Source organism: Streptomyces sp. APSN-46.1 (assembly GCF_022815725.1).
Classification (GTDB): Bacteria; Actinomycetota; Actinomycetes; order Streptomycetales; family Streptomycetaceae; genus Streptomyces.
The window spans coordinates 1-115343 of record NZ_JALGRF010000005.1; the positions used below are offsets into that span (position 1 = coordinate 1).

Sequence of the window (115343 nt, forward strand, 5' to 3'; positions counted from 1 at the left end):
CAACTTCTGGCGTTGATTTTTGGCACGCTGTTGAGTTCTCAAGGAACGGACGCTTCCTTTGTACTCACCCTCAGTAATACTTACTGGGGCTTTCCTCCGGGCTTTCGTTCTGTTCTTGCGTTTCCGACTCTATCAGAGTCAGTCCCGCTCGCTTTCCAGGTTCTTCGCTTTCACGCTTTCCCTTTCCGGCGATTCCGACTCTATCAGAAGTTTTCCACCGGATTTCCCGGCTTCGGATTCCTGGATGAGGAGTCGGTTGTGCCCGCTTGGAATTCAATTCCTGCGGACGAGAGAGATTTTAAACCATCGTGGGCGAGCTTGTCCAGCACGCGCAACTGTCTAAATCTACCTCCCCACGCCGACCGTGTCAACAGTCTTTGCGGGACGACGAGGAGACTAGCAGCTCCGGGGGGTCGGACGCACATCAGGCCGCGGTGGGCAGGGCCGCCGTCTGGTCGGCGGCCTCCACGTCGCCCACCTCGCCGGCGCGGGAGGCCCGGCCGCCCAGGATGTAGACGTACGCGAGGAACGCGGCCTCGGCGGCGATGCCGATGGCGATACGGGCCCAGGTGGGCAGGCCGGAGGGGGTGACGAAGCCTTCGATCAGGCCGGATACGAAGAGGACCACCGCGAGGCCGATCGCCATGCCGAGCGCGGCCCGTCCCTGTTCCGCGAGGGCCGCGCGGCGGGTGCGGGGGCCCGGGTCGATGACCGTCCAGCCCAGGCGCAAGCCCGTGCCCGCGGCGACGAAGACGACCGTCAGTTCGAGCAGCCCGTGCGGGAGGATCAGGCCGAGGAACACGTCGAGGCGGCCGGCCGAGGCCATCAGGCCGATGCCGACTCCGAGGTTCGCCATGTTCAGGAAGAGGATCCAGAGCACCGGCAGGCCCAGGAACGCGCCCAGGACCAGGCACATCGCGGCGGCCTGGGCATTGTTCGTCCAGACCTGGGCGGCGAAGGAGGCCGCCGGGTGACTGGAGTAGTACGTCTCGTACTGGCCGCCCGGCTTCGTGAGCTGTTTCAGCTCTTCGGGGGCCGCGATGGCCGCCTGGACCTCGGGGTGCGCGGCTATCCACCAGCCGATCAGCACGCCGATCGCCACGGAGAGCAGCGCCGTCGGTATCCACCAGCGGCGGCTGCGGTACACGGCGGCGGGGAAGCCGGCGGTGAAGAAGCGGGCCGCGTCGCGCCAGCCGGCCCGGCGGACGCCCGTGACGGTGGCGCGGGCGCGGGCGACGAGCTGGGTCAGGCGGCCCGTGAGCATGGGATCCGGGGCGCTCGACTGGATGAGCGAGAGGTGGGTGGAGGTGCGCTGGTAGAGCGAGACGAGTTCGTCGGCTTCGGCGCCGGTCAGACGGCGGCCGCGGCCCAGGAGCTGCTCCAGCCGGTCCCATTCCTGCCGGTGGGCCGAAACGAAGACGTCGAGATCCATGCTGGTTACCGCTCCCCTGCCCCAGGTCCCTGCTTCGGCCTACTCCTGCTGTGGTCAGCTTGGCAGACTGGACGCCACAGGGGCGGGGCAGGTCAGTGAAAGGTGCGCAGCGGTGAGCGATCTGGTGACGGGGGACGCGGTCGTCCTGGGTTTGCGGCCGGCGAGGCTGCCGAGCCGGGCGCTCGCGTTCAGCCTCGACCTCGCGGTGTACCTCACCGGCTACCTGCTCGTCTCGATCGGGCTGCTCTACGCGACAGCCTCGCTCGACGCGGCCGCGAACGCGGCCGTGACCCTAGCGAGCTTCCTTCTGGTGCTGGTCGGCGTGCCGATCGCGGTGGAGACGCTGAGCCACGGGCGGTCGCTGGGCAAGCTGGCGTGCGGGCTGCGGGTGGTGCGGGAGGACGGCGGTCCGATCCGGTTCCGGCACGCGCTGGTGCGCGGGGCCATGGGGGTCGTGGAGCTGCTGGGGACCTTGGGGACGGTGGCGTGCATCGCCTCGCTGGTGTCGGAGCGGGGGCGGCGGCTCGGCGATGTGTTCGCCGGGACGCTGGTGGTCCGGGAGCGGGTGCCGGGGGCGCGGGTGATGCCGGTGCCTCCGCCGCCGCCGTGGCTGGCCGGGCGGTTCACGGGGCTGGACCTGTCGGCGGTGCCGGACGGGCTGTGGCTGGCGATACGGCAGTACCTGACGCGGATGAACCAGCTCGACCCGGCGGTGGGTACGGCGATGGCGGCGAAGCTGGCGGACGAGCTGGTGGCCCGTACGGGCGCGCAGCCGCCGGCGGGGGTGCCGGCTGCCGCGTTCCTGATGGCGGTGGTGCACGAGCGGCAGTCGCGGGACGCGGCGCGGGCGTTCGGCGGGCAGCGGGCCGCCGCTGCCGCCGCTCCCCCGGCCGCGGCGCCCGTGGTGACGCCGCCGGTGATGCCGCCGCTCGTGCCGCCCGTCGCGCCGCCGGTGGCTCCGGTCATGCCGCCCGCGGCTCCCGTAGCTCCCGTATCCCCCGCGGCTCCCGTACAGCCGGCGCGCGGTACCGGGTTCGCGCCGCCGGCCTGAGCGTCACTCCTCGAAGGTCGAGGGCGGCGTCTCCAGGTGTTCGAGCTCGATGCCGGGCGCGGAGAGAACCACGTCTCCGGCGATGTGGACGGTGTGGACCTCACCGGTGTCCAGGGCGCTGATCCGATACTCGTCCACCAGGAGCGGACCGCTGTCCGTGGGGTGTTCCTCGCGCTTCACGAGGGCCCAGGCCTGGTCGACCGTACGGGGTGCGAGCACCGGGTCGGTGAGGGCGACCAGCCGGACCCGGGTGGCGGGGGCGCCGGGGGTCAGGCGCAGCAGGCGGGACGTGGCGACGAGGAAGGCCGGGGAGGTGCCGGTGAAGCCGGGGGCCTGGACGTTGCCTTCGGTGGCCTCGGCTCCGGTGGGGTCGGTGCGGACCCAGGTGACGCCGTCGATGGCGGCGCCGCGGACCTGCCAGCTCGCGGCGTTGGCCTCCAGGCGGATGGGGCGGCCGAGTTCGTCGATGGCCAGGTCGAGGGAGCCGCGGTGGTCGCCGCCCGGGCCGGTGAGCTGGGCGACGTAGCGCCAGCCGGAGGGGCCGGGGGCGCAGTGGAAGTGTTCCTCGCCGAGCGGGGTGTGGTCGTGCGGGTCGTGGAGCGAGTAGCGGCCGCGGGGCATCGTGTCGGTCCTTGGGTGGGTACGGGGCAGGCCCCCGGCTTTCTCCGCCGGGGGCCTGCGTGACGTGCTGCCGCTACTGCCGCGTCGGGATCAGTAGTCGGGATCAGTAGCGGTAGTGGTCCGGCTTGTACGGGCCCTCGACCTTGACGCCGATGTAGTCGGCCTGCTCGGGACGCAGGGTGGTGAGCTTGACGCCGAGGGCGTCGAGGTGGAGGCGCGCGACCTTCTCGTCGAGGTGCTTGGGCAGCACGTAGACGCCGGTCGGGTACTCCTCGGGCTTGGTGAACAGCTCGATCTGGGCCAGGGTCTGGTCCGCGAAGGAGTTCGACATCACGAACGACGGGTGGCCGGTCGCGTTGCCCAGGTTCAGCAGACGGCCCTCGGAGAGCACGATCAGGACCTTGCCGTCGGGGAACTTCCAGGTGTGGACCTGCGGCTTGACCTCGTCCTTGACGATGCCCTCGATCTTCGCCAGGCCCGCCATGTCGATCTCGTTGTCGAAGTGGCCGATGTTGCCCACGATCGCCTGGTGCTTCATCTTGGCCATGTCCGAGGCCATGATGATGTCCTTGTTGCCCGTGGTCGTGATGAAGATGTCCGCGATCTCCACCACGTCGTCCAGCGTGGCGACCTGGTAGCCGTCCATCGCCGCCTGAAGGGCGCAGATCGGGTCGATCTCGGTGACGATGACGCGCGCGCCCTGGCCGCGCAGCGACTCGGCGCAGCCCTTGCCGACGTCGCCGTAGCCGCAGACGACCGCGACCTTGCCGCCGATGAGGACGTCGGTGGCGCGGTTGATGCCGTCGATCAGGGAGTGGCGGCAGCCGTACTTGTTGTCGAACTTCGACTTGGTGACGGCGTCGTTCACGTTGATCGCCGGGAAGAGCAGGTCACCGGACTGCATCATCTCGTAGAGACGGTGCACACCGGTGGTGGTCTCCTCGGTCACGCCGCGGATCTCGGACGCGAGCTGCGTCCACTTCTGCGGGGTCTCGCCGAGGGTGCGGTTGAGCAGGGTGAGGATGTACGCGTACTCCTCGGAGTCCGCCGTGGACGGGTCCGGGGCCTCGCCGGCCTTCTCGAACTCGACGCCCTTGTGGACGAGGAGGGTGGCGTCGCCACCGTCGTCGAGGATCATGTTCGGGCCGCAGGTGGGGGTGTTCGGCCAGGTCAGCGCCTGCTCCGTGCACCACCAGTACTCCTCCAGCGTCTCGCCCTTCCAGGCGAAGACGGGGATGCCCTGCGGGTTCTCCGGGGTGCCGTTCGGGCCGACGGCGATGGCGGCGGCCGCGTGGTCCTGGGTGGAGAAGATGTTGCAGGAGGCCCAGCGGACGTCGGCGCCGAGGGCGACGAGGGTCTCGATGAGCACGGCCGTCTGCACGGTCATGTGCAGGGAGCCGGTGATCCGGGCGCCGGCCAGCGGCTGCGTGGCCGCGTACTCGCGGCGGATCGACATCAGTCCCGGCATCTCGTGCTCGGCCAGGGTGATCTCCTTGCGGCCGAAGGCGGCAAGGGAAAGGTCGGCGACCTTGAAGTCCATGGGTGCTGCTCCTCATGGTTCGAGAGGGTGGGTACGGCTGGGCCGCGCACCGGCCGTGCCTGAGCAGGGCGGTGCACCGAGCACAGTCCGTCGGGGGCCCTCTCTCCCCTCGGCCGGTCACGAGGACCGCCCGACCGCCATCAGCAGCGACGCCTGACACTGCCTGAGAATCTACACCGATCAGCGCCGCGCGCCCCAGTGGGTTGGGGACCGCACGCGCGGAATCCGGCCACCGGCGGCCGTCACGACCCATACGATGCGCGCACGCACGTACGGCCGGGAGGGGACGGAAGATGGAGCGCATGCCGGGGCGGAGACTCGGAATCGGGGCGCTGGTGCTGCTGGTGGCCGGCGCGGTGCTGACCCTCGCCGTGGCGTTGGGGGTGGGCGTCCTCTTCGGGGACGGGTACGTGTCCCGCTCCATCCCGTCCGATTCGATGGACCCGACGTACCGGCTCGGGGACACGGCCTACTTCACGGTCGCCGCCGGGAAGGAGGTCCGGCGTGGGGACATCGCCCTCATCTCGGCTCCGACCTGGATTCCGGAGGCGGACATCCTGAAGCGGGTGGTGGCCCTCGGCGGCGACCGGATCTCGTACGAGCCCGGCGATCCCACGCTGACGCTCAACGGTGAGCCGCTCGTCGAGCCGTATCTGAAGGACCGGGCCCGGCCGGCGGTGGCCGCCTTCGACGTGACCGTGCCCGAGGGACGGATGTTCGTGATGGGCGACAACCGCGAGAACTCCTTCGACTCGCACCTGCGGATCTCCGACCACGACGGGACCCTGCCCATCTCGGCGGTGCGGGGGAGGGCGACCGCGACGCCCGTGGGCTTCCTGGCGGCCGGCGCGGCGGGCGTCCTGGGGATCGTCGTGTTCCTCGTCGGCGGCGCTCTGGGCGTCGCGGCCCTCGTGGTGCGGGGGCGTGCGAGGCGGGTGCGTCGCGCGTAACGCGAAGGCCCCCGCGGCGCGTTCGCGTCGCGGGGGCCTTCGCACGTCCGTGGCCGGACGGTGGGGTGTCAGCCCTTGGCGGCCTCGGCCTTGTAGATGTCCGGTTCGAGGTAGATCACGCGGGCGATCGGGACCGCCTCGCGGATGCGGGCCTCGGCGGCGTTGATGGCGTCGGCCACCTCGGTGGCGGTGTTGTCGTGCTGGACGGCGATCTTGGCGGCGACCAGCAGTTCCTCCGGGCCGAGGTGCAGCGTGCGCATGTGGATCACGCGGGTGACGGTGTCCCCGTCGACGGCGGCGGCCATGATCTTCTCGACGTCCTCGGGGCCCGCCGCCTCGCCCAGCAGCAGGGACTTGGTCTCGGCGGCGAGGACGACGGCGATGACGAGCAGCAGGGTGCCGATGCAGAGGGTGCCGATGCCGTCCCAGACGCCGTTGCCGGTGATCAGCGCGATGCCGACGCCGCCGAGGGCGAGGACGAGGCCGACGAGCGCGCCGAGGTCCTCCAGGAGCACCACGGGCAGCTCGGGGGCCTTGGCGCGCTTGATGAACTGGGGCCAGGACAGCGAGCCGCGGATCTCGTTCGACTCCTTGATCGCCGTGCGGAAGGAGAAGCTCTCCGCGATGATCGCGAAGAGGAGCACGCCGATCGGCCAGTACCAGGCTTCGATCGGGTGCGGATTCTTGACCTTCTCGTAGCCCTCGTAGATGGCGAACATGCCGCCGACGGTGAAGAGCACGATGGAGACGAGGAAGGCGTAGATGTAGCGTTCCCGCCCGTACCCGAAGGGGTGTTGGGGTGTGGCCTCGCGCTGGGCCTTCTTCCCGCCCAGGAGCAGCAGGCCCTGGTTTCCGGAGTCCGCCAGTGAGTGGACGCTCTCGGCGAGCATCGACGACGAGCCGCTGAAGACGAATGCCACGAACTTGGCTACAGCGATGGCGAGATTGGCGGCGAGTGCCGCCACGATCGCCCTGGTACCGCCCGACGCGCTCATGGGTGCTGGATGTCCCTTCCTCGGTACGGCGACCCATGCCGGAGCGCCGCGCTACGGGCGCACATTGTTGCAGCCGCTGGTAGGGACGGCGCGCGTCAGACCACCACAGTGGCACGGAAAACCGTACCCACCCCGGATAGTTCGGTCTTTTCGGACGCCGGTACGAAGACGGACCGGCCCGGGGACAGCGTCACTTCGCCGGCCTTCGGACGGCCCGCGGTGCACAGCAGGATCTGCGGGGCGCCGGAGGGCAGGGGGCGGGGGGCGCCGCCGGGGGCGAGGAGGAACCGGGAGAGCCGGAACTCGTCGATGGGGGACTCGTAGACCTCCTCGCCGTCGCCCTCGGGGCGCAGGACGGCCGGGTCGCCGGGCTCGAACTTCACGATCTTCAGCAGTTCCGGCACGTCCACGTGCTTGGGGGTGAGGCCGGCGCGCAGCACGTTGTCGGAGTTGGCCAGCAGCTCCACGCCGAGGCCGTCGAGGTAGGCGTGCGGCACCCCGGCGCCGAGGAACATGGCCTCGCCGGGCTGGAGTTCGACGTGGTTGAGCAGCATGGCCGCGATGACGCCCGGGTCGCCCGGGTACTCGTGGACGAGCGAGGCATACGGCTCGTACGGGCCCGCGAGGCGCTCGGCGGCGGCCGCGGCCTCGTGGACCGTACGGGCCATCTCCGCGCGGTCGGCGGTCAGTACGGCGGTGAACATCTCCCGCAGGGCCGCCTCCTCGGGGTGGGCGTGCAGGAGGTCCACGTAGGGCTTGAGCGAGTCGACACCGAGGCCGTCGAGGAGCTCGGCGCTCTCCAGCGGGGCCCGGAATCCGCACAGTCCGCTGAACGGGGTGAGCGCGCAGATCAGCTCGGGCTTGTGGTTGGGGTCCTTGTAGTTGCGGTGAGCGGCGTCGATCGGGACGCCGCGGCGCTCCTCGTCGGCGAAGCCCTCCTTGGCCTGGGCCAGGTCGGGGTGGACCTGGAGGGACAGTGGGGCGCCGGCGGCGAGGAGCTTGAGGAGGAAGGGCAGTCGGGGGCCGAACTTCGCGACGGCCGCCGTGCCGAGTTCGCCCTCGGGGTCGGCGGCGATGACCTCCGCGAGGGTGATCTCGCCGGCCCCGCGGTCGAGGCGGGAAGGGGCTCCGGGATGGGCGCCCATCCACATCTCGGCCTGGGGCTCACCGCTGGGCTCCGTCCCGAGGAGTTCGGGGATCGCGGTGGGGGAGCCCCAGGCGTAGGGGCGGATCGTGTTCGTCAGGCGGTCCATCGTCATCTTCCTGGATGAAGGGCCGGGTCCACGGCGTCCAGGGGCGATCCCCTAGCCGTTTCCCCTCGACGCCAGCGCCAGGTAGGCGGTGGCGAAATCCGTGACGGCGAGGAGTTCGGCGAGCTGCTCCAGCTCCCCGCCCTCCTCCGGTTCGAGTTCGCTGATGGCCGTGTCGTGGCTGAGGGCGAGCTCGCGCGCCGCCGGGGCGGCGGTGAGACCGCCGGTCGGCTGGTCGCGCAGCAGGACGACGCGGGCGCGGAGGGCCTGCGGCTCCTCCACCCGGTCGCGGAAGAAGTCGTCGGGGTCGGCGCCCGCGGCGAGGGAGCCGGCGAGCAGGACCCCGTGGGCGGGGAGCGCCTCGGGCAGTTCGGCGGCCAGCGCGGGGCGGCCTGCGAGCTCGGCGAGGGTGGCGGCGAATCGGCGGCCGGCCGGGCCCGCTCCGGCGCCCTCGCTCCAGATGAGCGGGAGGGAGTCGGCGAGCTCGGCGGCGAGCGTCTTGGCCGGGTTGGAGTACGTGGCGATGGCGGGCCCGCAGCGCTCGGCGGTGCGGTCGAGCCGGTCGGCGACGCGCTGGAGGGTGTCGGGGGCCGCGGTGATCAGCCCGACCTTGTCGAGGAGGACCAGCAGCGGCGTCAGCAGGGCCCACAGGGCGCCGGGTCCGGCCGCGGCGGACTCGTCGTACTCCTGGTACGGGGCCTTGGCCATCGGTACGAGGACCCCGTGCGCGCCGTCCACCGCCTCGCTCAGGGGCGATCGCTCGGGCGCGACGGCGACGACGGCGCAGCCGCGCCGGTAGGCCTGCTCGGCGAGGAGGGCGAGGCCGGGTTCGGTGCCGTCGGTGGTGGCGATGAGCAGCAGGTCCACCGGTCCGGCCCAGCCGGGCAGCGCCCAGCGCAGCGCCCCGGCGGCGTGGGCCACGCCGGTCGGGTGCAGCCGGGTCACCGGGGCGGAGGCCCCGGCGAGGGCGCCGAGCAGGTCGGCGACGCCGGTGGCGGCCGTCCCGGGCCCGGCGATGAGCACGGCGCGGGGTCTGCCGTCGGGGTGCAGGTCGGCGAGTCCGGCCTCGGTCGCGTGCCGGGCGGCGGTGCGTACTCTGGCCCCGGCCTCGGCGGCGCCGCGGAGCAGGCCGCGACGGTCGGCGCGGGCGAGATCCTCCGGTGCGTCGAGGAGCGACTCGTCGAGCATGGCGGCCTCCGGCAGTGTTGGTGACGGACCCAGGGGGACGGGGACGGAACCGGTCTCGGCTTCTGCGGGGCCTTACGCCGGGCGGCGGGCCTCGTCCACGAGGAGAACGGGGATGCCGTCGCGGACGGGGTAGGCGAGGCCGCAGTCCTGGCCGGTGCAGATCAGCTCGGGTGCCGCTTCGTCCGCCGACTTGTCCTCAAGGGGCGCGTGGCAGGCGGGGCAGGCGAGGATCTCCAGAAGACCGGCTTCGAGCGGCATTGAGCTTCCCTTCAAACATGCGGATTGGGCGAGGTCAGCGTACCGCCGGGCCGCACGCCGCGCGGCCCGGCGCGGGCGGTGTCAGGCGCGGACGAGCGCGAGGACCTCGTCCTTGATCTTGGCGAGCGTGGCCTGGTCGCGGGCCTCGACGTTGAGGCGGAGCAGCGGCTCGGTATTGGAGGGGCGCAGGTTGAACCACCAGTCCGCGGCGGTCACGGTCAGGCCGTCCAGCTCGTCGAGGGTGACGCCTTCCTGGGAGGCGTACGCCTCCTTCACCGCGGCGAGGCGGCCCGTCTGGTCGGCGACGGTGGAGTTGATCTCGCCGGAGCCGGCGTACCGGTCGTAGGAGGCGACGAGCTCGGAGAGCGGGCCCGCCTGGCCGCCGAGGGCGGCGAGGACATGGAGCGCGGCGAGCATGCCGGTGTCCGCGTTCCAGAAGTCCTTGAAGTAGTAGTGCGCGGAGTGCTCGCCGCCGAAGATGGCGCCGGACTTGGCCATCTCCTCCTTGATGAAGGAGTGGCCGACGCGGGTGCGGACGGGGGTGCCGCCGTTCTCGCGGACGACCTCCGGGACGGACCAGGAGGTGATCAGGTTGTGGATCACCGTGCCGGTGCCGCCGTTGCGCGCGAGCTCGCGGGCCGCGACGAGGGCCGTGATCGCGGACGGGGAGACGCCCTCGCCGCGCTCGTCGACGACGAAGCAGCGGTCGGCGTCTCCGTCGAAGGCGAGACCGAGGTCGGCGCCCTCGGCCTTCACGCGGGCCTGGAGGTCGACGATGTTCTTCGGGTCGAGGGGGTTGGCCTCGTGGTTCGGGAAGGTCCCGTCGAGCTCGAAGTACATGGGGACGAGGTCCAGCGGGAGGCCCGCGAAGACGGTGGGGACGGTGTGGCCGCCCATGCCGTTGCCCGCGTCGACGACGACCTTGAGGGGGCGGATGCCGGTGAGGTCGACGAGGCCCTTGAGGTGCTCGGCGTAGCCGGTGAGGGTGTCCCGCTCGGTGATGGTGCCGGGGACGGTGCCCGCGGGGACGGCCGGGGCGCCCTCGTCCGTCCACTTCTCGGCGAGCTCGCGGATGGTGGCGAGGCCGGTGTCCTGGCCCACGGGGGCCGCGCCGGCGCGGCAGAGCTTGATGCCGTTGTACTGGGCGGGGTTGTGCGAGGCCGTGAACATCGCGCCGGGCAGGTTCATCGACCCGGAGGCGTAGTACAGCTGGTCCGTGGAGCACAGCCCGATGAGGGTGACGTCCACCCCGCGGGCGGCGGCGCCGCGCGCGAAGGCCCCGGACAGGGCGGGCGAGGAGGGGCGCATGTCGTGACCGACGACGATCGCCGCGGCTCCGGTGACCTCGACGAACGCAGCGCCGAACAGCTCGGCCAGGGACTCGTCCCACTCATCCGGTACGACGCCGCGTACGTCGTATGCCTTGACGATGTTCGAAAGATCTGCGGCCACTGCCTGCCCTCCTGAAGGTCCTGTGCGCTGGAGCAAACCTACCGTGCAGGGGGTGCCGTTATTCAGATGAACGGGTGTCAGGAATCTGGCGAACGGAGGACGCGCAGGTGTCCGCGACGGGCCTGTCCGGTGGCGGGGCCGTTGCCGGTGGTGCCGCCCGGGCCGCTTCCGCCGGCCCCGGCCCCGGCGGCGCGGTCGTGCGGGCGGGCCGCCTCGCGGACGGCGTTGGCCAGGGCTTCGAGGTCGTCACCGCTCGGGCGGGACGGCGCGGAACCGTCGGACAGACGTACGACGTCCCAGCCGCGCGGGGCGGTCAGGCGCTCGGAGTGCTCGGCGCACAGGTCGTAGCAGTGGGGTTCGGCGTAGGTGGCGAGCGGGCCGAGAACTGCGGTCGAATCGGCGTAGACGTACGTCAGTGTTGCGACGGCAGGGCGGCCGCACGCGGTGCGCGAACAGCGACGTACAAGGCTCACGACGTTGGACGGTACCGCACTCTTGACCGGGCCGCGACGACTCTCCCCCAGGTCGCTCGCCCGTGTCGTGGGGTCAACTCGGCCACGGGGGCCGGAAAGGCGGGGGTCCGTGGCCGGAATGTCCCGGCTGTGGCGGCGGGCCGCGGGCGGGGCGGAGGCGGGGCGGAGGTGCCTGGTGAGGGCTACCCTGCGGGGGTGACGGACAGCCCTCTGCCTCCCAGCCCCGCCGGTTCTGCCGGTTCTGCCGGATCTGCCGGATCTGCCGGACCTGTTCAACCCGGCGGGCCCGGTGGGCCCGGTGCCCCCGACGAGCCGCGGCCGCGCCGGCGGGACCGGCACGGGCGCGGGATGCGGGGGCCGGTGGCGCCGCCTCAGGTGCCGCTGTCGGCGAGCCGGGCGGAGCTGTTCGGGGACCTCGTACGGGATTCCGTGGAGCGGCTGGAGCGGCGCTGGCCGCAGCTGGCCGAGGTGGAGTTCGTCGTCGCGGACGTCCCCGGTCCGCCCGGCGGGCCGGACGGCGGCTGGAACGACGAGGCGGTGCCGTTGGGGGGGCTGGTGGAGGCCCGGGACGGGCGCCCGGCCCGGATCGTGGTGTTCCGCAGGCCGGTGGACATCCGGACCAAGTCGCGGGACGAGAAGGCCCTGCTGGTGCACGAGATCGTGGTGGAACAGGTGGCGGAGCTGCTGGGTCTGTCACCGGAGACGGTGGACCCCCGGTACGGCCAGGACTGAGGCCCTTGCCCTGGCCGGGCACACCCAGCCTCGCCGGCGAGGCTGAGGTGGTGCCCGGCGGGGCTGAAGTCAGCGGGTGGCGGTCGAGAGGTCCTGGAGGGCCTTGGGGACGAGGACCGTGGAGTGGTCGTCCGTCAGGGGCTGGACCGTGAACATCGGGATGCCCTCGTGCGGGAGCGTCAAGGTTCGCGAGGCGTGGACCGGGCCCCCGGAGAGGGTTTCGACGGTCAGGGCGTACGCGCCCTTACCGCCCGAGGGGGCCGGCGGCGGGGACACCGGCAGGGTGGTGCCCGCCTTGACCTCGAACTCCTTGGTCTCCGGCTCGCCGCCCTCGGTGCCCGGCGAGGCCGTCACCCGGACCTTCGCGTCGGCCTTGCCCGGCGCGCTCAGGTACAGCACCGTCGCGTTCTCGCCGGTCCGGTTGTCGGCGACGGTGGCCCGCGCCCCGACCGGCCCGGTGGCCGGGATGAAGCCCAGTTCCTGCTTGGCTCCGCTGCCACGGACCACCCGTAGCGCGGCGACGACCGGTACGGACTTCTTCGCGTCCGCCGGGGTGAGCACCAGCGAGCCGGCCTCGCCCCGGGTCACGTCCTTGAGGTCGAGGCTCGCCGTCATGCCCGCCTTGAGGTGCAGCGCCTCGTTGCCCGCCGGGCTGATCGCGCCGCCCGGCCCGGCCAGCCGGACCGACAGGTCGGCGTCCTCCTCACCGGGCGCGAACGCGACCAGCCGTACGGAGGTGGCGTCCGCCGGGATGCCGGGGAGCACGAGCGAGCCCGCCGGATCGGTGGAGGCGGGCAGCCAGTCGGTGCCGACCCCGTCCTCGGCGACCTGCACCGCGGCGCCGACCCGGCCGGAACGGGTCGTCACGTGCGCGGTGACGTCCGCGAGCTGGGCCTCCGGCACGAGCGTGGACAGCAGAAGCTTCTGGCTCGACTTCGGGGCGATGGTGATCCGGTCGCGGCCGGACTCGGACGTGACGGCGCCCTCCGGTCCGAAGAGCTTCACGTCCACCTCGGCCGCCGTGTCGTCCGGGTTGGTCAAGTGGAGGTAGTCCTCACGGCCCTTGGCGGTGGCGACGGCGGGGAACCAGAAGTCGGTGCCGGGGGCCGTACAGCCGATGCCGAGGACGCCGCGCGCCCGGCCGACCGAGACCTTGGTGGTCTGCTGGACCGTCCAGCCCGGGGCGAGGGCTCCCTCGGCGATGCCGGTCAGCGCGGGTGCCTCGGAGCCGGAGGAGGTGGCGCCGACCGGCTTGCCGGGCTCCTTGGGTTCCAGTACCGCCTTGGCGTCCTTGGTCGCGCCGAGCAGCCGGGCCGCGCCCTTGCCGTCGCCCTTCGCGCCGGCGGCCGCGGCCGGGGTGTACGAGGTGTACGCGGTGTCGGCGATGTCCGAGGTGCTGGGCGCCGGGCAGACCAGGGCGGACCGCTCCACCGGCATCCGGGCCGCCGCCGTCTTCTTGCCGTCGGCGGCCGGGGCGGCGGGTCCGGTGAGGGAGGCGATGCCGGTGACGGCGGCGAGCGCCGCGGCCACGGCCGCCAGCGTCAGGGGTGCGCGCTGCTTCACTGCTGGGGGCTCCCGTCCGGACGCGGCTGGTGCTGTGCGTGGGGGTCGTGGGGGTGGTGGGGGTGGTGGGGGTCGTACTGCTCGTACGGGTACGGGTACTGCTGCTGGTCGTAGCCCTGTTGCTGGGGGTACTGCTCGTACTGCCCGCCGTACTGCGGGGCCGGGGCCGGGGCCGGGGCCTGGAGGTACTGCTGGGGCTGCTGCGACGGGTCCGCGTACGCCTGGTACGCGTACGCGTCCTCCCCGTACGCCGGCTGCGCCGGGATCTCCGCGTACGGATCGGCGGCGGCGGCCGCCTCCACGGGGGTCGGCGCGGCCGCGGTCTCCGCCTCGGCGCGCAGCCGGCGGGCGCGGCGGCCCTCGCCGGCCTCGCCGGGGCCGGGCTGGGCCGGGACGGCGGCCTCCTCCTCCGGCAGGTCGTCGTCGAGCCGGGCCCGGCGGCCGGGCAGCGCCATCACCAGCAGCACCAGCGCGAGCGCGCCCTGCGCCCAGTGCCAGGCGGTCCGGCTGAAGGAGTCCTCGTGGATGAGGTCGAGCCGGCCGCCGCCCGCGGGCAGGTCGAAGCCCTGGGCCCAGCCGTCCACCGTCTTCGGCTTGAGCGCCTTGCCGTCGAGGGTGGCCTTCCAGCCGGCGTCGGCGCGGTCGGCGATGCGCAGGACCCGGCCCGCCTCGCCCGCCTCGATCTTGGTGTGGGCCTCCACGGGCCCGGAGGCGACGGGGATCGGAGCCTGGCCCTCCTGGCCGGAGAGGATCACGGCGCGGGGCAGCGGCGGATCGACGGCCCACAGGGCGGTGCCGTCGGGCTGGTGGCGGCGGGTCAGGCCCGGGGTGGCGTCGAGGGTGCGGCGCACCTGCTCCTGGGCGCCGGCGCGGATCATGACGTAGCGGATGGCGAAGCCGCCGAGCTGGTCGGACTGGTCGGCCCCGGAGCCCGAGACCAGGCCGGAGACGGCCTTGTCGAGGCGGGTCGCGCTGCCGGACTCGGCGGCGATCTCGGCGTCGCCGAGGCGGACGCCGGAGCCGCGGACGAGGGTGTAGGTGACGGTGGTGGGCGAGTCGCCGCCGAGGATCAGGGTGCGGTTCTGGTTGCGGTCGCCGCTCTCTTCGGCGACGAACGCCGGGACCTGGACGGGATCGCGCCGCTCCAGCGGCCCGTCGGCGCCACTGACGATCCAGCCGGCCGCGCCGAGCAGCGGGCCGACGGCGGCGCCGAGCGCGATGAGGGCGGCCAGCGGCTGGCGCCAGCCGAAGCTGCTGGCGGCGACCCGCTCCTTGGCGCCGTCCGCGCCGAGCACGGCGGCGGCGAGCAGGGCCAGTCCGTAGACGAGGGTGGCGGGGCCGGCCCAGCCGGTGCGGTTGACGAGGACGGCGAGGAGCAGGGCGGCCAGGGCGGCGGCCCAGGCGGTGCGGATGGCGAACTGCCGGTCGGCGCGGAGCAGGGCGGCCAGGGCGGCGAGCACGATGCCGATCAGCAGCAGGCCGCCGGCGGTCCGGGGGCCGCCGGGGCTGATCCCGAGCAGGTCCAGGGCGCCGGCCGAGCCGGCTCCGTAGGGGAGGCCGGCCTCGCGCAGGAAGCGGCCGGGGTGCGTGAGCAGGCCCAGGGACCAGGGGGCGAGCGCGAGGAGCGGTACGGCGAGGGTGGCGAGGAGCCGCGGGGCGTACGTCTTCCAGCGCGCCCGGTGCCGTACCAGCGCGGCGGCGCCGAGGGCGGCGGCCAGCGGCCATACGACGGGGGTGAAGGCGGTGGCCAGGGTCAGCAGCAGGGTGTACGTCCACACCGCGCGCCAGCTGCCCCGCTTGTCGGGGGCCCCGTCGGCTGCGCCGAACCCGAACGCGGCGACGGCGGCGCGGGCGATGAGCGGGAGCAGGATCGCGAGGACCGCAGTGCCGAGGCGGCCCCCGGCGAGGGCGCCGGTCACGGCGGGGAGGAAGGCATAGGCGACGGCGGCCCAGGCGCGCAGCAGCCGGGACTCGACGAGGGGCCGGGAGGCGAAGTAGGCGGTGAGTCCGGCGAGCGGCACCGAGCAGACGAGCAGCAGGGTCAGGGCGTACTGGGTGGAGCCGAACAGCAGGGTCGAGAAGGCGCCGAGGACGGCGAGGTACGGGGGTGCGCCGGCGGTGGAGCCGGTGCCGACGGCCTGCCAGTCGCCGGTGTAGCCGCGCCAGAGGTCGAGCCCGTTGTCGGGGGCGGGCAGCAGGGCGCCGCCCATCAGGGTGCCGCCGAAGAGCAGGGCCCGGCAGGCGGCGAGGGAGACGAGCAGGAGGACGGCGAAGAGGACGGGCGCGGGATTGCGGGCGATCCGTTTGAGGCGTCCGAACTGCTCGATGTCGAGGTAGTCGGCGTCCTCGCCGCCGGGACCGGATTCGACGGCTCCGCCGTGTCGGCCGGCGGCGGCGGTCTCGGTGACGCGGTCGCCGCCGACGTACCCGGCGAGCTGTTCGGCGTTGGCGCGCAGGGTGGCGCCGGGCGGCGGGAAGAGCGGGCGCAGCTCCTTGGCGGGAACGGCGGCGCGGCCCCGGGCGCGGCGGGCGCCGAGGATCCGGCCGGGGCGGAGCAGGGTGGCGAGGAGGCCGGTGAACTCGTCGACGGCCTGGCCGGGGGCCTTGCCGACGAGGTAGGCGAGGGTGCGGAGCACGGTGCCGACGACGAGGCGCAGCAGGACGTACGGCAGGGCGCGGCCGGAGCTGTTGGCCAGCATCGTGTAGACGGCGCCGGCCTTGTCGACGCGGTGCGGGCTGGCGGAGCCGCGGCCGGCGCAGTCGACGGTACGGCGTTCGCGTGCGGAGGCCTCGGCGTGCCGCAGGACGGCGTCGGGGGCGACGAGGACGGTGTGGCCGGCGCGCTGGGCGCGCCAGCACAGGTCCACGTCGTCGCGCATGAGGGGGAGGCGGCGGTCGAAGCCGCCGAGGGCCTCGTAGACGTCGCGGCGCACGAGCATGCCGGCGGTGGAGACGGAGAGGACGGGGCGGACCTGGTCGTGCTGGCCCTGGTCCTGTTCGCGGCGGTCGAGGCCGGTCCAGCGGCGGCCGCTGCGGGCGATGGTGACGCCGGCTTCGAGGAGCTGCCTCTTGTCGTACCAGCCGCGCAGCTTGGGGCCGATGACGGCGGCGTCGGGGTTCTCGTCGGCGACGCGCAGGAGTTCGGTGAGGGCGTCGGGCTCGGGGGCGCAGTCGTCGTGGAGCAGCCAGAGCCACTGGACGGGTTCGCCGTACGGGAGCTCGGGGAGGTCGTACGCGTCGTCGCGCCAGGTGCGGCTGACGGGGTCCCAGCCGCTGGGGCGCTTGAGGTACGGGAGGTCCTCGGGGGTCAGGGTGGCGGCGGTGCGGGCCGCTTCCTCGACGGCGGCGCCGAATCCGGTGCGGCGGGCGAGGTGGAGGACGCGGTCGTGGCCGAGGGCCTCGCCGATCAGCCGGGCGGAGTCGTCGGCGCTGCCGGTGTCGGCGGCGATGTGGTTCTGAGCGGGGCGTTCCTGGCCGAGGAGGCCGGCGAGCGTTTGGGGCAGCCAGCGGGCGCCGTCGTGGGCGACGAGGACGGCGGTGACGACGTGCCGGGGGAACTCGGGTGTGGCGGCAGCCTGGTGGGAGGCCGTCGACTGACTGTACGGGGACATCGCGGTACGGGCCCTCCGGCCGGGAGGTCCGGGGGTGGTGGGCCCTCGGAGGCTGCTGGACAGCGCCCCACACTAACGGCTGGGAACACAGCGGTCCGCCTCCTGCGGGGAAGGTGCGGGAGGCGGACCGTTTGCCCTGCTCGTTGTGCTCTGCTCGTTGTCCTCGTTTTGCTCTGCGGGTTGCTCCGCTATGCCGTGGGCGCCGGTCGGGCGGCGCTGGGGCCGTCTCAGACCGCGGCCTTTTTCAGGCGCCGGCGCTCGCGCTCGGACAGGCCGCCCCAGATTCCGAATCGCTCGTCGTTGGCGAGGGCGTATTCAAGGCATTCGGAGCGGACTTCGCAGGCGAGGCAGACCTTCTTGGCCTCGCGGGTGGAGCCGCCCTTCTCGGGAAAGAAGGACTCGGGGTCGGTCTGGGCGCAGAGGGCCCGCTCCTGCCATCCGAGCTCCTCGTCCGCTTCCTCGACCAGCAGTTCCTGAAACAGCTCGGTCATGTGCGCCCCTCGCTCTGTCTGTGCGTCCCCGTCGTTGCCGTTACTGATCGATATGTAACGACACGAGTGAAATTACAAGTGGGTGGCTCCAGCGCAGTCAAGCCGAGATCTGCTATTGGGCCCCTTATTCACTCTGCGGAACCAAGGCTATACAGAAAGTGTTCATATCGCCAAAAATCGTGACACAAAGCACGGCCCCACCGCGCCCGCCCACGTCGGTACTCGACGCGTCACCCTGTGGCGGGGGTTGCGATCCGGCCGAACATGCGGCGCAGATCACATTCTGGTCACGAGGTGGCATCGGCAGGTTTAGCGCTGCACGGGCAGGCGCGAAGCGTGCTGTGGAGCGCCACATCCCCTGGCGTGGAGTGCACAAACCTTTCTCCGTGCGCAGTAACCGGATGAGGTGAAACTTTTGCCCCAAACCAGACATTGGGTTGACAGCCCGACCCCGGGCCCGTTCTCCTTGTCTGCATGTCAGTGACCGCAGCCGCCACCCGGACCCCCATTCGTGGGTTCCTGTGGGCTGCCCAGGTTCGCTGTTGCTGTTGCGGCTGTTGATGCCTCCGGAGCCTCGGCTCCCGTGAGCTCCGGCCACCACCCCGACAGCAACCGCCAGCACGACTGACATCCGTCGAGGAACCCCCACGATGAACAGCACCCCGCTCGCCGCCCCGGTCTCCGTCGAGAGCGACCTCCAGATCGCCGGCGACATCCTCTCCGTCCAGCACCTCCTCCAGCCCGCCCGCGAGCACCCGGCCACCGTCGCCGAGTTCGTCGGCCTCGCCCGCTCCATCGCCGCGGACCGCGCGAGCTGGGAGCACCTGGTCGAGTACGACGCCACCACCCGCTGGTACCACCGGCTGCGCACCGGCCCCGGCTACGAGGTCTGGCTGCTCAGCTGGGTCCCCGGCCAGGGCAGCGGCCTGCACGACCACGGCGCCTCCTCCGGCGTCCTGACCGTCCTCGACGGGGAACTCACCGAGCACGGCCCGCGCGGCCCGCTCGCCCTCGGCGCCGGCGCGCAGCGCGTCCTCGCCCCCGGCTACGCCCACGAGGTCGTCAACGACACCCTCGACGGAGCGGTCAGCCTGCACGTCTACTTCCCCGGCCTCACCGAGATGCCGATGCACAACTGCTCCCCGGCCCGGCCGGAGGCCCTCTCCGTCTGACCGTCGGGCGCCTGACAGACTGCCGTCCATGCGCATTGTTGTTCTGGCCGGCGGTATCGGCGGCGCCCGTTTCCTCCGCGGACTCAAGTCGGCGGTCCCCGAGGCGGACATCACGGTCATCGGCAACACCGGTGACGACATTCACCTGTTCGGGCTGAAGGTGTGCCCCGATCTGGACACGGTGATGTACACCCTCGGCGGTGGCATCAACGAGGACCAGGGCTGGGGCCGCACCGACGAGTCCTTCACCGTCAAGGAGGAACTCGCGGCGTACGGGGTCGGACCCACCTGGTTCGGCCTCGGCGACCGCGACTTCGCGACCCACATCGTCCGTACGCAGATGCTCGGCGCGGGCTACCCGCTCAGCGCCGTCACCGAGGCGCTCTGCGACCGCTGGCAGCCCGGGGTCCGGCTGCTGCCCATGTCCGACGACCGGGTCGAGACCCACGTCGCGATCACCGAAGCGGGCACGGGAGAGCGTCGCGTCATCCACTTCCAGGAGTACTGGGTCCGGCTGCGCGCCTCGGTGGACGCGGAGGCCATCGTCCCCGTCGGGGCCGAGCAGGCCAAGCCCGCGCCCGGCGTGCTGGAGGCCATCGCGGCCGCCGACGTCATCCTCTTCCCGCCGTCCAACCCGGTGGTCTCGGTGGGGACGATCCTCTCCGTTCCCGGGATCCGGGAGGCGGTGGCCGCCGCCGAGGCGCCCGTGATCGGCCTGTCCCCCATCGTCGGGGGCGCGCCGGTGCGCGGGATGGCGGACAAGGTGCTGGCGGCGGTCGGCGTGGAGACCACCGCCGCGGCGGTCGCCCTGCACTACGGGACCGAGTTGCTGGACGGCTGGCTGGTGGACACCGCCGACGCGGACGCGGTCGCGCGGGTGGAGGCCGCCGGGATCACCTGCCGGGCGGTGCCCCTGATGATGACCGACCTGGCGGCCACGGCGGAGATGGCCCGGGCGGCGCTGGAGCTGGCGGAGGCCTCGCGGTGACCGCCGCGCACGTTCCTCCGGCTCACGTTCCTCCCGCGCACGGTCCCTCGTACGAGGTGTGGGCCGTCTCCGGGATCCCGGAGGTCCGGCCCGGGGACGACCTGGCGGCGCTGATCGCGGCGGCCGCGCCCGACCTGCGCGACGGGGACGTCCTGCTGGTCACCTCGAAGATCGTCTCGAAGGCGGAGGGCCGCGTCGTCCGGGCGGATTCGCGCGAGGACGCCATAGACGCCGAGACGGTACGGGTGGTCGCGCGCCGGGGCACCCTGCGGATCGTGGAGAACCGGCGGGGACTGGTCATGGCGGCGGCCGGCGTGGACGCCTCCAACACCGAGCCCGGCACGGTGCTGCTGCTGCCCGAGGACCCCGACGCCTCGGCCGCCGCGATCCGCGAGGGGCTGCGGGCGGCGCTCTCGGTGGACGTGGGCGTGGTGGTGACGGACACCTTCGGGCGGCCGTGGCGCTCCGGGCTCACCGACGTGGCCATCGGCGCCGCCGGCGTACGGGTGCTGGACGACCTGCGCGGCGGCACCGACGCGCACGGCAATCCGCTGACCGCGACGGTGGTGGCGACGGCCGACGAGCTGGCCGCGGCCGGCGACCTCGTCAAGGGCAAGGCGGCCGGGCTGCCGGTGGCGGTCGTGCGCGGGCTGGCCCACGTCCTGGGCGAGGGGTCCACGGGACGGGACCTGGTGCGCGCGCCGGCCGATGACATGTTCCGGCTGGGGACCTCGGAGGCGGTACGGGAGGCCGTGACGGGGCGCCGTACGGTGCGGGCCTTCACGGCGGACCCGGTGGACCCGGGCGCGGTCCGGCGCGCGGTGGCGGCGGCGGTGACGGCCCCGGCTCCGCACCACACGACGCCGTGGCGGTTCGTGCTGCTGGAGTCGGCCCCGGCCCGGCTGGAGCTGCTGGACGCGATGCGGGACGCGTGGATCGAGGATCTGCGGCGGGACGGCAAGTCCCCGGAGTCGATTGCCAAGCGGGTACGGCGCGGGGACTTCCTGCGGGCGGCCCCGTACCTGGTCGTGCCGTGCCTGGTGACGGACGGGGCGCACGACTACGGGCACGCCCGGCGGGACACCGCCGAGCGGGAGATGTTCGTCGTCTCGATGGGCGCGGGCGTGCAGAACTTCCTGGTCGCGCTGGCCGGGGAGCGGCTGGGGTCGGCGTGGGTGTCCTCGACGATGTTCTGCCGGGACGTCGTACGGAAGGTGCTGGGCCTTCCGGACGACTGGGACCCGATGGGCGCGGTGGCCGTGGGGCGCGCCGCGGAGCCGCCGCGGGAGCGGCCGGCGCGGTCGGCGGAGGCGTTCATCGAGGTGCGGTAGTCCTCACCGTGCGGTGACTCGTGACTCGGTGACTCAGAGCCGGCCGATGTCGGTGCGCGGCATGCCCGGCATGCGGCGGGGCGGCGTGTGGCCGGCGAGGAGGATGAGGCGGGCGGCGCGGTGGCGCTGGCCGGCGTACGGGGCGAGGAGCTCCAGCATGGCCGCGTCGTCGGCGTCGCGGTCGCCGGCGAGGGCGTAGCCGACGATGCCGGGGAGGTGGAGGTCGCCGGTGGTGACGGCGTCGGCGGCGCCGTTGCTGCGCTGGAGGGTTTCGGCGGAGGTCCAGGGGCCGATGCCGGGGACGGCCTCCAGGCGGGCGGCGGCCTGCCCGAGCTCCATGGCGGCGGCCTCCTCCAGGCGGTTCGCCACGCGGGCGGCCCGGACGATGGTGGCGGAGCGTTTGGAGTCGACGCCGGCCTTGTGCCAGTCCCAGGACGGGATCAGGGCCCAGGCCCGGGCGGTGGGCATCACGTACAGGCCCTGCGGGGCCGGGCCGGGGGCGGGCTCGCCGTACTGCCGTACGAGGCGGCGCCAGGCGCGGTAGGCCTCGTCGGAGGTGACCTTCTGTTCCAGGACGGTCGGGATCAGGGATTCCACGACGAGTCCGGTGCGGGTGAGGCGCAGGCCCGGGCGGCGGCGGTGACTGGCGTGGACGAGGCGGTGGCGGGGGACGAAGGCGGCGGGGTCGTCGGCCGCGCCGAGGAGTGCGGGGAGGTTGTCGAGGGCCCAGTCGGCGCCGGGCCCCCAGGCCTCGGCGCGGATGTCGGCGCCGTCCTTGGCCAGGCGGAGGGTGGCGGGGCCGTCGGGGGTCTGGCTGGTCTTCCAGACCGAGCCGTCGGGGGTGGTGCGGAAGGTGGGGTCGGCGGGGCCGCGCCGCAGCGGCCCGAGCGTGAGCCCGAGGTCCACGGCCCCCTCCGGCGCCCACACCCGGTCCTTCGCCCCGCCCCCGGCCGCCCGGCCCCGCCCGGGGGGCACGTCGGTCCGCCCGCCGCGGGCCGCGGTGGGGGTGAGCGGGATGCGGGGGTCGAAGCGGCCGGCCATTCCTTGAGCCTATGCCCTTGCCGCCACCCAGCCTCGCCGGCGTTTGAGGCACCGCCGGGCACATTCCAGCCTCGCCGGCGTTTGAGGCGCGAGCCCGCACTTTCAGCCCCCGCCGGGCATCTTCAGCCTCGCCGGCGAGGCTGATTTTGCCCAGCGGGACTCCCACTCACATGCCGGCCAGGCTAGCGGCCCTGGAGGGTGGCGGATGTGGTGCGGGTCGGAGGGAGTTGGCCGTAGAGCTTCTTGCCCGGGCATTCCGTCGCGAAGCCGTCCCGGTGGCCCGCGATGACGTTCATCGCGACGTAGGTGCCCTTGGGGAAGCGGTTGCCGCCGCCCGACTTCAGGATGGTCCTCGCGCGCGGGTCCCGGCCGAAGAGGCCGAGCTTCCACGCCGTGACCTGCGCGACCGCCTTCACGGCCGCCGCCGGTGGGGCCGAGGTGGTGTAGGTGCCGAGCACCGCGATGCCCATGCTGTCCGTGTTGAACCCCATGGTGTGCGCGCCGAGCACCGGCCTGGCGACTCCGCCCGCGCGGCCCTCGTAGACCGTGCCGCACTTGTCGACGGCGAAGTTGTAGCCGAAGTCGCGCCAGCCGCTGCTGAGCACGTGGTAGCGGTACAGGCTGCGGATCACCGCCGGGGCGTCCTTGCAGGCGTAGTTGTTGCCGGAGGCGGTGTGGTGGACGAACGCCGCCTTGACCGTGTTCGTGTAGACGAAGCCCTTCTCCCGCAGGGTCTCGTCCGCGCCCCACCCCTTGCGCGTCACGATCCGCGGGCGCGGGCCGATGAACGGGCGGGCGGCCGCGGAGAGGGCGCCCTCGCTGGCGAAGACGGCGTCCGCCGTGGAGTCGGCCTTGTTGAGCGCGGGGATCTCGTTCGCGCCGAGCGGGGCGTGCGGGAGGTTGGCCGAGGAGGATTCGGCCGTCTCCATCGTCATGCCGGGGACGGGCACCACCGTGCCCTTGCCGTCGCCCGCCGGGTCGTCGGTGCCGTTCTTGCCGTCGCCCGGGGCGGTGGAGCCGGACACGCCCGGGTCGACCAGTTCGATCCGCATGCCCTGCGGCAGGCGGCTCGCCGCGCGCGTGGTGCCCGTGCCCGGTTCCGCCTGGACGCGGACCTCCACGCCGTCGGACTCGCCGACCCACAGCGGGGCGGTGGCGCCGCGGACCTTGCCGCTGCCGCGTTCCGCCGAGTCGGGGTCGGCGGCGTGCTCGCTGTTGTGCGTCTCGACGTCCTGCCAGTCGGACCAGGTCGCCGTCCGCTTGGAGCGCGTACGGACCTGGACGTGGCCGAAGAGCTCGGCGCTCGCGTCGTCCCAGACGACGCCGACCAGCGAGAACGTGGTGACCTCACGTGCCGTCAGGCCCCGTGTCTCGGGCAGTCGGGGCGAGGCGCTCATGCCGGGGACGCCGGGGCTGCGGTCCGTCGACGGCCCCAGGGGGACCAGCGGCAGCGACTGGGTGGACCCGGCGGGGTTGACGGGGGCGACCGCGCCCGTGGGCTGGGCGGCCAGGGCCGGAGTGGAGAGCGCGAGCGGCAGCGCCAGTGCGGCGGCCGTCGCGACGCCGATCGAGGAAGCAAGGAATCCACGCATGAAAGCATGCTGAACACACCCGCGGCGGCGCGCCATCCGAGAACTGACGATCCGTCCGGTTCCCACCCCGGTACCCCTCCCCCGTACGGAGGAGCGCGGGCCCTCCTTACGGGGGACGGTCCCGCGTAACCTGGGCCGGGTGAACGCCACTGACCGCACCCCTGCCGACCTGCTGCGATCCGCGCTCGCCGCCGATCCGGGCCGCCCCCTCGTCACCTTCTACGACGACGCCACGGGCGAGCGCGTCGAATTGTCCGTCGCCACCTTCGCCAATTGGGTGGCCAAGACCGCCAATCTGCTCCAGGGCGACCTGGCCGCCGGGCCCGGCGACCGGCTCGCGCTGCTGCTCCCCGCGCACTGGCAGAGTGCCGTGTGGCTGCTCGCCTGCGCCTCGGTCGGGGTCGTCGCCGAGGTGGGCGGGGACCCGGCCGACGCCGACCTCGTCGTCAGCGGGCCGGACTCGCTGGACGAGGCCGCGGCCTGTTCCGGTGAGCGGGTCGCGCTCGCGCTGCGTCCGCTGGGCGGGCGGTTCCCGCAGCCGCCCGCCGGGTTCGCGGACTACGCGGTGGAGGTGCCGGGCCAGGGCGACCGGTTCGCCCCCTTCGCGCCGGTCGAAGCGGACGGCCCCGGGCTTGTGGTCGGCGGCGAGGAGCTCTCGTACGCACGGATCGTCGAGCGGGCCCGCGAGGACGCGGCGAAGCGGGGCCTCGGCGAGGGCTCGCGGGTGCTGTCCGGGCTGGGGTACGACACCTGGGAGGGCCTCTCGGCCGGGCTGTTCGCGGCGCTGGCCACCGGCGGTTCGGTGGTGCTGTGCCGGCACCTGGACCAGCTGTCGGCGGACGGGCTGGCGCAGCGGATCGAGAGCGAGCGCGTCACCCACACCGCCTAGGACGGACGGGGCGGGGCGTCACCCGGAACGCCCAGCGCTCTGTCACCCGGAACGCCGAGTGATCGTCACCCGGAACGCCCAGTGATCCGTCACCCATACCGCCCAGCGCTCCGTCACCCGGACCGCTCAACGGCGGGAACACCCGATTTGTCACCCACATGGCCCTAGCCAGGGGCCTGCCCCCGGGCCGCTGCGGCATCCCGGGGGCACGATCGGCGAGAGGCCCGTACTCACCCGTACGGCGGCCGAAGGTCTCGGCGAGGGGACGGAAGAGGGGACGGCAAGCGAGTGAGGGACAGCGCTGGCATACCGGGCGGAGCCGAAGCGGCCGGAGGCTCCTCGAAGCCTCCGCGGAACCGCAGGCGCCGGCTGCTGCGCTGGATCGCGTTCGCCATGGTCCTGCTGGTCCTCGCCGGGGCGGGCGCCGCCTGGTGGATCTACCGCAAGCTCGACGGGAACATCACCGAGGACACCTCGGCGGCGGCCGAGCTGCGCCGCTACGAGCGGGACCGCCCCACGCACGTCGCCGACGGCGCCCAGAACATCCTGCTCATCGGCTCGGACTCGCGCTCCGGCGCCGAGAACCGGAAGTACGGGCAGGACGGCGGCAGCGAGCGCTCGGACACCGCGATCCTGCTGCACCTGCCCGCGGACCGGAAGAGCGCGACGGCCGTGTCGATACCCAGGGATCTGATGGCGGACATCCCGAGCTGCCTCCAGCCGGACGGCAGCCGGACGGCCGAGCGGTTCGGCCAGTTCAACTGGGCGTTCCAGTGGGGCGGGGCCGCCTGCACGATCCGTACGGTCGAGAAGCTCACGGGGATCCGGATCGACCACCACATGGTGGTGGATTTCGGCGGGTTCAAGAAGATGGTCGACGCCATCGGCGGGGTGGAGGTCTGCATCAAGCAGCCGATGAACGACGCGGAGGCCAAGCTGCGGCTGCCCGCCGGCCGGCAGACCCTCCAGGGCGAACAGGCCCTCGGCTTCGTCCGCGCCCGCTACGGCCTGGGCAACGGCAGCGACACCGAACGGATGGAGCGGCAGCAGCAGTTCCTCGGGTCGCTCGTCAAGAAGGTGCAGAGCAACGGTGTCTTGCTCAACCCGGGTCGGCTGTACCCGCTGCTGGACGCGGCGACGTCCTCGGTGACCACGGACCCGGAGCTGGCCTCGCTGCGCGGGCTGTACGAACTCGTCCGGGGGGTGCGGGACATACCCACGGACCAGGTCAAGTTCCTGACCGTGCCCCGCCGGCCGTACACCGCGAACCCCAACCGGGACGAGCTGCTGGAGCCGGACGCCGAGCGGCTGTTCCAGCAGCTGCGGATGGACATGCCGTTGACGGTGACCCCGCCGAGCCCGCTCCCGCTCCCGAGCCCGACGCCGCCGAGCCCGAGCCTGAGCCCGACGCCGCCAAGCCCGAGCCCCACGCCGCCGACCCCCGGCCGGCCGAATCCGACCCCTCCGTCCGACGCGGCGGCGGGCCAGGAGCCGTCCGCGGGAACCGGGCGCGCCCCCACACCCGTCCCCACCTTCACGGGGACCACGGCGGGGACCGCCGGTTGCCGGTAAAGCAATCTCAAAAGCCGGTGACCGAACCGACCTTAATAGACGGTTTGCCCTGATATAAGGGGAGTGGAATTTGTCACCAGCATGGTTTGCGGCCGACAAGGGCGGATAGGGTGAGCGACCCGGTGCCCTGGCCAGCCAAGAGGCCGTGCACCAGCAGCCGGATCGTTGACCGAGCGCCTGGGGGGAGGCGCTTCGTGAGGCACCGACGGAGGATTCGAGCAACCGTGGATGCAGCAAGCCGTGGGCGGGCCGACGAGATCGACCCCGCAGACCAGTGGGTGCTCAACCCCCGCACCGGTAACTACGAACTGCGACTGGACCGCTCCGCTGCGCAGCAGCGGCCGTCCGTGGGCGCCCCCCGCAGAGCCCGCAAGGCACCCGTCGCCCCCGAGGCACCATCACCCGACGCCCCCGGGGCACCGTCGCCGGTGGTCCCCAAGCCGCGGCGCGGCGACGCCCCGCCCGGCGGCCGGCGCGGCGGCCGCTCCCGCAAGGGGGGAGGCGGCGGCCGGCGGAAGGCGCTGGTCATCACCGGTGGGACGCTGGCGTTCCTGCTGGTCGGCGGCTCGGTGGCGGCGTACTTGTACTACGACCACCTCAACGGCAACCTCAACGTCACCGACATCGGCAACGCGGGCAGCGGTGGCTTCAAGAAGGACCAGCCGGTCAACATCCTGGTCATCGGCACCGACAAGCGCAGCGGTGCGGGCAACGAGGGCTACGGGGACAAGGACAGCGTCGGCCACGCCGACACCACGATCCTGTTCCACGTCTCCAAGGACCGCAGCAACGCCACCGCGCTGTCGATCCCGCGCGACCTGATCACCACCATCCCGGACTGCCCGACGAAGCAGCCCGACGGGTCGACGAAGAACATCCCCGGCGAGAAGGGTGTGCGCTTCAACACCAGCCTGGGGCAGGCGGGCCGGGACCCGGGCTGCACGATGCGCACGGTCAAGGAGATCACCGGGATCCAGATCGACCACTTCATGATGGTCGACTTCAACGCGGTGAAGAACCTGAGCACGGCGGTCGGAGGTGTGCCCGTCTGCCTGGACAAGGACGTCAACGACAAGGACTCCAAGCTCAAGCTGTCCGCGGGCGAGCACACGCTGCAGGGCGAGGAGGCGCTGGCCTTCGTACGGACCCGGCACGCCTTCGGCAACCAGAGCGACCTCGACCGGATCAAGACGCAGCAGCAGTTCCTGGGCTCGATGATGCGTCAGATGAAGTCCAAGGAGACGCTGACCAGCCCGAAGAAGTTCCTCTCCCTCGCGGAGGTGGCGACCAAGTCGCTGACCGTGGACTCGGGGATAGGGAGTATCAACAAACTCACCGACCTCGCGGGCGAGTTGAAGGACATCGATCTCAAGAACATCTCCTTCACGACCCTGCCGGTGGTCGACAATCCGGCCGAGCGGGTCAAGGCGACCGTCGTGATCAGCCCGTCCCAGGCCGATCCGCTGCTGCAGATGATCCGGGGCGATGTCTCGCTCACCGAGGTCGAGAAGAAGGAGAAGGCCGCGAAGCAGTCGGCCGAGGCCGCCGACAAGGCCAAGCAGGACGCTCTGCTCCAGGGCGAGAAGGCCCCGGCCGGCGAAGTCCGGGTGGACATCTTCAACGGCGGCGGCCCGTCGGGCTCCGCCTCCAGCACGCTGACCTGGCTGCAGATCAACAAGGGCGTCACCAAGGCGAGCAACCTGGGCAACGCGCCCGCCAAGGTCGAGACCACCCAGCTGGAGTTCGCGCCCAACCAGGCCGACCAGGCCCGGGCGCTGGCGGACATGATGGGCCTGCCGGCCTCGGCGCTGAAGGTCGCCGCGGCGGACGCCGCGCCGAAGACCCCGATGAAGCTGACGCTCGGCGCGGACTTCAAGGGGGCCGGCATCTCCCTGAGCGCGCCGCAGGAAGTGCCCGAGGGCGTCCAGCGCGTCGAGGCGGACAAGGCGATCTGCGCGAAGTGACCGAGGACTGACGGACCGCGGCCGGCGGGACCGGCGCCGCGGAGCACAGCACACCACCGAGTCAACAACATCATGAGGGGGAACGCGTGAGGCACAGCAGCGTGCGGGGGGAGGGTGCGCCCGAGCAGACCGCCGGCGGTATATCCGGCGGCGGATCGGGCACGCCCGGCGCGGTGCCTTCACCGCGGAGCGAGAGCGGCCGGGCGCCTTCGGGCCGCCGCCGCAGGGGCAAGCGGCGCGTACTGCTCTGGACGGCTTCCACCATGGCGTTCCTGATACTCGGGACGGCCGGCGCCGGATACCTGTACTACCGCCACCTCAACGGCAGCATCAAGACGGACGCCCTGAACCTGGGCGACAACAAGCTGAGCGGCCCCAAGCCCAACGCGTTCGGGCAGACCCCGCTGAACATCCTGCTGATCGGCTCCGACGCGCGCGACGGCAAGGAGAACCAGGACCTCGGCGGTGGCCGGGACACCTTCGACGGCCCGCCGCTCGCCGACGTGCAGATGCTGCTGCACCTGTCCGCGGACCGCAGCAACATGTCGGTCGTCTCGATGCCGCGCGACACGTTGATCAAGATGCCCAAGTGCACCGAGCCGGGACCCAACGGCAAGGTGCACGCGGCCAGCAGGGGCCTCGTGCAGACCAACGAGTCGCTCAGCCGCGGCGGCCCCGGCTGCACGGTCGCCGCCTGGCAGGAGCTGACGGGCATACCGATCAGCCACTTCATGATGATCGACTTCAAGGGCGTGGTGTCGATGGCGGACGCCATCGGCGGCGTCCCGGTCTGCGTCCAGGAGAACGTCCACTCGCGCACCCGGGACGGCAAGGGCTCCGGCCTCAAGCTTCCCAAGGGCGACAACCTCATCCAGGGCGAGCAGGCGCTGCAGTGGCTGCGCACCCGCTACGGGTTCGAGGACGGCACCGACCTCGGCCGTACGCACGCCCAGCACATGTACATGAACTCCATGGCCCGCGAGTTCCGCAAGAACGCCAAGCTCAGCAATCCGGTGAAGCTCAACAGCCTGGCGCAGGCGGCGATCGACGCGATGGTGGTGGACCCCGGCCTGAACAAGATCGACCGGCTGTACGACCTGAGCATGGAGCTCAAGAAGGTCCCCACGGGCCGGATCACCATGACCACCATGCCGTGGATCCAGAGCCCGTACGACAGGGACCGGGTCGAGCCCAAGCCGGGTGAGGCCGAGGACCTGTTCCGCATGGTCCGCGAGGACATCGCGCTCGACGGCCAGGACGCCGCCAAGCAGCCCGCCGGATCTGCCGAGTCCCCGGCCGCCTCCGGATCCCCCTCGGCCGCCGTGCCCGCCTCGCCGCCCGCGAAGATCCCCGTCACCGTCCGCAACGCCACCGGCGGCAAGGACGGCGCCCAGGTCAACGTGAAGGGGCGGGCCTCCGACATCGTGGCGCTGCTCGTCGGCAAGGGCTTCACGAAGGCCACCGCCGACAAGATGGCCGGCGGCGAGGACACCACGGTGGTCCGCTACGCGAAGCCCGAGCAGGCCGGTGACGCGGCCGCCGTGGCCACCGCCTTCGGACTGCCGGCCGATGCGGTGCAGCAGTCCGACGAGGTCCCCGGGATCACCCTGTTCGTCGGCAAGGACTGGCGGACGGGCAACGCGCCCGTCCCGGCGCCGCCCGCGCCGACCAAGGCCCCCGACTCCGCGCGCCCGCTCAACGGCGACGACGACAAGGCCTGCATGAAGATCCAGGAAGGCTTCACCTGGTAGCGGCAGCTCCTACGCGAAAGGGGCCCGGCGGAGTTCGTCCGCCGGGCCCCTTCGTCGTTTCGTCGTTCGTAGCGCCTACGGGCCGTCGCCTACCGGCCCTGTCCGGCCGGCGCGGAGTCCGCGCGGACCGACGGGCGGCGGCTGGCGATGACCTTGTTCGCGAGCGAGCGGGGGCTGGTCAGGAAGCCGAAGCCCCAGCACATGTGCATGGTGGCGAGGGCCACCGGGATCTGCGCCCGGGCCTTGAGCGAGAGCCCCTGGCCGGCCGCGACGGAACCGGCGGTGATCGCCGCGAGGTAGCCCGCCGGGATCACGAACGCCCACGGCGTCAGGGCCGCGCCGGCCACGAGACCGGCCGCGATCGCGCAGACGGCGGCCGGCGGGGCCAGGTAGCGCAGGTTGATGGAGCCGGAGTGGTAGCGGGCCACCACGTGCCGCCAGCGCCCGTAGTCCTTGTACTGCTTGGCGAGCGCCCGCACGGAGGGCCGCGGGCGGTACTGGACCTTCAGCTCGGGCGAGAACCAGATGAGCCCGCCGGCCTCGCGGATGCGGAAGTTCAGCTCCCAGTCCTGGGCGCGGATGAACTCCTCGTTGTAGCCGCCCTGCTGCTCCAGGGCCTCACGGCGGAAGACGCCGAGGTACACGGTCTCGGCCGGGCCGGCCTGGCCGCCGGTGTGGAAGGCCGCGTTGCCGACGCCGATCTTCGAGGTCATCGCGGCGGCGACGGCGTCTTCCCAGGCGTTCTCGCCCTCGGCGTGCATGATGCCGCCGACGTTCTGCGCGCCCGTCTCCTCCAGGAGGCGGACGGCGGTGGCGATGTAGTTCGGCGAGAGCATCCCGTGGCCGTCGACACGTACCACGATGGGGTGACGCGAGGCCTTGATCGCCGCGTTGAGGGCGGCGGGGGTGCGTCCGGTGGGGTTCGGAACGGTGTGGACGCGAGCGCGTTCGGAGGCGGTTTCGCGTACGAGCTCGGCGGCGATCTCGTCGGTGCGGTCCGTGGACGGCCCGAGCGCGATCACCACCTCCATCTCGCCTGCGTACTCCTGTCCGAGGATGTGCCGGACGGAGTCACGCAGGTGGCGCTCCTCATTGAGTACCGGCATGATCACCGAGACTGCGGGCTGCTGGGCGGGCATGTCGTCCTTCGAGGTCGGGTACCGGTGTCACGTTACCGCGTACGGGGGAACCGGGTGCGCGCCGGACGAGCGGTACGGACAGACGCTGATCGTATGGGCCTACCGTTCTGAAAAATCCCATCCGGCGAGCCTGATCCGTTGCCCCTGCTGCTCCCGCGGAGGTGTCCACCGTGCCCCAGCCGCACCGTCCCACCCGTCCCGCCAGGCGACCTCAGCCGCAGCGTGCGCGGCCGAGCGGCGGCGGGGCCCGGCGCCGGGGTGACAGGCCCCGGTGGGGAGTGCGGATCGCGGCAGGGCTGTCGGTGGTGGTGCTGGGCTCCGGGGCCATCGGGCACGCCGTGATGACCGGCCTGGACACCGGGATCGAGCGGGTGGACCCGTTCAAGGACATGAAGAACCGCCCGCGGGCCGGACACGGCATGAACGTCCTGCTCGTCGGCACCGACGGGCGGGAGAAGATCAGCCCGGAGGAGAAGCGCGAGTACCGGCTGGGCGGGGCGCCCTGCCACTGCACCGACACGATCATGCTGGTGCACATCTCGGCGGACCGGGAGCGGGCCAGCGTGGTCAGCCTGCCCCGGGACAGCTACGCCGAAGTGCCCGCGCACCGGGATCTGGTGACCGGGAAGGCGCACAAGGCGCACCCCATGAAGCTCAACGCGACGTACGCGGAGGGCGGGCCGGGGCTGACCGTGCGCACGATCGAGAGCATGACCCGGGTGAAGATCGACCACTACCTGGAGGTGGACTTCACCAGCTTCATGAAGACGGTCGACGCGATGGGCGGCGTGGACATCTGCACCGCCAAGACCATGCGCGACCCCAACACCGGCCTGGATCTGCTGCCGGGCCACCACCGGCTGAGCGGCGGACAGGCCCTGCAGTACGTGCGCTCGCGCCATGTGGACGGGGCCTCGGACCTCGGCCGGATCCAGCGCCAGCAGCGGTTCGTCGCCGCCCTGGTCGAGGAGGCGACCGGCGGCGGGATGCTGCTGAACCCGGTGAAGTTCAAGCAGGTCAGCTCCACGCTGCTGGGCTCGGTGCGGGCCGACCGGGGCTTCGGCTCGGAGCAGATGCTGGCGCTGGGGCAGGCGATGCGGGACTTCACGCCCTCCTCCTCCGAATTCGCGTCGGTGCCGATCGGCGACCCCTCGTACCGGGTCAAGGGCATCGGCTCGACGGTGAAGTGGGACGAGCAGAAGGCCGCGAAGCTGTTCGAGGCGCTCCGGGCCGACCGGCCGCTCGCCCCCGCCCGGCCGCCGGGGCGGGCCGCGGCCGCCCGGCACACGGCGGTGCCGGTGGACGTGGCACCGCAGCAGATCCGGGTGCAGGTGGAGAACGGGACGCGGATCGACGGGCTGGGCGGCCGGGTGGACTCGGCCCTGCGCGCCACCGGCTTCGACACCACCCGGGCCCCGGGGAACGGGGCCAGCCGGGACGTCAGGCGCACGGTGATCTCGTACGACCCGCGCTGGGACCGCTCCGCCCGTACGGTGTCGACCGCGCTGCCGGGGAGCGAGCTGCGGGCGGTGACGGGGCAGGGGCGGACGGTGCTGGTGATCGCGGGCACGGACTACAAGAAGGTGGTCCCGGTGCGGGCGGAGGACCCGTACCAGGGCGGCGGCGTCGGCGTGGTCACGGGCGATCAGGTGGTCTGCGGCGGCTGAGGCGGCCGGCTCGGCCGATGCGGCCCGCTCGGTCGAGGCGGCCCGCTCGGTCGAGGCGGCCCGCTCAGCCGTCGGGCCCCTCGGCGGCGCGGCTCAGTCGTCGAGCCCCTCGGCGGTGCGGCGCTCGCGGAGCTCCATGATCGCCTGACGCCGGGCGAGCCGGTGCGTGCGGCGAATCTGGGCCTCCTGGTAGCGGCGCTTGTCCTGCTCGGTCTCCGGGAGGACCGGCGGGACGGTGCGGGGCTTGCCCTCGGCGTCGACCGCGGTGAACACCAGGTAGGCGCTGCCGACCTGGGTGGCGGGGGTGGACTCGTTCCAGCGCTCCGCGAGGACGCGTACGCCGATCTCCATCGAGGAGCGGCCGGTCCAGTTGCACTGCGCGCGCACGTGGACCAGGTCCCCGACCCGGACCGGGGCGAGGAAGGCCATCTCGTCCATGGACGCGGTGACCGCCGGACCTCCCGAGTGGCGGCCGGCCACGGCGCCCGCCGCGTCGTCGACCAGTTTCATGATCACGCCGCCGTGCACGGTGCCGAGGAGGTTGGTGTCGTTGGCGGTCATGATGTGGCTGAGGGTGGTGCGGGCAGCCGAGGTCGGCTTCCCGGGGAGTTCGCCCGGTATCTCTGTCATACAGCCACCTTAGAGCCGTCCTGGATGCATCAGCTCTGCAACAGCCCCGGTACGAACCTCCCCCCGGGCTGTCGGACGGAGCCCCTGGCCAGGCATCCTTGGGCACATGAATGACTGGCCAGAAGGGTGGGCCGGCGACCGCGACGACCGCGGCCGCCGCGATGACGGGTACGGACGCGGCAGCGCCCAGGCGGAGCCGGAGGGCCCGCGGCGGATGCGGCACGTCCAGCGGCAGCAGCAGCCGCCGCAGGCCCCGCGTCGCCCCGCGCCGCCGGCGGTCCCGCCGCCGGCCCGGCGCCCCGGCGTACCGCCGCAGCAGGCGCAGGGCCCGGACACGTACGGCGGCTACGACAGCGGCTACAACACGGGCCAGGTCTACGGCAGCCCCGCCGGCGCCCCGGGCAGGCAGCCGGGCGGCCCGGGCCCGGGAGGCCCCGGCGGGCCTGGTGGCCCTGGTGGTCCTGGTGGACCGCAGCAGCCGCACCCCGGGCGCACGCCCGCCGCCGCCCCGAACTGGGGCCGGCGGATCAAGGTCGGCTCGATCGTGCTGGTCTCCGCGCTGCTCGTCACCACCATCGGCACCTACTTCTGGGCCGACTCCAAGGTGCGCCGCGAGGTCGATCTCTCCAAGGTCATCGAGCGCCCGAAGGAGGGCGACTGCACGACGTACCTGATCGTCGGCTCCGACAGCCGCGAGGGCATGTCCGCCGAGGAGAAGAAGAAGCTCCACACGGGTTCGGCCGAGGGCAAGCGCACGGACTCGATGATGATCCTGGCGGCCTGCTCCAGCGGGAACACGATGGTCTCGCTGCCGCGCGACTCGGACGTGGAGATCCCCTCCTTCGTCGGCTCCGAGTCCGGGAAGAAGTTCCCGGGCAAGGGCAAGCGGACCAAGCTGAACGCGGCGTACGCGGACGACGGCCCCGAACTGCTCGTGCGCACGGTGGAGTTCAACACCGGGCTGCGCATCGACCACTACGCGGAGATCGGCTTCGCCGGCTTCGCGAACATCGTGGACGCGCTGGGCGGTGTGGAGCTGGACATCGAGAAGGGCTTCAAGGACGAGAAGTCGGGCGCCGACTTCAAGTCGGGCAAGCAGACCCTGAACGGTGAGCAGTCCCTGGCCTACGTACGCACCCGGTACGCCTTCGCGGAGTCGGACCTCCAGCGTACGAAGAACCAGCAGAAGTTCCTGTCGGCGCTCGCCGGCCAGGCGGCCACCCCGGGCACGATCGTCAACCCGTTCAAGCTCTACCCGACGCTGGGCGCCGGCCTGGACACGCTGATCGTGGACAAGGACATGTCCCTGTTCGACCTGGGCGAAATGTTCTTCGCGATGAAGGGCATCAGCGGCGGGGACGGCGTCTCGATGAACATGCCGATCTCCGGCGAGCGCGGCGGCAACCTGATCTGGGACAAGGCCAAGGTGCGGGAGCTGGTGAAGCAGATCCAGAACGACCAGAAGGTCACGGTCACTTCGAACCGCTGACGGGCGGCGGCCGAGCTGGCTCCCGTACCTCGGGAGCCGGTACGTACGCCGGAGATCAGCGGTCGGAGGAGAACCGGACGGATCCCGGCGGGAGTTCGCTCTCGCACCAGATCCGGACCCCGGCGCGCAGTTCGTTGTCGGAGCCGACGACGGCGCCGTCGCCGATGACCGCGCCGTCCAGGACCGTGCGGGAGCCGACCGAGGCGCCTGCGCCGATCAGGCTGGCGGTCACCCGCGTGTCCGCGCCGACGGTGGCCCCGTCCAGCACGATGGACCCCTGGACCACGGCGCCCGCTTCGACCCGGGCGCCGGCGCCGACCACGGTGCCGCCCGAGAGCCGCGCCCCGTCCGCCACCTTCGCGCCCGGGAGCACCAGGGCCTCGCCGCGGGGGCCGGGGACGGCCGGGGAGGACACGACTCCGCGTACCAGGTCGGCGGAGGCCTGGACGAAGGACTCGGGCTTGCCGAGGTCCAGCCAGTACGTGTCCTCGGTGACCCCGTGCAGCCTGGCGCCGGAGGCGAGCAGGCCGGGGAAGGTCTCGCGCTCGACGGACACGGGGCGCCCGTCGGGGATGGAGTCGATGACGCTGCGGCGGAAAACGTAGCAGCCGGCGTTGATCTGGTCGGTGATGATCTCCTCGGGCGTCTGCGGCTTCTCGGTGAACGCCAGCACCCGCCCCTCGGAGTCGGTGGGGACCAGCCCGAAGGCGCGCGGATCCTCGACCCGCACCAGGTGGAGGGAGACGTCCGCGTCTGCCGCCCGGTGGGATGCGACCAGGCCGGCGATGTCCAGGCCGGTGAGAATGTCCCCGTTGAAGACGAGAACGGGCTCGTCCGGCCCGCCGGCCAGGCGCCGCGCGGCGTTGCGGATGGCACCGCCGGTACCGAGCGGCTCGTCCTCGACGACGTACTCAAGGCTGAGGCCGAAGGCGGATCCGTCGCCGAAGTAGGGCTCGAAGACCTCGGCGAGGTAGCAGGTGGCCATCACGATGTGCGTGACACCGGCCGCGGCGGCCCTGGCTATCTGGTGGGCGAGGAACGGGACACCGGCCGCCGGAACCATCGGCTTGGGGGTGTTCACCGTGACGGGCCGCAGGCGCGTCCCCTGCCCGCCGACCAGCAGGATCGCTTCCGTCACAGGTTCCCCCCAAGCGGATCGGTCATAAGGAGCCCCAAACCTAGCCCATCCGCAACACCCCCCGACCACCAAGGCGGCTTCCCAAAGCCCCCTTCCGGCCCCACTCGTACCGATACGCGCCAATAGACCGTCAAAGTGAGGGCCGTGTCCTGCCCCCTTGACAGCGCCGAGGCGTCACGCGACCTCTTCCACCGGGCTCTCCTCATCCTCCACCGCAGGTAGAGCAGGGGCCAGGGCTGCGTCGATCGCCTGCCGGCCACGGTCTGGGGCGTCGGGCATGAGATGGGCGTAGTACTGCTCGGTGACACTCACCGACGAGTGGCCGAGCCAGGCGGAAACCTCGGTCATCGGAACTCCCTGGGCGAGCAGCGCAGACGCGTAGAAGTGCCGCAGGCCGTGCGAACGGAAGTACGCGACCTTCGCCCCTGCCAGCGCGGGCATCCAGATCTTCTGGTACCAGTACTCGGGGTACAGGAAACCGGTCCGTGTGATGTTGCTGAACAGCAGGAAGTCTGGACCCCATGTTCCGTACTGCTTGAGGTGCCGCCTCAGAGCCAGGGCCACGGTGTCCGGGAGCGGAACCTGACGCCCGTGGTCGTCCTCATCGCGCCACTTGATGTGGCGCAACTGCTGACCTCCGTACTTGCCCGTTCCTGTGTCTCGGTCACCGGCGACCTGCCGGTCAACAGTGATCATCTTGGCCTTGAAGTCAATCCGGTCACGGCTGATGCCCATGGCTTCGCCGAGACGGAAGCCGCAACCGACCATGAGCCAGAGCATTCCGCGATAGCGCGCCGACGACTCGTTGATGATGGCGAGTACGTCCTCCAGCTTGGGCACAATTACTTCTGCCTTCTGAACGCGCCGCGCCTTGGCGCGGCTGCCTGGAAGTTTGGCCTCCTTGCAGGGGTTCCGGCCGATCAGCTCGCCCTCGACCGCCCACGTGAACACGGACCTGAGGATATTCAGCCTGAATTGGAGGGTCGATTCCTTGTAGCTGTACGTGGCGGTCATCCACGCGATCCACTCCTGCACGTCCGACAACTTGATCGCCGCGATGGAGCGTGAGCCGAAGAACGGGATGATGCTGCGGTTGAGAATCGTCCGGTACTGCTTGACGCTGCTGTTCTCAACGCCGCGGGTTGTTGCCCACCGCTCAAAGACCGACGCGAGCGATTCCTTGCTCAGGCGGACACCGCCGAACACCCCAAGATCAAGCTCCCGCTGGATCTTGGCGCGTACCGCGTCCGCGTCCTGCTTGAGATTCAGCGTTTGCTGACGCTGTTTGCCGTCCGGGTCGTACCAGAAGACCGTCCAGCCCTCGCCGTTCTTAGCCGGGTTGATCCACGACCTCGCCACTCTGCCCCTCCAGTAGCCGCCTGGACTTCTCGGTGAGCCGATCGGCAGGCTTGCCCTTCGGTCCGTCCAAGAAGCCCATGGCGCGCGCACGACGGATGCGGCCACTGATCGTGTTCCGACTCACCCCCCACCCATCCGCGAGACGGGCGATGGGACTGCGGAAGCCCTGTTCCGTGAGACGGAGATACTCACGGGACATCAACGCGTACTCAAGGTCCGTCTCGACTCGTTCGAGAACTGTCCCCGAGCCCACTGGCCCCACGGCATGGCCGAGCTGCGCTCGGATCTGCTTGAGCTGTTTGCGGATCTCTCCCATGGGGAGCTTGCGCAGCAACTCGGCAGTGATGCCGTCCGTCTCGATCGCTGACTCAACGTCGTGCGCGGTGACTTCCAAACAGGTCGGACCGTCCCACGGTGCCCCGAGATCGCTGACTACAGCAACGCCCCACCCCTGCAAGTCCATCTCGAACACGAGCCGCCCTCGGTCGAGCCTCCATCCGTCGGGCCATTCGATGTCCGGTCGTGTTTCCGCCATGCCAGGAACCTAGCTCACGACACACGCCAGCCGCCGTGTACCGGGCCTCTCCCGGCACGACACAGAACCTACCACCCAACACACGGCTGCTGCCGGGTTTCATGTCTCTCGACGGATATCACCGCGCAACGACGCCGGGAGGGTCGATGCGGCAAGGAGAGAGGATCGGGGATCCCGGGACCGGTAGGCCAGCATTTGGCCAGCACGGCGAGGAGGGAACACATCGGCCGGCCGGTAGGGGAAAACGGCAGAGGCACCCCGAAGGGTGCCTCTGAGCTGCGGTTACGGTCGGATTTTCAGGCTACGGAAGGTTGCGAGCCATGACGATGCGCTGGACTTGGTTCGTGCCTTCGTAGATCTGCGTGATTTTGGCATCGCGCATCATGCGCTCCACCGGGTAGTCACGGGTGTAGCCGTAGCCGCCGAGGAGCTGGACGGCGTCCGTGGTGACCTCCATGGCCACGTCGGAGGCGAAGCACTTGGCCGCGGCGCCGAAGAAGGTGAGGTCGGAATCCACGCGCTCCGACTTGGCGGCGGCCGCGTACGTCAGCTGGCGGGCGGCCTCGATCTTCATGGCCATGTCCGCGAGCATGAACTGCACGCCCTGGAAGTCGCCGATCGGCTTGCCGAACTGCTTGCGCTCCTGGACGTAGCCCTTGGCGTAGTCCAGGGCGCCCTGCGCGATGCCGAGCGCCTGGGCCGCGATGGTGATGCGGGTGTGGTCCAGGGTCTTCATGGCGGTGGCGAAGCCGGTGCCCTCGGCGCCGATCATGCGGTCGGCGGGGATGCGGACGTTGTCGAGGTAGACCTCGCACGTCGGGGAGCCCTTGATGCCGAGCTTCTTCTCGGGCGCGCCGAAGGAGACGCCTTCGTCCGACTTCTCGACGACGAAGGCGCTGATGCCCTTGGAGCGCATCGAAGGGTCTGTCACCGCCATGACCGTGTAGAACTCGGAGACGCCCGCGTTGGTGATCCAGCGCTTGACGCCGTTGAGGATGTAGTGGTCGCCGTCGCGGACCGCGCGGGTCTTCATGCCGGCCGCGTCGGAGCCCGCCTCGGGCTCGGAGAGGGCGTACGAGAACATCGCGTCGCCCTTGGCCAGCGGGCCGAGGTACTTGGCCTTGAGCTCCTCGGAGCCGGAGAGGATCACCGGGAGCGAGCCGAGCTTGTTCACGGCCGGGATGAGGGAGGAGGACGCGCAGACGCGGGCCACTTCCTCGATCACGATCACGGTGGCCAGGGCGTCGGCGCCGGCGCCGCCGTAGGTCTCCGGCACGTGGACGGCGTGCAGGTCGTTGGCGACGAGGGCGTCGAGGGCCTCCTGCGGGAAGCGGGCTTCCTCGTCGACCGCGGCCGCGAACGGCAGGATCTTCGCCTCGGCGAGCGAGCGGACGGACTCGCGGAGCATGTCGTGCTCCTCGGCCGGGCGGTACAGGTCGAAGTCGGCAGAACCCGCCAAGATCTCTCACTCCCCAGATGCTAACTACCGTTAAGTAACCCAAATCTTAGTGGCCGGGGTCCCGGCTGCGATATGTAACGCCTACGTGAGCTGCGTGACAGCTGTGTGACAGCGGTTGCGGAAGTTGTGATTCCCCGGAGAGCGTCCCCGTCCGCGTGGCCGACTATGCTCGGTTGCCGCAATCGCCCCGCCACCTCTGGAGCACGCATGGCCCTCAAGATCACCGTGATCGGCACCGGCTACCTCGGCGCGACGCACGCCGCGGCGATGGCGGAGCTGGGGTTCGAGGTGCTGGGCCTGGACGTGGTGCCGGAGAAGATCGAGATGCTGGCGTCCGGCCGGGTGCCGATGTACGAGCCCGGGCTGGAGGAACTGCTGGCCTCGCACGTGGCCGGGCTGCCGGGCTCGACGGGCCGCCTGCGGTTCACCACCTCCTGGGAGGAGGTGGGCGCCTTCGGTGACGTCCACTTCGTGTGCGTGAACACGCCGCAGAAGCACGGCGAGTACGCGTGTGACATGTCGTACGTGGACTCCGCGATGGAATCGCTGGCCCCGCACCTGACGCGGCCGGCCCTGGTCGTCGGCAAGTCCACGGTGCCGGTGGGCTCGGCGGAGCGCCTCGCGGCGAAGCTGGCGGCGCTGGCCCCGGCGGGCGACGAGGTCGAGCTGGCCTGGAACCCGGAGTTCCTGCGGGAGGGCTTCGCGGTGCAGGACACCCTGCACCCGGACCGGGTCGTGATCGGCGTCCAGGGCGACCGCGGCGAGAAGCTGCTGCGCGAGGTGTACGAGACGCCGATGTCGGAGGGGACTCCGCTGGTGGTGACCGACTTCCCGACCGCCGAGCTCGTGAAGACCGCCGCCAATTCCTTCCTCGCGACGAAGATTTCTTTCATCAACGCGATGGCCGAGGTGTGCGAGGCCGCGGGCGGTGACGTGGTCAAGCTGGCGGAGGCCATCGGCTACGACGAGCGGATCGGCGCGAAGTTCCTGCGGGCCGGGATCGGCTTCGGCGGCGGCTGCCTGCCGAAGGACATCCGGGCCTTCATGGCGCGGGCCGGTGAGCTGGGCGCGGACCAGGCGCTGACGTTCCTGCGGGAGGTCGACTCCATCAACATGCGGCGCCGCGGGCACATGGTCGAGCTGGCGCGGGACGCGGTGGGCGGCTCCTTCCTGGGGAAGCGGGTCGCGGTGCTGGGCGCCACCTTCAAGCCGGACTCGGACGATGTGCGGGACTCGCCCGCGCTGAACGTGGCCGGGCAGATCCACTTGCAGGGCGGGCAGGTCACCGTCTACGACCCGAAGGGCATGGACAACGCGCGGCGCGTCTTCCCGACGCTGGGGTACGCGGACTCGGCGCTGGAGGCGGCGCGGGGGGCGGAGGTCGTGCTGCACCTGACCGAGTGGCGGGAGTTCCGGGACGACCTCGACCCGGTCGCGCTCGGTGAGGTCGTCACGGACCGCCTGATGCTGGACGGGCGCAACGCGCTGGATCCGGGGCTGTGGCGGGCCGCGGGCTGGACGTACCGGGCGATGGGGCGGCCGCGGGCCTGACCCTGCGGGGCTTGGACGCGGTCGGTTGGGGCGGGGCCCCGCCGGCGCGACCCCGACCCGGCGGCGCCTCAGGCGCGGGGCCAGGGCAGCCGGCCCCAGGCCGGGCCCGGCCTCGGCTGCCGCTGTCGTGTTCTGGCCCCTCCCCGCCCTTCCACCGTTCCTCCCCCAGCTACCGCTGGGAGGTACCCCCAGGGCTCTGCCCGGACCCGGTCCTCAAACGCCGGACGGGCTGAAGGGGACGGACGGGCTGAAGGGGACGGGCTGGAGGGGCCCTTAGGGTGGCGCTGATCACCCGTCGTAAGTCGTAAGGAGTGCGCCATGGCCATCGCCAAGCTCGGCACCGTCGTCCTCGACTGCCCCGACCCGCTCGCCCTCGCCACCTTCTACGGAGAACTGCTCGGCGCGACGCCCGCCCCCCAGGACGAGACCTGGGTGGACCTCGCCGGGTACGAGGGGACGCCGCTCGCCTTCCAGCAGGCCCCCGGGCACGTCCCGCCGCGCTGGCCGTCCCCCGACGGCTCGCAGCAGTTCCACCTCGACCTGACCGTCGAGGACCTCGACGCGGCGGAGGAGCGGATCCTGGCCCTCGGCGCCAGGCCCCTCGACGCCGACGACAAGGGCCGTTCCTGGCGCGTGTACGCCGACCCCGCAGGTCACCCGGTGTGCCTCTGCGCCAGCTGAGGCCATGGGTAGACTCCCGCCGGTGACCACCACGAGCGGCCTCCGGCCCCACCCCACCGCCGCCGCGCCGGCATCGCCGCCGCGCCGCCGCAGCGCCCTCGTCGCCACGGCGGGCGTCTGGGCGGCCACCCGGGCCGTGATGGTGATCATGCTCGTACGGGGGTTCCACAGCTCGGACATAGTCCGCGTCGAGGTCACCGCGACGTACCACAACTGGTACAACGTGCTGGTCACCGGCACGATGCCGCACAACGACATCATGTGGCAGTACCCCCCGGCGGCCGCGGCGATCTTCCTCTCGCCCGACCTGCTCCCCTTCCTCACCTACTTCCAGTCCTTCGTCGCCCTCACGGTGCTCTGCGACGGCCTGGTCCTGGTCGGACTCTGCCGCGCCGCCCGCCGCTCCGACGGCAGCATGGCCGGCGCCGTGCTGTGGCTCGGCGCGCTGCCGCTGCTGATGGCGACCCCGTTCGCCCGCTACGACGTACAGGTCACCCTGCTCGCCGTGGGCGCGCTGCTCTGCCTGCGCTTCCGTCCCCGCCTCGGCGGCGTGGTCGCGGGCATCGGCGCCATGGTCAAGGTGTGGCCGCTGCTCACGCTGCTCGGCACCCCGCGCGGAAAGTCCACGCGGGATGCCGTCGTCGCGGCCGCCGTGTCGTGCGTCGCGCTGCTCGCCGTCTTCGCGCTGCTCTTCCGCGACACCCTCGGCTTCCTGGGCAACCAGGGGGACCGGGGCGTCCAGATCGAGTCGCTCGGCGGATCCGTGCTGATGTTCCTGCGGGTCATCGACGTCTGGCCCGGTGACATCACCTTCCAGTACGGGGCCTTCGAGTACACCGGGCCGTACGTCGCCGCCGTCGCGCGTGCCTCGCTCGCGCTGACGGTGGCCGGCTTCGTACTGCTTCTGCTGTGGCGCGTCAGGGCCAGGCGGTGGACGACCGCGACCCCGCTGGACGCCGCGCTCTGGGCCGTCATGGTGTTCACGGTCACCAGCCGCGTGCTCAGCCCGCAGTACCTGATCTGGCTGCTCGGCCTCGCCGCGGTCTGCCTGACCTCGAAGAACACCACGCAGCGCCCGATCGCGTGGCTGGTGGTGGTCGCCACCGCGCTGACCAATCTGATCTTCCCCGTGATGTACGGGACGGACATCCTGGCGAGCACACCCCTGGGCACCTTCCTCCTGTGCGCCCGCAACGGCATCCTGCTCCACGCCACGGTGTGGTCCGGCGTCCGGCTGTGGAGGGCGACGGTCTCACCCGTCCCCCTCTCCGTCCCCGTCGCCGGTCCCGGGCGCTCGGCTTAGGCGGTTCGGCGGTGCTGGGCCGCGCGGGCGGTGAACTCCACGTCGCGTAGCACCCGCTGCGCGTTGCCCCAGGTCAGCAGTGATACGTCGGCCTCCGACCAGCCCCTGTCGAGCAGTTCGGCGATGAGCCTCGGGTAGCCCGAGGGGTCGGTCAGCCCGGTCGGCCGGGGGCGGCCCGGTTCGGTGCCGAAGGCGGCTCCGAGGCCGACGCATTCAGGGCCCGCGACGTCCCGTACGTGGTCCACGTGGTCCGCGACCGCGTGCAGGGAGTCCCCGGTCCGCGCGGTGTCGAAGGTGACCATCGCCAGCCCGTTCGCCTCCCGCAGCGCGAGCAGCACCTCGTCGGTCACGTTGTCGGGATGCGGGTTGAGCGCGGCCGCCGCGGTGTTCGAGATGACCACCGGAGCCTTGGAGGCGCCCGCGAGCTGGCAGGCGGCCACCGGGGTGCAGCCGGTCAGGTCCACCAGCATCGACAGCCGGTTCATCTCCTTGATGACCTCGTGGCCGAAGGCCGTCAGGCCGTCCTCGGCCTCGGCCCAGGGCGCTCCGGCGGGCGCGAGGATCCGTACGCCCAGCGCGTGGAACGCGCGCAGCGCGCCCAGCGAGTCCGTCAGCGTACGGCCGGGCACGGGGCCCAGGAACGAGGCGATCCGGCCCCGGTTGTGGGCGTCCGCCATGTCGTCGGCGGTCAGCGCGAGGCACAGGCTGTCGGGGTAGCGGCGCATCAGGGAGAGCGCCACGTCGATCTGTTCGAGGGTGTCGGACACCACCTGGTCGGGGGTCGCGGCCTCTTGGGGGCGGCCCGGCGGCACGAGCAGCGACCAGAACTGGGCACCCACTCCCCCGGCGCGCAGCCGCGGGATGTCGGTGTCGACCCCGACGTCCGGGGTGTCGATGTCGTGGTACGGGCTCTGGCGCAGCGTCCAGACGAGGGTGTTGCACCCGTCCGCGACGGGGTGCACGGTCAGCAGCTCGGCGGCCCGTTCGAGGGCGCCGCCGATGCCGATCGCCGCCGTGGGGGTGGGGGCGGGGACGTCTTCGGCTCCGAGGGAGCCGGGGCCCACGTGGACGTGGCTCGTGTCGGGCAGTTCATCCTGCAGGTCGGCCATGGCGTTTGCTCCGGTCTCGGCGGCAGCAGGGAGAGATGTTGCCACCGTGACATGGGGGGACCGGGGGTTGCCTGGCGGATGGGGCATTCGGGTGACGTTGCCCTGACCGGGCGCGACGGGGACATCCAGCCTCGCCGGCGAGGCTGGATGTGCCCGGCGCGGAGCCTCACACGCCGGCGAGGCTGGAGTTGCCCGGCGGGGCCTCGAACGCCGGCGGGGCTGGGTTGGGCCTCCGTCAGAGGTGGGCGTTTGAGGGAGGGCGGGTGGATGAGTGGGTGGACGCTACCGCTTCCGCGTCGCGGAGGGCTCGTACCGCGTTCGACCAGGTCAGTTTGGCCAGGTCGGGCCGCGACCAGCCGCGGGTCAGCAGTTCCGCGATCAGGTTCGGGTAGCCCGACACGTCGTCCAGCCCGGACGGGGTGAAGGGGGTGCCGTCGTAGTCCCCGCCGATGCCGATGTGGTCGACGCCGGCCACCTCGCGCATGTGGTCCAGGTGGTCGGCGACCGTCGCGGCCGTGGCCACCGGCCGCGGGCGCTCCGCCTCGAAGGCCCGGTGCAGGGCCATCGCCTCGGGGGTGGTGTCCAGGTGGTTCAGGCCGTGCGCCCGCAGGTTCTCGTCCGCGGCCTGGGTCCACTCGACCGCCGCCGGGAGGATGAACTTGGGTACGAAGGTGGCCATGGCCACGCCGCCGTTGGCCGGCAGCAGCTCCAGCACGTCGTCCGGGACGTTGCGCGGGTGGTCGCAGACCGCCCGCGCGGAGGAGTGCGAGAAGATCACCGGCGCGGCCGACGCGGCGATGGCGTCGCGCATCGTCGTCGCGGCGACGTGCGAGAGGTCGACCAGCATGCCGACGCGGTTCATCTCGCGCACGACCTCGCGGCCGAAGTCCGTCAGACCGCCGTGCCGGGGCTCGTCGGTCGCCGAATCCGCCCAGTCGATCGTGTCGTTGTGCGTGAGCGTCATGTATCGCACGCCGAGGCGGTGCAGGGCGCGCAGGGTGGCCAGCGAGTTGTTGATGGAGTGGCCGCCCTCGGCGCCCATGAGGGAGGCGATGCGGCCCTCGGCGCGGGCGGCCTCCATATCGTCCGCGGTCAACGCCCGCACCAGGTCGCCGGGGTAACGGGCGATCAGCTGGTCCACCGCGTCCATCTGCTCCAGCGTGGCGCTGACCGCCTCGTCGCCGGTCAGCTCGGTGCTGACGTACACCGACCAGAACTGGGCGCCGACGCCGCCGGCCCGCAGCCGGGGGATGTCGGTGTGCAGGTACGCCGACTGGTCGGCGGCGATGTCCCGCCGGTCGAGGTCGTAGCGGACCTGCTTGCGCAGCGCCCAGGGGAGGTCGTTGTGGCCGTCGACGACCGGGTGCTCGGCCAGCAGCTCACGCGCCTCGCCCAGGCGCCGCGCGGCGGTCACTTGCCGAATCCGAAGGACTCCGCGCCCGCGACCTTCGCGCGCAGCCGCTTGCCCTTCTCGGTGGCCTGGTCGTTCAGCTCCTGCTGGAACTCGCGCATCCGGCCCAGCAGCTCGCTGTCGTGCGCGGCCAGCATCCGTACGGCCAGCAGGCCCGCGTTGCGCGCGCCGGCGACCGAGACGGTGGCGACGGGAACCCCGGCGGGCATCTGGACGATCGACAGCAGGGAGTCCATGCCGTCGAGGTACTTCAGCGGTACGGGTACGCCGATGACGGGCAGCGGGGTGACCGAGGCGAGCATGCCGGGCAGGTGGGCCGCCCCGCCCGCGCCGGCGATGATCGCCTTCAGGCCGCGCCCGGCGGCCTGTTCCCCGTACGCGACCATCTCGCGCGGCATCCGGTGCGCGGAGACCACGTCCACCTCGTAGGGGATCTCGAACTCGTCCAGGGCCTGGGCGGCGGCCTCCATGACGGGCCAGTCCGAGTCCGAACCCATGACGATGCCGATGACGGGGCCGTTGACGGGGCTGACGCCCTCGGATGAGGTGCTCATGCGGTGATCGTTCCTCTGAGGTAGCCGGCTGCGTGACGTGCGCGCTCCAGCACATCGTCCAGATCGTCGCCGTAGGTGGTGACGTGGCCGACCTTGCGGCCGTGTTTCACGTCCTTGCCGTACATGTGGATCTTCAGCTGCGGGTCGCGGGCCATGCAGTGCAGGTACGCGGCGTACATGTCGGGGTAGTCCCCGCCGAGCACGTTGGCCATGACCGTCCACTTCGCCCGCGGGCGCGGGTCGCCGAGCGGCAGGTCCAGAACCGCCCGTACGTGGTTGGCGAACTGGGAGGTGACCGCGCCGTCCTGGGTCCAGTGGCCGCTGTTGTGCGGGCGCATGGCCAGTTCGTTGACGAGGATGCGGCCGTCGGTGGTCTCGAACAGCTCCACGGCCAGGTGCCCGGTCACGCCGAGCTCCTTGGCGATGCGCAGGGCGAGGCTCTGGGCCTCGCCCGCCAGGGCCTCGGAGAGGTTCGGGGCGGGGGCGATCACCGTGTCGCAGACCCCGTCCACCTGGATGGACTCGACGACGGGGTAGGCCACCGCCTGGCCGTGCGGGGAGCGGACGATGTTGGCCGCGAGTTCGCGGACGAAATCGACCTTCTCCTCCGCGAGGACGGGGACACCGGCCTTGAAGGGGGCCTCCGCGTCCTCCAGGGAGCGGACGAACCACACCCCCTTGCCGTCGTACCCGCCCCGGACGGTCTTGAGGATGACGGGGAAGCCGCCGACCTCGTCCGCGAAGGCCGCCGCGTCCGCCGGATCGCTCACGATCCGGTGGCGGGGGCTCGGCGCGCCGATCTCGTCGAGCTTGGCGCGCATCACCCCCTTGTCCTGGGCGTGCACCAGCGCGTCGGGCCCCGGACGGACGGGGATGCCGTCCGCCTCCAGGGCCCGGAGGTGCTCGGTGGGCACGTGCTCGTGATCGAAGGTGATCACGTCGCAGCCGCGCGCGAAGGCGCGCAGGGTCTCCAGGTCGCGATAGTCGCCGATGACGACATCGCTCACGACCTGGGCCGCCGAGTCCTCTGGAGTGTCACTGAGGAGCTTGAATCTGATACCGAGGGGGATACCCGCCTCGTGGGTCATGCGGGCGAGCTGTCCGCCGCCGACCATGCCGACTACCGGGAACGTCACTCCTCCAGGGTATCCGCCGGTATTCCGCCATTCGGACGTGCCCCTGGCGCGGACCGGGCGCGGACCCGGCGCGGACCCGACGTGGACCCGGCGCGGCTCCGCCCCCGGGCGGCGTGTGCCGTGCCGTGTGCCGTGTGTCGCACGTCGTTCGAAGGCACGTACGCGGCTGTGGGGCGAGACTTAGCATGGGTGGGCGAGGTACCCGAGTGACGAGTGACACCTGAATGCCCTCCATCCCCTACGGACAGGGACCGAACCGACTCATGAGCACGCCGAAGCACGGAACCGCCCTGGAGCGCGTACGCGGTCTCGCCCGGGAGGTCGCCAAGTTCGGGGCCGTCGGCGGTCTGGGCGTGCTGGTCAACCTGGGTGTCTTCAACCTGATCCGCAGCACGACCGATCTCCAGGTCGTGCGGGCGAGCGTCATAGCCACCGTCGTCGCCATCGGCACGAACTACCTCGGTTTCCGCTACTTCGCCTACCGGGACCGTGCGCAGTCCGGGCGCACCCGTGAGCTGGCCCTGTTCGTCGCGTTCAGCGTGATCGGCCTGGTCATCGAGAACGGCGTGCTCTACACGGCCACGTACGGGTTCGGCTGGGACGGCAAGCTGGAGACCAACGTCTTCAAGTTCATCGGGATCGGTGTCGCCACCGTCTTCCGGTTCTGGTCCTACCGGACCTGGGTCTTCAAGGCCCTGCCCACGCCGGCCGCGGCCTCCCTGGTCGTCGAGCAGCGGGACGGGCAGGCCGACGGCCAGAGCGGCGCCCCGGGCGGCGGTGCCCACAGCGCATCCGCCGCCCGCACGCCCGAGCCCGCCGGCAAGTAGCCCGGCCCAGCTGGCGGACCTAGCGGACCGTCTTCTCCGGTTCCACCCGCTCCGGCGCGGTCATGCTCAGGAACAGCGCGAACACCGGGGGCTGCGCCTGGAGCAGTTCGAGGCGTCCGCCGTCGGCCTCCGCGAGGTCCCTGGCCACCGCCAGGCCGATCCCGGTGGAGTTCCGGCCGCTGATGGCCCGTTCGAAGATCCGGTTGCCGAGGTCCGGCGGGACGCCCGGGCCCTCGTCGGTGACCTCCAGGACCGCCTGGTTGCCGATCACCCGGGTGCGCAGCGCGACGGTGCCGCCGCCGTGCATCAGCGCGTTCTCCACCAGGGTGGCCAGTACCTGCGAGACCGCGCCCGGCGTGCCGACGGCGCGTATGCCCGTCTTCCCGGAGCGGACGATGGCCCGCCCGGCGCTGCGGTAGGCCGGCCGCCACTCCTCGATCTGCTGCTTGACGACCTCGTCGAGGTCGAAGGGCACGGCCGAGCCGGTCCGGGGGTCCCGCGAGTTCGTCAGGAGCCGCTGCACCACGTCGGTGAGCCGCTCCACCTGGGTGAGGGCGATGGTCGCCTCCTCCCGTACGGTCTCCAGGTCCTCGGTGACCGTGATCTCCTCCAGCCGCATCGACAGGGCCGTGAGGGGGGTGCGCAGCTGGTGCGAGGCGTCCGCGGCCAGCCGCCGTTCGGCGGTGAGCATGCGCGCGATCCGCTCGGCGCTGGAGTCCAGTACGTCCGCGACCCGGTCCAGCTCGGGTACCCCGTACCGCTTGTGGCGCGGGCGCGGGTCGCCGGAGCCCAGCCGTTCCGCCGTCTCCGCGAGGTCGGTGAGCGGGGAGGCCAGCCGGTTGGCCTGCCGTACGGCGAGCAGGACGGCCGCCACGACGGCCAGCAGGGCCACCGCGCCGACCACGGCCAGGGTGCGCCCGACCTCCTTGGTCACCGTGGAGCGGGCTTCCTCGACGACCACGACCTGGCCCTGCTCGCCGCGCGCGCTGCCCCGGATGACGCTGTCGGGGATCGGCTCGCCGACCTCCACGGGCGACTGCCCGGGGACCTGGACGCGGGCGTACCGGCCGGCGTCGAGCTGCTCGGCGAGCGCCTCGGCGTCGACGGGCCGCTTCTCCAGGATGTCCGCCTCGACGATGCCGACCAGTCGCAGCGCCTCGGACTCGATGCGGTCCTGGGCGCTGCTGGTGATGGTGCGGGTCTCCACGATCACCAGGGAGACCCCGAAGACGGCGATCACGACGAGCACCACGGCGAGCGTGGAGTTGATCAGGCGGCGGCGCATGGCTCAGTACGTACTAGCTCTTCTCGAAGCGGAAGCCGACACCGCGGACGGTGGCGATGTAGCGGGGGTTGGCGGCGTCGTCGCCGAGCTTCTTGCGCAGCCAGGAGATGTGCATGTCGAGGGTCTTGGTGGAGGACCACCAGGTGGTGTCCCAGACCTCGCGCATCAGCTGGTCCCGGGTGACGACGCGGCCGGCGTCGCGGACCAGGACGCGCAGCAGGTCGAACTCCTTGGCCGTGAGCTGGAGCTCCTCCTCCCCCATCCAGGCGCGGTGCGACTCGACGTCGATCCGCACGCCGTGGGTCGCGGGGGTCTGCGCGGTCTCGGCGGCGCCGCGCCGCAGCAGGGCCCGGACCCGGGCGAGCAGCTCGGCGAGCCGGAACGGCTTGGTCACGTAGTCGTCGGCGCCGGCGTCCAGGCCGACGACCGTGTCGACCTCGTCCGCGCGGGCGGTGAGTACCAGGATCGGAAAGCCGTGGCCCTCGGCGCGCAGCCGGCGGGCCACCTCCAGTCCGTCCATGCCCGGGAGGCCCAGGTCCAGGACGACGAGATCGACGCCGCCCTGCAGTCCCGCATCCAGGGCGGTGGGGCCGTCCTCCCGGACCTCGACCTCGTACCCCTCCCGGCGCAGGGCGCGGGCCAGGGGTTCCGAGATGGATGCGTCGTCCTCGGCGAGCAGTACACGCGTCATGTGGGTGATGGTAGTCCGCAGCGGCTGAAAGCAGAGGTGTCCTGCGGGCCCCCTGGCGATCTGGTGTGCTGAACTACTAACTGCCTTCGAATACCTCCCAGCGGTTCCACTCCAGCCTGTGATCCATCTCTCAAGTCCTTCCATATGCCGCAGTGTCGTGTCGTATGGTGGCGAGACGCCTGATGCACTACCCAGGGGACCTTTGTGCCGAAAAACGCGCCAAAGGCCCCTACTTCTGTTCTGGCCGGGTCGGCAGTGCGTGGATCCCGGTTACGGATCTTCCTTCGCTCCCGCACCCCTGTGGGGCGAGACCCCGGGGCGTGGGGTTGGGGTCCGTCGCCGGTGCCGGCCACCCCCCACCGGGCGCTGTTGAGCTCACGAAGCCGAGCGTCCCGAGCAAGCAAGGATCGACCATGGCTTCCAGCCTGACGAAGGACTCTGCGGATCCGTCCGCCGAGAAGACCTTCTTCGGCCACCCCCGTGGCCTGGCCACGCTGTTCATGACCGAGATGTGGGAGCGCTTCTCCTACTACGGCATGCGCGCACTTCTCGTGTACTACCTGGTCTCGGGCGGCGCCGACGCCGCCACGGGCAGCCAGGGCGGCGGCCTTGCGATGACCGCGGCCACCACCACGGCGATCTACTCCGTGTACGTCTCGATGGTCTACCTGATGGCCATGCCGGGCGGATGGTTCGGTGACCGTGTCTGGGGCGCCCGCAAGACGGTCGCGATCGCCGGTTTCGTGATCATGGGTGGTCACCTGTCGCTGGCCCTTCCGGGCCAGGCGATGTTCTTCGTCGGCCTGATCCTCGTCGCGACCGGTTCCGGTCTGCTGAAGGCCAACATCTCCACCATGGTCGGCCACCTGTACGACGGCCCGGAGGACCCGCGCCGCGACGGTGGCTTCACCCTCTTCTACATCGGCATCAACCTCGGCGCCTTCGTCGCCCCGCTCGTCGTCGGCACCGTCGGCAAGGAGTACAACTGGCACCTGGGCTTCGCCCTCGCCGCCGTCGGCATGGGCCTGGGTCTCACCCAGTTCCTGCTCGGCACCAAGCACCTGAGCCCGAAGAGCAGCCAGGTCCCGAACCCGCTGACTCCTGAGGAGCGCAGCGCCGTGATCACGAAGGTCGTGCTCGCGGTCGTGGGCATCGCCGTCTTCTACGGTGCCGTGGTCTGGCTCGGCTACTACACGCTGAACTGGGCCCTGGTCCCGCTGACGCTGGCCGGCCTGATCATCCCGATCGCCGTGCTGGCGCGCATCAAGCGCGACAAGGACCTGTCGGGCTCCGAGCAGTCGAAGATGACCGCGTACATCTGGTTCTTCATCGCCGCCGCCGTCTTCTGGATGATCTACGACCAGGGTGGCTCCACGCTGTCCCTGTTCGCGGACGACAAGACCGCCGGCACCGTCTTCGGCTTCGACTTCTCGGCCACCTGGTACCAGTCGCTGAACCCGCTGTTCGTGATGGCCCTGGCCCCGGTCTTCGCCTGGCTGTGGCTGTGGCTGGCCCGCAAGAACCAGGAGCCGAACACCATCGTGAAGTTCGCGATGGGCCTGGTCCTGATCGGTGCCTCGTTCTTCGTCTTCATCGTCCCGATGGGCATGGCGACCGGCGACGTCAAGGTCTCCCCGATGTGGCTGGTCTCGATCTACATGATCCAGACCATCGGCGAGCTGTGCGTCTCCCCGGTCGGCCTCTCCGTCACCACGAAGATGGCCCCGCAGAAGTACGCCTCCCAGATGATGGGCGTCTGGTTCCTCGCGGTCACCGCCGGTGACTGCACCACCAGCCTGCTCTCCATCGCCGGTGTGGACCTCAACGGCACCTCGGTGATCGGCTTCGAGGCCGCCGCCGCGGTGCTCGCGGGCTTCGCGATCTACTCGTACCGCAAGAAGGTCCAGTCCCTGATGGGCAGCGTCCACTGACGCACCTCGCGCGCTGAGAGCGGCCCGGCACACCTCACGGTGTGCCGGGCCGCTCCTTTTGCCGTGCCTCTTGCCGTGCCCTGCTTACCGCGTGCCGCGCAGCCGGCGCCACGGGGTGAAGGTGAAGACGGCCGCGCCGAGCAGGATCACCGTGCCGGCGACCAGGGCCAGGGCCTTGATGCCGCCCTCGTCCTCGGCGCCGGTCTCGGCGAGGCCGCCCGAGGCGGTGTTGCCGGCCGTGTTCCCGGCGGTGCTCCCGGCGGTGGTGGAGCCGGTCGCGGACTGCGAGCCGGAGCCGCCCGGCTGGGCGGTGGTGTCCAGCTCCAGCGAGACGCCGCTGCTGGCCGCCTTGCAGGGCACATTGATCGGCGTGGCGCCCGGCGCCATCGTGACGTCGATCGTCAGCTGATCCGGGCTCAGGGTCACCTTGCCGCTCTTGCCCGGCTTGTAGGTGCCGGTCATGTCGTTGAGGCTGACCGGGGCCTTGTCCGGGATGGGCTCCGCGTTGGCCGGGCCGGAGACCTTGACCATGCCGCTGTCGGCGCCGCCGAGCTTGATGTTCATCGAGGGCTTGAGGGCCCCCGCCGGGAGGGCCATCGGGCTGGCCATCGCGCCCTTGGCGGTCTTGACGGTCAGGTCGTAGGCGCCGCCGTTCTTCTTGGCGTTGATGGTGACCGGGGTCTTGATGCCGCCGGGGACGACCGGGCCGCAGTCGAAGGCGACCTCGACGGGCTTGCCGGGGAAGTCGGTCTGGCCGCCGCCCCCGCCGCTCGTTCCGCCGCTGGTGGTCGAGCCGCCGGTCGTGGTGCCACCGCTGGTGGTGCCGCCGCTGCTGGTCCCGCCGGTCGTGGTCCCGCCGCTGGTGGTCGAGCCGCCGCTGGTGGTTCCTCCGCTCGTGGTGCCGCCGCTGCCGGAGCCCTCCGAGACGTCGATGGTGTGGCCGACGCCCACGCTCCCCTGCGGGGCGCACTTGGTGACGAAGGTGCCGAAGGAGAAGGTGACGGCGACCTCGTACTTGCCGGGAGTCAGGGTGATCTTGCCGGCCTTGGTGAGCTTCAGCTTGCCCTTCATGGCGGACATGACCATCGGGGCCTTCTTGGGGATCTCCGGGTTCTTCTTCTCTCCGACGACCTTGAGTTCCCCCATCCCGCCGCCGACCGCCATCCAGCCCGTGGGCAGGACGGAGTCCTTCGGGATCACCATCAGGTCCGTGTTGTTCGACGCCGGCTTGACGGTCTCCCAGACCACCTCGACCTCGTCGCCCACCTTGGCCGTGGCCGGGGCCGTGATCCTGGCGGTGGTCTCGCCCTCCACCGGATCACCGCCACCGGCCGGCGGAACGCACTTGACCTTGTACGTCGCCTCGCCGGCCTGGGCGGGCGAAGCCACCATGACCATGCCCGCGCCGCCGAGCAGCAGCGCGACCACGGCCGCGCTCACCCTCCGTTGGGTCTTCACGAATGTCCCTTCGTCGTCGAACGGTTCTCAGACGGTGCGGATGTCTGTGACGTCTGTGGTGCGTCGGTCCCCGGCTCGCTGTCCGGGGTGAACCACGGCAGGACCGCCGTGGAGGCCTGGGGGGACTCCGCCGGCCGCCCCGAGCGGGGCGGCGGCGCTGATCCCCGTACCGCCGGGACCCTCGGCCGGACCCGGTCCACGACGGCCATGCCGGCCCGGAAGAGGGCGGCCGGGATCACCACCAGGAGCAGGCCCCAGAACAGCAGCACCCCGTACGGGCGGTCCACGCCCCAGGGCTGGCCGGCCACGACCTTGTCGCCGTACTTGAGGGAGATCGTGTAGTCCCCGTGGGCGCCCGCGGACAGGGTCACGTCCAGCTCGATCTCCGCCTTGCCGCCCGGCGGGATGGTGCCCTTCCAGCGGACCTCCTCCCACACGGGGGCGAAGACGCCGTGCGCGGTGCCGAGCTGGAAGACCGGGTCCTTGACCGGCGCGGAGCCGAGGTTCCCGACGGTGGCCGTGAACTTCCGGCTGGGCGGGGCGCCGAACCAGGTCAGCACCCCGTCGTCGCCCACCAGCCGGACCCCGGTGAGCATCGCGAGGCGGGCCGTGCCGCTCTCCGCGGGCAGCTCGGCCACCGGGTGGTCGGTGATCTTGATCGGGGCCGCGACCGTGGACTGGTCTCCGTTGACGGAGGTGACGTTCACGACGCAGGGGCAGGGCTTGGGCGGGGCCACGACCGGCAGCCGGGCGGCGAAACGCCCGTCGTCGGCGACCGCGACCGCGACGCCGTCGGCGTTGGCGCAGCTGTTGGTGCCGCCGATCATGTTCTGGCCACAGACCAGCAGCATCACCAGGGTCTTGGCCGGCCAGCCGGTGCCCGTGACGCTGATCTCGGTGCCCTTGGCCGCCTCCTTGAGGGAGAGCTCCACCGCCGGCTCGGCCTCCTCGGCGGCGGCCGCGGCCGGGGCCGCCGGGAACAGCGCCAGGGCGCACGCCGCCAGCACCGCCGCCAGGAGCGATCCCGTCCTTCCGCGGACCGTGGCGCTCACCTGGCTGCTCCCGTCAACTCGTGTTCCGATGCCTGGGCCTGTGCGGATACGGGCGCCTGGTTCTGGTCCGTCGGCGGCTCGCGCCGGGTGCGCCGGGTGCGTACGAGGAGCAGCGCGGCCCCCGTCGTCGCGCCGAGGGCGGCCAGCCCGGCGCCCGTCGCGCCGGCGATTCCCCAGGGCACGCACCACACGGAGGCGCCGGCCGTGGCCCGGGCGCCGCCGGGGGCGGTGACGGTGAGGATGAGATCGACCTTGTCGAACACCGGCGCTCCGGGCCAGGGCTCGGTCAGCTCGACCCGCTGGCCCGGCAGGAGTTCCACCGGCAGGGCGCGGGCGCCGCGACCCGGGACCTCGCCGAACCGGCCCTTCGCGCGGATCGCCAGCTCGGGGGCCAGGGCCACGTTGCCCCGGTTGACCAGGGTGTACGCGACGACCCGGCCCGCGCCCTCGCCGCGTACGGCCACGTCCTCGACGGTGAGGGCGGCCAACGTGGGGCCGCTGACGCGCAGGTGGACCCGTACTCCCACCTCACGGCCGGCCTCGGTGGCGACCACGGCGGCCGGGTGGTCCCCGGGCGGGGACGCGGGCGGCACGGTGACGGTGAAGGGGACCACCGCGCGGGTGCGGGGCGGGATGGTGACCGTGGCGCCGCCGCCGAAGCTGATCCAGGAGCCGGCTCCCGCGGCCGCTGGCGTGGCCGGGGCCGGGGGCGTGTCCGGGGGCGTGGCCGGGCGCACCGCGAAGGCGCCGTCCGGCGTGTTGTAGGCGTCGGCCCCGCGCAGTGTGACGGTGTGCTCCTGGTCGGTGGTGTTGGCCAGGGCGAGCCGGTCCTCCAGGACGGTGCCGGGGGTGCCGGCCATGTAGTAATACGGTCGCGTGTAATACGGTCGCGTGGAGTACGGGCGGGCGGCGGCGCCGGCGCGCCCGGAGACGGGTTCGGCGGTCCAGCCGGGCTCGTCGGACGCGGCGGCAGCGGAGGCGGTAGCGGCGGAGGCGGCCGTCACTATCGGGACGGCGTGGAGTGCGGCGGCCGCGAGGAGCGGCACGCCGAGACGGGTGAACGCGTGGAGCACGGGCATGGCCGGGGGCGCTCCGTTCAGGACCGGGCCCGCCGGCCGCGCCGGGTCAGCCAGAGCACGCCCGCGGCGCCGGCGAGCACCACGGTGGCGCCGAGGGTGCCGAGGGCGAGGGCGGAGTCGGTGGGTCCGGTCTGCGGAAGGGTCTCGGAGCCCCCGGGCGGCGTCTCCTTCGCGGCGCCGCCGGCCGCGGTGACGTCCAGTTCCAGGGCGGGCTTCGGGCTGTTGCCGGGGGTGCAGGTGGTGGTGGTCCCCAGCGCCTTGATGGTAAGCACGCCCGCGGTGAAGGTGACCTTGCCACTCTTCTTCGGGGTGTAGGTGCCCGAGAGATCGGTGATCTTGATGGGGGTGTTGGCGGGCGCGGCCTCGGGGTTGGGCGGCCCGGAGACCGGGACCGTGGCCTTCTCCGCGCCGCCCACCTGGATGACGGCGCTGGGGCTCATCGCGCCCTTGCCGAGTTCGACGGGGCTGGACGACACGCCCTTCTGGAAGGCCATCGTCAGCTTGTACCCGTCGCCTTCCTTGACGGCCTTGATGTCGATGGGCGAGACCGCCGACTTGTCGCCGATGGGGGTGACGCAGTTGTACTCGACGTCGACCACGGTGGCGTGGGCTGCGGGGGCGGCCAGCAGTACCGCCGATCCGGCCAGCGCAGAGGCCAGCGCGAGTGCGGTGGAGCGTTTCCGGTTGGACACCTTCGTCTTCCCCTCGGGCCACAAGTTACTGACGACACATCAGATTGGTGGCTCAAGGTACGCCCGGGACCTTACGGAGGGAAGACACAGAACAGGCCCGGATCCACGGCCTGTCGGCCGCCCGGATTCAGGCCATGTCCGTGTGTGTCGGGGGTCGTCGGGGGATCGTCGGGGGGCGTCGGGGGCCCTTCAGGCGGCGCGGACCCCGCGCTGCCAGACGGCGGAGACGAGCGGGACGCCGGGGCGGTAGGCGAGGTGGACATGGCTCGGGGCATCGAGGAGGGCCAGGTCGGCACGGGCTCCGGGGGTCACGACGCCCACGTCGGCGCGGCGCAGGGCGCGGGCACCGCCGGCGGTGGCGGACCACAGGGCCTCGTCGGGGGTCATGCCCATGTCCCGGACGGCGAGCGCGACGCAGAACGGCATGGAACTCGTATACGAGGAGCCGGGGTTGCAGTCGGTGGACAGCGCGACGGTGACGCCCGCGTCGAGCAGGCGGCGGGCGTCGGGCCACTGGGCGCGGGTGGAGAACTCGGCGCCGGGGAGCAGGGTGGCGACGGTGGTCGCGGCTGCCTGGGCGAGGGCGTCCACGTCGGCGTCGGTGAGGTGGGTGCAGTGGTCGGCGGAGGCGGCTTCCAGCTCCACGGCGAGCTGGACGCCCGGGCCGTACGAGAGCTGGTTGGCGTGCACGCGCGGGATCAGCCCGGCGGCGGCGCCGGCGGTGAGGATCGCGCGGGCCTGCTCCCCGTCGAAGGCGCCCTTCTCGCAGAACACGTCCACCCAGCGGGCGTACGGGGCGCAGGCGGCCAGCATCTCGCCGGTGACCAGGTCCACGTACCCGGCGGGGTCCTCGGCGTAGTCGGGGGACACGATGTGAGCACCGAGGTAGGTGACCTCCTCGGTGTGCGCGGCGGCGATGCGCAGCGCGCGGGCCTCGTCGGCGACGGTGAGGCCGTAGCCGGACTTGGTTTCAAAGGTGGTGGTGCCCTGGCGGCGGGCCTCGTCGAGGTGGCGCACCAGGTTGGCTTCGAGCTCGGCGTCGGTGGCGGCGCGGGTGGCGGCGACGGTGGTGCGGATGCCGCCGGCGGAGTAGCTGCGGCCGGACATCCGGGCGTTGAACTCGGCGGTGCGGTCGCCGGCGAAGACCAGGTGCGAGTGGGAGTCGACGAAGCCGGGGATCAGGGCCCGGCCCTGGGCGTCGTACGCCGTGTCGGCGGCCGGGGCCGTGTCGGCGGGGCCGACCCAGGCGATGCGGTCGCCGTCGATGACCACGGCCGCGTTCTCGACCAGGCCGAGGGGGCCGCCGTCGCCGAGGGCGGGGTCGTTGGTGACGAGGCTGCCGATGTTGGTGATGACGGTGGTGGTGGTCATGGGTTCCTCTCAGGGAACTGGGGCTCCGCCCCAGACCCCGCGCAAGATCCAGCCTCGCCGGCGTTTGAGGCGCGGGGTCCGGGGCGGAGCCCCGGTTTCGGGAAGGGGCGGGGTGGGGAAGGCCCGCCGCAGGCGCCCCGGTCAGGAGCGGACGGCGGCGATGGACTCGGCGAGGGCCGACGGGACGTCGCCGACCAGGGTGTGGTGGCCGTCGCGGACGATGTGGCGACCGCCGACCACCGTGTGACGGACGTCCGCAGCCGAGGCCGCGAACACCGCCGTCTCGGCGCCCAGGCGGGGCGGCGGACCGGCCGTCCTGACGGAGTCCAGCGCGATCGTGGTGAAGTCCGCGAGCACACCCGGCTCCAGGCGGCCCGCGTCGGGCCGCCCGAGGGCCGCGTGGCCGTCGGCGGTGGCGGCCGTGAGCAGCTCGTTCGCCGTCCAGTGGCCGCGGGTCCGGCTGCGCAGGCGCTCGTTGAGCTCCATCGCGCGGGCCTCTTCGAGCAGGTCGATCACCGCGTGGCTGTCGCTGCCGAGCGAGAGCGGGCTGCCCGCCTGCTGGAGCCGGCCGGCCGGGCCGATGCCGTCGGCCAGGTCGCGCTCGGTGGTCGGGCACATGCAGGTGCCGGTGGTGGTGCCGCCGAGGAGCGCGATGTCGGCGTCGGTGAGGTGCGTGTTGTGGACGCCGGTGGTGCGCGGGCCGAGCACGCCGTGGTCGGCGAGGAGCTGGGTCGGGGTGCGGCCGTGGGCGTCCTGGCAGGCGTCGTTCTCGGCGGTCTGCTCGGAGAGGTGCACGTGCAGGGGCACCTGCCGCTCCTCGGCCCAGCGGGCGACGGTGGCCAACTGGTCGGCGGGCACGGCACGTACCGAGTGGATCGCGGCGCCGATCAGGGCGTGCTCGCGGGGCTTCAGCCCCGAGACGCGCTCGGCCCATGCCTCGGCGGTGCCGTCGGAGAAGCGCTGCTGGTGGGGGTTGGGGGCCTGGCCACTGTGCGCATTCAAGATTCCCGCCGAGAGGTAGGCGGTGTCGAGGAGGGTGATCCGGATGCCGGCCGCGGCGGCCGCCTCGATCAGGGCCTCGCCCATGGCGTTCGGGTCGGCGTACGGGGTGCCGCCGGGCGCGTGGTGGACGTAGTGGAACTCGCCGACGTTGGTGATGCCGGCCAGCGCCATCTCCGCGTACACGGCGCGGGCCAGCGCGAAGTACGTGTCGGGGGTGAGGTTCTGGGCGACGTTGTACATGACGTCGCGCCAGGTCCAGAAGGTGCCGCTGCCGACCTGGACGACGGAGCGCAAGGCCCGGTGGAAGGCGTGGGAGTGCGCGTTGGCCAGGCCGGGAAGCGTCAGGCCGCGCAGCACCTCCGCGCCCGGGGGCGGGGCGTCCACCCCGGTCCGCACCGCGGCGATCCGCCCGTCGGCGGACACCTCCAGGGCAACGCCCGGCTCGACATGGGTGCCGAGCCAGGCGTGCTCCAGCCAGTACGTCGTCGTCAGCGGCACGCGAGACCTTCCAGTACGTCGGCGAGGGCGAGGACGCCGGCCACGCAGTCGTCCTCGGCGGCGAACTCCCGCGGGGAGTGGGAGACGCCGGTGGGGTTCCGTACGAACAGCATCGCGGTCGGGACGGCGGCGGAGAGGATTCCGGCGTCGTGTCCCGCCCCGGTGCCGAGGACGGGGACGGCCCCGCCCAGGATCCGGTTCATCTCGTCGCGCAGGGCGTGTTCGAACTCGACGACCGGGGTGAAGGACTCCCGGACGATGGCGAGGTCGATCCCGTCCCGGTCGGCGCGCTCGCGGGCGGCCTTCTCGATGGCCGTGACCACGGTGTCGAGGGTGGCCTGGTCGGCGGCGCGGGAGTCGAGCCAGCCGCGCACCAGCGAGGGGATGGCGTTGACCCCGTTGGGCTCGACCGCGATCTTCCCGAAGGTGGCGACCGCCCCGGCGAGGGCCGCCTCGGCGCGGGCCGCGAGGACGGTCGCCGCGTACGTGAGCATCGGGTCACGGCGGTCGACCAGCCGGGTGGTGCCGGCGTGGTTGGCCTCGCCGTGGAAGTCGAACCGCCAGCGGCCGTGCGGCCAGATCGCGGACGCGATGCCGACGGAGTCCCCCGACAGGTCGAGGGCGCGGCCCTGTTCGACGTGGAGTTCCACGAAGGCGCCGATGCGGCCGAGGCGTTCGGGGTCGGCCCCGATGGCCTCGGGGTCGTACCCGGCGGCCTCCATGGCCTCGGGCAGGCTGATGCCGTCCGCGTCCCGGAGCGCGTACGCCTTCTCCTTGGTCAGCTGCCCCGCGGCGAGCCGGGAGCCGACGCAGGCCAGGCCGAACCGGGCTCCTTCCTCGTCACCGAAGTTGGTGATGGCCAGCGGCCTGGAGAACTCCGCGCCCCTCCTGCGGAGTTCGTCCAGGGCCGCGAAGGAGGACACCACCCCGAGGGGGCCGTCGAAGGCCCCGCCGTCGGGGACGGAGTCCAGGTGGGAGCCGGTGACGACGGCGTCGCCCGCGAGGGGGTCGCCGAGCCAGGCCCACTGGTTGCCGTTGCGGTCGGTCTCGTACGTGAGGCCGCGCGATTCCGCTTGCGCTTGGAACCAGGTCCGACAGTCGGCATCGGCCCCGGTCCAGGCGTAGCGGCGGTACCCGCCGGAGTCGGCGTTGCGGCCGATGGGCGCGAGGTCCGCCCACATGGCGTGGAACGAGCTGCTTTCTCCCCGCCCCGCCCTTTCTCCGTTTCTCCCCCAGCTCCGCTGGGAGGTACCCCCAGGGGCGGTGCCCCCGGACCCGCCGGGAAGGCCCACGGCTTCGCCGGGGCCATTCTCAGCCCCGCCGGCGTTTGAGGCGCGGGGGTCCGGGGGCAGAGCCCCCGGCAGCGGCGCCGCACCCGGGATGTCTGCCTCGCTCACGCGGAGTCGCCCTCGCGCATCGGGACGCGGACACCACGCTCGTCCGCGACCGACTCCGCAATGTCGTAGCCGGCATCGACATGCCGGATGACACCCATGCCCGGGTCATTCGTCAGGACCCGGCGGATCTTCTCGCCCGCCAGAGCGGTGCCGTCGGCGACCGTGACCTGGCCCGCGTGGATCGAGCGGCCCATGCCGACGCCGCCGCCGTGGTGGATGGAGACCCAGGAGGCGCCGGAGGCGACGTTGACCATCGCGTTCAGCAGCGGCCAGTCGGCGATCGCGTCGGAGCCGTCGAGCATGGCCTCGGTCTCGCGGTACGGGGAGGCGACGGAGCCGCAGTCGAGGTGGTCGCGGCCGATGACCAGCGGGGCGGCCAGCTCGCCGCTCGCCACCATGTCGTTGAAGCGCTCGCCGGCCTTGTCGCGCTCGCCGTAGCCGAGCCAGCAGATGCGCGCGGGCAGGCCCTGGAAGTGGACGCGCTCGCCCGCCATCTTGATCCAGCGGTGCAGGGACTCGTTCTCCGGGAAGAGGTCGAGCATCGCCTTGTCGGTCTTGTGGATGTCCGAGGCCTCGCCGGAGAGCGCGGCCCACCGGAAGGGGCCCTTGCCCTCGCAGAACAGCGGCCGGATGTAGGCGGGAACGAAGCCGGGGAAGGCGAAGGCGCGGTCGTAGCCGGCCAGCTGGGCCTCGCCGCGGATGGAGTTGCCGTAGTCGAAGACCTCGGCTCCGGCGTCCATGAAGCCGACCATGGCCTCGACGTGCTTGGCCATGGACTCGCGGGCGCGGGTGGTGAAGCCCGCCGGGTCCTTGGCCGCGTAGGAGGCCATGTCCTCGAAGTCGACGCCGACGGGGAGGTAGGCGAGCGGGTCGTGCGCCGAGGTCTGGTCGGTCACGATGTCGATCGGGGCGCCCTCGGCCAGCATCTGCGGGAGCAGCTCGGCCGCGTTGCCGAGGAGGCCGATGGAGAGCGGCTTGCGGGCGTCGCGGGCCTCGACGGCGAGCTGGAGGGCGTGGCGGAGGTTGTCGGCCTTGACGTCCAGGTAGCGGTGCTCGATGCGGCGGTCGATGGCGCGCGGATCGACGTCGATACAGATCGCGACGCCGTCGTTCATGGTCACGGCCAGCGGCTGGGCGCCGCCCATGCCGCCGAGGCCGGCGGTGAGGGTGATGGTGCCCGCCAGGGTCCCGTTGAACTTCTTGGCGGCGACGGCGGCGAAGGTCTCGTAGGTGCCCTGGAGGATGCCCTGCGTACCGATGTAGATCCACGACCCGGCGGTCATCTGGCCGTACATGGTCAGGCCCAGGTGCTCCAGGCGGCGGAACTCCTCCCAGTTGGCCCAGTCGCCGACGAGGTTGGAGTTGGCGAGCAGGACGCGCGGGGCCCACTCGTGGGTCTGCATCACGCCGACCGGCCGGCCGGACTGGACGAGCATCGTCTCGTCCTGCTTGAGGGTCTGGAGCGTGCGCACCATCGCGTCGTACGAGCGCCAGTCGCGCGCGGCCTTGCCGGTGCCGCCGTAGACGACCAGCTTGTCGGGGTGCTCGGCGACCTCGGGGTCGAGGTTGTTCTGGAGCATCCGCAGCGCGGCCTCCTGCTGCCATCCCAGGGTGCTGAGCTCCGTGCCTCGCGCTGCCCGTACGGGGCGGGGTCCTGACATGGCGTTGCCTCCTCCGATGTTGGTCAATCCATTCACATCCTCTCCTCCTGAATAGATCCAGTCAACAGCTGCGCGCGGGCGCGCCGGATGATTGGCTTTTCCGCATGGCTGTCGAGACGCACACGGCGACGGACGCGGAGGGCGCCGCCGCGCGCCGGGACCTGGCCGTACGGGCCGCCGTCGAACAGGGTCTGGTGGGCGGGGCGGAGGGCTCGGAGCCGCTGGTCTGCCTGCTGGACGTGGCCGGGATCCAGGCCTCGGCGGCCGCCCTGGCCGGCGCGTTCGCGGCCGCGCTCCCGCCCGGCACCCCGGTACTGCACGCCTTCGCCGTGAAGGCCGCGCCCCTGGTGCCGGTGCTGCGGCTGCTGGCGGCGGCCGGGTTCGGCTGCGAGGTGGCGAGCCCCGGCGAGCTGGCGCTGGCCCGGGCGGCCGGGGTCGCGCCGGAGCGGACCGTGCTGGACTCCCCCGCCAAGACCCCGGCCGAGCTGCGCGAGGCGCTGGCGCTGGGCATCGCGGTCAACGCCGACAACCGGCAGGAGCTGGAGCGGCTCGACGCGCTCGTCGCCGCCGTCCCCACCGCGTCCCCGATCGGGATCCGGATCAACCCGCAGACCGGGGCGGGGGCCATCGACGCCCTGTCCACGGCGACCGCCACCTCCAAATTCGGCGTCCCGCTGCGCGACCCGGGCGCCCGGGCCTGGCTGGTACGGGCCTTCGCCGAGCGCCCGTGGCTGACCCGGCTGCACACCCACTCGGGCTCGCAGGGCGTCCCGCTGCCGCTGATCGCGCAGGGCGTACGGGAACTGCACGCCCTGGCGGAGGAGATCAACGCGGCGGCCGGGGGGCGGCAGATCGACACCCTCGACATCGGCGGCGGCCTGCCGGTGAACTTCGCCTCCGACGAGCAGACCCCGACGTACGCGGAGTACGTGGCGGCGCTGCGCGGGGCCGTGCCGGCCCTGTTCGACGGCTCGTACGGGCTGGTCACGGAGTTCGGCCGGTCACTGCTGGCCAAGCACGGCCTGGTGCTCGCGCGGGTGGAGTACACGAAGACCACCGGCGGCCGCCCCATCGCCCTCACCCACGCCGGGGTCCAGCTGGCCACCCGCACCGTGTACGCCCCGGCGGCCTGGCCGGTGCGGATCCTCCCGTACGACGCCAAGGGCACCCCGAAGACGGGCACCCCCGTCCCCCAGGACATCGCGGGCCCGGCCTGCTTCGCGGGCGACCTGCTGGCCACGGCCCGGGAGCTGCCGGAGCTGTCGCCGGGCGACCTGATCGGCGTCCCGGACACGGGCGCGTACTTCTTCACGGCCCACTACGGCTACAACAGCCTCCCGCGCCCTGCGGTCCACGGCTTCCGGATCACCCCGGGGGGCGGAGTCCACTTCACCCTGGCCCGCCCGGCGCAGTCCCCCGCGCAGATCGTGGCGGAGGCGGGCGGCGCCCTCCGCGACGCCCTGCTGTAGCCGCTGCGCGGGGCCTTCTCCCCCCACCCTTACTCCGTTTCTCCCCCGGCTGAAAGATCCAGCCTCGCCGGCGTTTGAGGCGCTGGGGGCACCTCCCAGCGGTAGCTGGGGGAGGGTCTGGGGGCGAGCCCCCAGGAGGCCCCGCGCAGCGGCTACGGGTGGGCGGCAGACAGGGTCGCCGCGACCGCCGGGGCGAGCCCGGCCACGAGTTCGTCCGGGGTCAGGGCGGTCACCGCGGGGAGCCGCAGGAGGTAGCGGGTCAGGGCCAGACCCAGCAGCTGGGCCGCGACCAGGCCGGCCGCGCGGGCGGCCCGGTCGGGGCCGAGGGCCGCGACCAGCGCCGGGGCGACCTGGGTCGCGAACACCTCCCGCATCCGGGCCGCGCCCCGCTCGTTCGTCACCGCCGAGCGCAGCAGCACCAGCAGGGCGTCATCGGCCGGATCGCCCTCCCACCGGTCCACGAAGTGCCGTACGAGGGCGGCGGGCAGCTCCCCGGCGGGCACGGCGCGCAGGTCGGGCATGCGCAGGTCCACCGCCAGGGCGGCCTCGAAGAGCCCGTCCTTGCTGCCGAAGTACCGCATGACCATCGACGGGTCGATCTCCGCGTCCGCCGCGACGGCGCGGATGGTCGTGCGCTCGTACCCCTGGGCGGCGAAGCGCTCGCGGGCCGCCCGCAGGATCGTCGTCTTGGTCGTGTCGGAGGAGCGTCGTGCCGTCATGCCAACAATCGTAGGCCAACATGCGTTGACATGACAGCCCCGGCAGGCGCATCCTGAAGTCAACAGCCGTTGGCCAACGTACGTTGGCCCACCGGAGGAGGCAGCCCGCATGACCAGTACCGCCGCACTCCCGCTCCCCGCACGCACCGAGATCGCCATCGTCGGCGCCGGACCCACCGGCCTGGCGCTCGCCGTGACCCTGGCCGAGGCCGGCGTGGACTTCGTCCTCCTCGACCGCCAGGCCGAGGGCGCCAACACTCCCCCTGGCTCCGCCGGGGGGACCCCCACCCGCGCCGCCGTCGTCCACGCCCGCACCCTGGAGGTGCTCGACGAGCTCGACCCCACCGGCGCCCTCTCCGCCGAACTGATCGGCCGCGGCATCCCCGTCAGCACGTTCCGGATCCGCGACGGCGCCCGCCCGCTCGCCGAGGTCGGTTTCGAGGGCCTGCCCACCATTTACCCGTACGCGCTGATGGTCCCCCAGGACGAGACCGAGGCCGTGCTCCTCGCCCGCCTGCGCGCCCTCGGCGCCGACGTCCACCGCCCGTACGAGGTCACCGGCATCACCCAGGACCCCGACGGCGTCACCCTCACCACCGCCACGGGCCAGACCCTGCGCGCCGCCCACGCCGTCGGGGCCGACGGGATGCACAGCGCGGTCCGGGAGGCCGCCGGGATCGGCTTCACCGGCTCCGCGTACGGGGAGTCCTTCGTCCTCGCCGACGTCGTCATGGACTGGGCTCCGGGCGCCGGCGAGGTCTCGCTCGTCCTCGGCGCCACCGGGCTCACGGTGATCGCCCCGCTGCCCGCAGGGCGCTACCGGATCGTCGCGAGCGTCGCCGAGGCCCCCGCCGAGCCGGCCCTCGGCTTCATCCAGGGCCTCCTGGACGAGCGCGCGCCCGGCCAGGCCACCGTCCGCTCCCTCGCCTGGTCCTCGCGGTTCCGCATCCACCACCGGGTCGCCGACCGATACCGCGCCGGGCGGCTGCTGCTCGCCGGGGACGCCGCCCACGTGCACAGCCCGGCGGGCGGACAGGGCATGAACACCGGCATCCAGGACGGCTACGCCCTCGGCCGGGCGCTGGTCCGGGGCGACCTCGACGGCTACGAGGCCCACCGCCGGCCCGTCGCCCTGCGCGTGGTGGCCCTGACCGACCGGATGACCCGGATCGCGACCGTCCGCAACCCCGCCCTGCGCGCCGTACGCAACACCGCGCTCCCCCTCCTCGCCCGCGTCCCGGCGCTGCGCACCCGGCTCGCCACCGAGCTCGCGGAGCTCAACTACCGCTGAGACCCGGTCACTCCACGAACAACCCGCGCGCCGCGGCCCGGGCGTCGAACGCCTCCAGTCGGGCCTGCGCGTCCGGCAGCGCGTCCGCCATCGCCTCCAGCAGCACCCGGCCCAGCAGCATCGGGGCGCAGGCCGTGTCGAAGGCCAGCCCGGTCCCGACCGGCGCCGGAATCAGCAGATCCGAGTACCTGGCGACCGGGGCGAAGGCCGAGTCCGCGACCGTCACCACCGTCAGCCCGGCCGCCCGCCCGTGCTCCAGGGCCTCCGCCACCTCCCGCGGATAGCGGGGCAGCGCGAAGCACAGCAGCGCCGAGGCCCCGGCGGCCACGGCCGCGTCGATCCGGTCGGCGAGCATCGAACCGCCCTCGTCGAGGAGCCGTACGTCCGGATGCACCTTGGCGGCGAAGTACGCGAACCCGCGCGCCTGCGAGGAGGCCGCGCGCAGCCCCAGTACGGGCAGCGGGCTCGACGCGGCCAGCAGCCGCCCCGCCTCCTGCACCGGGGCCGGGTCGGCGAGCATCGCCGCCAGCCGCCGCAGGTTCTCGATCTCCCCCTGAACGGCCTGCTGGTACTCGTTGTACGAGTCCTCCTGCTCCAGGTCCGCCCGCTCGGCGGGGGCCACCTCGCGCAGGTGCCGGCGCAGCGCGGGATACCCGTCGAAGCCCAGCGCCACCGCGAAGCGGGTCACCGACGGCTGGCTCACGCCCGCCAGCTCCGCGAGCTCCACGCTCGACAGGAACGGCACGTCGGCCGCCCCGCGCACCATGCAGTGCGCGATCCGCCGCTGGGTCGGCGTCAGCCGGTGCCCCTCGAACAGCTTCTGCAGCCGCGCGGCCGGGCTGTCGCTCATCCCGTCCCCTCCGTCCCCGTCCCGGTGAATATTCACTTACGGAGCACTCTGCATGCGGTTATGCAGGACGGCAAGCGGCGGCCCGCTCCGCGAGACGCCCGAAACGGGGGCTACCCCCAGTGCGGGGGCGCTCCCCGCTCCCTACCGTGGGCGAGATGGAGCGCCAAGAGCTGAAGAAGGAACTCGACGCCACGCTGGACGCGCGGCGGGAGCTGGGTCCCGAGTACGAGTCCGCGCTGGTGGAGTCCTTCGTCGAGAAGGTAGACACCCAGGTCCGGCGCCGGCTGGCGGAGGAACGCCTCCTGTCGGCGCGCGGCGGCTCCCCGGCGGGGCCCTCGGGGGACGGGAACTTCGGCGAACGCTTCGGCTTCGCCATCATCACCCTGGTCCTGGCCATTCCGCTGTCCGCGATCGCCGCCACGCAGGCGCACCTGGCGGGTCTGCTCGTGGCCTGGGCCGGCATCGTGGGCGTGAACTTCATCCACGCCACCAAGTCGCTGCGCGGCCGAACCCGAAACCCCCGGGACTGACAGCCCCAGCCCATGGCCCGGGCCGGGAAAAAGACAGCGTGGGGACCGCCGCACCCCGGTTGCCCGGGGGCGGGACGACGGCGGTCCCCACGCAGGACACGGGCCGGGTCAGGGCCGTCCGCGTCCATGGCGTCCCACGCGGTCCGGGAGCCGCTCCGGAGTCACGCCGACGCCAGTCGGTGTCGTCGGCCGTTCCTCCCGGTTTCCCGGGCCTCCCTGCCGACAACCACCACTGTGCCGGAGCCGTGTTAAGCCGGTGCTGCCGTCACGTGTCGGGCCCGTACCTTTTGCGCGACGGCGCGATATCGGCGATACCGGCGATACCGGCGATGCCGGCCGGCCCGGCCCCACGCGGCGGACGCTACTTCGACGTCTTCGCCAGGAACGCCAGGAGGTCCTGGCGGCTCACCACGCCGGTCGGCTTGCCCTCGACCAGGACGATCGCCGCGTCGGCCTCGCCCAGCACCTTCATCAGCTCCGCCACCGGCTCGCCCGAGCCGACCTGCGGCAGCGGCGAGCTCATGTGCTTCTCCAGCGGATCGGTCAGCGCGGCCCGCTGCGCGAACAGCGCGGCGAGGAGCTCCTTCTCCACGACCGAGCCGATGACCTCGGCGGCCATCACGTCCGGGTGGCCCGCGCCGGGCTTGACGATCGGCATCTGCGAGACGCCGTACTCGCGCAGCACCTCGATGGCCTCGCCCACGGTCTCCTCGGGGTGCATGTGGACGAGGGACGGGATGCCGCCCGCCTTGTCCGCCAGCACGTCCCCGATGCGCGCCGCCGGGCCGGCCTCCTCCAGGAAGCCGTGGCCCGCCATCCACTCGTCGCTGAAGATCTTGCTGAGGTAGCCGCGGCCGCTGTCCGGCAGCAGCACGACGACCACGTCGTCCGGGCCGAGGCCCTCGGCGGCGCGCAGCGCGGCCACGACGGCCATGCCGCAGGAGCCGCCGACCAGCAGGCCCTCTTCCTTCGCCAGGCGGCGGGTCATCTGGAAGGAGTCCTTGTCGGACACCGCGATGATCTCGTCCGTCACGTTGGGGTCGTAGGCGGTGGGCCAGAAGTCCTCGCCGACGCCCTCGACGAGGTACGGGCGGCCCGAGCCGCCGGAGTAGACCGAGCCCTCGGGGTCGGCGCCGATGACCTTGACCTTCCCGCCGCTGACCTCCTTGAGGTAGTTGCCGGTGCCGGAGATCGTGCCGCCCGTGCCGACGCCCGCGACGAAGTGGGTGATCTTCCCGTCCGTCTGCTCCCACAGCTCGGGACCGGTGGTCTCGTAGTGCGAACGGGGGTTGTTCGGGTTGCTGTACTGGTCGGGCTTCCAGGCGCCCGGCGTCTCGCGCACCAGGCGGTCGGACACGTTGTAGTACGAGTCCGGGTGCTCCGGATCGACGGCGGTCGGGCAGACCACGACCTCGGCGCCGTACGCGCGCAGCACGTTGATCTTGTCGAGGGAGACCTTGTCAGGGCAGACGAAGATGCACTTGTAGCCCTTCTGCTGGGCCACGATGGCGAGTCCTACACCCGTGTTGCCGCTGGTCGGCTCCACGATGGTGCCACCGGGCTTGAGGGCTCCGCTCTGCTCGGCGGCCTCGATCATCCGGACGGCGATCCGGTCCTTCACGGATCCACCGGGATTGAAGTACTCGACCTTCGCGAGCACGGTGGCCTGAAGGCCTTCGGTCACACGGTTGAGCTTCACCAGCGGGGTGTTGCCGACGAGGCTGATCATCGAGTCGTGGAATTGCACCATGTTCTCCAAGGAGGGGACTCCACGGGTTCTCCGGGAGGTCCGGCCAGAGTATGCGGAAAGGGATTGACTGACCCGCGGTACGGGGCAGGAAGCTCATCAGGGCCAGGTACGAGAGCGAGGTGGTCTGCAGCGTGTCCAGAGCGAGAACCGCCCGCCGGATCGCGGCGGGCGCGGCGTACGGCGGTGGCGGGATCGGGCTCATCGGGGTCGCCGCGGTGGGTCTGGTGGTGGCGGAGGTGCAGTTCGCCAAGCGCACGGTGGGCACCGGCCTGCCCGATCCGCCGCGCGCGGACGGCCTGTACGGGAGCGAGTTCGGCGGACTGGAGCTGAACCCGGGCCCGCTGCGCCTGGCCATGCTGGGCGATTCCACGGCCGCCGGTCTGGGCGTGCGCCGGGCGAGGCAGACCCCGGGCGCCCTGCTGGCCTCCGGACTCGCGGCGGTGGCCGAGCGGCCGGTGGAGCTGCGGAACGTGGCCCTCTCGGGAGCCATGTCGGACGACCTCGACCGCCAGGCGGGCGTGCTCCTCGACGGTGACGCCCCGCCCCCCGATGTGGCGGTGATCATGATCGGCGCGAACGACGTGACGCGCCGGATGCCCCTGACCCAGTCGGTACGCCTGCTCGCCGCCGCCACCCGCCGGCTGCGGGACGCGGGCGCCGAGGTCGTGGTCGGCACCTGCCCCGACCTGGGCACGATCGAGCCGGTCTACCAGCCGCTGCGCTGGGTGGCCCGCCGCGTCTCGCGCCAGCTGGCCGCCGCCCAGACGGTCGGCGTGGTCGCGCTGGGCGCCCGTACCGTCTCCATGGGGGACCTGCTCGGCCCGGAGTTCGCCGCGAACCCGCGCGAGATGTTCGGCCCGGACTCCTACCACCCGTCCGCCGAGGGGTACGCGACCGCCGCCATGGCCATCCTGCCCACCGTGTGCGCCGCGCTCGGCGTCTGGCCCGAGTCCGACCGGCTGGACCACACCCGGGACGAGGACATGCTCCCCGTCGCCGAGGCGGCCTCCGCCGCCGCCGGCCAGGCGGGTACGGAGGTCACGGCCGCCCGCGCCCCCTGGGCCCTGCTCAAGCACCGCCGCAGGCGCCGGATGCCCAGCCCGCCGGAGATCGGCCAGCCGGGAGAGCCCGCGGAAGGCGGCCGGGAGGCGACCGGCGAGGCGGCGCAGGAGGCGGCCCGGGAGGCGACCGGAGAGGCGGCCGGGGAAGCGGCGCGGGAGGCGGTCCGGGAAGCGGCCCAGGAGGCGACCGGGGAAGCAGCCCGGGAAGCGGCGCGGGAGGCCGCCCGGGAGGCACCCGGGGAAGCGGCCGGGGAGGCCGGGGCCGCGTCGGCCGGGGCCACCGCGCCCCGGAAGCGACCCTCATCACACACCAAGGCCGGTGACCTCGACGGTACGGGCCGGTAACTTCGCTTGCGGTCCCGGTACGAGCCGCAACTCACCCCCTTGGAGCCCCCGATGCCCGAAGCCGTCATCGTTTCGACCGCCCGTTCGCCCATCGGGCGTGCCTTCAAGGGATCCCTCAAGGACCTCCGGCCGGACGACCTGACCGCGACGATCATCCAGGCCGCCCTCGCCAAGGTCCCCGAGCTGGACCCGCGCGACATCGACGACCTGATGCTCGGCTGCGGCCTCCCCGGCGGCGAGCAGGGCCACAACCTGGGCCGCATCGTGGCCGTGCAGATGGGCATGGACTACCTGCCGGGCAGCACGATCACCCGCTACTGCTCCTCCTCGCTCCAGACCTCCCGCATGGCCCTGCACGCCATCAAGGCGGGCGAGGGCGACGTCTTCATCTCCGCGGGCGTCGAAATGGTCTCCCGGTCCGTCAAGGGCTCCTCCGACGGCATCCCGGACACCCACAACCCGTTCTTCGCCGACGCGGAGGCCCGTACGGCCGCCGTCGCGCAGAGCGAGGGCTCGTCCTGGCACGACCCGCGCGAGGACGGCCTGGTGCCCGACGCGTACATCGCGATGGGGCAGACCGCCGAGAACCTGGCCCGCCTCAAGGGTGTGACCCGCCAGGACATGGACGAGTTCGGCGTCCGCTCGCAGAACCTCGCCGAAGAGGCCATCAAGAACGGCTTCTGGGCCCGCGAGATCACCCCGGTCACCACCCCGGACGGCACGGTCGTCTCCACCGACGACGGCCCGCGCGCCGGCGTCACCCTGGAGGGCGTCCAGGGCCTGAAGCCGGTCTTCCGCCCCGACGGCCTGGTCACGGCCGGCAACTGCTGCCCGCTCAACGACGGCGCCGCCGCGCTGGTCATCATGAGCGACACCAAGGCGCGGGAGCTGGGCCTGACCCCGCTGGCCCGGATCGTCTCCACCGGCGTCACCGCCCTCTCCCCCGAGATCATGGGCCTGGGCCCGGTCGAGGCGTCCAAGCAGGCCCTGAAGCGGGCCGGCCTGACCGTCGGCGACATCGACCTGTTCGAGATCAACGAGGCCTTCGCGGCCCAGGTCATCCCCTCCTACCGGGACCTGGAGATCCCGCTGGAGAAGCTGAACGTCAACGGCGGGGCCATCGCCGTCGGTCACCCGTTCGGGATGACCGGCGCCCGCATCACCGGCACCCTGATCAACAGCCTGCAGTTCCACGACAAGCAGTTCGGCCTGGAGACCATGTGCGTGGGCGGCGGCCAGGGCATGGCCATGGTCATCGAGCGCCTGAGCTAGCTGATCTAGTAGCGCGCCCAGTCGCCGCAAGGGATCCGGCCGGATCCCAAGCGGCGTACTGACGCCGAATCTAACCGCGTCGCGGCCGACCCGTGACCGAATCTCCCCCAGGATGTGACCTACGTCCTGGGGGATTGGCATTTATGCAGGTCAGTGGCAGTACGCGGGGTAAACGTGTGACCAAAGACCTGTCCAATTCGTGACGTAATGCACTGCACGCCATTCCCAGGTCGGGACACTCTGATGTAGGAAGTCGGGGGATCGAAACAATCAGGAGTTAGCCAGTGAGCGCCATGTCTCTTGCCCTGCTGCTGACCACGGCCGCCACCACGGCCGTGGGCGCCGCTGCGCTGCACGCCGTACACGGACTGCGCAAGCAGGTCACGGCCCTGCGCGGTGAGCTGACCGTGTCGGCGCACCCGCGCGGCGCCGCGGTCCCGCACGCCCGCAGCGCCGTGGAGTCCCCCGCCGCCGAGATACGGGCCGCCGTCGCCGAGGCCCTCGCCGAGGAGCGCGAGCGCGAGCTGGCCGAGGCGCGGGCCTTCTGGGCCGCGCAGGAGGCCCGCGACGCCGCCGACGCTTCCCCTCGCTTCGCTGGGGAGACCCCTACCTCGCTGCTGGGCGGCCTGCCCGGCCTGGGCGAGGACAGCCCGCTCTTCCTGCCCCGGCAGGCGGATCTGGTCGGCCTGGAGCCCGTGTTCGGCGAGGATCCGGCCGACGAGTACCCGAGCCACCCCGAGGATTCGGCCGAGCTGGCCGCCGCCCGCCGGCGCCACCCCTCGCACCCCGACTTCGTACCCGTCCAGGCCTCGTACCCGGGCGCCGACCACGAGCGCACGGTCAGCCGCCTGGAGGAGCTCGCGGAGGCCCGTACGGCCCTCGCGGACGTCCGCCCGGGCCCGCTGGGCACGCTGGACGTGTACGTCTTCACCGACGGCACCACGCTGTGCATGACCCCGGGCCACCGGGAGACGGCCGAGCGCCTCGCCGAGGCCCTGCGCTCGGGCACCGCGCCGGTCCTGCTGGGCGGCTCGGGCATCTCCGGCGCCTACGCGCTGACCTTCTCCTGCGGTGACTCCGAGGACCCCGACAGCAACGTCTACATCCTCGCGGACCGCGTCATCGCATCGCTCTGACTTCCGCCTGCTCCACCAGCCGCACGGCCTCGTCCAGCATCTCGGACGGGGCCTTCGCGCTGTCCCCGGCGGCGTCGGCCGCCCCGGCAGCCCCGGCGGGCCTCCGGCTCGCGTCGCGCAGTGCCTCCGCGAGGTCCTGTCCGGCCACCGCCAGTTGGTCCCCCACCACGAAGATCCCGGCTTCCGGCATCAGCCGGGGCTCGGCCGCCCCCTGAGGGTCCTCCAGCCGCTGCGCCCGCACGGACAGCTCCCGGGCCAGTTCCAGCGCCTCGGCGGCGGCCCCGCGCTGGAGCCGGCTCTGCGGCGCGGCCCGCAGGCGCTCGGCGAAACGTTCCACGACGGCGGTCAGGGGCGAAGTATCAAGCACCCGGCCGACCTTACGCGCCGCCCGGGCACCATTGCCAACGGGCGAACTCTCCGGCACGGTGGCGTGAAGAGAACAGCACAGCACGGCGATACCTCCGGAGGCGCCCATGTCCGTAGAGTTCTCCGAGCAGACCCACCGCAACATGATCGACAGAATCCCCCTGACCACCGGTCGTGAACTCTCCGACTGGCTCCGCACCGTGGACGACGGCCCCTCCCTCGTCCGGTTCGAGGAGAAGGTCAGCTGGCTGCGCGGCGCGCACCGGCTGTCGTACGGCCAGGCCAAGGCGATCATCCACGAGTACGACCTGCGCAGGGCCGCGAGAAAGTTCGGCTGAGCCCCGCCCTCGTACCGGCCCGACTCCCGACCCTGATCCATACCCCCGATCCGTGCCCCCGATCCACATTCCTCCGAAACGCGGGAAGGCCCCGCGAGCAGTCTGCTCGCGGGGCCTTCCCCACGCGTGTGGGCGGTCGTTCGCCGGTGCGGTTAGTCGTCGCCCGAGAGGATCTGGAACAGGCGCAGCAGCTCCAGGTAGATCCACACCAGGGTGATGGTGAGGCCGAAGGCCGCCAGCCAGGCCTCCTCGCGCGGGGCGCCGTACGTGAGGCCGTCCTCGACCTGCTTGAAGTCGAGGGCGAGGAAGCAGGCGCCGAGGATGACGCCGATGCACCCGAAGAGGATGCCGAGGCCGCCGCTGCGGAAGCCGAGGCCGTCACCGCCCGCGAAGACCGAGAACAGCAGGTTCGTGAGCATGAGCAGGATGAAGCCCATGGCCGCGGCCATCACGAAGCCGTAGAACCGGCGGTTGACCCGGATCCAGCGCATCTTGTACGCGAACAGCACCGCGGCGAAGACGCACATCGTGCCGAGCACGGCCTGGATCACGACGCCGGCGCCCATGTAGGTGCTCGTGGCGGCGCTGATGACACCGAGGAAGACACCCTCGAACGCCGCGTACCCGAGGATGACCGCCGGGGAGGCCTTGCGCTTGAAGGACTGGACCATCGCCAGGACGAACGCGACGAGCGCGGCGCCGACGGCGATGCCGTACGACTTGCCGACGTTCGCGGGGTCGACGGGCAGCGCGATCCAGGCGAGGGTCGCCGTCAGGATCACGGTGCCGAGCGTCATGGCCGTACGGCTCACGACGTCGTCGATCGTCATCGCGTTGCCGCGGGCCGGAGCCTGCGGCATGCCCGTGGTCAGGTCGGTCGCGTACGGGTTCGTCGCGTACGGGTTCGTCGCGGTCGCGGTCCCGGCCTGCGCCTGGTGCTGCGCGTCGAAGCCCGCGTAGCCGCCGGCGTCGCGGCTGAACCCCCGTCGCGAGAAGACCGGGTTACTGCTCCTCATCTCACTCCTCCATGGCCACCGTGCGCGGCCTTGTCACAAGAGTAATGCGCTCGCAAAGAAAGCACCCTACCGCTGGAGGAGGATCTTAGGAGAAGGCACGGCAAAGCGGCAGGGGATAAAAGGGCCGCCGCGGGAGTGCCCGGAACCGGATTTGAACCGGTACGACCTGTGTAGGCCAGCGAGGTTTAAGCTCGCCGTGTCTGCATTCCACCATCCGGGCCAAGGCCCAGCAGCCCCCGCGCAAAAAACTCTGAACGCTGTGCCGAGCCTATCCGGAACACCCGCTGCGCCAGTCGGCCGTCATTGCGATGTTGTCTGATTTTATTGGCGATTGAGGGGCCATCAGGCACAAGAAGGCGGGGTCGGGCCGCTCTGGGCGCCCTTCGCGGACGATCATCGGCCACCCGGGATTGACGGGATTTCGACGGCCCGCGCCACCTCGGCCGCCACCCCGCACGCCACCCCGGGCCACCCCCGGGCCGCCCCCGGGCCGCCCCCGGCCGCAAAGGGCCGCGACGGACCGCCACTCAGGGGCCGTGTCATACCAAAGGAGGAGGCGGACGGCCCCCCGATCAGACTCCAGTGGGCCGGAGAACGGGCACCTCGGCTGATCCCGAGCGGGGGTGGGCGCGGTGAGGATGGAAACGTCCCGCAAGTCCGCAGTCCGCTGACGCCCCGCTCGACAGGAGTCCCCCCTGTGACCACCATGAACTACGCCCCGCACACGGCCCAGGCCGTGGCCGCCCGCGCCACGCAGCTGTCGAAGGTGTACGGCCAGGGCGAAACCCAGGTGGTCGCCCTGGACAACGTCTCCGTCGACTTCGCCCAGGGGCAGTTCACGGCGATCATGGGTCCCTCGGGCTCCGGCAAGTCCACGCTGATGCACTGCGTCGCCGGTCTGGACACCTTCTCCGCCGGCTCCGTCCGCCTCGGCGAGACCGAGCTCGGCACCCTCAAGGACAAGCAGCTGACCCAGCTGCGCCGGGACAAGATCGGTTTCATCTTCCAGGCCTTCAACCTGCTGCCGACCCTGACGGCCCTGGAGAACATCACGCTCCCCATGGACATCGCCGGCCGCAAGCCCGACAAGCAGTGGCTGGACGACGTGATCCGCATGGTCGGCCTCTCCGACCGCCTCAGCCACCGCCCGACGCAGCTCTCCGGCGGCCAGCAGCAGCGCGTGGCCGTGGCCCGCGCCCTGGCCTCCCGCCCCGAGATCATCTTCGGCGACGAGCCCACCGGCAACCTCGACTCCCGCTCCGGCGCCGAGGTCCTCGGCTTCCTGCGCAACTCCGTCCGCGAGCTCGGCCAGACCGTCGTGATGGTCACCCACGACCCGGTCGCCGCCTCCTACGCGGACCGCGTCATCTTCCTCGCCGACGGCCGCATCGTCGACGAGATGCCGAACCCCACCGCCGACGGCGTGCTCGACCGTATGAAGGCCTTCGACGCCAAGGGCCGCACCAGCTGACCCGGGATCCGCATCCCCCGCCCTCCTCCAGACCTCCAGCCCCAGGACTGAGATCCCCCATGTTCCGTACCGCCCTGCGCAACGTCCTCGCGCACAAGGCCAGGCTCCTGATGACGGTCCTCGCCGTCACCCTCGGCGTCGCCTTCGTCTCCGGCACCCTCGTCTTCACCGACACCCTGGAGAAGTCGCTCTCCGGCCAGTCCGCCAAGAGCTACGAGGGAGTGGCCGTCTCCGTCACCTCGTACGGCCAGGGCCGCGACGAGAACGGGCAGAAGGAGGGCGAGCCCGGCATCAGCCAGCAGACCCTCGACAAGGTCAAGGCCCTCGGCGGTGTCGACTCCGTCTCCGGCCGCGTCTCCGGCTTCGCCGGCGTGGGTGACGAGAACGGCAAGCTGATCGGCTCCGGCTGGTCCAACAAGGGCTCCAACTACACCCCCGTCAAGGACGGCAAGGACCCGCGCTACGCCTTCACCCAGGGCGCCGGCCCGGCCAAGGCCGACGAGATCGCGCTCGACAAGGCGACCGCGGACGCGGGCGGCTACCGGATCGGCGACAAGGTCCGCGTCGCCACCAACGGCCCCGTCAAGGAGTACTCGCTCGCCGGCGTCTTCACCACCGAGGACGGCGCCGTCCAGGCCGGCGGCAGCCTCGTCCTCTTCGACACCAAGGTCGCCCAGGAGCTCTACCTCAAGCCCGGCTACTTCCAGGAGCTGTCGGTCGCCGCCAAGGGCGGCGCCTCCGCCGACCAGCTGCTGGGCGAGATCAAGCCGCTGCTCGACGACAAGAACACCAAGGCGCAGACCGGCGCGGCGCTCGCCAAGGAGCAGGCGAAGGACATCGAGGAGGGCATGGGCAACATGAGCACCATGCTGCTCGTCTTCGCCGGCATCGCGCTCTTCGTCGGCGTCTTCCTGATCTACAACACCTTCACCATGCTGGTCACCCAGCGCACCAAGGAGCTGGCCCTGCTGCGCGCCGTCGGCGCCAACCGCGGCCAGGTCATGCGCTCGGTCCTCACCGAGGCCCTGGTCGTCGGCGCCGTGTCCGCCGCCCTCGGCATGATCAGCGGCGTCGGCCTGGCGATCGGCATCCGCTCCCTGATCGGCTCCTTCGGCGCCAAGCTGCCGGGCGGCGGTCTCGTGATCGCCCCGGGCACCGTCATCGCGGCCCTGGTCATCGGCATCCTGGTCACCACGGTGGCCGCGGTGCTGCCCGCCTGGCGCACGGGCCGGATCGCCCCGGTCGCCGCCATGGGCAGCGCCCACCTGCCGGCCGACGCGAAGTCCCTGCTCCTGCGCAACATCATCGGCTCCGTCATCAGCGTCCTCGGCATCGGCCTGGTCGGGCTCGGCGTGTCCATGGGCGGCGGCGACGGCCGCATGGCCATCGGTGCGGGAGCGTTCTTCATGCTCATCGGCATGATCGTGCTGCTGCCGCTGCTCTCCAAGCCGGTCATCGCGGCCGTCCGCCCCGCACTGCAGAAGGTGTTCGGGGTCCCCGGCAAGCTGGCCGCGCAGAACGCCGTCCGCAACCCGCGCCGCACCGCCGTCACCGCCGCCTCCCTGGCGATCGGCCTGACGCTGGTCACCACCCTGTCGGTGCTCGGCATCACCATGGGCAAGGTCGTCGACCGCATGAGCACCGAGAAGCTCAAGGCGGACTACAAGGTCTCCATGTCCGGCGACATGGGCAGCCTGGACAAGTCGGTGGCCGAGACCCTGGCCAAGGCCCCCGGCATCAAGGCGGTCTCCCCGCAGGCCGACGGCTACTTCAAGGTCGGCGACGACTTCCGGTCCGCCTCCGGCGTCACCCCGGCCGCCATCGGCCAGCTGCTCAACATCGAGGTCCTCAGCGGTTCGCTGGACGCTCTCGGCAAGGGCGAGCTGGCTGTCGCCGAGAAGACCGCCAAGAAGCAGAACCTCACCGTCGGCTCCGCGCTTCAGGTCCAGTACGACGACGGGCAGAAGGGCACCCTGAAGGTCGGCGCGGTCTACAAGGACATGGAGGGCCTGCTCTCCCCGTACGTCATCGACAACAAGATCCTCAGCGAGCACAGCGAGGAGCAGTACATCCGCGAGGTGTACGTCAACGTCGACGGCGGGTCCACCGAGGCCGGCCAGCAGAAGGTCGTCGACGCCCTGGGCAAGAACCCGGCCATCACCGTCGCCACCCAGCAGGACATGCGCGACGAGATGGGCGGCATCATCAACACGATGCTGAACATCATGTACGGCCTGCTCGGCATGGCCCTGATCATCTCGGTGCTCGGCGTCGTCAACACCCTGGCGATGTCCGTCTTCGAGCGGACCCAGGAGATCGGCATGCTGCGGGCGATCGGTCTCGACCGGAGCCGGGTCAAGAACATGATCCGCCTGGAAGCCGTGGTGATCTCGCTCTTCGGCGCGGTCCTGGGCGTCGCCATCGGCGTCTTCCTCGCCTGGGCCGTCGGTACCACGCTCGCGAAGTCGGTTCCCGACTACGAGCTGGTCCTGCCGTACGACCGGATCGGCATCTTCCTCCTGCTGGCCGCCGTGGTCGGCGTCCTGGCCGCCCTGTGGCCCGCCCGCAGCGCCGCCCGCCTGAACATGCTGACGGCGATCAAAACGGAGTAGGCAGCGGCAGGCAGGGACACAGCAGGACCCCGGGGCACACGCCCCGGGGTCCTGCTGTGTCTGCACCTCTCTCACCGTCCCGTCCGGGGCTACCCGCCCCAGGTGCGCGAGCGCAGCGGCAGGCCCGACTCCCCCTCCGGCGCGGACCGCACCGCGAGCACCTGGTTGACCCCGAGCCGGCCCCGCTCGAAGCCGAGCGCGCAGGCCGCCATGTACAGCAGCCACACCCTGGCCCGCCCGGGCGAGGTCAGCCGTACCGCCTCCTCCCAGTGCCGCTCCAGCCGCGCCACCCAGGCCCGCAGGGTGAGCGCGTAGTGCTCGCGCAGCGCCTCCACGTCGCGGACCTCGAACCCGGCCCGTTCCAGTTCGCCGACGGTGCTGCCGAGCGGGGAGAGCTCGCCGTCGGGGAAGACGTACGCGTCGATGAACTCGTCGACGTGGTACGCCGCTTCGTCGGGCTCGGGGGGCCGCGCGATCTGGTGGTTCAGCAGCCTGCCGCCGGGGCGCAGCAGGGCGTGCAGGGTGCGGGCGTAGTCGCGGTAGCGCGCCGCGCCGACGTGTTCGGCCATGCCGATGGAGGAAATGGCGTCGTACGGACCGTCCTTGACGTCCCGGTAGTCCTGAACCCGGATCTCGACCAGGTCCGCCAGCCCCTCCTCGGCGACCCGCTTGCGGGCGTACACGGCCTGCTCGCGCGAGAGCGTGATCCCGGTGACGCGGACGCCGTACTCGCGGGCGGCGTGCAGGGCCATGGAACCCCAGCCGCAGCCGACGTCCAGGAGCCGGGCTCCCGGCCGCAGGTTCAGTTTCCGGCAGACCAGGTCGAGTTTGTCCCGCTGGGCGTCCTCCAGGGTGCCGCCGGGGCTCCAGTAGGCGCAGGAGTACACCATGGAGGGGCCGAGGACGTGCTCGTAGAACTCGTTGCCCACGTCGTAGTGGTGGCTGATCGCCTGCCGGTCGCGGCCCTTGGTGTGCGGGGATCCGCCGCGCCGGACGGCCTCTTCGGGCGGCGGCGGGGGCGGCGTCCAGGGCCGGGCCAGCGCGATCAGCTCCCGTACGGCGGCCCGTGCGCGCGGCTCCCGCAGCAACGCGAGGGTGCCGGCGGCGGGCCGGGCGGGCTCGGCGGCGGGCTCCCGCTCCCAGAGCAGCCCGGCCACCCGGTCCAGCAGCTCGAAGAGGTCACCCTCGACGGTCAGGTCACCGGCGACCCAGGCACGGGCCAGCCCCAGCTCGCCGGGTTTCCACAGCATGCGGCGCAGGGCGCGCCGGTGGGTCAGCACCAGGGTGGGGCCCGTGGGCGGGCCGGCCTCACTTCCGTCCCAGGCCCGTATGCGGACGGGCAGGGGGGCGCCCAGCAAGGTTTCGGCAAGGGCGGCCAGCCGCGGCGCGGCGTCGGTCATCGTAGGCACCTCCAGAAAGCTCCGACCGAACGGCCTACCCATTCCTGAGCCCGGACATGCCGAAGGGGCCGCCCGCACCACGGATGGCGGACGGCCCCTTCGGGGACGTGCTGGGTGTTCCGGTCAGTTCCGGGTCAGGAGGCCTTGGCCTTCTGGGCCGGGGTGGCGGCGGCGGCCGGAGCCGGCGCCGGCTTGGCGGCCTCGTAGAACTCCTCGCGCGGGGTCTCCAGCGCACCGAGGGAGACGACCTCGCGCTTGAGGAAGCTGCCGAGGGTCCAGTCGGCGAAGACGCGGATCTTGCGGTTCCAGGTCGGCATGGCCATGCCGTGGTAGCCACGGTGCATGTACCAGGCGAGACGGCCCTTGAGCTTGATCTTCATCTTGCCCATGACGATCATCGCCACGCCCTTGTGGAGGCCGAGGCCCGCCACCGCACCCTTGTTGGAGTGGCTGTACTCCTTCTGCGGGAAGCCCCGCAGGCCGGAGACCACGTTGTCGCCGAGGACCTTGGCCTGGCGCAGCGCGTGCTGGGCGTTCGGCGGGCACCAGGCGTTCTCCACGCCGGCCTTGCGGGAGGCGACGTCGGGAACCTGGGCGTTGTCGCCGGCGGTCCAGATGTAGTCCGTGCCCTTGACCTGGAGGGTCGGCTCGGCGTCCACGTGGCCGCGCGGGCCGAGCGGCAGGCCGAAGCGGGCCAGCGCCGGGTTGGGCTTGACGCCGGCGGTCCACACGATGGTGTTGGAGTCGACCTCAAGGCCGTTCTTCAGCACCACGTGGCCGTCCACGCAGGAGTCCATGGAGGTGTTGAGGTAGATCTCGATGCCGCGGGACTCGAGGTGCTCCTTGCCCCAGGTGCCGAGCTTGGGCCCGACCTCGGGGAGGATTTTGTCGGCCGCGTCGACCAGGATGAAGCGCATGTCCTCGCGCTTGATCGTGGAGTAGTACTTCGCGGCGTCGCGGGCCATGTCCTCGACCTCGCCGATGGTCTCCGCACCGGCGAAGCCGCCGCCGACGAAGACGAAGGTGAGGGCCTTGCGGCGGACGTTCTCGTCCGTCGTGGACTCGGCCTTGTCGAGCTGCTCCAGCACGTGGTTGCGCAGGCCGATGCCCTCTTCGACGCCCTTCATACCGATGCCCTGTTCGGCGAGGCCGGGGATCGGGAAGGTGCGGGAGACGGCGCCGAGCGCGATCACCAGGTAGTCGAAGGGCAGCTCGTACGCCTCGCCGACGAGCGGCGTGACGACGGCGACCTTGCGGTCCTGGTCGATGGTGGTGACCCGGCCGGTGAGAACCTCAGCCTTGGGCAGCACGCGTCGCAGCGGGACGACGACGTGCCGAGGCGAGATGCTGCCTGCGGCCACTTCGGGGAGGAAGGGCTGGTAGGTCATGTACGAGCGCGGGTCGACGACCGTGACGGTCGCCTCGCCGTAGCGCATCTTCTTCATGATGCGCTTGGCTGCGTACAGGCCTACGTACCCACCTCCTACAACGAGGATCCTGGGACGCTCCGTGGTGCTCATGCAACGAGTATCCAGCACCCTCAGGGGTGACGCTCGTGAGCCCCTTCACAAGGAGTCGGGGTGCCTCTGCTACACTCCGCCGCCCACGTGACCGAGGTCATGGCGCGAAACGGGAACCAAGGTGTAACGGGAGTCGTTGTTCACCCGCCCTGAACTGGCCACACAGGCCGGAACCGGAGTAGACCACCGGCTTCGTGGATACCTACCGACGCCGCCGACCGAGCTCCGCGATTCGCACGAACGCCCGCACAAAAGGCGCCCGAGAGCACCCGGGGACCTCCGAAAGTCCCCCGTGTTGACCCTCCAGCCATCTTTTCCTTGTGAAGAACTTCACGAAGTTTCTCCGGATCATGGGACCAAAGCCCCCTCCAGGCCCCCCTGCACCCCTCCCCACCCGCCCGACCAGGCACTTCCGCCCGGGCATCGGGGCATCCGGCGCGAGTACCGCGCGGACACCCGTACCGGTGGCTGATCAGTCGTCGAGACGTTCAAGGGCACGCGCGATCAGCGCGCGCGCCGGTGTTCCGTACACCGCCGAGCGCTTGAGCAGGTCGAACGCCCGTGCGTACAGAGCGATCTCGCGCGGTTGGGTGACCGAGAACTCGGCGGAGTAGGTCTCCACGAGCACGAGCTTGTCGTCGAACATCGAGAAGGAGTTGCCCGGCCAGATGTGCATGGGTGCGGATCGGGGCACGAACCCAAGGCTCAGCCGATGCAGCGACATGACCGCGAGCAGTCGGTCAAGCTGACCCCGCATGACTTCGGGGCCACCGAAGTTCGTGTAGAGCGCCTGCTCGGCAAGCAGCACGTTGAAGATCCGGTTGCCCTTATAGAGGTACTGCTGCCGTTCCATGCGCTTGGCCACGGCGGCGTCCGTGTCGTCCGGGATGTCGTAGAAGTCGATGACCTGCCGAAACGTCTCCGCGGCGTATGCGGCGGTCTGGATGGTTCCCCACACGAGGGTGGGATGCCAGATCCGGAACACGCGGGTCTTTTCATAGACCGGCATGGCCTTGCGCTGCCTCGGCTCGGCGCCCGCATGCAGCTGTCGCCGCCATTCGAGCCAGAGCTCTTCGATGTGGCGGACCGTGGCGATCAGGTCGTCGGTCTGATCGTCGGCATCGGTGTGCCGGCACCAGGCCCTGATGTCGTCCTCACTGGCGTTCTGCTTGCCGTTCTCGATCCGGGAGACCTTCGATTCCTGCCACCCGGTGACGGCGGCGAACGCCCGTCCGCTCCGGAATCCCGCGTCCTTGCGGAATCCGCGCAGCCGGGCGCCCAGCGCCTCCCGGGCCTCTTGTGCTCGGTTGCTCACGGATAGATCAGAGCTTGTACTCGACGTGAGGTACTGCGAGTCCCCACAGCCGATCCCGCACCCGGACGCACTCGGAAACGATCTGTGGGTCTTCGATCAGCTGCGAGCCGAGTACGCGCCCGTCCGGGTCGAAGTGCCCAACCGCGAGCAGGCGGTCGTCATAGAGCCACCAGTCATTCCGATCGAGGGGGAACGTGAGGTCGGACGGTAGCCGGTGGCGCGGTAGCCACCGGATGTCTTCACCGGCTTCCATGTTCAGGCAGGTGAGCGAGTGCTCCCACCCGACGTACTGACTGTGGGGTTCGGTCACGACGCGCACGCGCCGAACCGCCTTCCCCTCGCTGGTGATGCGCTTCATGAGCGTCATCCACGGATCGAGCCATGCGAAGTCGTCCGGCTCGCCGCGCTGCCAGCGCGCGTACGGCGTGTCCTCCACAGGAGAGCCGTAGTCGTCCCGAAGCTCCAAGTGGAAAGCGTCGCTCTCAAAGCTCTCGAACAGCCTGTCACGCGCGGCGCTGGTGATCAGCTCCACTGTTCCCCTCCAGCAGGGCCGTGATCGAGGTCGCAGGGACCTCGATGCAGGTCTCGTAGTCGGGCATTCGCATCTGGCTCAGATGAGGGCGCCCCCTAGTCCGGCCACACGGCCGGACAGGGGGCGCGCTCGCGGTCCGATCGACCGGGCTACAGCGCGCCGTGCTTGACGCCCTCGACGAGACCGCCGAAGGCGGCGTACGAGAGCAGCAGGGCGGGCCCGGCCGGCTGCTTGCTGTCCCGCACGGCGAGGATCCGCTCGCCGGCGTCGACGATGCCGCACTCGACGCACTGTGCGCCTGTGTCACTGCGCGACGACTTCCACCAGGTCACGGGGAGCATGGACGCGTCGTCAATGTGGCTCATAGGGCTTTCCTTATCTCTGTGATCATTTCCGCCGACCCCTCGACCGACTCGGCAGCAGCGGCCAGCCGCTGCGCGGCATCTCGGTACATGGCGACCTGCTCGCGCCGCTCGACGTACAGCGCAGCCGTGAGCGCCTCCGTATGGACGACGTCGAGGTCGTCGTGATCACCGAACCCCAGGATGGAGAACGACCCGAGAAGACCAACGTGTGGCGGCGCCTCCGACGGCAGGACCTGAATGTCGATGTTCGGGCGCTTCCCCATCGTCAGCAGGCGGCCGAGCTGCTCATCCATCACGGAGGGGTCTCCGGTTTTCGCGCGGAGGGCGCCCTCGGCGATAACGGCCCAGAGCTTCAACGGATCTTCACGGGTGAGCACGGCTTGCCGCGCCAAGCGGACCTCCACGAGGGCATCAACCTTGGCCTCGACGCCCTCTGACATGGCGGTCGCCTTGATGACCTCCCGGGCGTACTCCGCCGTGTGAAGCAGTCCGGGAACCGCGCCGAGTTGCCACGTCTTGACGGAGGTTGCCTCAGCCTCAAGGGAAATCAGATCTTCGTAGACCGGGGTCAGCACACCGCGATACGAGTGCCACCAGCCCCGCTGCCCGCCCTCTTTGGTCAGCGTCAACAGCGCAGCACGCAGTTCGTCGTCGATCTCTCGACCCAACTCCGCGTACAGGCTGAGCAGTTCGTCGATGTCCTGCTGCTTGGCCGCGACTTTCGCCGTCTCCAGGCGGCTCAGCTTGTGCGTGCCGAAGCGTCCTCCGGACTTCTCGGCGACGTCGTCGAGGGTGAGAGACCCGCGCAGATCTCGCAGCTTCCCGCCGAGCCTGCGCCGGCGCACCGTGGGCGCACTCACTGGTTCCCCTCCCCGCTCACCATATGGCCGACAGTCTGCCGTGCGCCGTTAACGGATGTCACCTTCCCCATGGCCATCCCACCCCCACCACCACTGGAGGTGCAATTTTGCATTCACTCCCGCTAGGGATTGCCACGGACAGCACGGAGGGAGCAACCTAGCGTCACGAAGTTGGAGTTAGCTCCGCTGACGCGACGTCATGTCGCGCTGCTGCGGCATGCCTTGAAAGGGGATCGCATGGTGCCCATGCGCCCGCAAGGACTGAACCTGCCGAGTGGCCCGCCCATTGGGCCGCCCCCGCAGTTGCTCATAGACAGCTCGCCCGAGCTGGTGCACGCAGCCCGATCCTGGGCACGGGAGTCCGTCATCCACGAAGTCCCCGCCGTACCCGAGGAACACGTGAGCGATGTGGCCCTCATCGTCTCCGAGCTCGTCACCAACTCTGTGCGCTACGGCACTGAACCAGGCGACTCCCTGCGCATCGTCCTCGACGCCTGCCCCGGCCGAACGCTCATCGAGGTACACGACCCGTGCCGCCGCACTCCGAAGCGCAAGCCCGGATCCGACGTACGCGCCCGGGGGCGCGGACTGATCATCGTCGAAGCCCTCGCCGCCAGGTGGGGAACCGACGAGCGGCCCATGGGCAAATCGGTGTGGGCGGAGCTGCTTTGGCAGGTGGCGGAGTGACCCTCGCTCTGCCACGGGCGGTCACACCTGGACCGGAGTTCCTCAGCGGGGTGACCGTCTCCTACGCCCTGGGGCGCAGCGGCAACCCGTACGCGATGATGTGCCACCCCGAGGCCCACCGGAGCGAGCGCTACCTGTACGGGATCGCCGCCGGGCTCGGCCTGCGCGCGGGGAACGCCTACCCGCGCACCACGCACGTCCTCTACTACGTACAGGACGTCTGGGCCCTCGACTACGGACACCCGGACACTCTCCTGCGCCTCCCCGCACCGCCGCACGGCTGGGCCCTGCGCGCCCAGAGAATCCGCGGCGCTCACATCGGCGTAAGCCTCGACCCGCTCCTGCCCGCATTCCGCCCCGGCCGCCGCGTACTCACCGGCACGGTCGGCTACCGCGCGGACGCCCGCATCGGCCTGCTATGACCAGCCACACGAAAGGCCACGATGGACGCCGCCACCGCCACCGCCCCTGGTCACCCCATGACCGCGGGTGTCGTGGCAGGCCGACAGCCTGGACCTGGGCGTCGGTGAGCCCGAGCGTAACGCGCGGGGACTGCCACGCGCAGGCCCTCCGCCGTCCGGGCGTGCGGGTCGATATCCACGACCATCAGCGGGAAATAGGTGCCGCGCAGCCAGCTCAAGGTCCACCATGAGCCGCCCAACGTCTCCGGCCGGTACCGCCGGGCGGCAGCGCGAATGGACGCCATAGGCTGGGCTTCATGTCAGGCCTTGCCGGTCGACACTCTTCTCCCGGCTCAGCGCCAGATGTTGGTGTCCACGATCTCGCCGGTCTCCAGGTCGATGCGGCCCTGGAAGTCACCCGCGTTGCGCGTGACCATGATCATGAGCGGCCGCCCGTCCTGCGGTACCGCGAGGTAGAAACCGTGTACGTCACTCAGGGTCGGCAGCAGGTCGCGCGGCGGATGCAGCCGAAATCGCTCCGAGCCGTCGGCCCGGAAGACCACCGCATTGTCCGACGGGGTGAACGGTGCGCTGTTGACGGCTTCCACCACCACTACGAGCGTCTCGTCGTACTCCCGCCACGCCATGACGTCCTGCGGCGGACGCTCGTACACCTTCTCGGCGGTCCCCACCGGGCCACTCCAGCGGACCGTGGTGTCGCCCGGGGCCCAGGTAACCACGACGCCGGGATCTGCTTCTGTCACTTGGGGATCTCCGTGGGTGGGCCGACTGGGATCAGCCTGGCTCGGTCTTCGAAGTTCATGCTCCAACTGTGTCCCCCGCCGCCGGGAATCTCGTTGGCACTGATGGTGACGACCTCGCCCGGTCCAATGCCTTCTGGAGCTCTGCTGCTACAGCGCCCCCTGCAGGTAAACCCGAGTGTGTGAGACCTGCGAGGAGGAGGCGGCGAAGGTGATAGACCGGGTGTCGCTGTTCACCGAAACCCGGAGGCCGTCCGGCGTATCGCCTCCGGTGATCTGAACCGCGCGCTCCGCCTCCGCGTGGATGCCGGACAGCCGGAGGTCGGTCACTCCGGTGAACTCGATCCAGAAGCACAAGGTGTTGTACGCCTTCTCCGACCACTCCGGCTTCGGGTGCGGCGGTAGTTGCTGGGTCTCGAAGCCGAAGGTCACCGAGGCGCCGCGCTCGTCGACGTGGACGTGGAAGAAGTCGCAGCTGTCTAGGTCGGGCACCGGCGCCGTGCCGTACAAGGCCCGCAGCTCCGACCAGTCGCTTGATTCAGTCATCTCACACACGCTCGTAGAAGGTGTTCACGTACGTCGGGGGAACCGTCGGATAGAGCTTGCTCTCGAGCCCACGGCTGAAGTGGTGCGGGCCGCTGTCGCCGCCGTCCGGGTCCAGCTTGAACACGCTGATCCTTCCTGCCTTGACCGACGCGTTCGCCGTGAACGAAACAGCGACGCCGGGTGCCGTCACTTGCACGGCCAGCCGGTGCAACGGAAGCGCGCGTAGTGTGATGTCCGCCGTGACCGGCGGCTGCCAGCCCTCCATCAGGAAGTCCTGAACCATGTAGAACTGGATTTGGCACTGCATGGTGTCTCCCGGCATGCCGTCCCACCGATCCGGGAATCTCGGGAGGTCGAGCCGCAAGGTGACTGTCGGGTCGAAGCCGTCCAGGTGTACCGACCGCAGCCGGACACCCATCAGGTCGGGAACCTCGTCGTAGTACGTCGCGAAGGCCTGCGCATTCACGACAAAGTCACTCCAGGTCATAGTAGTAATGCTCCTCTGCGCCCTCGATCTGCCCGTTCCGGGGGTTGTCCCCGGGCCGGACGTGCACGTGCAGTGGCTGGTACCCGGGTTCGCCCGGTTTCTGGTGACCGAACCAGTGGTCGCCACCCAGCCAGAGCGGGCCCCGGTCACCGACCGGGGCCCCGCTCAGTCTCAGGCGATGGACCAGGCGATGCCGTCCAGGATGTCGTGTTCCGAGACGACGACCTCCGAGGCGCCGATGCGGTCCATGATGGCCAGGAGGACCAGGGCGCCCGCGCCGATCACGTCCACGCGGCCCGGGTGCATCACCGGGATCGCCGCGCGTTCGGCGTGGGTCGTCGTCAGCATGTGCTCGCTGATCTCGCGGACCTTCTCGTACGGGATCCGGGAGTGGTGGATCGCCGACGAGTCGTACGCGGGCAGGCCGAGGGCGATGCCGGCGACCGTGGTCACCGAGCCGGCCAGGCCCACCAGGGTGCGGGCCTCGGCCAGTGGGACCGTTTCGGCGGCCAGGTCCAGGGCCGCCTCGATGTCGGCCCGTATGGCGGCGATCTGCCCGGGAGTCGGCGGGTCGGTGACGGCGCCGTCGACCACCAGGTGGCGTTCGGTCATCCGGACGCAGCCGATGTCGACCGAGCGGGCCGCGCGGACGTGCTCCTCGCCGACCACGAACTCGGTCGAGCCGCCGCCGATGTCCACCACCAGGAACGGCCGCTCCAGGTGGTCATGGGCGGTGAGCTCGCGCGTGGCGCCGGTGAAGGAGAACTCCGCCTCCTGGTCGCCGGTGATCACCTCGGGCTCGACGCCCAGGATGTCCAGGACGCCCTGGACGAAGTCGGCGCGGTTCTCAGCGTCCCGGGAGGCCGAGGTCGCCACGAAGCGGATCTTCTCCGCACCGAGCTCCTTGATGACCGCCGCGTACTCGCGGCAGGCCGCGAAGGTGCGCTCCAGGGCCTCCGGGGCGAGCCTGCCGGTCTTGTCCACGCCCTGGCCGAGCCGGACGATGGTCATCCGCCGGTCCAGCTCGATCAGGTCGCCGGTCGCTGGGTCGCAGTCCGCGACGAGGAGGCGGATCGAGTTCGTGCCGCAGTCGATTCCGGCGACCCTCGTCACTCCGACTCCTTCTTCTCCGCGCACGGCGTGACGCAGGCGCCCTTGGCCCACCACTCGGGCAGCATCGCGAGCGCCTCGTCGCCGAACGGGTTCACGCCCGGGCCGGCGGCCAGCGAGTGGCCGACGAGCACGTGCAGGCACTTCACCCGGTCCGGCATGCCGCCGGCGCTCGGGAAGCCCTGGAGCACCTCGATGGCGTCCCGGCGCCGGATGTAGTCCTCGTGCGCGGCCTGGTAGGCGGCGGCGAGCTCCGGGTCCTCGGCGAGCCGGGCCTGCATCTCCTTCATCACGCCGTTGGCCTCCAGCGTGCCGATGGCGGAGGCCGCGCGCGGGCACGTCAGGTAGTACAGCGTGGGGAACGGCGTGCCGTCGGGCAGCCGCGGGGCGGTCTCGACGACGTCCGGCTGGCCGCAGGGGCAGCGGTGCGCGATGGCGCGGAGCCCGCGCGGCGGGCGGCCGAGCTGCTGCTCGAACGCCTCGATGTCCGCGTCGGTCGGCTCGGTCCGGTCGGTCTGGGGCGGTGGCGTCTGCATGCCTGGGGGATGTCTCTTCGTTATGGGTGAATGGGTCTGGTTCCGTCAGTCGCCCGGGCGGTCGGCCTTGTCGACCCCGTCCCAGACGTTCGAGTACCAGGGGCGGTCGGACGCGGCCTGTCCGGTACGGTGCCGCTCCGCGGCCTCGGCCTCGGGGTCCTTCATGATGTAGCCGATCTCCCCCGGCCGGAGGAAGTGCAGGTGCTTGCGCGCCTGCTGCTCGGCGTACGCCGGGTCCTGCCAGCGGGCCTTCTCGTCGCGGAGTTCGTCGAGGCGCTTGCGCGCGTCGTCGGCGTCCCGCTGCTGCTCCGCGATCTCCGCGCGCTGGGACACGTACTGACGCATCGGATACGCGAGGGCGACGACCAGGGTACAGAGGACGAGCACCAGGAGCGCGGCCCGGCCGGTGAGCCGGCTGCGGCGGACCTGGCGGCGCGACTGCGAGCGGTAGACGTGGGCGGCGGTGCGCTCGCCCAGCTGCTTGAGCCTGGTCGCGGTGGAGAAGGTGGAGAACCGGTCCCGGTTCCCGGCCATTGGTCCGCCTCCCCTGTGTACGCAACTACGCAATACGTCCCCGCACACGGTACGGGACCGAGTGCGGGGACGTACGGAAGCGAGGCGTGATTAGCCCTTGAAGCGCGGGAAGGCGCTGCGGCCCGCGTACACCGCGGCGTCGTCGAGGATCTCCTCGATGCGCAGCAGCTGGTTGTACTTGGCGACACGGTCCGAGCGGGCCGGGGCGCCGCTCTTGATCTGGCCGCAGTTCACGGCGACGGCGAGGTCGGCGATGGTGACGTCCTCGGTCTCACCGGAGCGGTGCGACATCATGCACTTGAAGCCGTTGCGCTGGGCCATCTCGACGGCGTCCAGGGTCTCGGTCAGCGAACCGATCTGGTTCACCTTCACGAGCAGGGCGTTCGCGGAGCCCTCCTCGATGCCGCGGGCCAGACGCTCCGGGTTGGTGACGAAGAGGTCGTCGCCGACGATCTGGACCTTGGAGCCGATGCGGTCGGTGAGGGTCTTCCAACCGGCCCAGTCGTCCTCGAACAGCGGGTCCTCGAGGGAGACGATCGGGTACGCCTCGACGAGCTCGGCGTAGTAGTCGGTCATCTCGGCGGCCGAGCGGGACTGGCCCTCGTACTGGTACTTGCCGTCCTTGTAGAACTCGGACGCGGCGGCGTCGATCGCGAGCGCGATGTCCTTGCCCGGGGTGTAGCCGGCCTGCTTGATGGCCTCGACGATGAGGTCGAGCGCGGCGCGGTTGGAATCCAGGTTCGGGGCGAAGCCGCCCTCGTCGCCCAGGCCGGTGGAGAGGCCCTTGGTGTGCAGGACCTTCTTGAGGGTGTGGTAGACCTCCGAGCCCCAACGAACGGCCTCGGAGAAGGACTCCGCGCCGATCGGGGCGATCATGAACTCCTGGATGTCCACGTTGGAGTCGGCGTGCGACCCACCGTTGAGGATGTTCATCATCGGAACGGGCAGCAGGTGCGCGTTCGGGCCGCCGAGGTAGCGGAAGAGCGGCAGGTCCGAGGCCTCGGACGCGGCGTGCGCGACGGCGAGGGAGACGCCGAGGATGGCGTTGGCGCCGAGCGAGCCCTTGTTGTCGGTGGCGTCGAGGTCGAACATGGCCTGGTCGATCAGGCGCTGCTCGGTGGCGTCGTAGCCGACGAGCTCCGGGCCGATCTGCTCGATGACGGCCAGGACGGCCTTCTCGACACCCTTGCCGAAGTAACGGTTGGGGTCACCGTCGCGGAGCTCTACGGCTTCGAAGGCACCGGTGGAGGCGCCGGACGGAACTGCAGCACGGCCGGTGCTGCCATCGTCGAGGCCCACCTCGACCTCGACCGTGGGGTTGCCTCGGGAGTCCAGGATTTCCCGGGCTACGACGACGTCGATGGACGGCACGAGCATCTCCTTCTGGGATGTGACGCTGGGTGTGCGGTGGCGTGTCAGGCCGTGGGACGGCCTTGCCGACTAGAGCCTAACCGGCTCTGGGCACTCGACCACTCGACCGCCCGGGTCCTGGGACGAAAAAGGGTCCGAATAACCGTCTTTCGGGACATAGAACCCTTGATCACAAACGAAACCGCCCGGCGCGTGGGGGGAAGACGCGCCGGGCGGTGGTGACGACGTGTGAGGGAGAGACCCTCCTGCGGCTAGGGCCGCAGTGTTCAGCTGAGCTTCAGCATCTGACCCGGGAAGATCAGGTCGGCGTCCGAGACGATGTCCTTGTTCAGCTCGAAGAGCTTCTCCCAGCCGCCCTTGACGCCGTTGGCCTCGGCGATGGTGCCCAGGGTGTCGCCCGGCTTGACCTCGTAGGAGCCGTTGCCGGTCTTCGGGGCGGCCTCGGTCTTCGGGGCGGCCTTCGGCGCGGTCTGGGCGGGGGCCGGGGTCGTGGCGCGCTCGGAGCGGGTGACCGGAGCCTCGGAGCGCTTGGTCTCCTTCTTCGGCTCGGCCTTCTTCGCCTGCTTCTTCGGCTCGGCCTTCGGCTTCGGCTTGGGGGCCTCGGCGGCGCCGCCGTTGAACGCGGACTTCGACAGGCCCACGCCGCAGTGCGGCCAGGCGCCCTTGCCCTGGCCCTTGAGGACCTTCTCGGCGATGGCTATCTGCTGCGACTTGGTGGCCTTGTTGGCCTGCGCGGCGTACGCCTTGCCGCCGTAGGCGGCCCAGGTGGAGGACGAGAACTGCAGACCGCCGTAGTAGCCGTTGCCCGTGTTGATGGACCAGTTGCCGCCGGACTCGCACGCGGCGACGCGGTCCCACTCGGAGGCGGTCGCGGCGGAGGCGGTGCCCGCGGCCATCAGGGGGGCCGCGACGGCTACACCGGCGACGCCGGCGAGCGTGACGATGCGGACGGCCTTGGAACCGCGACGGTGCTTGCCCTTGCCGGAAAGCAGCATGGATTTCTCCTCACCGACGCCTTCGAGGTGAGCTGTCGGGTTCGGGCGAGTGAGTTGCCCGGCCGCACGACCTAGCGTGTGGCTTAACCCCTAGCCGGTTCCGTGGCCGTCTCTCAACGGCCGGTGCCGGCGCCTAACTTGGTTCCCCCGCTCCTGCCTTCGGCGCTTGACGCGACGACTGTTCTCTCCGTCCGCCGGCAGGATTCGGCGATGCGGTCGAAGAGGCCCGCGGTGGCGAGCGATTCAGAAGGTAGACAGGTCTCTGCCCGATGTTCAACGAGGAACATCGGGCAGAAACGCCCCTACTTGCGCCCTCGGCGCGGGTGTTTGCGCAGGTGAGGGCGGGGTTTGCGGAACGCTCCGGGCGTGACACGCCAGTTGACCGGAAGAGACACATGTCTCACTTACGGAAACCCGACATTCACACCTTTCTGGGTGTCCGAAGTGCCCCTATTTCTTCGATAGATCCAGATTCTGGCCGGGCTTGATCAGGTCGGCATCCCCGCCGATGACCTGCTCATTGGCCTGGTAGAGCGCGTTCCAACCGCCCGTCACGCCCTTGGCATCCGCGATGGCGGCCAGACTGTCGCCCGCCTTCACGGTGTACGTGGGGTCCGACGCGGCATCAGACGTGAGGGAGGCCTCGACCGCGGGCGTACCGCGGTGCTTGCCGCCGCCCGCGTCCGCGGCGGCGGCCGCGGCGTCCGCCGTGGCGGACGGGCTCGGGGAGGCGCCGGGGCCGGGGGTGGCTCCCGGCGTGGCCGGGGCCGAGGGGTCGGCCGGGTCGGCGGGCGACGCGCCCGGGTCCGTCGGGACCGCCGGAGCCGAGGGGTCGGCGGGGGTCGTCGGGGCGGTGGGGCCGGTCGTCGGGCCGCCCGGGGTCGTGGGCGTCGTCGACGGCAGGTCCGGGTCGGGCATGACGGGCAGTCCGAGGGAGGGGCCGAGCGGGACGTCGGGCAGCCCGAAGGACGGCGAGCCGGACGGGTTCGGGCTCGGCGTCGGGGCGCCGTAGTCCGTCGCCGGCGTGGAGCCGTGGACGGGCACGGTGTGGTCCGGGCGGGACGGGCTCGGGGCGACCGGGCCGGGCGCGCCGACGTCGCCCGGGTCCACCTGCGCGGCGGCACCCTCCCCGCTCAGCCCGGCCGGGGCAGCGCACAGCGACCACACCTGGGGGCCCTGGGAGGCGAGCACCCGTTCGGCGACGGCGATCTGCTGCGACCGGCTGGCGAGGTCGGCGCGCTCGGCGTAGGCCAGCCCGCCCGCGTTCTTCCACTCCTCCTGGCTGAACTGAAGTCCGCCGTAGGCGCCGGTGCCGGCGTTGGCGCTCCAGGTGCCGCCGCTCTCGCACTCGGCGACCTTGTCCCACGTGGCGGCGTCGGCCGCGCTCGCGTTGGTCGCCGCGAGCAGCGGCAGCGCCAACGCGGAGCCTGCGACTCCAGCGGTGACGACGATGGCGGGCACCTGGCGGGGGCGTCTGTGGCGGCCGTTCCCGGAACGCATGAGCTGCACCTTTCGCATAACGGCGGGGTAACGGCAGAACCTAGCGGCCTTCGAACGATTGTCACAACTCCGGTCGGAAACTGACTTCCGGTCAGCAAGGCGCCGGCGGGCTCGAATCGTTTCGAGGTGTGAAGCGAACGGGAAGAGTGCGCAGGCCACGCATGATGAGTCCGCCGCGCCAGCGCAGCTCCTCGGGTGGAACAGCGAGTTCCAGATCCGGCAGACGCGTCAGCAAAGCCGCGAGCGCGGTCTGTCCTTCGAGTCGCGCGAGCGGCGCGCCCAGGCAGTAGTGGATCCCGTGCCCGTATCCGAGGTGCTGATTGTCGGTCCGGGAGAGGTCGAGGGTGTCCGGGTCGGCGAACCGGGCGGGGTCGCGGTCGGCGGCCGCGAGGACCACCAGTACGGGGTCGCCCGTCGCGATCTCCTGCCCGCCGAGGGTCAGCGGCTCGGTGGCGAACCGCCACGTCGCCAGCTCCACCGGGCCGTCGTAGCGCAGGAGTTCCTCGATTCCGGTTTCCAGCAGCGCGCTCTCGCCGGCGGCGAGGGAGGCCTGGAGGCGCTCGCGCTGGTCCGGGTTCATGAAGAGGGAGTGGACGCCGTTGCCGATGAGGTTGACCGTCGTCTCAAATCCGGCGAACAGCAGGATAAAGGCCATCGCGGTGGCCTCGGCCTCCGTCAGGTGGTCACCGTGATCGCTTGCCCGGATCAGATCGGAAATGAGGTCATTGCCCAGATCGTTCCGCTTTCGGTGGATGAGTTCCCCGAGATAGGTGCGCATCTGCTTCACGGAACGGGCCACTCCGCCGCGCGGTCCACCGCCATGCCGGATCATCATTCCGGCCCAGTCGCGGAAGTCGTCCTGGTCCTCGCGCGGTACGCCGAGCATCTCGCAGATGGCGTAGATGGGGAGCGGGAAGGCGAACTCGTGGATGAGATCCGCCTCCCCCTTCCCCACAAACTGGTCGATGAGGTGGTCGGTGAGCTCCTGCACCCGGGGGGTGAACTCGGCGACGCGGCGCGGGGTGAACGCCTTCGACACCAGCCGCCGCAGCCGGGTGTGGTCCGGCGGGTCGATGTTGAGCAGGTGCGTCATCAGCTCGGCCTTGCGCTCCCCCGGGATCCCGGTCTTGCCCTTGGCGTGCGCGGGTTCCGCGTGGTGCGCCGGATTCTTGCTCAGGCGCTGGTCGGCGAGCGCCTGGCGGGCGTCGGCGTACCGGGTGACGAGCCAGGCCTCGACCCCGCTCGGGAGCTTGGTGCGGTGCACCGGGGAGTGCTCGCGCAGCCAGGCGTAGGCCGGGTACGGGTCGGTCGCGAACTCCCAGTCGAACAGGGTCGGGCCCTGAGGGGTCGGGGCGTCTGCGGGGTCTACTGGGGCTGCGGGGTCCGCGGGGGTCTGCTCATGCACCCGAAGACGGTATCCCGGCCGCCACCGGCCGCTATCGACCGCTACTGGCCGACGCCCTCGGCGGCCCGGATCGCGTCACGGTAGACGCGGGCCGCCGCGCGCAGCGCCGCCTCGGGGTCCGCTCCCGCCGCCTCGGCGCGTGCCGCCAGCTCCAGCAGCTCGTATCCGACGCCCTCGCCGCGGGGCAGTTCCACCGGCACCTTCGCGGTGCGGGCCCGGCCGGCGAGCTTGGCCGCGAGCGCGAGGCCCGGCTGGCCCAGCGGGATCCCGTCGGTGACCGACTCCCGCTGCTTCTCGACCGCCTTGGTGCGCTGCCAGTGCGCGCTGACGTCCTCGGCGGTCTCCGCCTCCGCGTCCCCGAAGACGTGCGGATGCCGGTGGATCAGCTTCGCCACGAGGTTCCCGGCCACGTCGTCGATGGAGAACGGCTCCTCCTCGTGCTCCTCTGCGATGCGCGCGTGGAAGACCACCTGGAGCAGTACGTCGCCGAGTTCCTCGCGCAGCTCCTCCCGGTCCCCGACCTCGATGGCCTCGACCAGTTCGTACGCCTCCTCGATGGCGTACTTCACCAGGCCCTCGTGGGTCTGGCGCGAGGTCCAGGGGCATTCCCTGCGGACCCGGTCCATCACCTGCACCAGGTCGAGCAGTCGGGCGCCCGGCAGGTCGTACGAGCCGGGCAGCAGCTCCAGGTCCGGCATGCTGACGCGGCCGGAGCCGGCCAGGCGGGCCAGCCCGTCGGTGAGCCGCTGGTCTCCCTCGCCGCCCGGGATGACCACGACGGTGCGGCCGCCGGCGCAGGCCTCGACCAGGGTCTGCGCGTCGGGGGTCTCGTGCGCGACCTCGACGCCCGCCTCCCGCAGGTACGGCAGCTGCGGGTGCTCCGGGTCGGCGCACAGCACCCGGTCCGCGGCGTGCAGGGTCTGCCACGCCGGCCAGGACAGCAGGCCGGGCGCGACCCGGTGGCTGGCGGTGAGCAGGACGATGCGGCCGGTGGGCTCGGCGGGTTCGGCGGGTTCGTGGTCGGTCACCCTCCGAACCTACCTCGTGGGGGTCAGGCTCCGGCGGGGGGCTGCTCGGGCTGCTCGGGCCTCGTCCGCTGGGTGATCCACGGCGTCTCCGCCTCGCCGAGCGCGATCTGCTTGGCGTCCCAGCCGCCGTAGCGCGGGTTCACGTCGATGTGCAGCGCGGCGGAGGCCTTGCTCAGGGCCGGCACGAACGCGTCGTCGCCGAACTTCTCCTGGATCTTGCCGAGCAGCAGCTGGAAGCGGATGTCCTCGTCGATCTGGTCCGGTGCGATCGGGAGCCGCTGCGCCAGCGCCAGCTGCTCCATCTTCTCCGCGCCGCCGTTCTGCTCGCTCGTCTCCTTGCGGACGTCCTCGATCTCCCGGGTGGTGACCGTGATGCCCGCATCCTTCGCGGTCCTCTCCAGGATCCGCAGCTGGATCATCTTGTTGAGCTTCAGCCGCTCCAGCCGGGGGGTGCCCGGGGCCTGGGCACCCTGCGCGGCGGCGCTCTGCGCGGCCGCCTTCCGCGCGGCCGTGTTCTGCGCGCTGCGGACGTCGTTCACCTGGCCCTGGAGCGCGGAGGTGGTGATCCGTTCCCCGCCGACCACGGCCGCGGTGCCGGGCCGGACGTCACTGGAGCAGGCGGACAGCAGGGGGGCCGCCGCGAGCAGGACGGCGGAGACGGAGAGCGCTGTGCGACGGTGCAAAGGAGCCTCCAGGGCCGGGGAGATTGTGCGCTGATGCACAAAGCCGTGCGGTGATCGATGGTATGAGGTCAGGGTGATCCGAGCCACCGGTTCGACCAACGATTCCCGGGGTGTTGGGGTACGCGCTGTTCGTGTCGGTGCCACCCGGTGGTCACCCTTCGTCCGCCCAGCGGTGTCAAGGTCGGCCCACCATGTCGACTCCGCATCCCTCCCCGCGGCGCCACAGCCTGTTCGGCTCGGCGCTCGCCGCCCTGATCACGGCCGCGGCCGTGTGTGCCGGAGACGCCGTCGCGGGCGTCTTCCCGTACGGGCCGCGCCATCGCAGCATCAACGACCTCGGCAACCAGTTCGTGCCCTTCCACGCGCACCTGTGGGACATGCTCCACGGGCGCGCGGAGGGCGGCCTGCTGTTCAACTGGCAGTCCGGCTACGGCACCAGCTTCCTGCCCGACTTCGGCACGTACCTGACGAGCCCCTTCGCCGTGCTGGTGGGGCTCTTCCCGCGCGAGGACATCGACCTCGCGGTGTACGTCGTCACCGTGCTCAAGATGGCGGCCGCCGCGGCGGCGATGGCCTGGCTGCTGCGGACCCAGCGGCGCGGGCCGTGGTGGGCGGCGGGGCTGCTGGCCGCCTCGTACGCGCTGTGCGGCTGGTCGGTGATCGAGGCCTCGTACAACCCGATGTGGCTGGACGGGCTGATCGCCCTGCCGATGCTGTGCCTGACGGGTGAATGGGCGCTGCGCGGGCGCCGGCTCGCGCTGGGGGCGCTGGTCGTCGCCGTCTGCTGGACCGCCAACTTCTACACGGCGTACATGGCGACCCTGGGCGCGGCGCTGGTGCTGCTGGTACGGGTGGTGCTGACGCGGGAGGGTGCGCGCGAGCGGCTGCGGGTGATCGGCCGGGCGGCGGGGACCACCCTGCTCGGCATCGCCCTCGCCTCGCCCGTCCTCGTCCCCCTCTTCATCAGCTCGGGGCAGGCGTACCCGGGACTGGTCAGGGAGTTCCAGCCGGTGTCCTGGGCGGACACGTTCGCCCGGCTGCTGCCCGCGACGTACTCCTTCTCCTCTCCGGCGCTCTTCGTCGGGACGGGGACGCTGCTGCTGGTCGCGGCGCTGCCGTTCCACCGGGCCGTGCCGGTGCGCACCCGGCTGTGGTGGGCGGGGCTGGCGGTGGCCGTGCTGGTCTCGTTCCAGTGGACGCCGACGCATCTGGCCTGGCACGTGTTCGCGACGCCGAACGGGAGCCCGTACCGGCAGACGTTCGTACTGGCCGGGATCGTCGTGATCGCCGCGTGGACCGGGCTGGCGGCGGGCCTGCCGGGGGCGCGCGCGCTGGCGGCGGGCGCGGGCGTACTGGCGGCGGTGGCGCTCTGGGCGGGCGGCAGCGAGCTGGTCACCGGATGGAGCTACGGGCTGTTCGGCGCCGGGCTGCTGATCGCGGCGGGCGCCTGGTGGGCGCTGCGGCACCGCACGCTGGTGCTCCCGGCGGCGGGGCTGCTGGCCCTCGTACTGCTCGGGCAGGGCGCGGCGACCACGGCGTGGGGCATGCAGGGCAAGCTGGGCGGGCTGGACGACTACCCGTCCTGGGGCGCCGTCCACGGCGCCCGCGCCAAGGCCCTGGCGGGGGCCGAGGGCTGGCCCGCGTACCGGACGGACCCGAGCCGGCCCGCGCTGTCCGGCAACGACCCGATGCTGCTGGGCGGGGAGGGCGGCGCGTACTACAGCAGCCACACCCCGGACGTGTTCACGCGCACGATGGTGGCGCTCGGGGCCGGCTGGACCTCGCGCGGGCGCAACGTGCAGAGCATCGACAACCCGGTGACGGACGCGGTCTTCGCGGTCGGCGCCCGCCTGCGGCCGGACGGCACCATCGCCCGTGCCGAGGTCCCGCCGCTGATCACGACGCGCCCGCCGGGACCGGAGCTGTCCTACGCCGAGGACGCGCCGTTCCGGAACCAGGAACTCCTGCTGGGCGCGAAGGTGTACGAGGAGCCGGTCTCGCCCGGCGTCTGCCGCGCGGGCACGGAGGCCTACCTGTGGGCGCCGGAGTACAACGCGTCGGCCCGCCTCACGGGTGGGCCGGGCTTCCGCCTGGACGGCAACTCCCCGCGCAACCGGGCCGCCGTCCAGCGGCTGGGCGTCTCGCGCGGGCCTTCGTCGGCCCTGCGCTTCGACGCCGCCCCGCCGCCGCGGTGGACGCTGGCCTGCCTGGACCGCGCTGCGTTGGAGGCGGCGACCGACCGGCTGCGCGCCACGGCGGCCACCTCGCTCAAGGTCGGCTCGTCGGGCATCAGCGCCACCGTGGCCCCGGGCACCAAGGGCACAGCGATCCTCTCCTCCCCCGCGATCGCCGGCTGGACCTGCAACGGCCGCCCGGCCTCGGCCCACCTCGGCCTGGTCGCGATCCCGCTGGACGGCCGCACCACCACCGTCAGCTGCTCCTTCCGCCCCCCGGGCCTGCTCCCGGGCGCGACCGTCGCGGCGACGGCCCTGCTGATCCTGGCCGCGCTCACGTCCGGGCGCGTACTGCGCGCCCGGCGGCGCCGGCCGGGGGCCGGCGGGCTCCCACCGGCCGATGCCGCGAAGGCCGACGCGGAGGCGGCCGACGCGGAGGCGGCTGCCGCCGAGGCGGCTGCCGCCGAGGCGGCTGCCGCCGAGGCGGCCGTACTGGCCGGTGGCCGGCCAGGCGCCCGGCTCAGCCCCTGACCTGGCCCAGCCAGTGCAGGGTCCGGCGGACCTCCGCCGGGAAGGGATGGTTCGGGCCGTGCAGGCGCTCGGCGTCGAACAGGAGCCGGGCCAGGGTGTCGTGGGCCGCCGAGCGGTCCCCGAGGGACAGCAGCAGGTGGGCTATCCGGCGGCGGACCTCCAGCGGCAGGCCCGGGTCCGGATTGGCGTAGTGGTTCTCGAACAGGGGAAGCAGCGAGCGGTACTCGGCGAGCGCGGCCGCCGGCTCGCCGAGCTGCTCCAGGCACTGCGCCGCGTCGTAGCGGAAGCGCAGCGACTGCGGGTCCCCCGCCGTGAACTCGTCCGCGAGGCGGCGCAGTTCGGGCAGGGCGCGGCGGTACTGGCCGTCGTCCATCAGGGTGGCCGCGTACTGCTTGCGCAGCGAGCGGACCACCGGCGAGTGCTCCCCGTGCTGCGCGGCGGCGGCCGGGAGGATGCCGCCGAGGATGTCCACGGCCTGGGTCAGCTGTCCCTGGTCCAGCAGCTTGCGGGCCTCGTCGACGGCGCCGGGGATGTCGGGACGCATCGGCGTCGGCGTAGGCGTAGGCGGGGCGGTCGGCCGCGGGGGGATCGTCCGGTCCGGCAGCACCGCGGCCCGGTCCGGCCAGGGGGCCTGCGGCCGCAGGAAGGGGCGGGTCGGGTCGAGCGGCCCTGACGGGGTGCCCTGCTTGGGCAGCAGCGGGACGAGCGACTCGTAGACCTCCTGGGCGGAGGCGGGGCGGTCCTGCGGGTCCTTGGCCAGCAGATGGAGCAGGAGCGCCTCCAGCTGGTGCGGGACCTCCGGGCGCAGCTGGCGCACCGGCAGCGGGGGCTCGTACAGATGGCGGTGCAGTACCCCGAGGGCGGTGGAGCCGGCGAACGGGACGTTGCCGCTGAGCAGTTCGTACAGCAGCACACCCAGCGCGTAGAGGTCGGTGTACGGGCCGACCGCACCGCCCATGGCCTGCTCGGGCGCCATGTACGCGGGGCTGCCGATCGGCGAACCGGTGCTGGTGAGGCGGGTGGTGTCGGTGTCCATCACGGAGGCGACACCGAGGTCCAGGACGAGAATGGTGCCGTCCGGGCGGATCATCACATTGCGCGGCTTCAGGTCGCGGTGCACGATCGGCACCGCGTGCACCGCCGACAGCACCGAGCACAGCTGCGCGACCACCGCGACGGCCCACTGCCACGGGTACGGGTCGTGCTCCGCGAGGTGGTCGGCGAGGTCGGAGCCCTCGACGTACCCCATGACGAGGAAGAGCTCGTCGCCGTCGCTGCCCGCGTCGTGCACGGTGACCAGGCCCGGGTGGTCCACCTGCGCCGTGACCCGGCATTCGCGCACGAAGCGGCGGCGCAGCTCCTCGGCGACGGTGCCGGGGCCCGCCACCTTGTCGGGGCGCAGCAGCTTGACGGCGACGCGCCGGTCCAGGCGCCGGTCGTACGCCGTCCAGACCTGGCCCATGCCGCCCTGGCCCAGGATGGTGGCCAGCTGATAGCGGTCGCCGATGATCCGTTCGGTCACTTGGTGGGGTCCTGGATCGGGGTGTCGTTCGGGTCCTGGTACGGGCCGCCGGGCTGCGGGGGCCGGCGCGGCTGGTTGCGCAGCAGTTCGCTGAGCTCGTCGAGCTCGGCGCGGACCTGCCCGATGCGCGGGGGCGGGGTCGGCTGTGGCGGGACCTGCGGGGGAACGTGCGGGGGCACGTGCGTCTGGTCGGGCGCCTGCGCGGGCGGGTACCCGTACGAGGGCGCCGTCCGCCCCGGGTGGGCGTACGGGGCGGGCTGCGCCGGGTACCAGGGGGCGGGCGGGGCCCCGGCCGCCCGGGACTCGTAGTGGCGGATGTCGGCCACGAGGAAGTACACGCAGGTCGCGACGGCGCTGACGAGGCTGCCGCCGACCCCGACGTTGCTCTGCCAGCCGCTGGTGTCCGCGGTCGGGTCCAGCTCGATCATCACGACCCACAGGACGGTCAGGACGCCGCTGACCACCAGCAGCACCCAGTCGACGGACTTGCGGGTCACCAGCGCGAGCCGCAGCAGCGTGCCCCCGGCCAGGAAGCCACAGCTCAGGATGGGCAGCAGCGCGAACAGCACGCGCAGTGCCACCACGCCCCCGGAACTGGGCTGGTGACCGTGCTGCGGCGGCGGGAGGCCGGGGCCGTGCATCGCTGCTCCTGACGGGCGTGCGGAAAGGCTTGCGGAGCGAAGCGTATAAGCCTTTCCGGCCGCTGGTGAGGGGATGTGCCCAACCGTTGTACGGTCGCAGCACGCCGCCCTCACCCCCGCTCAGTCCGGCGTGACCGTGCCGTCCGAGAGACCGTCGTACAGGCCCTGTACGAGTTGTTCGCCGAGGCGTCCCGCCAGGCGCAGCGCGTCCTCGAACTCGGCCAGCGCGCGGAAGCGGGCACCGTAGCGCCGCTGTTCGGCCAGTGGCAGCCGGGGCAGTTGGAGGCGGCGTACGTCGAGCCGGGTGGCGGTGGAGGCGTGGCTGCTGGCGCGGCGGTTGTTGGCGGTGCCGCGCAGGAATCCGGCCAGGAACCACGGGTCGAGGGCGGCCGGGTCGGGGCGCAGCAGTTGCAGGCCCCGGCCGGGGACCGCGTCGGCCGTGCCCTCGTCCACGACGCGGGCGACGGTGGCGCCGCCGACGACGGGGACGAGGACGTCGCCGGGGGCGGTGAGCACCGGGGCGTCGGGGGTGGCGGCCAGGGTGCCGGAGGGGCCAGTTCCGGCGTAGACGTCCTGTGCGGTGAGGACGGGCGCCGCGCCGGCGCCGCTGCCGGTGCCCGTGTGCAGCACCAGGGCCCCGGCGCGGGCGAGTTCGCCGATGGTGGTCAGCGACAGCGGGGCCGCGGCCGCGGGGGCCGGGACGGGGGGCGGCGGGGTGAGCCGGGCGGCGCGGCCGAGGGTCTCGTCGAGCCGTTCCCGTACGGAGCTCAGCTCGGCCGGTCCGCCGCCCGCGGCCGGGGGCGGCAGATGGCGGGCCGGGGTGAGGTCCACGTCGTCGTCGAGCAGTTCGATGACGGGGACGACGCGGCTGACGCCCTGGACCTCCGCCACCGAGCCGGTGCGGTCGTACGCGGCCCAGGCGGCCTCGACCTCGCCGGCCACGGAGGCGACGCCGGCGGCCGCACCGGCACCACCGGCACCACTGGCACCACTGGCACCACTGGCACTACCGGCCGCGCTGGCACTACCGGCCGCGCTGTCGATGAGCAGCAGCCCCTGCGGGGGCACCGCGTGCGGGGCGGGCCTGCGCAGGATCCACAGGTGCAGGGGGATCCCGTACGGCGGCGCGGCCCCGGCCGGGAGGGCGACGACGGCCCGCAGGGCGCCCCGGCGCAGCAGGTCGGCGCGGATGCGGCGGCCGGAGCGGCGGGAGGCGACGGCGGGCGGCATCAGCAGGACGGCGGTGCCGCCCTCGCGCAGGTGCGCCAGGGCGTGCTGGACCCAGGCGAGTTCGGATTCCGTGCGGGCCGGGAAGCCGTACTCCCAGCGGGGGTCGTAGGCCAGTTCCTCGTGGCCCCAGTTGCGTTCGTTGAACGGGGGGTGGCAGAGCACGGCGTCGACGGTGTCCTGCGCGAAGGCGTCGGCGCGCAGGCTGTCGGCGGCGGCGGCGCGGACCTGGGCGGAGTCGTTCAGGGCCAGGCGCAGCGCGCTGAGGGCGGCGAGTTCGGGCGAGGAGTCCTGGGCGTGCAGGACGGTGGCGCCGGGTACGGCGCGCAGCAGGGTGCCGGTGCCGCAGGCGGGGTCGAGCACGGTGCGCACGCCGGGGCCGGCGAGGGCGGCCATGAGCCGGGCGAGGACGTCGGGGGTGAGCGTGTACTGACGGGGGTTGGCGTCGAGGTGACGGCCCAGCAGGAATTCGAAGGCCTTGCGGGCGCCCAGTTCGGCGGCGAGTTCGGCGGCGGCCCGCAGCAGCGGCATGGCGGTGGGGCCGGGCCGGATGGCCTCCAGCGGGTGGCCGGGCCCGAGGCGGGCGCCGAGCACCTGGTCGAGGACGGGCCGCAGCAGGGCGGCCAACCGCTCGTCGGAGACGGCGGTCAGCTCCAGCCAGTCGGTGGGCCGGTCCCGTACGACGAGCAGCGCGCAGCCGGCCTTGACGAGTGCGGTGACGGGGCCGCCGGGGTGGGCGGCGATCTGCTGCCAGACGCGTTCGCGCAGCGGCACCTCGGCGAGTTTGCCCTGGGCGCGCAGCCACCGCTCGACCTCCGCCAGGGCGAAGGAGGGGCTGGTCTCCGTGCCGCCGACCGGCTTGGGGAAATCGGCGTGCCGGCGCCGCCAGTTGCTGACGGCGGCGCGGCCGACGCCTGCCAGGCGGGCGACCTCGGCGGCGGTGACCTCTGCCTCGGTGACGTGTCGGGCGTTCTCGTCGGACATGCCGGGGAGCATACCCGTTCACAGACGAGAAGCCGCTTCACAGCGTGAACTCACCATTACTCGTGACTCATGTTGACTCGGTTCACAGACATCTGATCTGATCAGCGTTCCCACGTCCGCCGCAGCAGAAAGTCCCCTTATGCGTACCGCTCACCGTCTCACCGCCACCGCCGCCCTCGCCTGCGCCGCCACCCTGGGGCTCACCGGATGCCTCGGTTCCGCCTCCGGCCCGTTTCCCGACCTGTCCGGCTCCCAGGTGGCCGACAACTCCGTGACCGCCCTGCGCGGCGCCTCCTCACTCACCGTCAGCGGCAGCGTCTGGGACGAGGGCAAGCCGCTCCAGCTGAACATGGCGGTCAGCAAGACCGGCGACTGCAAGGGCACCATCTCCGGCAAGGACGGCTCCTTCGAGCTGATACGCAACGCCCAGTTCGTGTTCATCAAGGCCGACGAGCCCTTCTACCGCGCCCAGACGAAGGACCTGCCCAAGGCGCAGGCGGACGAGGCGGTCAAGCAGCTGGCCGGGCGCTGGCTGAAGACGAAGGCCTCGGACGAGGAGTCCAAGGAACTGTCCGCCCTGTGCGACCTGGACGAGCTGCTCAAGGAGTTCGACGACAGCAAGGGCGCCGAAAAGGGCAAGGTCACCACGGTCGACGGCAAGGAAGCCCTCACCGTGACCACGAAGACCACCGACGGCACCGAGACCCTGCTGGTGGCCACCAAGGGCGAGCCGTACCTGCTCAAGGCGATCACCACCGGCAAGGAGCCGTCGGAGGTCTCCTTCACCGGGATCAACACACCGGTTCAGGCCGACGCCCCTACGGGCAAGGACGTCATCGACGCCGACAAACTCGGCTGAACCACCCTCTCAACTGACCGCCATCGGAGGCCGGGCCCGTGCGGGCCCGGCCTCCGACGCGCGTCACGAGCCGCGTGTCAGGGGCCCCGGCCGGGAGGGCGACGACGGCCCGCAGGGCGCCCCGGCGCAGCAGATCGGCGCGGATGCGGCGGCCGGAGCGGCGGGAGGCGACGGCGGGCGGCAGAGCACGGCGTCGACCGCGGCCACGGCGGGCGGCGCGAACGCGTCGGCGCGCAGGCTGTCGGCGGCTCGAAGGCCCGGCGGGCGCCGAGTTCGGCGGCAGCAGCGCCCGTACACATACCAGGCACGCCAGAGACCTCTTCACAGCGTGAATCGAAGAATCTTCACTAATCGCGTTGACTCGGTTCACAGGCTCTGTTGTAGTGATCTCGTCAACACCGAGCACACATCAACACCCAGCAGCACAAAGGCCGTTCGGGCCACCCAGACACACCCGAGGCAGGAGTCCACTCATGTCCCACACCTCGCGCAACAGCCGTACCGCCCTCCACACGGTGCTCACCGGATGCGGCGTGGTCCTCGCGCTCGCCTCCCTCAGCGCGTGCACCGGTACGGAGGGCAAGAAGGACGCCGGCTCCAAGAAGCCGGCGGCTTCGAAGAGCAGCCAGAAGGCGGCGGACGGCAAGAAGACGGACAATGACAGCAAGGGCGCCCTGCGGGGCAGTGGCACGTTCCAGGTCGGCAGCGACATCCAGCCGGGCACCTACCGCACCACCGGCAACAAGAGCGGTGACAACTGCTACTGGGAGCGGGCCAAGGACTCCTCGGGCGAACTGGAGTCGGTCATCGCCAACGACAACGTGACCGGCACGAGTTACGTGACCATCGCGGCCACCGACAAGATCTTCAAGTCGAGCGACTGCAAGGGCTGGGAGGCCGTGGACCCCAAGGCCACCGGCGGCTCCCCGAAGACCGAGTTCTCCGGCGACGGCGGCATGTTCAAGGTCGGCACCGACATCGCGCCGGGCACCTACAAGTCCGAGGGCCCCCTCGACGGCGGTGACAACAACTGCTACTGGGAGCGCGACAAGTCCGCCAGCCACGAGCCCGACTCGCTCATCGCCAACGAGAACCCCGAGGGCTCGGCGGTCGTGACGATCGGCGCCAAGGACGCCTACTTCAAGACCACGGGCTGCGAGGTCTGGAAGAAGAGTTCCTGATGCGTACCACCAGAACGAGGAGGACGGGGGCGGCCGCCGCCGCGGCCGCCCTCGGCCTGGCCGCCCTCACCGGCTTCACCCCGGCGGGCGACGACGACCCCTTCCCCGGCCAGTCCGGCGAACAGGTCGCCGAGAAGTCCCTGGCCGCCACGCGCGCGGCCACCTCGCTCACCATGAAGGGCACGGCCCAGGCCAAGGGCACATCGGTCTGGATGGACATCCAGGTGAGCAGGTCCGGCGACTGCAAGGGCACCGCGACGGTGAAGGGCCAGGGCTCCTTCGAGTTGATCCGCAACGCGAAGGACGTCTTCCTCAAGGCCGACGAGGGCTTCACCCGGGCGCAGCTCAAGCACGTGCCGAAGGAGCAGGCCGACGCGACGGTGGACCTGATGGCCGACCGCTGGGTGAAGTTCAGCGGCACCGATCCGCTGTTCAAGGAGCTGACCCCGCTGTGCGACCTGGACGAGCTGCTCGGCGGCTCCGGCCAGGCCGAGGGCGCGAAGAAGGGGAAGGTCGTCGAGGAGGGTGGCCAGGAGGCGCTCACCGTGAGCGTTCCGTACGAGGACGGCACCCAGGAGTTCTACGTCGCCACCCACGGCACCCCGTACATCCTCAGGCTCGTCCAGACCGGCGAGGAAAGCGGCGACTTCTCCTACTCCGGCTTCAACAAGCCGGTCGACGCGAAGGCCCCGCCCGGGGACGTCCTGGACTTCGGCAGCCTCTGACTCCGGGCTGTCGGTGCCGGCGGCTAGGCTCGAACGGCAAACGGTCCTTCCAGGGGGGAACTTCACATGCGCAGCCGTACGCTCGCCTCCGCCGCGATAGGCGCCACCGCCCTGCTCGGGCTGACCGCGTGCCTGCCCGCCGGCGGCGGCGACAAGGCCGCCGACATCGGCACGGCGGCCCGGGCCTCGGCGGGCGCCCCGTCCCCGACGCCCTCGGGCTCCGCTTCCGCCTCCGCGAAGGGGTCCGGCGCGCTCACCGACCTCTCCGGGGCCGAGATCCTGACCCAGGCCTACGAGGCCACCCGCAAGGCCGAGTCGGCCCGTGTCGTCGCCAAGGTGCAGTTCGAGGGCAAGCCGATGGGCATCGACCTCGCCCTCGACAAGGACGGCAACTGCAACGGCGCGATCCGCCTCGACGGCATGGGCAGGCTGGACATCATCAAGTCCTCCGAGCTCGTCCACTTCAGGGGCGACGAGGCCTACTGGCGGGGCGCGGCCAAGCTCAAGAAAACGCCGAAGAAGCAGACGGACCAGATGGTGGCGACCCTCGCCAACCGCTGGGTGAAGCTGGCCGCCTCGGATCCGCGGGCCTCGGAGATGACCGGCACCTGCGACCTGGACAAGCTGACCGGCGACTTCGGCAGGGCCAACCCGCTCGCCCGCAAGGGCGAGACGGCGACCGTCGACGGCAAGCCGGCGCTCGCGGTCACCAGTCCGGCCAAGGAGGGGACGCAGACCGACTACGTGGCCACCCAGGGCACCCCGTACATCCTGAAGTCCGCCATCAGCGGGGACTCCACCGGCGAGGCGCTGTTCTCCCGGTTCAACGAGCCGGTCGACACGGCCTCACCGAAGGACTCCGACGTCCTCGACATGGGCAAGCTGGGCTCGGGCGGTACGGGCCAGGCCGCCTGAGCCGGCGGCTTCGCCCCGCTCGTCCCGTGGAGACCGGGAGCCGGGACCCCCTAGGGGTCCCGGCCTCCACGGCTGTCAGGAGCCGAGGATCGTGGTGAGGAACTCCCCGGTCCAGCCCAGCAGCTCCCGTCCGACCAGCGGCTTCCCGCCGATCTTCCCCGCCTTCGGCCGCGGGATCAGCACCTGCGAGGTGGCCGGCTTGAGCACCGCCCCCGGGTAGAGCCGCTTGAGCCGCAGCTCCTGCGATTCGCGCAACTCCACCGGCCCGAAGCGGATGTTGGGGCCCTGGAGGGTGATGTCACCGACCCCGCAGGCCCGGGCCAGCATCCGCAGCCCCGCCACCAGCAGCAGGTTCTCCACCGGCTCCGGCAGCTTGCCGTAGCGGTCGGTGAGTTCCTCCCGCACGGCCTTGATGTCCGCTTCCGAGTTCGCCGAGGCGATGGACCGGTACGCCTGGAGGCGCAGCCGCTCGCCGGGCGCGTAGTCGTGCGGGACGTGCGCGTCGACCGGCAGCTCGATCTTGACCTCCAGCGGCGGCTCCTCCTCCACCCCGCCCTCGACTGCGGCCCGGTAGTCGGCCACGGCCTCGCCGACCATGCGGATGTAGAGGTCGAAGCCGACGCCCGCGATGTGCCCGGACTGCTCGCCGCCGAGCAGATTGCCCGCGCCGCGGATCTCCAGGTCCTTCATCGCCACGTACATGCCGGCGCCCATCTCGGTGTGCTGGGCGATCGTCGCGAGCCGCTCGTGCGCCGTCTCGGTCAGCGGCTTCTCCTGCGGGTAGAGGAAGTACGCGTACCCGCGCTCGCGGCTTCGGCCCACCCGGCCGCGCAGCTGGTGGAGCTGGGAGAGGCCGAAGTTGTCGCCGCGCTCCACGATGAGGGTGTTGGCGTTGGAGATGTCGATGCCGGACTCGACGATCGTGGTCGAGACGAGCACGTCGAACTTCTTCTCCCAGAAGTCCACGACGACCTGTTCCAGGGCCTGTTCCGACATCTGGCCGTGCGCCGTCGCGATCCGCGCCTCGGGGACGATCTCACGCAGCTTGGCGGCCGCCCGGTCGATGGACTCGACCCGGTTGTGGATGTAGAAGCACTGGCCCTCGCGCAGCAGCTCGCGGCGGATGGCCGCGCCGATCTGCTTCTCCTCGTAGGGGCCGACGAAGGTGAGCACCGGGTGCCGCTCCTCCGGCGGGGTGGTGATGGTCGACATCTCGCGGATGCCGGTCACCGCCATCTCCAGGGTGCGCGGGATCGGCGTCGCGGACATGGTCAGCACGTCCACGTTGGCGCGGAGCTTCTTCAGCTGCTCCTTGTGCTCGACGCCGAAGCGCTGCTCCTCGTCGACGATGACCAGGCCCAGGTCCTTGAACTTGGTCTCCTGCGAGAACAGCCGGTGGGTGCCGATGACCACGTCCACCGAGCCCTCGCGCAGCCCCTCCAGGGTGGCCTTCGACTCGCTCTCGCCCTGGAAGCGGGACAGCGCCCTCACGTTGACCGGGAACTGGCTGTAGCGCTCGGAGAAGGTCCCGAAGTGCTGCTGCACCAGCAGTGTGGTCGGCACGAGGACGGCGACCTGCTTTCCGTCCTGGACGGCCTTGAAGGCCGCTCTCACAGCGATCTCGGTTTTGCCGTAGCCGACGTCGCCGCAGATCAGGCGGTCCATGGGGACGGACTTCTCCATGTCCTCCTTGACCTCGGCGATGGTGGTGAGCTGGTCGGGCGTCTCCGCGTACGGGAAGGCGTCCTCCAGTTCGCGCTGCCAGGGCGTGTCGGGGCCGAAGGTGTGGCCGGGGGCCGCCATGCGCGCGCTGTAGAGCTTGATGAGGTCGGCGGCGATCTCCTTGACCGCCTTCTTCGCGCGCGCCTTCGTCTTGGTCCAGTCGGCGCCGCCGAGCCGGTGCAGGGTCGGGGCCTCGCCGCCGACGTACTTGGTGACCTGCTCCAGCTGGTCGGTGGGGATGTAGAGGCGGTCGCCGGGCTGGCCGCGCTTGGCGGGGGCGTACTCGACGAGGAGGTACTCGCGGGTGGCGCCCTGGACCGTGCGCTGCACCATCTCGACGTAGCGGCCGACGCCGTGCTGCTCGTGGACGATGTAGTCGCCGGCCTCCAGGGTCAGCGGGTCGATCGTCTTGCGGCGCCGGGTCGGCATCCGGCCGAGGTCCTTGGTGGCGGTGCGCTGGCCGGTCAGATCGGTCTCGGTGAGGACGGCGATCTTGAGGGCCTCATCGATGAACCCGTTGTCGATCGAGCCGCAGGCGACGTGGACGATCGACGGCTCCAGGGCGCGGAGCTCGGCCTCCAGCCGGGCCGGGATGCCCTCGCCGCCGAGCACCTCGACGGTACGGGCGGCCGGGCCGTGGCCCTCGGTGAGGTAGACGGTGTGCCAGCCGTCGGCGATCCAGCCCTTGGTGTCGGCCAGCGCGCGGGCGGTGTCGCCCCGGTAGGCCTCGGGGGCGTGCATGCCGAGCCTGAGGGTATCCCCGCCGGCCAGGTCCGCCTCGTCGGCGGCGAAGGGGGAGACCGACCACCACATCATGTTCAGCTCGCGGGCGTGCTCGCGGACGTCCGCGATGCCGCGCAGCGAGGCCGCGCCGACGTCGATGGGGGCCTCTCCGCCGCCGGCGGTGGCCGCCCAGGAGGCCATCAGGAACTCCTGGCTGGTGGCGACGAGGTCGGCGGCCCGGGTCCGTACCCGCTCGGGGTCGCAGACGACGGCCATGGACCCGGCCGGGAGCACGTCGATCAGCAGTTCCATGTCGTCGACGAGGACCGGGGCGAGGGACTCCATGCCCTCGACGGCGATCCCCTCGGCGATCTTGTTCAGCAGCTCGCCGAGCTCGGGGTGCTCCTCGGCGAGGGCCGCGGCCCGCTCCCGCACCTCGTCGGTCAGCAGCAGTTCCCGGCAGGGCGGGGCCCACAGCCCGTGCTCGGCGACCTCCAGGGACCGCTGGTCGGCGACCTTGAAGTAGCGGATCTCCTCGACGTCGTCGCCCCAGAACTCCACGCGCAGCGGGTGCTCCTCGGTGGGCGGGAACACGTCGAGGATGCCGCCGCGCACGGCGAACTCCCCGCGCTTCTCGACGAGCTCGACGCGTGCGTACGCGGCGGCCGCCAGCGCCTGGGTCACCTCGCCCAGATCGGCGCTCTCCCCCTGCCGCAGACTCACCGGTACGAGCTCCCCCAGCCCCTTGACCTGCGGCTGGAGCACCGACCGGATCGGCGCGACCACGACGGACACCGGCCCGGCGGCGGGATCGTCCTTGCTCGGGTGCGTCAGCCGGCGCAGGACGGCGATCCGCCGGCCCACGGTGTCGCTGCGCGGCGAGAGCCGCTCGTGCGGCAGCGTCTCCCAGGAGGGGTACTCGGCCACCTCGTCCGGGGGGAGCAGGGAGCGCAGGGCCGCGGCCAGGTCCTCGGCCTCCCGCCCGGTCGCGGTCACCGCGAGCACGGTCCGCTCGGTGCGCCGGGCCAGCGCGGCGATCACGAAGGGCCGCGCCGCGGGCGGGCCGACGAGGTCCACGTGCATGCGGTTGCCGTCCCCGGCCGCGGTGACCGCCTCGGCGAGGGCGGGGTCCCGGGTGACGGCGTCGAGCAATCCGTGCAGGCTCATGAAGGGGGCTTCCGTCCGGTGAGGGGGCAACGCGAAGGGCCCGACACGCTCGCGGGCCGGGGCTTCCCACCCTACGACGCGGGCCCGTCACCCGCGCGTGGGATTCGGGTCACCCGTGGGGGTGACGCCCCAGGCCCACACCGGGCCCGCCCTGCCAGGGTGACACGAAGGGTGACACGAACCTGGCGAGTAACCGGGCGACGCCCCGGTGCGCGTTGCCAGAGCCCCGGCGGCGCCCGGACACGACGTCGGCCCCGGCCACCCGAATGGGCGGCCGGGGCCGACGCGTACCCCCGTACGGTCCCCCGTACGACCGGCGGAGCTACTCGCTCGCGATCGCGTTCAGGACGTTCATCCGGCCCGCCCGGAACGCCGGGACCAGCGCGGCGAACAGGCCCACGAAGGCCGATCCGACGAACACCCCGATGATCGTCGACCACGGGATCTCCAGGACCTTCAGGCCCTCCAGCGCCAGTAGCTGCTGCGCCGTCGCGCCCCAGCCCATGCCCAGGCCGAGGCCGAGGAGGGCGCCGAAGAGGGCGATGACCACCGACTCCAGGCGGATCATGCGGCGCAGCTGGCGGCGGGAGAGGCCGATGGCGCGCATCAGGCCGATCTCGCGGGTCCGCTCGACCACCGAGAGGGCCAGGGTGTTCACGACACCCAGCACCGCGACGATGATCGCGAGGGCGAGGAGCCCGTAGACCATGTTCAGCAACTGGCCGACCTGGTCCTTCAGGGCCTGCTTGTAGTCGGCCTGGTTGAGCACCTTGTACTGCGGGTACTCCGCCAGCGCCGCCTTGACGGCCGTGTACGCGGCGTCGCTCTGGCCCTCGGCGGCCGTGGCCAGCAGCATGAACGGCCGCGGCATCCGGTCGGCCGGCACGAACTGCTCGGCGGTCGCGGTGCTGACGTACATCACGCCCTTGTCGAGGTTGCCCTCGTCGGAGGTGATCGCGGCGACCTTCAGCTTGGTGGTCCGGCCGCCGGTGAACGCGACCGTCATCTCGTCGCCGACCTTGATGTGGTGCGCGTCGGCGTAGATCGAGCCGACCGACATCGCGCCGTTCCCGTACGCCGCCGCGTGCTCGCCGGCGATCATCTTGCGCCGGACGTCCTGGGCGTAGGTGGGGTCGGTGACGCTCAGCCCGCCGTCCTCGACGGAGCCGTCGGGAGCGGTGACCTCGGCCTCCACCTCCCGGTAGGCGGTGACGTGGTCGAGGCCCTTGGTCTGGCGCATCGCCTGCTCGGCCTGCGGCATGACCGGCTGCCCGGTCTGCGACTGGACGATGTAGTCCGCGCCCACCGACTTGTCGAGCTCGTCGGTGGCCGAGGCCACCATCGAGGAGCCGACCACCGACAGGCAGGCGACCAGCGCCAGGCCGATCATCAGCGCGGCCGCGGTGGCGCCGGTACGGCGCGGGTTGCGCAGCGCGTTGCGCTCGGCGAGCCGGCCGACGGACCCGAAGGGCCGCAGCACCGCGCCGGACAGGAGGCGGACGACGACACCGGCGAGCAGCGGGCCGATCACGATGAAGCCGATGAGGGTGAGGACCACGCCCAGGCCCAGCCACAGCGAACCGGCGGCGGCCTTCTCGGCGGACGCGGCGAGGAACAGGGCCGCGCCGCCGATGCCGGTCAGGACCAGGCCGATGACGGCGCGGATGACGCCGGCCTTCTTGTCACCGGGGGTGCCGGACTCGCGCAGGGCCGCCATCGGGGAGACCTTGCCGGCCCGGCGGGCCGGGACGAAGGCGGAGACGACGGTGACGACGACGCCGAGGACGATGCCGACGACCGGGGTCGTCCAGGCGATGGTCAGGTCGTCGGTGGACAGGTGCATGCCCATCTGGCCCATGAGCTTCATGAGGCCGATGGCCAGGCCCACGCCCGCGCCGACGCCCAGGAGCGAGCCGACGACGCCGAGGAGGAAGGCCTCCAGGACCACCGACTTGAGGACCTGGCCGCTGTCCGCGCCGATGGCGCGCATCAGGCCGATCTCACGGGTGCGCTGGGCGACCAGCATCGAGAAGGTGTTGAAGATGAGGAAGATGCCGACGAGGAAGGCGATCCCCGCGAAGCCGAGCATCACGTACTTCATGACGTCGAGGAAGGAGCCGACGTCCTTGCGGTTGGCGTCCGCGGCCTCCTTGGCCGTCTGGAGCTTGTAGGTGTCGGCGCCGACGGCGGCGAGAGTGCTGGCGATGTGCTGCTTCAGCTGCTCGTCGCTCACCCCGTCCTTGGCGACGACGCTGACGTGCGTGAAGGTGTCCGGGGCGCCGAGCAGCTGCCGCTGCGCGGTGGCGGTGTCGAAGTAGACGACGGCCGCACCCGGGTTGGTCACGGTGAAGGTGGCGATACCGCTGATCTTGGCGCGGATGTCGCCGGTGATGGCGATGGTGCGCAGCTCGTCGCCGAGCCCGAGGTGGTGCTTCTTCGCGGTGTCGGCGTCGACCATCACCTCGGTCGGGCCGCGCGGGGCCTGACCGGAGGTGATCTTCATGGACTTGAGCTCGTTGTCGTTCCAGTTGCCGGCGATGGTCGGGGCGCCGGTGGTCGAGCCCATGTTCTCGTTCTTGGAGTTGACGACCGTGACGGACATCGAGACGACGCCGCCCTCGGCGGACCGCACCCCCTCGGCCTTCTTGACCTGCTCGACGACCGAGCCGGGCAGCGTCTCGGGCTTGCCGCGGTTCGGGTTCTCGTCGCCGTCCTCGGCCGTCTTCGGGGAGACCGTGACATCGGAGCCGGTGACCGCGAACAGCTTCTCGAAGGTGGTGTTCATGGTGTCGGTGAACACCAGGGTGCCGCAGACGAAGGCGACGGAGAGCATGACGGCGACGGCGGACAGCGCCATGCGGCCCTTGTGCGCGATGAAGTTGCGCCGCGAGGTCTTCAGGACGGTGTTGCTCATGAGGTCCGTCCGCGCGCGTCGAAGTCCTTCATCCGGTCGAGGACCTGGTCCGCGGTGGGACCGTACATCTCGTCCACGATCCGGCCGTCGGCGAGGAAGATGACGCGGTCCGCGTACGAGGCGGCGACCGGGTCGTGCGTGACCATGACGATGGTCTGGCCGAGCTCGTCCACCGAGCGGCGCAGGAAGCCGAGGACCTCCGCGCCGGCCCGGGAGTCCAGGTTTCCGGTCGGCTCGTCCCCGAAGATGATCTGCGGGCGGGCGGCGAGGGCGCGGGCGACCGCCACGCGCTGCTGCTGGCCGCCGGAGAGCTCGGTCGGGCGGTGCTTGAGGCGGCCCGCGAGGCCGACCGTCTCGACGACCCGGTTCAGCCACTCCGCGTCGGGCTTGCGGCCCGCTATGTCCATGGGGAGCGTGATGTTCTCCAGGGCGTTCAGCGTGGGCAGCAGGTTGAACGCCTGGAAGATGAAGCCGATCCGGTCGCGCCGCAGCTGGGTGAGCTTCTTGTCCTTCAGCCCGGTGATCTCGGTGTCGTCGAGGTGGATCTGGCCGCTGGTGACGGTGTCGAGACCGGCGAGGCAGTGCATCAGCGTGGACTTGCCGGAGCCGGACGGGCCCATGATCGCGGTGAACTGGCCGCGCATGATGTCCACGTCCACGTCGTCGAGGGCGACGACGCGCGTCTCACCGGAGCCGTAGGCCTTGACGACCTTCCGCGCCCGGGCCGCGACGGCTGCATGGCCCCCAGTACCCCCGTGCCTGGTTTCGGTCATAGCCGTTGTCACGGTGCTTCTCCTCGTTCGATGCGTACGCACGTGTGTCGCCGCTGTGGATGGAAAGTCTGGTGCGCGGGAGGTGTCCGGCGCGCTGGTGCTCATCGCCGTATCCACCCTGGGGTTAACCCCACCCCCGAGCTCCCGCCCCCCGCCTATGCATCAGTTAAAGACGTGCGGGGCCGCCGCACCTCCTCCGCCGGGACGAGACAGCCATGGCTCTTTGTGAGGAGCAACCCTTAGGGGCCGTCCACCCTTTGGGCGATCCGCCCTGGGGGATACCGCCCGTACGCCCCGGATGAGAAGGTGTTCCCCGGCATATGCGTGCACGATGAAAGGACTTCGGTGGGGACAGAGGGGACAGAGGAGAGCGCCGACCACATACCCGGGCCCGCGGTGTCGGCCGACGGCGGGACGGCCGCGGCCGGCGACACCGCGGCTGCCGGGTCCCCGCCCGGGCGGCCGCCCACGCCGGTGGTCCTGTCCCTGATGCTCGGCATGGCCCTCGTCGCCCTCGACACCAGCATCGTCTCCACCGTCGTACCCCAGATCGTCGGCGACCTCGGCGGCTTCTCCGTCTTCTCCTGGCTCTTCTCCGGGTACCTCCTCGCCGTCACCGTCACCCTCCCCGTCTACGGGAAGCTGTCCGACACCTTCGGCCGCAAGCCCGTACTGCTCTTCGGCATCGCCCTGTTCCTCGTCGGCTCCCTGCTGTGCGCGTCCGCCTGGAACATGGCCGCGCTCATCGCCTTCCGGATCGTCCAGGGGCTGGGCGGCGGCGCCCTCCAGGGCACCGTGCAGACCCTGGCCGCCGACCTGTACCCGCTGAAGGACCGGCCCAGGATCCAGGCCCGGATGTCCGCCGTCTGGGCCACCGCCGCCGTCGCGGGCCCGGGCATCGGCGGACTGCTCGCCTCGTACGCGAACTGGCGCTGGATCTTCCTGCTCAACCTGCCGCTGGCCGGAGCGGCCCTGTGGATGATCGCCCGCCACCTGGTCGAGCCCGTACGC

At 71.7% G+C, this 115343-nt stretch carries 97 protein-coding genes, 1 tRNA gene, 1 pseudogene and 1 riboswitch (1 of these 100 running past the window's edge); of the genes and pseudogenes, 34 read left to right on the forward strand and 65 right to left on the reverse strand.

The window, feature by feature from the left end; all coding sequences use genetic code 11:
* Positions 1-424: 424 nt before the first annotated feature.
* Positions 425-1432, reverse strand: a complete 1008-nt coding sequence (locus tag MTF65_RS16305; RefSeq protein ID WP_243629430.1) for a stage II sporulation protein M — start codon at positions 1430-1432, stop codon at positions 425-427.
* Between the two features lie 112 nt (positions 1433-1544).
* Between MTF65_RS16305 and MTF65_RS16310 the strand changes: the two genes are divergently transcribed.
* Positions 1545-2483 (forward strand): RDD family protein, encoded by a 939-nt coding sequence (locus MTF65_RS16310; RefSeq protein ID WP_243629431.1) that lies wholly within the window; start codon positions 1545-1547, stop codon positions 2481-2483.
* Positions 2484-2486: 3 nt separating this feature from the next.
* Here the strand turns inward: MTF65_RS16310 and MTF65_RS16315 are convergent, their stop codons facing one another.
* Positions 2487-3104: a hypothetical protein gene (locus MTF65_RS16315; RefSeq protein ID WP_243629432.1), complete on the reverse strand. Its 618-nt coding sequence runs from the start codon at positions 3102-3104 to the stop codon at positions 2487-2489.
* 103 nt (positions 3105-3207) lie between these two features.
* Complete coding sequence (gene ahcY, locus MTF65_RS16320) at positions 3208-4644, reverse strand: adenosylhomocysteinase (RefSeq protein ID WP_243629433.1); 1437 nt, start codon at positions 4642-4644, stop codon at positions 3208-3210.
* A 302-nt stretch (positions 4645-4946) separates the two neighbouring features.
* Between ahcY and lepB the strand changes: the two genes are divergently transcribed.
* Positions 4947-5594 carry a signal peptidase I gene (lepB, locus tag MTF65_RS16325; protein WP_243629434.1) on the forward strand — a complete coding sequence of 216 codons (648 nt, stop codon included), beginning with the start codon at positions 4947-4949 and terminating at the stop codon, positions 5592-5594.
* A gap of 68 nt (positions 5595-5662) precedes the next feature.
* Here the strand turns inward: lepB and MTF65_RS16330 are convergent, their stop codons facing one another.
* From MTF65_RS16330 to MTF65_RS16355, 6 genes are all read right to left on the reverse strand, one after another.
* On the reverse strand, positions 5663-6589 hold the full coding sequence (locus tag MTF65_RS16330; protein WP_243629435.1) for a cation diffusion facilitator family transporter: 927 nt from the start codon (positions 6587-6589) through the stop codon (positions 5663-5665).
* A 95-nt stretch (positions 6590-6684) separates the two neighbouring features.
* Positions 6685-7842, reverse strand: a complete 1158-nt coding sequence (gene manA, locus MTF65_RS16335) for a mannose-6-phosphate isomerase, class I (protein WP_243629436.1) — start codon at positions 7840-7842, stop codon at positions 6685-6687.
* Between the two features lie 51 nt (positions 7843-7893).
* Complete coding sequence (locus MTF65_RS16340; RefSeq protein ID WP_243629437.1) at positions 7894-9027, reverse strand: SIS domain-containing protein; 1134 nt, start codon at positions 9025-9027, stop codon at positions 7894-7896.
* A 72-nt stretch (positions 9028-9099) separates the two neighbouring features.
* The gene (locus MTF65_RS16345; protein ID WP_243629438.1) at positions 9100-9285 is read right to left on the reverse strand and encodes a Trm112 family protein; all 186 of its coding nucleotides are present in this window, start codon (positions 9283-9285) and stop codon (positions 9100-9102) included.
* Between the two features lie 81 nt (positions 9286-9366).
* Positions 9367-10737: a phosphomannomutase/phosphoglucomutase gene (locus MTF65_RS16350; protein WP_243629439.1), complete on the reverse strand. Its 1371-nt coding sequence runs from the start codon at positions 10735-10737 to the stop codon at positions 9367-9369.
* Positions 10738-10814: 77 nt separating this feature from the next.
* Positions 10815-11261, reverse strand: a complete 447-nt coding sequence (locus tag MTF65_RS16355; protein WP_243629720.1) for a DUF3499 domain-containing protein — start codon at positions 11259-11261, stop codon at positions 10815-10817.
* 297 nt (positions 11262-11558) lie between these two features.
* On the opposite strand from MTF65_RS16355, the gene MTF65_RS16360 reads away from it, so the two are divergent.
* Positions 11559-11942 (forward strand): metallopeptidase family protein, encoded by a 384-nt coding sequence (locus MTF65_RS16360; protein WP_243629440.1) that lies wholly within the window; start codon positions 11559-11561, stop codon positions 11940-11942.
* Positions 11943-12011: 69 nt separating this feature from the next.
* On the opposite strand, the gene MTF65_RS16365 is transcribed toward MTF65_RS16360, so the two are convergent.
* The 3 genes from MTF65_RS16365 to MTF65_RS16375 all read right to left on the reverse strand — a co-directional run bounded on the left by MTF65_RS16365 (position 12012) and on the right by MTF65_RS16375 (position 17607).
* Positions 12012-13505 (reverse strand): DUF5719 family protein, encoded by a 1494-nt coding sequence (locus MTF65_RS16365; protein ID WP_243629441.1) that lies wholly within the window; start codon positions 13503-13505, stop codon positions 12012-12014.
* Positions 13502-17116, reverse strand: coding sequence for a glycosyltransferase family 2 protein (locus tag MTF65_RS16370; protein ID WP_243629442.1), 3615 nt, complete (start codon positions 17114-17116; stop codon positions 13502-13504). Before MTF65_RS16370 ends, MTF65_RS16365 begins: the two co-directional genes overlap by 4 nt.
* 227 nt (positions 17117-17343) lie before the next feature.
* A complete protein-coding gene (locus MTF65_RS16375; protein WP_003983763.1) occupies positions 17344-17607 on the reverse strand; it encodes a WhiB family transcriptional regulator in 264 nt (87 codons plus the stop codon).
* 650 nt (positions 17608-18257) lie between these two features.
* Here MTF65_RS16375 and MTF65_RS16380 point away from each other — a divergent pair.
* Genes MTF65_RS16380 through MTF65_RS16390 form a run of 3 tightly spaced genes read left to right on the forward strand, consistent with a single transcriptional unit; the run spans position 18258 to position 21098 of the window.
* Positions 18258-18779: a cysteine dioxygenase family protein gene (locus MTF65_RS16380; protein ID WP_243629443.1), complete on the forward strand. Its 522-nt coding sequence runs from the start codon at positions 18258-18260 to the stop codon at positions 18777-18779.
* Between the two features lie 28 nt (positions 18780-18807).
* Complete coding sequence (gene cofD / locus MTF65_RS16385) at positions 18808-19767, forward strand: 2-phospho-L-lactate transferase (RefSeq protein WP_243629444.1); 960 nt, start codon at positions 18808-18810, stop codon at positions 19765-19767.
* Complete coding sequence (locus tag MTF65_RS16390; RefSeq protein WP_243629445.1) at positions 19764-21098, forward strand: coenzyme F420-0:L-glutamate ligase; 1335 nt, start codon at positions 19764-19766, stop codon at positions 21096-21098. Before cofD ends, MTF65_RS16390 begins: the two co-directional genes overlap by 4 nt.
* Before the next feature lie 33 nt (positions 21099-21131).
* On the opposite strand, the gene MTF65_RS16395 is transcribed toward MTF65_RS16390, so the two are convergent.
* Positions 21132-22139, reverse strand: a complete 1008-nt coding sequence (locus tag MTF65_RS16395; RefSeq protein WP_243629446.1) for a DNA-3-methyladenine glycosylase — start codon at positions 22137-22139, stop codon at positions 21132-21134.
* A gap of 182 nt (positions 22140-22321) precedes the next feature.
* The gene (locus tag MTF65_RS16400) at positions 22322-23731 is read right to left on the reverse strand and encodes a peptidoglycan recognition protein (protein ID WP_243629447.1); all 1410 of its coding nucleotides are present in this window, start codon (positions 23729-23731) and stop codon (positions 22322-22324) included.
* A gap of 139 nt (positions 23732-23870) precedes the next feature.
* On the opposite strand from MTF65_RS16400, the gene MTF65_RS16405 reads away from it, so the two are divergent.
* From MTF65_RS16405 to MTF65_RS16420, 4 genes are all read left to right on the forward strand, one after another.
* Positions 23871-24620: a TIGR03089 family protein gene (locus tag MTF65_RS16405; protein ID WP_243629448.1), complete on the forward strand. Its 750-nt coding sequence runs from the start codon at positions 23871-23873 to the stop codon at positions 24618-24620.
* Between the two features lie 288 nt (positions 24621-24908).
* Positions 24909-26192, forward strand: coding sequence for an LCP family protein (locus MTF65_RS16410; protein WP_243629449.1), 1284 nt, complete (start codon positions 24909-24911; stop codon positions 26190-26192).
* 224 nt (positions 26193-26416) lie between these two features.
* Positions 26417-28156 carry an LCP family protein gene (locus MTF65_RS16415; protein WP_243629450.1) on the forward strand — a complete coding sequence of 580 codons (1740 nt, stop codon included), beginning with the start codon at positions 26417-26419 and terminating at the stop codon, positions 28154-28156.
* Between the two features lie 263 nt (positions 28157-28419).
* On the forward strand, positions 28420-29907 hold the full coding sequence (locus MTF65_RS16420) for an LCP family protein (RefSeq protein ID WP_374207242.1): 1488 nt from the start codon (positions 28420-28422) through the stop codon (positions 29905-29907).
* Positions 29908-29996: 89 nt separating this feature from the next.
* Here the strand turns inward: MTF65_RS16420 and MTF65_RS16425 are convergent, their stop codons facing one another.
* Positions 29997-31046 carry a glycosyltransferase family 2 protein gene (locus MTF65_RS16425; RefSeq protein ID WP_243629451.1) on the reverse strand — a complete coding sequence of 350 codons (1050 nt, stop codon included), beginning with the start codon at positions 31044-31046 and terminating at the stop codon, positions 29997-29999.
* 278 nt (positions 31047-31324) lie between these two features.
* Here MTF65_RS16425 and MTF65_RS16430 point away from each other — a divergent pair, with 278 nt between their 5' ends.
* Complete coding sequence (locus MTF65_RS16430; protein ID WP_308407179.1) at positions 31325-32713, forward strand: LCP family protein; 1389 nt, start codon at positions 31325-31327, stop codon at positions 32711-32713.
* Positions 32714-32806: 93 nt separating this feature from the next.
* On the opposite strand, the gene MTF65_RS16435 is transcribed toward MTF65_RS16430, so the two are convergent.
* A complete protein-coding gene (locus tag MTF65_RS16435) occupies positions 32807-33343 on the reverse strand; it encodes an acyl-CoA thioesterase (protein WP_243629453.1) in 537 nt (178 codons plus the stop codon).
* Between the two features lie 106 nt (positions 33344-33449).
* On the opposite strand from MTF65_RS16435, the gene MTF65_RS16440 reads away from it, so the two are divergent.
* On the forward strand, positions 33450-34832 hold the full coding sequence (locus MTF65_RS16440) for an LCP family protein (RefSeq protein WP_243629454.1): 1383 nt from the start codon (positions 33450-33452) through the stop codon (positions 34830-34832).
* 55 nt (positions 34833-34887) lie between these two features.
* Here MTF65_RS16440 and MTF65_RS16445 read toward each other — a convergent pair whose 3' ends face one another.
* From MTF65_RS16445 to MTF65_RS16460, 4 genes are all read right to left on the reverse strand, one after another.
* On the reverse strand, positions 34888-35970 hold the full coding sequence (locus tag MTF65_RS16445) for an NDP-sugar synthase (RefSeq protein WP_243629455.1): 1083 nt from the start codon (positions 35968-35970) through the stop codon (positions 34888-34890).
* Positions 35971-36144: 174 nt separating this feature from the next.
* Positions 36145-37329, reverse strand: a complete 1185-nt coding sequence (locus MTF65_RS16450) for a site-specific integrase (RefSeq protein ID WP_243629456.1) — start codon at positions 37327-37329, stop codon at positions 36145-36147.
* Entirely contained in the window at positions 37301-37864 is a 564-nt protein-coding gene (locus MTF65_RS16455) for a hypothetical protein (protein WP_243629457.1), read from the reverse strand. The genes MTF65_RS16450 and MTF65_RS16455 overlap by 29 nt, the downstream gene beginning before the upstream one ends.
* Positions 37865-38165: 301 nt before the next feature.
* Positions 38166-39323 (reverse strand): acyl-CoA dehydrogenase, encoded by a 1158-nt coding sequence (locus MTF65_RS16460; RefSeq protein ID WP_243629458.1) that lies wholly within the window; start codon positions 39321-39323, stop codon positions 38166-38168.
* Positions 39324-39530: 207 nt separating this feature from the next.
* Here MTF65_RS16460 and MTF65_RS16465 point away from each other — a divergent pair, with 207 nt between their 5' ends.
* The 3 genes from MTF65_RS16465 (at position 39531) to MTF65_RS16475 (ending at position 42858) form a co-directional block, all read left to right on the forward strand.
* Positions 39531-40874, forward strand: a complete 1344-nt coding sequence (locus MTF65_RS16465) for a UDP-glucose/GDP-mannose dehydrogenase family protein (RefSeq protein WP_243629459.1) — start codon at positions 39531-39533, stop codon at positions 40872-40874.
* 318 nt (positions 40875-41192) lie between these two features.
* A complete protein-coding gene (locus MTF65_RS16470) occupies positions 41193-41555 on the forward strand; it encodes a VOC family protein (RefSeq protein ID WP_243629460.1) in 363 nt (120 codons plus the stop codon).
* Between the two features lie 22 nt (positions 41556-41577).
* On the forward strand, positions 41578-42858 hold the full coding sequence (locus MTF65_RS16475) for a glycosyltransferase family 87 protein (RefSeq protein WP_243629461.1): 1281 nt from the start codon (positions 41578-41580) through the stop codon (positions 42856-42858).
* On the opposite strand, the gene MTF65_RS16480 is transcribed toward MTF65_RS16475, so the two are convergent.
* The 4 genes from MTF65_RS16480 to MTF65_RS16495 form a co-directional block, all read right to left on the reverse strand.
* On the reverse strand, positions 42855-43967 hold the full coding sequence (locus MTF65_RS16480; protein ID WP_243629462.1) for a dipeptidase: 1113 nt from the start codon (positions 43965-43967) through the stop codon (positions 42855-42857). The two genes, MTF65_RS16475 and MTF65_RS16480, sit on opposite strands and share 4 nt — an antisense overlap.
* A gap of 235 nt (positions 43968-44202) precedes the next feature.
* Positions 44203-45381 carry a dipeptidase gene (locus tag MTF65_RS16485; protein ID WP_243629463.1) on the reverse strand — a complete coding sequence of 393 codons (1179 nt, stop codon included), beginning with the start codon at positions 45379-45381 and terminating at the stop codon, positions 44203-44205.
* Complete coding sequence (gene purE / locus MTF65_RS16490) at positions 45378-45932, reverse strand: 5-(carboxyamino)imidazole ribonucleotide mutase (RefSeq protein WP_243629464.1); 555 nt, start codon at positions 45930-45932, stop codon at positions 45378-45380. The genes MTF65_RS16485 and purE overlap by 4 nt, the downstream gene beginning before the upstream one ends.
* Positions 45929-47047 (reverse strand): 5-(carboxyamino)imidazole ribonucleotide synthase, encoded by a 1119-nt coding sequence (locus MTF65_RS16495; protein ID WP_243629722.1) that lies wholly within the window; start codon positions 47045-47047, stop codon positions 45929-45931. Before MTF65_RS16495 ends, purE begins: the two co-directional genes overlap by 4 nt.
* 284 nt (positions 47048-47331) lie before the next feature.
* Between MTF65_RS16495 and MTF65_RS16500 the strand changes: the two genes are divergently transcribed.
* On the forward strand, positions 47332-47895 hold the full coding sequence (locus MTF65_RS16500; protein ID WP_243629465.1) for a GtrA family protein: 564 nt from the start codon (positions 47332-47334) through the stop codon (positions 47893-47895).
* 19 nt (positions 47896-47914) lie between these two features.
* On the opposite strand, the gene MTF65_RS16505 is transcribed toward MTF65_RS16500, so the two are convergent.
* Together MTF65_RS16505 and MTF65_RS16510 are read right to left on the reverse strand one after the other, a co-directional pair.
* The gene (locus MTF65_RS16505) at positions 47915-49180 is read right to left on the reverse strand and encodes an ATP-binding protein (RefSeq protein WP_243629466.1); all 1266 of its coding nucleotides are present in this window, start codon (positions 49178-49180) and stop codon (positions 47915-47917) included.
* A 13-nt stretch (positions 49181-49193) separates the two neighbouring features.
* Positions 49194-49871 carry a response regulator transcription factor gene (locus tag MTF65_RS16510; protein WP_243629467.1) on the reverse strand — a complete coding sequence of 226 codons (678 nt, stop codon included), beginning with the start codon at positions 49869-49871 and terminating at the stop codon, positions 49194-49196.
* A 413-nt stretch (positions 49872-50284) separates the two neighbouring features.
* On the opposite strand from MTF65_RS16510, the gene MTF65_RS16515 reads away from it, so the two are divergent.
* Positions 50285-51802 carry a peptide MFS transporter gene (locus tag MTF65_RS16515; RefSeq protein ID WP_243629468.1) on the forward strand — a complete coding sequence of 506 codons (1518 nt, stop codon included), beginning with the start codon at positions 50285-50287 and terminating at the stop codon, positions 51800-51802.
* 84 nt (positions 51803-51886) lie between these two features.
* On the opposite strand, the gene MTF65_RS16520 is transcribed toward MTF65_RS16515, so the two are convergent.
* The 8 genes from MTF65_RS16520 to hutU all read right to left on the reverse strand — a co-directional run bounded on the left by MTF65_RS16520 (position 51887) and on the right by hutU (position 62012).
* Positions 51887-53260 (reverse strand): hypothetical protein, encoded by a 1374-nt coding sequence (locus MTF65_RS16520; protein WP_243629469.1) that lies wholly within the window; start codon positions 53258-53260, stop codon positions 51887-51889.
* On the reverse strand, positions 53257-54312 hold the full coding sequence (locus MTF65_RS16525; RefSeq protein WP_243629470.1) for a hypothetical protein: 1056 nt from the start codon (positions 54310-54312) through the stop codon (positions 53257-53259). The genes MTF65_RS16520 and MTF65_RS16525 overlap by 4 nt, the downstream gene beginning before the upstream one ends.
* Entirely contained in the window at positions 54309-55391 is a 1083-nt protein-coding gene (locus MTF65_RS16530; protein WP_243629471.1) for a hypothetical protein, read from the reverse strand. The genes MTF65_RS16525 and MTF65_RS16530 overlap by 4 nt, the downstream gene beginning before the upstream one ends.
* A gap of 17 nt (positions 55392-55408) precedes the next feature.
* On the reverse strand, positions 55409-56083 hold the full coding sequence (locus MTF65_RS16535) for an LPXTG cell wall anchor domain-containing protein (RefSeq protein WP_243629472.1): 675 nt from the start codon (positions 56081-56083) through the stop codon (positions 55409-55411).
* A 189-nt stretch (positions 56084-56272) separates the two neighbouring features.
* On the reverse strand, positions 56273-57454 hold the full coding sequence (gene hutI, locus MTF65_RS16540; protein WP_243629473.1) for an imidazolonepropionase: 1182 nt from the start codon (positions 57452-57454) through the stop codon (positions 56273-56275).
* A gap of 141 nt (positions 57455-57595) precedes the next feature.
* Positions 57596-58948, reverse strand: a complete 1353-nt coding sequence (locus MTF65_RS16545) for a formimidoylglutamate deiminase (protein WP_243629723.1) — start codon at positions 58946-58948, stop codon at positions 57596-57598.
* Positions 58945-60135 carry an allantoate amidohydrolase gene (locus MTF65_RS16550; protein ID WP_243629474.1) on the reverse strand — a complete coding sequence of 397 codons (1191 nt, stop codon included), beginning with the start codon at positions 60133-60135 and terminating at the stop codon, positions 58945-58947. The genes MTF65_RS16545 and MTF65_RS16550 overlap by 4 nt, the downstream gene beginning before the upstream one ends.
* Positions 60136-60347: 212 nt before the next feature.
* Entirely contained in the window at positions 60348-62012 is a 1665-nt protein-coding gene (hutU, locus tag MTF65_RS16555; protein ID WP_243629475.1) for a urocanate hydratase, read from the reverse strand.
* A gap of 104 nt (positions 62013-62116) precedes the next feature.
* Between hutU and MTF65_RS16560 the strand changes: the two genes are divergently transcribed.
* Positions 62117-63481, forward strand: coding sequence for a diaminopimelate decarboxylase (locus MTF65_RS16560; RefSeq protein ID WP_243629476.1), 1365 nt, complete (start codon positions 62117-62119; stop codon positions 63479-63481).
* A gap of 152 nt (positions 63482-63633) precedes the next feature.
* On the opposite strand, the gene MTF65_RS16565 is transcribed toward MTF65_RS16560, so the two are convergent.
* Positions 63634-64200, reverse strand: coding sequence for a TetR/AcrR family transcriptional regulator (locus MTF65_RS16565; RefSeq protein ID WP_243629477.1), 567 nt, complete (start codon positions 64198-64200; stop codon positions 63634-63636).
* 109 nt (positions 64201-64309) lie between these two features.
* Between MTF65_RS16565 and MTF65_RS16570 the strand changes: the two genes are divergently transcribed.
* Positions 64310-65491, forward strand: a complete 1182-nt coding sequence (locus MTF65_RS16570) for an NAD(P)/FAD-dependent oxidoreductase (protein ID WP_243629478.1) — start codon at positions 64310-64312, stop codon at positions 65489-65491.
* Positions 65492-65498: 7 nt separating this feature from the next.
* On the opposite strand, the gene MTF65_RS16575 is transcribed toward MTF65_RS16570, so the two are convergent.
* Positions 65499-66341, reverse strand: coding sequence for a MurR/RpiR family transcriptional regulator (locus MTF65_RS16575; protein WP_243629479.1), 843 nt, complete (start codon positions 66339-66341; stop codon positions 65499-65501).
* A gap of 155 nt (positions 66342-66496) precedes the next feature.
* On the opposite strand from MTF65_RS16575, the gene MTF65_RS16580 reads away from it, so the two are divergent.
* Entirely contained in the window at positions 66497-66871 is a 375-nt protein-coding gene (locus tag MTF65_RS16580) for a hypothetical protein (RefSeq protein WP_243629480.1), read from the forward strand.
* A gap of 361 nt (positions 66872-67232) precedes the next feature.
* On the opposite strand, the gene MTF65_RS16585 is transcribed toward MTF65_RS16580, so the two are convergent.
* Positions 67233-68618, reverse strand: coding sequence for a cystathionine beta-synthase (locus tag MTF65_RS16585; protein WP_243629724.1), 1386 nt, complete (start codon positions 68616-68618; stop codon positions 67233-67235).
* A gap of 134 nt (positions 68619-68752) precedes the next feature.
* Between MTF65_RS16585 and MTF65_RS16590 the strand changes: the two are divergent.
* The 3 genes and pseudogenes from MTF65_RS16590 to MTF65_RS16600 form a co-directional block, all read left to right on the forward strand.
* A pseudogene (locus MTF65_RS16590) lies at positions 68753-69730 on the forward strand (SGNH/GDSL hydrolase family protein); the annotation flags it as partial.
* 348 nt (positions 69731-70078) lie between these two features.
* Positions 70079-71299 carry an acetyl-CoA C-acetyltransferase gene (locus tag MTF65_RS16595; RefSeq protein WP_243629481.1) on the forward strand — a complete coding sequence of 407 codons (1221 nt, stop codon included), beginning with the start codon at positions 70079-70081 and terminating at the stop codon, positions 71297-71299.
* Positions 71300-71592: 293 nt separating this feature from the next.
* Entirely contained in the window at positions 71593-72435 is an 843-nt protein-coding gene (locus MTF65_RS16600) for a hypothetical protein (protein ID WP_243629725.1), read from the forward strand.
* Here the strand turns inward: MTF65_RS16600 and MTF65_RS16605 are convergent.
* Positions 72419-72802 (reverse strand): hypothetical protein, encoded by a 384-nt coding sequence (locus MTF65_RS16605; RefSeq protein WP_243629482.1) that lies wholly within the window; start codon positions 72800-72802, stop codon positions 72419-72421. The genes MTF65_RS16600 and MTF65_RS16605 overlap by 17 nt on opposite strands.
* 106 nt (positions 72803-72908) lie before the next feature.
* On the opposite strand from MTF65_RS16605, the gene MTF65_RS16610 reads away from it, so the two are divergent.
* A complete protein-coding gene (locus MTF65_RS16610; RefSeq protein ID WP_243629483.1) occupies positions 72909-73139 on the forward strand; it encodes a DUF4287 domain-containing protein in 231 nt (76 codons plus the stop codon).
* Positions 73140-73291: 152 nt separating this feature from the next.
* Here the strand turns inward: MTF65_RS16610 and MTF65_RS16615 are convergent, their stop codons facing one another.
* Entirely contained in the window at positions 73292-74155 is an 864-nt protein-coding gene (locus MTF65_RS16615; RefSeq protein ID WP_243629484.1) for a Bax inhibitor-1/YccA family protein, read from the reverse strand.
* 136 nt (positions 74156-74291) lie between these two features.
* A tRNA-Leu gene (locus tag MTF65_RS16620) sits at positions 74292-74375 on the reverse strand.
* Positions 74376-74861: 486 nt separating this feature from the next.
* Here MTF65_RS16620 and MTF65_RS16625 point away from each other — a divergent pair.
* Together MTF65_RS16625 and MTF65_RS16630 are read left to right on the forward strand one after the other, a co-directional pair.
* Positions 74862-75626: an ABC transporter ATP-binding protein gene (locus MTF65_RS16625; protein ID WP_243629726.1), complete on the forward strand. Its 765-nt coding sequence runs from the start codon at positions 74862-74864 to the stop codon at positions 75624-75626.
* A 59-nt stretch (positions 75627-75685) separates the two neighbouring features.
* Positions 75686-78238 (forward strand): ABC transporter permease, encoded by a 2553-nt coding sequence (locus tag MTF65_RS16630; RefSeq protein WP_243629485.1) that lies wholly within the window; start codon positions 75686-75688, stop codon positions 78236-78238.
* 89 nt (positions 78239-78327) lie between these two features.
* On the opposite strand, the gene MTF65_RS16635 is transcribed toward MTF65_RS16630, so the two are convergent.
* The 6 genes from MTF65_RS16635 to MTF65_RS16660 all read right to left on the reverse strand — a co-directional run bounded on the left by MTF65_RS16635 (position 78328) and on the right by MTF65_RS16660 (position 84230).
* Complete coding sequence (locus MTF65_RS16635) at positions 78328-79638, reverse strand: cyclopropane-fatty-acyl-phospholipid synthase family protein (protein ID WP_243629486.1); 1311 nt, start codon at positions 79636-79638, stop codon at positions 78328-78330.
* A gap of 134 nt (positions 79639-79772) precedes the next feature.
* Entirely contained in the window at positions 79773-81158 is a 1386-nt protein-coding gene (locus MTF65_RS16640) for an NAD(P)/FAD-dependent oxidoreductase (protein WP_243629487.1), read from the reverse strand.
* 472 nt (positions 81159-81630) lie between these two features.
* Complete coding sequence (locus MTF65_RS16645; RefSeq protein ID WP_243629488.1) at positions 81631-82473, reverse strand: helix-turn-helix transcriptional regulator; 843 nt, start codon at positions 82471-82473, stop codon at positions 81631-81633.
* A 7-nt stretch (positions 82474-82480) separates the two neighbouring features.
* A complete protein-coding gene (locus tag MTF65_RS16650; protein WP_243629489.1) occupies positions 82481-83005 on the reverse strand; it encodes a DUF6879 family protein in 525 nt (174 codons plus the stop codon).
* A 149-nt stretch (positions 83006-83154) separates the two neighbouring features.
* Positions 83155-83370 (reverse strand): DUF397 domain-containing protein, encoded by a 216-nt coding sequence (locus tag MTF65_RS16655; protein WP_243629490.1) that lies wholly within the window; start codon positions 83368-83370, stop codon positions 83155-83157.
* Complete coding sequence (locus MTF65_RS16660) at positions 83367-84230, reverse strand: DUF5753 domain-containing protein (protein ID WP_243629491.1); 864 nt, start codon at positions 84228-84230, stop codon at positions 83367-83369. Before MTF65_RS16660 ends, MTF65_RS16655 begins: the two co-directional genes overlap by 4 nt.
* Before the next feature lie 246 nt (positions 84231-84476).
* Between MTF65_RS16660 and MTF65_RS16665 the strand changes: the two genes are divergently transcribed.
* Entirely contained in the window at positions 84477-84917 is a 441-nt protein-coding gene (locus MTF65_RS16665) for an ATP-binding protein (RefSeq protein ID WP_279399207.1), read from the forward strand.
* Positions 84914-85339 carry a hypothetical protein gene (locus MTF65_RS16670; protein WP_243629493.1) on the forward strand — a complete coding sequence of 142 codons (426 nt, stop codon included), beginning with the start codon at positions 84914-84916 and terminating at the stop codon, positions 85337-85339. Before MTF65_RS16665 ends, MTF65_RS16670 begins: the two co-directional genes overlap by 4 nt.
* Before the next feature lie 332 nt (positions 85340-85671).
* On the opposite strand, the gene MTF65_RS16675 is transcribed toward MTF65_RS16670, so the two are convergent.
* The 13 genes from MTF65_RS16675 to MTF65_RS16730 form a co-directional block, all read right to left on the reverse strand.
* Positions 85672-86082, reverse strand: coding sequence for a hypothetical protein (locus tag MTF65_RS16675; protein ID WP_243629494.1), 411 nt, complete (start codon positions 86080-86082; stop codon positions 85672-85674).
* A 147-nt stretch (positions 86083-86229) separates the two neighbouring features.
* Positions 86230-86625, reverse strand: a complete 396-nt coding sequence (locus MTF65_RS16680; protein ID WP_243629495.1) for an Imm50 family immunity protein — start codon at positions 86623-86625, stop codon at positions 86230-86232.
* A gap of 1 nt (position 86626) precedes the next feature.
* The gene (locus MTF65_RS16685) at positions 86627-87112 is read right to left on the reverse strand and encodes an immunity 50 family protein (RefSeq protein WP_243629496.1); all 486 of its coding nucleotides are present in this window, start codon (positions 87110-87112) and stop codon (positions 86627-86629) included.
* On the reverse strand, positions 87099-87179 hold the full coding sequence (locus MTF65_RS30725) for a hypothetical protein (RefSeq protein WP_374207249.1): 81 nt from the start codon (positions 87177-87179) through the stop codon (positions 87099-87101). The genes MTF65_RS16685 and MTF65_RS30725 overlap by 14 nt, the downstream gene beginning before the upstream one ends.
* A gap of 104 nt (positions 87180-87283) precedes the next feature.
* Positions 87284-88225 carry a Ppx/GppA phosphatase family protein gene (locus MTF65_RS16690; RefSeq protein WP_243629497.1) on the reverse strand — a complete coding sequence of 314 codons (942 nt, stop codon included), beginning with the start codon at positions 88223-88225 and terminating at the stop codon, positions 87284-87286.
* Entirely contained in the window at positions 88222-88758 is a 537-nt protein-coding gene (locus MTF65_RS16695) for a DUF501 domain-containing protein (protein ID WP_243629498.1), read from the reverse strand. Before MTF65_RS16695 ends, MTF65_RS16690 begins: the two co-directional genes overlap by 4 nt.
* Positions 88759-88803: 45 nt before the next feature.
* Positions 88804-89292 carry a septum formation initiator family protein gene (locus tag MTF65_RS16700; protein ID WP_243629499.1) on the reverse strand — a complete coding sequence of 163 codons (489 nt, stop codon included), beginning with the start codon at positions 89290-89292 and terminating at the stop codon, positions 88804-88806.
* Between the two features lie 90 nt (positions 89293-89382).
* The gene (gene eno, locus MTF65_RS16705; RefSeq protein ID WP_243629500.1) at positions 89383-90669 is read right to left on the reverse strand and encodes a phosphopyruvate hydratase; all 1287 of its coding nucleotides are present in this window, start codon (positions 90667-90669) and stop codon (positions 89383-89385) included.
* Between the two features lie 260 nt (positions 90670-90929).
* On the reverse strand, positions 90930-91658 hold the full coding sequence (locus MTF65_RS16710) for a transglycosylase family protein (RefSeq protein WP_243629501.1): 729 nt from the start codon (positions 91656-91658) through the stop codon (positions 90930-90932).
* A gap of 2 nt (positions 91659-91660) precedes the next feature.
* Positions 91661-91833: riboswitch (cyclic di-AMP (ydaO/yuaA leader) on the reverse strand.
* 275 nt (positions 91834-92108) lie between these two features.
* A complete protein-coding gene (locus MTF65_RS16715; RefSeq protein ID WP_243629502.1) occupies positions 92109-93158 on the reverse strand; it encodes a transglycosylase family protein in 1050 nt (349 codons plus the stop codon).
* Between the two features lie 91 nt (positions 93159-93249).
* Entirely contained in the window at positions 93250-94563 is a 1314-nt protein-coding gene (locus tag MTF65_RS16720; RefSeq protein ID WP_374207243.1) for a cytochrome P450, read from the reverse strand.
* A 41-nt stretch (positions 94564-94604) separates the two neighbouring features.
* Entirely contained in the window at positions 94605-95591 is a 987-nt protein-coding gene (locus MTF65_RS16725) for a nucleoside triphosphate pyrophosphohydrolase (RefSeq protein WP_243629503.1), read from the reverse strand.
* A gap of 23 nt (positions 95592-95614) precedes the next feature.
* Positions 95615-96274: a SurA N-terminal domain-containing protein gene (locus tag MTF65_RS16730; RefSeq protein WP_243629504.1), complete on the reverse strand. Its 660-nt coding sequence runs from the start codon at positions 96272-96274 to the stop codon at positions 95615-95617.
* 191 nt (positions 96275-96465) lie between these two features.
* On the opposite strand from MTF65_RS16730, the gene MTF65_RS16735 reads away from it, so the two are divergent.
* Positions 96466-98979, forward strand: a complete 2514-nt coding sequence (locus MTF65_RS16735) for a YfhO family protein (protein WP_243629505.1) — start codon at positions 96466-96468, stop codon at positions 98977-98979.
* Here the strand turns inward: MTF65_RS16735 and MTF65_RS16740 are convergent.
* The 3 genes from MTF65_RS16740 to MTF65_RS16750 form a co-directional block, all read right to left on the reverse strand.
* Positions 98969-100501 carry a serine/threonine-protein kinase gene (locus MTF65_RS16740; RefSeq protein ID WP_308407181.1) on the reverse strand — a complete coding sequence of 511 codons (1533 nt, stop codon included), beginning with the start codon at positions 100499-100501 and terminating at the stop codon, positions 98969-98971. The genes MTF65_RS16735 and MTF65_RS16740 overlap by 11 nt on opposite strands.
* Complete coding sequence (locus tag MTF65_RS16745; protein ID WP_243629506.1) at positions 100498-101142, reverse strand: hypothetical protein; 645 nt, start codon at positions 101140-101142, stop codon at positions 100498-100500. Before MTF65_RS16745 ends, MTF65_RS16740 begins: the two co-directional genes overlap by 4 nt.
* Before the next feature lie 120 nt (positions 101143-101262).
* On the reverse strand, positions 101263-103353 hold the full coding sequence (locus MTF65_RS16750; protein ID WP_243629507.1) for an N-6 DNA methylase: 2091 nt from the start codon (positions 103351-103353) through the stop codon (positions 101263-101265).
* 139 nt (positions 103354-103492) lie between these two features.
* Here MTF65_RS16750 and MTF65_RS16755 point away from each other — a divergent pair, with 139 nt between their 5' ends.
* The 4 genes from MTF65_RS16755 to MTF65_RS16770 all read left to right on the forward strand — a co-directional run bounded on the left by MTF65_RS16755 (position 103493) and on the right by MTF65_RS16770 (position 107033).
* Positions 103493-104212, forward strand: a complete 720-nt coding sequence (locus MTF65_RS16755; RefSeq protein ID WP_243629508.1) for a hypothetical protein — start codon at positions 103493-103495, stop codon at positions 104210-104212.
* A 473-nt stretch (positions 104213-104685) separates the two neighbouring features.
* Positions 104686-105393 (forward strand): hypothetical protein, encoded by a 708-nt coding sequence (locus MTF65_RS16760; protein WP_243629509.1) that lies wholly within the window; start codon positions 104686-104688, stop codon positions 105391-105393.
* Positions 105393-106118, forward strand: coding sequence for a hypothetical protein (locus MTF65_RS16765; RefSeq protein WP_243629510.1), 726 nt, complete (start codon positions 105393-105395; stop codon positions 106116-106118). The genes MTF65_RS16760 and MTF65_RS16765 overlap by 1 nt, the downstream gene beginning before the upstream one ends.
* Before the next feature lie 66 nt (positions 106119-106184).
* The gene (locus MTF65_RS16770) at positions 106185-107033 is read left to right on the forward strand and encodes a hypothetical protein (protein ID WP_243629511.1); all 849 of its coding nucleotides are present in this window, start codon (positions 106185-106187) and stop codon (positions 107031-107033) included.
* A 75-nt stretch (positions 107034-107108) separates the two neighbouring features.
* Here the strand turns inward: MTF65_RS16770 and mfd are convergent, their stop codons facing one another.
* From mfd to MTF65_RS16785, 3 genes are all read right to left on the reverse strand, one after another.
* Positions 107109-110645 carry a transcription-repair coupling factor gene (gene mfd, locus MTF65_RS16775; RefSeq protein ID WP_243629512.1) on the reverse strand — a complete coding sequence of 1179 codons (3537 nt, stop codon included), beginning with the start codon at positions 110643-110645 and terminating at the stop codon, positions 107109-107111.
* A 322-nt stretch (positions 110646-110967) separates the two neighbouring features.
* On the reverse strand, positions 110968-113559 hold the full coding sequence (locus tag MTF65_RS16780; RefSeq protein ID WP_243629513.1) for an ABC transporter permease: 2592 nt from the start codon (positions 113557-113559) through the stop codon (positions 110968-110970).
* On the reverse strand, positions 113556-114332 hold the full coding sequence (locus tag MTF65_RS16785) for an ABC transporter ATP-binding protein (protein ID WP_279399180.1): 777 nt from the start codon (positions 114330-114332) through the stop codon (positions 113556-113558). The genes MTF65_RS16780 and MTF65_RS16785 overlap by 4 nt, the downstream gene beginning before the upstream one ends.
* 345 nt (positions 114333-114677) lie before the next feature.
* Between MTF65_RS16785 and MTF65_RS16790 the strand changes: the two genes are divergently transcribed.
* On the forward strand, positions 114678-115343 hold the beginning of the coding sequence (locus tag MTF65_RS16790; RefSeq protein WP_243629515.1) for an MFS transporter. It continues 936 nt past the right edge of the window; 666 of the gene's 1602 nt are visible here — the first part of the coding sequence; its start codon is at positions 114678-114680; its stop codon lies off the right edge, out of view.

Excerpts from the sequence above, each read along its gene's own strand:
- MTF65_RS16305 (WP_243629430.1), bottom strand. The coding sequence starts at position 1,432 with ATGGATCTCGACGTCTTCGTTTCGGCCCACCGGCAGGAATGGGACCGG.
- MTF65_RS16315 (WP_243629432.1), bottom strand. The coding sequence starts at position 3,104 with ATGCCCCGCGGCCGCTACTCGCTCCACGACCCGCACGACCACACCCCG.
- ahcY (WP_243629433.1), bottom strand. The coding sequence starts at position 4,644 with ATGGACTTCAAGGTCGCCGACCTTTCCCTTGCCGCCTTCGGCCGCAAG.
- lepB (WP_243629434.1), top strand. The coding sequence starts at position 4,947 with ATGCCGGGGCGGAGACTCGGAATCGGGGCGCTGGTGCTGCTGGTGGCC.
- MTF65_RS16330 (WP_243629435.1), bottom strand. The coding sequence starts at position 6,589 with ATGAGCGCGTCGGGCGGTACCAGGGCGATCGTGGCGGCACTCGCCGCC.
- manA (WP_243629436.1), bottom strand. The coding sequence starts at position 7,842 with ATGGACCGCCTGACGAACACGATCCGCCCCTACGCCTGGGGCTCCCCC.
- MTF65_RS16340 (WP_243629437.1), bottom strand. The coding sequence starts at position 9,027 with ATGCTCGACGAGTCGCTCCTCGACGCACCGGAGGATCTCGCCCGCGCC.
- MTF65_RS16345 (WP_243629438.1), bottom strand. The coding sequence starts at position 9,285 with ATGCCGCTCGAAGCCGGTCTTCTGGAGATCCTCGCCTGCCCCGCCTGC.
- MTF65_RS16360 (WP_243629440.1), top strand. The coding sequence starts at position 11,559 with ATGCGGGGGCCGGTGGCGCCGCCTCAGGTGCCGCTGTCGGCGAGCCGG.
- MTF65_RS16370 (WP_243629442.1), bottom strand. The coding sequence starts at position 17,116 with ATGTCCCCGTACAGTCAGTCGACGGCCTCCCACCAGGCTGCCGCCACA.
- MTF65_RS16375 (WP_003983763.1), bottom strand. The coding sequence starts at position 17,607 with ATGACCGAGCTGTTTCAGGAACTGCTGGTCGAGGAAGCGGACGAGGAG.
- MTF65_RS16380 (WP_243629443.1), top strand. The coding sequence starts at position 18,258 with ATGAACAGCACCCCGCTCGCCGCCCCGGTCTCCGTCGAGAGCGACCTC.
- cofD (WP_243629444.1), top strand. The coding sequence starts at position 18,808 with ATGCGCATTGTTGTTCTGGCCGGCGGTATCGGCGGCGCCCGTTTCCTC.
- MTF65_RS16395 (WP_243629446.1), bottom strand. The coding sequence starts at position 22,139 with ATGGCCGGCCGCTTCGACCCCCGCATCCCGCTCACCCCCACCGCGGCC.
- MTF65_RS16400 (WP_243629447.1), bottom strand. The coding sequence starts at position 23,731 with ATGCGTGGATTCCTTGCTTCCTCGATCGGCGTCGCGACGGCCGCCGCA.
- MTF65_RS16420 (WP_374207242.1), top strand. The coding sequence starts at position 28,420 with ATGGCGTTCCTGATACTCGGGACGGCCGGCGCCGGATACCTGTACTAC.
- MTF65_RS16425 (WP_243629451.1), bottom strand. The coding sequence starts at position 31,046 with ATGCCCGCCCAGCAGCCCGCAGTCTCGGTGATCATGCCGGTACTCAAT.
- MTF65_RS16435 (WP_243629453.1), bottom strand. The coding sequence starts at position 33,343 with ATGACAGAGATACCGGGCGAACTCCCCGGGAAGCCGACCTCGGCTGCC.
- MTF65_RS16440 (WP_243629454.1), top strand. The coding sequence starts at position 33,450 with ATGAATGACTGGCCAGAAGGGTGGGCCGGCGACCGCGACGACCGCGGC.
- MTF65_RS16455 (WP_243629457.1), bottom strand. The coding sequence starts at position 37,864 with ATGGCGGAAACACGACCGGACATCGAATGGCCCGACGGATGGAGGCTC.
- MTF65_RS16465 (WP_243629459.1), top strand. The coding sequence starts at position 39,531 with ATGGCCCTCAAGATCACCGTGATCGGCACCGGCTACCTCGGCGCGACG.
- MTF65_RS16470 (WP_243629460.1), top strand. The coding sequence starts at position 41,193 with ATGGCCATCGCCAAGCTCGGCACCGTCGTCCTCGACTGCCCCGACCCG.
- MTF65_RS16480 (WP_243629462.1), bottom strand. The coding sequence starts at position 43,967 with ATGGCCGACCTGCAGGATGAACTGCCCGACACGAGCCACGTCCACGTG.
- purE (WP_243629464.1), bottom strand. The coding sequence starts at position 45,932 with ATGAGCACCTCATCCGAGGGCGTCAGCCCCGTCAACGGCCCCGTCATC.
- MTF65_RS16495 (WP_243629722.1), bottom strand. The coding sequence starts at position 47,047 with ATGGTCGGCGGCGGACAGCTCGCCCGCATGACCCACGAGGCGGGTATC.
- MTF65_RS16500 (WP_243629465.1), top strand. The coding sequence starts at position 47,332 with ATGAGCACGCCGAAGCACGGAACCGCCCTGGAGCGCGTACGCGGTCTC.
- MTF65_RS16505 (WP_243629466.1), bottom strand. The coding sequence starts at position 49,180 with ATGCGCCGCCGCCTGATCAACTCCACGCTCGCCGTGGTGCTCGTCGTG.
- MTF65_RS16510 (WP_243629467.1), bottom strand. The coding sequence starts at position 49,871 with ATGACGCGTGTACTGCTCGCCGAGGACGACGCATCCATCTCGGAACCC.
- MTF65_RS16515 (WP_243629468.1), top strand. The coding sequence starts at position 50,285 with ATGGCTTCCAGCCTGACGAAGGACTCTGCGGATCCGTCCGCCGAGAAG.
- MTF65_RS16530 (WP_243629471.1), bottom strand. The coding sequence starts at position 55,391 with ATGCCCGTGCTCCACGCGTTCACCCGTCTCGGCGTGCCGCTCCTCGCG.
- hutI (WP_243629473.1), bottom strand. The coding sequence starts at position 57,454 with ATGACCACCACCACCGTCATCACCAACATCGGCAGCCTCGTCACCAAC.
- MTF65_RS16550 (WP_243629474.1), bottom strand. The coding sequence starts at position 60,135 with ATGTGGGCGGACCTCGCGCCCATCGGCCGCAACGCCGACTCCGGCGGG.
- hutU (WP_243629475.1), bottom strand. The coding sequence starts at position 62,012 with ATGTCAGGACCCCGCCCCGTACGGGCAGCGCGAGGCACGGAGCTCAGC.
- MTF65_RS16560 (WP_243629476.1), top strand. The coding sequence starts at position 62,117 with ATGGCTGTCGAGACGCACACGGCGACGGACGCGGAGGGCGCCGCCGCG.
- MTF65_RS16565 (WP_243629477.1), bottom strand. The coding sequence starts at position 64,200 with ATGACGGCACGACGCTCCTCCGACACGACCAAGACGACGATCCTGCGG.
- MTF65_RS16570 (WP_243629478.1), top strand. The coding sequence starts at position 64,310 with ATGACCAGTACCGCCGCACTCCCGCTCCCCGCACGCACCGAGATCGCC.
- MTF65_RS16575 (WP_243629479.1), bottom strand. The coding sequence starts at position 66,341 with ATGAGCGACAGCCCGGCCGCGCGGCTGCAGAAGCTGTTCGAGGGGCAC.
- MTF65_RS16580 (WP_243629480.1), top strand. The coding sequence starts at position 66,497 with ATGGAGCGCCAAGAGCTGAAGAAGGAACTCGACGCCACGCTGGACGCG.
- MTF65_RS16595 (WP_243629481.1), top strand. The coding sequence starts at position 70,079 with ATGCCCGAAGCCGTCATCGTTTCGACCGCCCGTTCGCCCATCGGGCGT.
- MTF65_RS16600 (WP_243629725.1), top strand. The coding sequence starts at position 71,593 with ATGTCTCTTGCCCTGCTGCTGACCACGGCCGCCACCACGGCCGTGGGC.
- MTF65_RS16610 (WP_243629483.1), top strand. The coding sequence starts at position 72,909 with ATGTCCGTAGAGTTCTCCGAGCAGACCCACCGCAACATGATCGACAGA.
- MTF65_RS16615 (WP_243629484.1), bottom strand. The coding sequence starts at position 74,155 with ATGAGGAGCAGTAACCCGGTCTTCTCGCGACGGGGGTTCAGCCGCGAC.
- MTF65_RS16625 (WP_243629726.1), top strand. The coding sequence starts at position 74,862 with ATGAACTACGCCCCGCACACGGCCCAGGCCGTGGCCGCCCGCGCCACG.
- MTF65_RS16630 (WP_243629485.1), top strand. The coding sequence starts at position 75,686 with ATGTTCCGTACCGCCCTGCGCAACGTCCTCGCGCACAAGGCCAGGCTC.
- MTF65_RS16635 (WP_243629486.1), bottom strand. The coding sequence starts at position 79,638 with ATGACCGACGCCGCGCCGCGGCTGGCCGCCCTTGCCGAAACCTTGCTG.
- MTF65_RS16640 (WP_243629487.1), bottom strand. The coding sequence starts at position 81,158 with ATGAGCACCACGGAGCGTCCCAGGATCCTCGTTGTAGGAGGTGGGTAC.
- MTF65_RS16655 (WP_243629490.1), bottom strand. The coding sequence starts at position 83,370 with ATGAGCCACATTGACGACGCGTCCATGCTCCCCGTGACCTGGTGGAAG.
- MTF65_RS16665 (WP_279399207.1), top strand. The coding sequence starts at position 84,477 with ATGCGCCCGCAAGGACTGAACCTGCCGAGTGGCCCGCCCATTGGGCCG.
- MTF65_RS16680 (WP_243629495.1), bottom strand. The coding sequence starts at position 86,625 with ATGACTGAATCAAGCGACTGGTCGGAGCTGCGGGCCTTGTACGGCACG.
- MTF65_RS16685 (WP_243629496.1), bottom strand. The coding sequence starts at position 87,112 with ATGACCTGGAGTGACTTTGTCGTGAATGCGCAGGCCTTCGCGACGTAC.
- MTF65_RS16695 (WP_243629498.1), bottom strand. The coding sequence starts at position 88,758 with ATGCAGACGCCACCGCCCCAGACCGACCGGACCGAGCCGACCGACGCG.
- MTF65_RS16700 (WP_243629499.1), bottom strand. The coding sequence starts at position 89,292 with ATGGCCGGGAACCGGGACCGGTTCTCCACCTTCTCCACCGCGACCAGG.
- eno (WP_243629500.1), bottom strand. The coding sequence starts at position 90,669 with ATGCTCGTGCCGTCCATCGACGTCGTCGTAGCCCGGGAAATCCTGGAC.
- MTF65_RS16710 (WP_243629501.1), bottom strand. The coding sequence starts at position 91,658 with ATGCTGCTTTCCGGCAAGGGCAAGCACCGTCGCGGTTCCAAGGCCGTC.
- MTF65_RS16715 (WP_243629502.1), bottom strand. The coding sequence starts at position 93,158 with ATGCGTTCCGGGAACGGCCGCCACAGACGCCCCCGCCAGGTGCCCGCC.
- MTF65_RS16735 (WP_243629505.1), top strand. The coding sequence starts at position 96,466 with ATGTCGACTCCGCATCCCTCCCCGCGGCGCCACAGCCTGTTCGGCTCG.
- MTF65_RS16745 (WP_243629506.1), bottom strand. The coding sequence starts at position 101,142 with ATGCACGGCCCCGGCCTCCCGCCGCCGCAGCACGGTCACCAGCCCAGT.
- MTF65_RS16750 (WP_243629507.1), bottom strand. The coding sequence starts at position 103,353 with ATGTCCGACGAGAACGCCCGACACGTCACCGAGGCAGAGGTCACCGCC.
- MTF65_RS16755 (WP_243629508.1), top strand. The coding sequence starts at position 103,493 with ATGCGTACCGCTCACCGTCTCACCGCCACCGCCGCCCTCGCCTGCGCC.
- MTF65_RS16760 (WP_243629509.1), top strand. The coding sequence starts at position 104,686 with ATGTCCCACACCTCGCGCAACAGCCGTACCGCCCTCCACACGGTGCTC.
- MTF65_RS16765 (WP_243629510.1), top strand. The coding sequence starts at position 105,393 with ATGCGTACCACCAGAACGAGGAGGACGGGGGCGGCCGCCGCCGCGGCC.
- MTF65_RS16770 (WP_243629511.1), top strand. The coding sequence starts at position 106,185 with ATGCGCAGCCGTACGCTCGCCTCCGCCGCGATAGGCGCCACCGCCCTG.
- mfd (WP_243629512.1), bottom strand. The coding sequence starts at position 110,645 with ATGAGCCTGCACGGATTGCTCGACGCCGTCACCCGGGACCCCGCCCTC.
- MTF65_RS16780 (WP_243629513.1), bottom strand. The coding sequence starts at position 113,559 with ATGAGCAACACCGTCCTGAAGACCTCGCGGCGCAACTTCATCGCGCAC.
- MTF65_RS16785 (WP_279399180.1), bottom strand. The coding sequence starts at position 114,332 with ATGACCGAAACCAGGCACGGGGGTACTGGGGGCCATGCAGCCGTCGCG.